Consider the following 115,343-nt stretch of genomic DNA (forward strand, 5'->3'; position numbering starts at 1 on the left):
ATAAATTTGTATCGGGCCGCACCTACATCATCCCGGTAACCATAAAAAATGTAACGGGCTCAAACAGTGTGTTAGAGGCGTCGCGTACGGTATATCTTAAAATATCGCGTGTATTAGATTTTAACTCTATCGATATCTCTAACCCTAATTATTACGCTACGTACAAGTTTGCGCAGCCTTACACCAATATTAGCCAGTTTACCTACGAGATAAAATGCTATGTAAACCAGTTTCAGCCGCGTATAAACCGCTTGTGTAATTGGGGCCCTGCAAATGAGGCCTATCCAAACCTGCTGCGTTTTGGCGAGTTTGGCAGCGATCCGAACCAGCTGCAGTGGGTAGCACCGGGTGGCAGTGGCTTCTCAAGCACCAGGTTTGCTACCAAAACCTGGTACACCGTATCCTGCGTTTTTGATGGCTCAAAATACATGATGTATGTAAACGGTAAGCTGGATATGTCCTTTGACGGAAGCCCCCGCAGTTTTGAGCTGGGCGCACTGGAGTTAGGCATGTCATACGGTGGTTACCAGTTTAGCCAAAGTATTGATGCCCGCATCTCCGAGATCCGCCTGTGGAATAAGGCCTTGTCCAGAACCGAGATCGCTAACGGCTTATGTGGCGTTGATGCCAAATCAGACGGGCTGATCACCTATTATAAAATGAATGAGGGATCCGGCAATGTGTTTTATGACCGTACCGGCAACGGCAGGGACATCACCTGGCCCAACCAAACCGTTTGGTTAATGGATGATAATAACAAATGCGTACAATAATACAGGTTATGAAAAACACACAAAACAAACAAATACATATCGGTTTTTGGGCGCTGTTATTAGTGATAACGGTAGCAGCCTGTAAAAAAGAAACCAAGTACGATATCACCGGCGACAAGGTTAACCGGGTTTATATCAGCGGCAGCAACACTACGGTAAATGGCTACAACAGCTTTAAATTTTCGATTGTAAATACCGTAATCGGTGCTTTTGGTACGGTAAACGTGGCATTGCCGGTGCGTGCTACTATGCCCGTTGCCGGCGCTTTAAAAGTTAGCTTTGCCGTAGATAACAGTATGGTAGATACCTATAATGCCGCCAATAATACGGCTTATAAAGCCCTGCCAGATGGTATTTTGAACCTAAGTGCCGCCTCGGCTAATATTCCGCAGGGGCAGCAGATCTCCAGCGACTCGTTAAAGATCGCTATCCCAACGGATAAACTATCGCAGCTGACCGAAAATACCTACCTTTTGCCGGTAAAGATAGCGGCTATTGCAGGTGGGGCCGGCACCCAGATCAGCACCAATCAAAGCGTAGTGTATTTAATTGTAAGCGTGCGGGTGTCAACATCCCAGCTGTTTGAATCGCCGGGAGAAAGTGACATGACCGGAAGCATCATCGCCAACAGGGCCAAATGGACGGGAACCATAGATCAGCCGCTGTTACTGGGCAGCCCTGCCGATCTGTTTGACGGGGATGAGGGTACATTTTTTTACTACAGTTCTGCCAACAGTAATCTAACTGTTGATTTAGGCGAAACAGTTTCGGGTATCAGCGGCATCCGCATAAAAAATTATTTTGGTGTTTATGGCCTTACAACCGCCAAAGTGCTCTCCAGTACAGATGGTATAACCTATACCGATTATGGTACCGCAAATATTGCCGGCGGCGGCTCTCAGTATATAAAGCCTTATAAGCCTTTTAATGCGCGTTATATACAGCTGCAAATAACCGGCTGGCAAAACAATCTTATCGCTTTAACAGAATTTGACCTTTATAAATAAACGGATTTTAAATATTGTCCCCTGAGAAAGGACATGATTGAGTGAGTGCTACGTTTTAGTTGATGTACCCCGGGTTAAAAGCCGGGGTACATTTTTTTTGCCCTTAATTGTGTTATATCTCCTTACAAAAAAGTTTGTTTTGCCTGTATTTGTCCTTGTGTTAGTATTGCCGGCCGGTATAGTTTTTAGCTATTCGGTATAGAATTTATTGATTATGATTATCTAAACCAATGTCCTAATTTTATGCTGTTCTTGAAGATCAAAGTATAAATACGGTAAACCTATAAAAATGGAAAAAGAATCAAATGACATCAGCAAATGCCCGTTTCATAACGGAAGTATGAAGCACAACGTTGCCGGCGCCGGCACCCGCAACCACGATTGGTGGCCTAATCAGTTAAAACTGAACATCCTGCGCCAGCAATCCTCTTTATCAGACCCAATGGGCGGAGATTTTAACTACGCCGAGGCTTTTAACAGCCTTGACCTGGATGCTGTTAAAAAGGACCTGCATGCACTTATGACCGACTCGCAGGACTGGTGGCCTGCAGATTTTGGCCACTACGGCGGCTTGTTTATCCGTATGGCATGGCATAGTGCCGGTACTTACCGGGTTGGTGATGGCCGTGGCGGCGCAGGGGCAGGTTTACAGCGTTTTGCACCGCTTAACAGCTGGCCGGATAACGTGAGCCTTGATAAGGCCCGCAGATTGCTGTGGCCGATCAAACAAAAATATGGCCGCCAGATTTCATGGGCCGATCTGATGATTCTTACCGGCAACGTTGCGCTGGAATCAATGGATTTTAAAACCTTTGGCTTTGCAGGCGGGCGCGCCGATGTGTGGGAGGCAGATGAATCTGTATATTGGGGATCAGAAACCACCTGGCTGGGTAATGATAAACGTTACCCGCAAGGTACGCCCGGTGTAGATGGGCATGGCGTTTTAGTATCTGATGAAGATGCCGGTGGAAACTCGCACGCACGCAACCTGGAGCAACCGCTTGGCGCTGCGCACATGGGTTTAATTTATGTAAATCCCGAAGGGCCCGACGGTAACCCCGACCCAATTGCATCGGCAAAAGATATTCGCGAAACTTTTGGCCGCATGGCCATGAATGATGAAGAAACGGTGGCGCTGATTGCCGGCGGCCACAGCTTTGGTAAAACCCACGGCGCGGCATCTTCAGACCATGTGGGGAACGAGCCCGAGGCGGCTGATGTTGAATTGCAGGGTTTTGGCTGGAACAATAGCTACGCATCCGGCAAAGGCGCTGATACCATAACCAGCGGTTTAGAAGTAACCTGGACAACTACGCCAACACAGTGGAGCAATAATTACTTTGAAAACCTGTTTGCTTTTGAATGGGAGCTAACTAAAAGCCCGGGTGGTGCGCACCAATGGGTTGCTAAGAATGCCGAAGAGATTATACCCGATGCTTACGATACCACTAAAAAGCACCGCCCAACGATGCTGACCACCGATGTAGCCCTGCGGTTTGACCCGGCCTACGAAAAAATATCCAGGCGCTTTCTGGAAGATCATGATGCATTTGCAGATGCCTTTGCACGCGCCTGGTTTAAATTAACACACCGCGATATGGGCCCGCGCGAGCGTTACCTTGGCCCGGATGTACCACAGGAAGAACTGCTTTGGCAGGATCCTATCCCGGCGGTAAACCATACCCTCATTAATGATAGCGATAGCAGCGCTTTAAAAGCCAAAGTGTTAGCATCTGGTTTAAGCGTATCCGAGCTGGTTACTACGGCATGGGCTTCGGCTTCTACCTTCCGCGGGTCGGATAAAAGGGGAGGGGCTAATGGCGCCCGCATCCGTTTAGCCCCGCAAAGATACTGGCAGGTAAACAACCCGGCGCAATTGCAAAAAGTATTGAGCGTGCTGGAAGGCCTGCAAACTGAATTTAATAATTCGCAGGCTGATGGTAAAAAGGTTTCATTGGCAGACCTGATTGTGCTGGCCGGCTGTGCAGGTGTTGAAAAAGCTGCTGCCGATGCCGGGCACAAAATTACCGTGCCGTTTACACCAGGCCGTATGGATGCCTCGCAAGAGCAAACCGATGTAGAGTCATTCGGTTACCTGGAACCTGCCGCAGATGGTTTCCGTAACTATCGCAAATCAAATGTTTCTGTTTCTACCGAAGAATTATTGATAGATAAAGCACAGCTGCTTACCCTTACGGCGCCTGAATTAACGGTGCTGTTGGGCGGTTTACGCGTGCTGAACACTAACTTCGACGGATCTGCACATGGTGTATTTACCGATACGCCCGGCTTGCTAACCAATCACTTTTTTGTGAACCTGCTGGATATGCGCACGGCATGGAAAGCGGCAGCAGGGGGCAGGGAAGTTTATGAAGGCAGCGACCGCACTACAGGTGAAGTAAAATGGACGGGTACCCGTGCCGACCTGGTGTTTGGTTCAAACTCCGAACTGAGGGCTGTTGCCGAAGTTTATGCAAGCGCAGATGCGCAGGACAAATTTGTAAAAGACTTTGTAGCTGTATGGACTAAAGTAATGAACCTGGACAGGTTTGATCTGTAAAAAAAATAAAAATTCCATTAAACGCATAAGGCACCGTAACAGGTGCCTTATGCGTTTGTAATAACTTGTAAACCAAGCTACAATAGCTTATTTTGCTATCCGGATGCTTTTGTTATCATCAACAAACATAACGCAAATAGCGGCGCAAAGCATAAAGATGCCGGCCAGTACCAGGGCATAAATGGCCTGCCCGTTGTAAAAGTATTTTACGATAGGGCCGCCCACAATGCCATTAACAATTTGCGGGAAGGTGATGAAAAAATTAAAGATGCCCATGTAAACCCCGATCTTGTTTGCCGGAATGGAGCCGGCCAAAATAGCATAAGGCATAGCCAGGATGCTGCCCCAGGCCAGGCCTATGCCCACCATTGATAAAACAAGCCATGCCGGGTCTTTGATCAAAAAAACAGACATCAAGCCCAGCCCACCCATCACCAGCGAAAAAGCATGCGCTTTTTTGCGGCTTGTGGCCCGGGCAATTGCAGGCAAAACCAAGGCATACAGGGCCGATACCCCGTTGTAGATGCCAAACAGTACGCCTACCCAGTTAGCTGCCTTGCCGTATTGCGCAGAGGCATTATCGCCGGGCGCCACGTGGTAAATATGGCTGGCAATGGCTGGTGTGGTAAACACCCACATAGAGAAAAGGGCAAACCACGAAAAAAACTGAACCAGGCCAAGCTGTTTCATGGTTGCAGGCATGCGCGACAGGTCTTTTAATATCTCTGCCAGGCCGCCTGCCGGTTTACCTGTTTCTTCGGCTCCCTTTGGATGGAAACGGGCATACTCTTGCGGCGAATACTCTTTGGTGCGTATCACCGTCCAGATAATAGAGAGCAGCAGGATAGTACCCCCTGCATAAAAGGAGTATTTTACGTTATCTTCTACCTGCCCTTTTGGCGCGGTAGAAGCAATGTGGAGTACCTCTGTAAAAATATACGGCAGCAGCGACCCTAATACAGCCCCGGTGCCAATTAAAAAGGTTTGCACAGAGAAACCGGTACCGCGCTGGCTATCGGGCAGGTTATCGGCCACAAGCGCCCTAAAGGGTTCCATAGCCACATTAAAGGATGCATCCATAATCATCAGCATACCGGCGCCTACCAGTATAGCGGGCGCAAACGATGCGATCATGGCCGAATTGGGCATCAAAAACAAAGCGATGGCAGATAGTATAGCACCGGTTAAAAAATACGGCCTGCGCCTGCCCAGGCGGTTCCAGGTGCGGTCGCTGTAATGGCCTATAATGGGCTGTACGATCATCCCGGTAATGGGGGCAGCCAGCCAAAACCAGGAGAGGTGTTCTACATCGGCGCCAAATTTTTGTAAAATGCGGCTTGCATTGCCGTTTTGCAGCGCAAAGCCGAATTGGATGCCCAAAAAGCCAAAGCTCATATTCCAGATCTGCCAAAAACTCAGGCGGGGTTTTTCGGCTATTGCAGTTGTTGCCATCGGTTAGGTTACGGTTGTATTAGTTTGTATGATGTTAGTTAGCGGGTTTTGGTATTATAAGCTCCAGCACCAGTGTAGCCTTTGCCGCTATCTTAATTTTTTTAAGGCCGGTTGTTTTACCGCTGATAATGTCTTTAGCTTCGGTTGCGCCCTGTATTTGTTCCTGGTAATAAGCGGTGTCAAGCTCCTGCTCCTTATCGGCACCGTTATAAATAACCATAATTTTTTTCAGGCTGTCGTACCTGAAAAATACATAGATGCCGTTGCGGGGGATAAACTGGGTTAGCTTACCGGTTTGCAGTGCTGTGGTGTTTTTGCGATAATTGGCCAGCGTACGCAGGTAATTGAATGCCTCATTCTCAGGCTTATTACGGCCGGATGCTAAAAATTTGTTATCTTTGTCGCCACGCCAGCCACCCGGAAAATCCTCCCGAACCAGGCCGTCCGGTGCCGAATAATTTTTCATCAGTATCTCGTCGCCATAATACAGCTGGGGTATGCCGCGCAGGGTAAGCAGCAGCGCCAGGGCCGATCTGTATTTGGTAATATCCTCGTTCACTACAGATAGTAAACGGCTCATATCATGGTTATCTAAAAAAACAACATTACGGTTAGGGTGCTGGTATAAAAAGTCCTGGGCCAAAACAGCGTATAAGCGGTTTACCCCGTCTGTCCAGCCTTCTTTGCCGTTCAGCGCCTCAAATATGGCATCTTTTAATACGCCGTCTGTTACGCCGGGTAAATGGGTGTCCATCCCGCGGCCTACCTTATCGCCCTGTAAAAAGAATGCCTGGTTAGCAGCAGACCATACCAGCGTTTCGCCAAATATGGATAGCCGCGGAAATTCGGCGGTAACATCCTTAGCCCATTTAGCCATATAAGCGCCATCATTGTAAGGGTAAGTATCTAACCTGAAACCATCTATCCCGGCATATTCCACCCACCAGATATGGTTTTGGGTAAGGTAGTTCTGCACGTAAACGTTGTTTTGGTTCAGGTCGGCCATGCGGCGGTCAAACCATCCGTTAAGCATCACCTTTTTATCCGTAGCGGATGCATGCGGGTCCATCACCGCCATATCGCGAAAGTTGGAGTTAGTATATGCGGGCCACTGGTGCACCCAGCTTTTCATGGGCATATCCTGTATAAAATAATGTTCGGTACCTACATGGTTGTGCACCAGGTCTTTAATAACCTTTAGCCCTTTAGCGTGGCAGGCGGCTACAAATTGCCGGTACAATTCATTGGTGCCATACCTGGGGTCTATCTTGTAATGGTCGGTAACGGCATAGCCGTGGTAAGATGCTGCAGGTTCATCGTTCTCAATTTCGGGCGTGGGCCATATAGCGGTTACACCAAGGTCTTTCAGGTAATCTAAATGGTTAATAATGCCCTGTATATCACCACCATGCCGGCTATACATCGAATCGCGGTGCAGGCCTTTCTCGCGCATCTGTAAGTTTACATCATTGGCAGGGTCGCCGTTAGCGAAGCGGTCGGGCATCAGCAGGTAGATGAGGTCTTTAGCGGTAACGCCCTGGATGCGGTTAGCGGCCTTATTCCTTGCCTTTAACAGGTAAGTATAGGTAAGATCTTTTTGGCCGGGCCTGGTAAATGTAATTACAAAGTTGCCCGGCTTTGCCGAAGGGGCGATATGCAGATCGATAAAAAGGTAGTTGGCATTCTCCACTTTATTTACGGCACTAATCTTTACACCGGGATAATTTATCTTAACGGTGCGCCCGGCTATCCGGTTACCATGCACGATGAGCTGCAGGTTTGGGTTGTGCATTCCGGTCCACCAAAAGGTCGGTTCGAGGCGTTCCAGGGGCGGAATTTGGGCGTTTAAGGGCGCTGTAAATAACGATAAAATGGTTACTAAAAGGCAAAAAAAACGAGTCATAAAAATATAAGCAATACAAAAATTGGTTTATGCGAAGAAGCCGCTTCCCAAATTAACACATTAAAATGGTGGCATAAAACGGGTTTCATTTTCGGCTGTAATTATATAACGTTTATTGCCCCGCAGATGCATTAAACTACATTTTTAAGCATAATTATATAAGGCATAAGCATTAATATCCACCCGTATATTGCAAAGCAAATGAATAAAAAATTGAATTATCTTTACCGTACCAATAAATTACCTTAAGGTTTAATAACCGGTAGAATAAACATCATATTATGAAATTTTTTTATACTTTTTTAAGGGGAATTATACTTGTATCACTGTTTCCGGCAGGCTTATTTGCCCAGCATAACCAGCTGCCAAACTGGGCATTTGGCGGCTTTACAAGGCCAGAAGGGGTTAATCCCATCATTTCGCCGGATAGCACCACCCGTTTTATGGACCCGGTTTTGCATAAGCTGGTAGGGTGGGAGTCTAACGATACTTTTAACCCCGCGGCTGCGCTTTATAAAGGTAAAATTGTGGTGCTTTATCGTTCGGAAGATAAATCGGGTGTAGGCATTGGGTTCCGTACATCACGTTTAGGCTATGCTTCAAGCGCAGATGGATTGCACTTTAAAAGGGCAAAAACGCCGGTTTTTTACCCGGCCAACGACAGCCAGAAAAAATATGAATGGCCGGGCGGCTGCGAAGATCCACGCATAGCCGTAACTAAAAGTGGCACATACGTGGTTTTTTACACCCAATGGAACCGCGAATTGCCGCGCCTTGGCGTAGCTACCTCAAAGGACCTGAAACACTGGACCAAACACGGGCCTATATTTGAGGATGCTTACAAGGGGAAATTCCTCAATATCGCTCATAAATCAGCTTCTATATTAACCAGGATTGAAGGTGGCAAACAGGTAGTTGCCAAAGTAAATGGCAAATACTGGATGTATTGGGGCGAACTGCATGTTTATGGGGCAACATCTGCCAACCTGGTAGACTGGGCCCCGGTTGTTAACGCAGATGGATCTTTAAAAGAACTGATTTCGCCGCGTAAAGGGTATTTTGACAGCGATTTAACAGAGTGCGGCCCACCTGCCTTACTCACCGCCAAAGGAATTATTTTATTTTACAACGGCAAGAACCGGTCTGATGATGACCGGGATAAGCGGTTTACTGCAAATTCTTATTGCGCAGGGCAGGCTTTGTTTGATAAGAATGACCCATCGAAGCCAATAACACGGCTGGATGTACCTTTTATGCGCCCTATGGCATCATTTGAAAAAAGCGGGCAGTACCCGGCCGGTACTGTGTTTATTGAAGGTATGGTTTTCTTTAAACAAAAATGGTTTCTGTATTACGGCTGTGCCGATTCAAGGGTGGGCGTAGCCGTGTATGACCCTAAGCATCCGGGTGCGCCCGATCCGGTTAACTGATAGGTGTGTTAATTAGTATATTGTTAGCAATTGGTTGTAAATTAAGCAGATTCGTATTTCTTTAGTGCTTTATTTCTATAATCCTGCGGGGTAAGCCCGGTTTTGATTTTGAATAATTTAGAAAAGTACGGCGCCGATTCGAAATTTAGCATAAAGGCTACTGTTTTAACCGAATTTTCTGGTAAAAGCAACAATTCTTTAGATTGTTGTATTTTAAGCTGAATAAGGTATTGATTGGGGGCCATACCCGTGTACTTTCTAAAAACTTTTCTGAACCAGGAGTAACCTACCTGCAATTCTTTAGCTATTTCTTCTGGTGTAATATGCTGGTTCATGTGGTCACGCAGCAAGTAACGCGCCCTGTCAACTATGGAATGGATGTTATACTCGCCTGCAAACGACGCCTGCTTTACTTCTGCAAACAATACACCCAGCAGATGAACGGCCGCCCCGGAAATAGCCGGTTGATAGCCCGGCCTTTCGCTTTTTGTTTTTTCGATTATATCTAAAAATAAGCTAAAAATATTATCCTTTATACCGATATCTATTACCGGTTCGCTGATCCTGAAAAAATCCCTGGCAATAAGGTTTTCTATAATTGGCCCGTTTATACCTATCCAGTACTCGTGCCAGCCTGTTTTTTTATCAGGTTTGTAACGGTGCCTTTCGTTGGGGAATAACAATATGATGGTACCCGCCTTTATTTCTCTTAATTTACAGTGTTCTGATTCAAATACACCTTCACCCTCAGTAATATAAATAATTTGATACTCATGTAAAACCCGTCCGTTTTTCCAGGTGAAGTAATAATTTGAGGGATGATCCTTACTTGGATATACTGATGCTTTGGGGATGTGCGTGTAACCGGTGTTTAATACGGTTAAACCCCATGCTTCATCTAATGAGTTTACAGGCAGGTATCTGCAGTAATTTGTCATTGTTTAAATTAATTTAGGGTTTTACAATCAGTATTATTGCCGTTTATACTTACAGGGCTATCTATCATTGTACTCAAAAACTATATAAATTTAAAAATAAATAATTAAAACTCTTTTTATCATATTGTATAATCTATTTATCAAAATGGATAACACTTATGATTTGCATGGATTTAGATTTGAAACACTAATACGTCACCAACCCTAACCGATGCCGTATCACCAATAATATAAACATAAATAGCAAGATAATTCATATTCTGGTAGCAAGTGCCGTTAAACCTGATCGATCAGATTTAAGGGTAACAGCCTGCTGTTAATCCGAAGGATCTTTACAAAATATCGAAATTAAATACATGCAGAATACGTTAAAAATTGGATTATTTGGTATTGGACTTGAAGCCTACTGGGAGCAATTTAAAGGATTAAAGGATCGGCTGGAGGGTTACTTGTCTGTTGTTGAAGCGAATATAGCTAAAATTCATCCGGAAATTATAAACCTGGGGCTAATAGATACTCCGGAAAAGGCGTTTGATGCCGGCCGCACTTTTCGTAAAGAAGATGTGGATATTATTTTTTTGTATGTATCAACTTACGCCCTATCTGCAACAGTATTGCCTGTTGTGCAACGCGCTAAGGTGCCGGTAATTATTCTTAACCTGTCGCCCGAAGCAGCAATAGATTATACGGCATTTAATGCGATGAGCAACCGTGCAGAAATGACCGGCGAGTGGTTAGCATTCTGTTCGGCATGCCCGGTACCCGAGCTGGCTAACGTATTTACCCGCACAGGAATAAAATTTCATCAGATAACAGGTGTTTTAAATAATGACCCTGAATGCTGGAATGAAGTGAGCGAATGGGTATCTGCCGCAAAAGTGGCCAATATTATGGCCTATAACCGGCTGGGCTGCATGGGGCATTATTACAGCGGGATGCTTGATATCTATTCGGACCTTACACAGCACTATGCAGTATTTGGCGGGCATATAGAGTTATTGGAGGTAGATGAACTGGCAGCTTTGCGTAAAAATGTATCTGCAACAGAAATAGAGCAAAGGGTACAGGTTTTTAAAAATGAATTTGAGATACAGGATGATTGTACCCAGGAAGAGTTGCAGCGTGCTGCGCGTACATCTGTAGCGCTTGATAAATTGGTGGAAACCCACAAGCTGGGTTCCATGGCATACTACTATAAAGGTACAGGTGATTTTGATAACGAAGATACCATAAGCTCTATAATTTTAGGCAATTCTTTACTTACGGCCAGAGGCATCCCGGTAGCGGGCGAATATGAAATTAAAAATGCACAGGCTATGAAGATAATGGATAGTTTTGGTGCAGGCGGCTCTTTTACAGAATATTATGCGATTGATTTTACCGCAGATGTGGTTTTAATGGGGCATGACGGGCCGGGCCACATTGCCATAGCACAGGGCAAAACCAAAATCAGGCCATTAACGGTGTATCATGGCAAGGTTGGTAAGGGGCTTTCTGTAGAAATGTCGGTAAAGAACGGGCCGGTTACGTTATTGTCTGTAGTGGAACAGGCGGGCGGCAAATTAATGTTGCTGGTGGCAGAAGGGGAGTCTGTTGCGGGGCCTATTTTAGAGATAGGGAATACCAATAGCCGGTACAAATTCCCGATAGGGGCCAGAAACTTTGTTAATAATTGGAACAGCAACGGCCCCGCTCATCATTGTGCCGTTGGGGTAGGGCATATAGGCTCTAAATTGCATAAATTGGGCCAATTACTGGGTATAGAAGTTAAGCAGGTTTGCTAACACACAATTATAAAGATACCAGTACACATAGGTGTTTGCGCCTTTTTAAAAAGGTTTTTTAATACGAAAAGGAGCTATTCTGCATATGGGTAGCTCCTTTTTTATTACCTGTTTTTTGTAAAAATATAACCGTTTGAACAGTTAAATATTTATCAATTTGGATAACATAAATGTCATTTTATATATTCTTTAAGGGAGTATTTATTGGAACTTTACAAGAGATGATTTAATGATCACTTTCTAAATCATCTTATAAACCAATTAGAATTGAATTTCATGCTAATACTTTGCTCTTACACAAGGCAAAGTAACTAACGTATTTAATACTAACCCTTAATGAGTCAATTTGATAAAAAAGTACACTTAAAAAGACCATAGTCGCAGTGCTTTAGAAGCATTGTGATTGTATAAATGTTATTGCACCCACCCAATTGGTGCCGATGCCATTTAGTCAAATCAATTATTAATTAACCTAATTTAACATTATGATTATTTTTACAAATTTAACCTCCCCGAGGGGGGCCTGGCTTCGCCATTTCCTTTTTTTGATGTTATTCCTGTTCTGTTCAACTACAGGAATGAACACAGCCAGGGCAAATGGAAACAATATTAAACAAGCTTTTGAAGTATCCGGTAAAGTAACCGGCGACAACGGAGAAGCCTTAGTAGGCGTAACCGTAAGTGAAAAAGGCACAACCAACGGCGTTGCAACAGATGTAAACGGTAACTTTAAACTTAACGTAAGCAGCGGCAACGCCGTTTTAGTAGTTAAGTACATCGGTTACGTAACTAAAGAAGTGCCCGTAAACAGCACTGCTGTAGTAAATATTAAACTAACTGCCGATTCTAAAGCACTTAATGAAGTAGTGGTGGTGGCTTACGGCTCTCAACGGAAGGCAGATATAACAGGCGCGGTAACCACTATTAAGGCAGCTGACGTTAAAGATCAGCCGGTAACACAATTTACACAAAGCATTCAGGGCCGCACGCCGGGTGTTTTGGTAAATCAAACTACGGGTGTACCGGGGCAGGGGATCTCTATCAGGATACGTGGTGCCGCATCTATTGGTGCAAGCGCCCAGCCTTTATATGTTGTGGATGGTGTGCCATTGGTTAGTGGTATTAATAATTTAAACCCTGCCGAAATAGAATCTTTTACGGTTTTAAAAGATGCCTCATCTACCGCATTATACGGATCAAGGGCTGCAAACGGTGTTATTATTATCACTACTAAAAGCGGCAAACCGGGGCAAAGCAACTTAAGTTTTGATGCTTTTTACGGCATACAGAGCGTACCGCAAAAAGGGCGCCCGGATATGATGAATGCGGAGGAATTTGCGCAGTACGAACAGGATGTTTTTAAAGAGAACGACAGGATAGATCGTTCAAAGGGCGGTGCAGGTATTGCTATGCCGGCAGAATATCAAAATCCATCACAATATGCTGGTAAGGGTACCAATTGGTATAACGTATTACTTCGTAATGCCCCTATACAGAGTTACAATCTTTCGCTTACCAGCGGTACGGAAAAATTAAGAACAGCTGCTACTATTGGTGTGCTTAACCAGGATGGTGTGCTTATTGCATCAAATTACAAACGGTACAGTGCAAGGGTAAACAGCGATTATAAATTTAACGACAAATTATCTATAGGCCTGAATGTAGCCCCGACTTACGAAAAACTTGCAAACGGAAACACGGATGGTAATATTTTTGGCGGTGGTATTCTTCAGAATGCCATAGCCAGTTCGCCTATATCGCCTTACATAAATCCTGATGGCTCGTTGCCGTTAACTTCGCAATCGCCGGGTTTATTTGGTAACCCAAACTGGTACCGGGTTGCAACGGAAGCAAAAAATAATACGCAAAAAGGCCGGCTTTTATCTAACGCATACGCAAACCTCGAAATTATAAAGGGTTTAACTTTTAGGTCGTCCATCAACATCGACTATGTGAATGAGCAGAACCAGCAGTGGAACCCATCAACAACGGGTGGTTTATTTGCCCCTCCGCCAATTACGGCTAATGCAAGCAGCACCAGCAATATTTACTATTCGTGGCTGGCCGAAAATACATTGAACTATAAGCACTCTATAGGTGATCATAATTTTGATGTATTGGTTGGTTACACAGCGCAAAAATACCGTCAGGATTATAACCGCACATCAGGTTTTGGTTTCCCTAACGATGCCATATCATCCTTATCTGCTGCTACGCAGTTTAATCCACCCGTATTTGATATACAGGAATGGTCGTTAGCATCATTTGTTTCCCGCTTAAATTATAACTATAAAAATAGGTACCTGCTTTCGGCATCGTTCAGACGGGATGGGTCATCGCGTTTTGCGCCGAATGCAAAGTATGGTAATTTCCCGGCCATATCAGCCGGATGGAACATTTCTGAAGAAAAGTTCATGTCTGATGTTTCATTCATCTCTAACCTGAAATTACGGGCAGGTTACGGTTTAAACGGTAACTTTAATATCGGCAACTATGGTTATATACCGCGTACACAGATCACTAATTATACCTTTGATGGTAGTTTAACACCTGGTACATCCATATCAAACATCGGTAACAAAGACCTTACCTGGGAAAAATCAAGACAGTTGGATCTTGGTTTGGATTTCAGCGCATTAAATGGCCGGATCTTTTTTACGTATGATTATTTTCATAAGATCACCACTGCAATGTTATATAACGTTGGTGTGCCGCTGGCTTCCGGTTTTTCTTCTATATCTGCTAATGTTGGCAAATTTCAGTTTCACGGGCACGAGTTTTCGATCAATAGCCAAAACCTGGTTGGTAGCCTTAAGTGGTCAACGAATTTCAACATCAGTTTTGTACGGAGTAAGATCCTTGATTTAGGCCCCTATTCCAGAAACCTGCCAAGAGATCCTAATAGCGCCAATATCCAGATGATTGGCCAGCCACTGAGCGTTTTTTATGGCTATAAATTTATCGGTGTGTACAAAGATCAGCAGGATTTTGATAATTCGGCCAAGTATTTAGGTGCAGATTCTAAATCTGATGTGGGGACTGTTAAATATGCTGATATCAATGGCGATGGTGTAATTGATCTGAAAGACCAGACCGTAATTGGTAACCCTAATCCTGATTTTACATATGGTATGACTAATAGCCTGTCTTACAAAAACTTTGATTTCAGCACTACTATATCGGGTGCTTATGGCGGCGATCTTCAAAACCGCACTTTAGAATACATCCAAAATTTGGATGGTGTGTTTAATGTAACCAAAGATGTGGCAAACCGTTGGAAATCGCCTACAGACCCCGGCGACGGCGTACACCCAAGAATTGTAGTAGGTACTGCGTTGGCAAGGTACACCAACTCCCGCTGGGTAAGCGATGCCAGCTACCTTACGGTTAAGAACGTAACATTAGGTTACACTGTACCGATGAATACCAATAATAGGTATATAAAAAGTGTAAGGCTTTATACCAGTGCACAGCAGCTATTTGTATTTACCAAGTACAGCGGTGCCAACCCGGAAGTAAGTGGCAACGAGGGTGGCAGCACACCTTTGGATATTGGTATCGATAATACTTCGTATCCGGTTCCCCGTACCATAAGTTTTGGTGTAAATGTTAATTTAAAATAACAAAGATTTAATCAAATAATTATCATGATTATGAGAGTCAGAATATTAATTACAGCCATAATTGCAGTAGGTTTATCTGCCTGCAAAAAAAGCTTTATAGAGTTGGCCCCTCAAACAGGGGTAACCGAGGTAACCTATTTTAAAACAGCGAGCGATTTTACGCAGGCTGTTGTAGGGGCATATGTACCTTTACGCAATGTGTACAACGATGCCTATGTTATGGGCGAAATGCGGTCAGACAATGCAACGTATTTTGCAAGTCCGGGTTTACAGGGCGGGCAATTTAGCGCTAAGTGGGATATTTCGGGTTTTTTAGATATACCTATAAACATAAATGGCACAAACAAATATGCCAATTGTTATGTAGGTATAGCCAGAACCAATGCTATTTTAGACCGGATAGATAATGCCGATGTAGACGCTACTGTAAAAGCCAATTTAAAAGGGCAGGCGCAGTTTTTGCGCGCCTTTTACTACTTTGAACTGGTGCAGTATTTTGGTGGTGTACCCTTACATTTAAAAGAAGTGGGCTCTAACGCAGAAGCTTATTTGCCGCGTTCGTCGGCTGATGATGTTTATAAACAGATCATAGCTGATGCTACAAGTGCGGCAAGCTTATTGCCTGCACAGCAATCTACAAAGGGTATGGTTACCAAAGGCTCTGCTAAAACCTTACTGGGTTATGTTTATATGACCCAGAAAAAATACCCCGAAGCCGAAGTGGTACTTACAGATGTAACAGGCCTGGGATATAGTTTAGTGGCTAATTATGCAGATATATTTGCTAATAAAAATACACCCGAATCTATTTTTGAGATACAATACCTGGCTGGGCCGCAAGGGCAGCAAAACAACTTTGCATTTCAGTTTGCACCTAACGTTTCGGAAGTTAAGTACATCTTAGGGGTGGCAGGCGATAATAAAACAACAGGTGGCTGGAATAAACCCACACCTGATTTGATTGCCGCCTACGAAAACGGCGATACCCGTAAAGACGCATCCATCGCGTTTAGCTATCAAACAACAGATGCCAGCGGGAACGTGATCACTGTTAATGATACCTACTGTAAAAAATATACGCATCCGCCATATCTGTTTTTTAATAATGCAGGAGATGATTGGTTAGTTTACCGTTATGCCGATGTGTTGCTTTTGCTTGCAGAATGCCTGAATGAAGAAGGTAAATCAACCCAGGCCATACCTTATCTTAACCAGGTAAGGGCACGTGCCGGTTTGGCGGCAACTACGGCATCCGGCCAGGGCGATCTGCGCATTGCTATTGCAAAAGAGCGCCGGGTTGAACTTGCTTTTGAGAATCACCGCTGGTTGGATCTGGTGCGCACCGGCCAGGCTATAAGCGTAATGTCTGCTTTTGGTACAAAAATCAAAACGCAGTTATCCTATCTTCCTGCAAATGCCTACACGGATATCAGCAGCAAAAGATTGATCTTCCCGATACCACAGTCAGAAATTGACATCAACAAGCAATTAACACAAAACCCCGGTTATTAATCAAGCATGTAGCTGTTAAAATGGCATTATTGCCAGCAACCCTGTTAAACTAATGTTTAACAGGGTTTTTTTATTGAGTTTTTTTAATAATAATGGTGTGTGGCTTTGGCATATAATAAAAAAGATGTAACACAAATGCTTTTGTTTTAAATTCAAATGCCAAAGATGTAAGTTAGCCCTTATGTTAAACATAAAAAATTTAGTTTTAAGTATTGCTGTTTTGTTTGTTGCCGTTGCGGCGGGGCTGTCACAAAATATCCGGGTGATCAACCGCGGATATATTTTTGATAAAAGTGATTTCAAGGCATCACACGCATCTACTATTGTTCAATTGAATCATAAAAAGTTTATGGCTGCGTGGTTTGGTGGCGACCACGAAGGTAGTAGCGATGTTTGCATCTGGGCATCGATACTTAAAAACAATAGTTGGGGCAAACCGGTAAAAATTGCCAAAGGCACCACTACGGATAACAAAACATACGCCTGTTGGAACCCCGTGTTATTTAAAGCACACAACGGTAAACTTTATCTTCATTACAAAGTGGGTATAAACCCCAGGGAATGGAAGGCGATGTACAAGGTGTCCGCAGATGAAGGTAAAACATGGTCGGCACTTACGGCATTGCCAGATGGTTTCCTGGGCCCTATAAAAAACAAGCCTGTACAGTTAAAAAACGGTACCATACTGTATCCGTGCAGTGTAGAAAGCATAGATGAAAAAAGCTGGACTATCCATTTAGAAACAACAGACGCAAATATTAAAAACTGGAAAAGGATCAATATCAATTGCGATACTTTCCAGGTAATACAGCCCACCATTTTATTATATCCGCACAACAGGCTGCAACTGCTTGCCCGCAGCAAGCAGAATGTGATTGTGCAAAGCTGGTCGGCTGATGGTGGTAAAAGCTGGTCGAAGGTAACAGCCACATCTATACCTAACCCAAATTCGGGTATTGATGCAGTAACAACTGCAGGCGGGTTGCAATTGCTTGTATATAACCCCTTAACATCCGGCAAAAACTGGTGGGAGGGAAGGTCTGTTTTAAAGTTGGCCTGCTCTCGTGATGGTATAACCTGGAAGGACCTTTTAACCTTTGAGGATCAAAAAACAGGCGAGTTTAGCTATCCGGCAATTATTTATGATAAAGCCGGATTTGTTTATGCTACCTGGACAGATAACCGTAAGAAAATAGCCTACATAAAGCTGGCTGTACAATAGCATACAATATAAATGCCGGAATCACTTACTGATGCGGACATTTACCGGAGATTATATTTATCAATAACTACTATGTACTATTCTGGCTGCTTAAAGCCTTATTTGATGTTAAATAAAAAAATATTTTATGCTAAGTTTTTGCTAATGAATTGGTTAAACAAATGCCTGCAAATTCTTTTAAAAAAAGTTTGCACAGCTATGTAAAAAAGCTACCTTTGCAATCCCAATCGGGATGTAGCGTAGCCCGGTATCGCGCCACATTTGGGATGTGGAGGCCGCAGGTTCGAATCCTGCCATCCCGACAACAAGCGATACCAGATCAAAACCCCTCTGAATTAAACTTCAGAGGGGTTCTTTTTTTTGAAGTGTACGTATTATTGATCGTCCCTAATATTTTTTATATATTAAATATTTTTCAGGCTAATCAAATCAGATATAAGCTAAACATTAATGTTTACAAACCTATTGTGTTAAGCAAATTCCTCGTGCTTAACATAATGATAATATTGAATTAATGTTTATGTAACTTACTTTTGCAAATATCATAAACAGATACATGAAAAATAAACTTAAGCCGCTTATTAAACAAGCAAAAAAAACTGCACAAAAGGCTATTCATCAAACCTTGGTTGCCCAGTTAAAAGAAACAACCGCAAAATTTGGTGCCGCATCTAAAAAATTAGATAAGAAAATAGAGAAAGAGGCTAAAAAGCTGGCCAAAAAATTTGCAAAAGATATTAAGGTAGATGAAGCCGTTTTAGTTAAAGAACCTAAAGCAGCGGATATGCCAAAAGCACCCGAGCCTGTAAAAGCAGAGAAACCGGCGACTGTTAAAACAGTTAAAAAGCCTGTTGCTAAAGTACCTGCATCTTAGTTATCATTCTTAAATCTTAATAAGCTCGTTTTTTAGGGCAGATATTACCAGTCCTGTTCTTGATTTTACCTCAAATTTCTGGAACAGGGCTTCACGATAATTATCTATGGTGTGGGGGCTAAGGTTCATCATATCGGCAATTTGCTTATAGGTAAGATCCGAGCAGCATAGTTCTAAAAACTTCAGTTCGTTGTTGTTTAAGCCGATAGGTGTATTTTTAACAGGGTGGTTGTTTTGGATGTTACGCAGCAGCTTGCCGGATACAAGTTCGTTAATGTAAAATGATTGCGCTGCAATACCCTTGATAGCGCTTACCAGGTCGGCCGCCTTTGATTGTTTAAGCATATAACCCCCGGCCCCGCTTTTAAGCATCCCGATAATAGGTTTATCTTCTTCAAACATGCTTAAGGCAAGTACGTTAACTTGTGGGTGGTTTTCTTTCAGCCAGCGGGTAGTTTCGTATCCATCCATAATGGGCATGGTAATGTCCATTAAAATCACATCTGGTAATGCATTATCGCACAGTTTTTTTATCATATCTGCACCGTTATCCGCATCAAACAAAACATTAATTTCGTTAGATTCGGTTAGCAGATGCGCTAATCCCTGGCGGAACAGCGTGTGGTCGTCTACAATTGCAATGTTTACTTTAGGGGTTTGCATGGTTATTTGTACGGTACGGTTATAGTGATGGTTGTTCCTTTTTCCGGCGAAGATACAATAGCGGCATTACCGTTTATCATTGTACTTCGTTTAATAATATTATGCAGGCCCATGCCTGCTTTTCTGTTTATAATTTCATCTACATTAAAACCTATGCCATTATCGGCTATCATCAGCTTAAAACTGTCAACCGCACCCTCTAAAGTAATGCTAATTTGGGTTGCCTTGGCATGCTGAAGAATGTTGTTAATGATCTCTTGAAACAGGCGGAAAATAATGGTTTCTACGGAACTATCGCCAGTAAAAGGTATATTATTATGCTGCAGGGATATTTTAAACCTGTCTGATCGTTTGAGCCACTCCAGCTCAAATTCTATGGCTGCCCTTAAGCCGCGGCTCACAATTTCCTCGCCATGTAACAAACGCGACAACGCCTTAACTTCTTTGATAGACCGCAGGGTAAGGTCTTCTACCAGGGCTATTTTTTCGGCCGTATTTTGGTTGTCGTTAAGGTTTATCGAACTCAAGGTAATGGTGGTTAAACTAAGCAGCTGGCCAATATTGTCATGCAGGTCATAAGCAACTGTTTTTAAGGTTTGCTCCTGTACCTCCATTTGTGTTCTTAAAAGTTCGGTTTCAAAGTTTTTTTGCAGCATAATAGTTTCCTCCTGATGGCTCTTTTTCCTGCGGTTGTATGATAATACATACAGGATAAGAAATAGCGGCGCAATTAAAAATATGATGGATGTTAACCCAATAAGGGAGATGACTTCCTTTGACGATATCTGCATATGAAAGCGTATGACCAGAAAATGTACAAGATAATATCTAAAATATTGAAAATTACGTACCGTATAGATCTGCTGAAGGTGATACGTTCATACAGCGCCAGATAATCTAAAAAATTATTGCAGGCGGTGCTTCCAAAGTAAAAGAAGAGCGTACCGCTGACCCACCAAAACGGGGCCGAAAAAGTAAGCGGTTCAAAATGTTCGTCCTTAAGTTTAAGGAAGTAAAAGTAAAGGCTGGCCAGCACAAATACTACCGACATAACAGACGCTGTAGTTGACACGAACCTGGAAAAATCATGATAAAGCAGATCTGTTACATACATCACCATAAAAATAGCAACCCAGATATACAGCCACTTTATTTTATAATGGTAACTTTTGTACAGATAAAAAAAGAAATAGCTGGTAAAGCCGCATTCAAAAAGCACATAAACGTTATAAATGCCATAATTTGATACGGCCATAAATTCGCGTATGTAAATACCTGCCAGCTCTGTACAGCAGGTTAGCAGTAAAAAAGGAATAAAGAGTTTCCAGGCAACGCTTTTTTCCCGGTAAAGAAAAATAAGCGCTGCCAGGAAACATAAAAACTCTGATGCTGTGTTAACAGTAACAAATATTTTTAAATTATTTAATATCATTTTTTAAGGAATAAGCAATGCGCCTACGCTGGTGCATTTTACGGGTGGGGGGCAAAGTTCCCCGCGGTTTTCTGGTGGGGCGCCTACAATAAAGCCAAGTGCAGGTTTGTTTGAATTAGCCGGCTTGCTTGTAAAATAGTCGCGGTGAAATTTTTCGTCAACCTTATTGGTACTGTCTTTTGTAGATACCATGATCAGCGTGTTGTAGCCCCAGTACTCGCGTGGCGGTACAATACCGCCAATCATCTTGGCATTGTAGGTTGTATCATATGTAGCCAGGTAAAAACGGATGCCATCGCCACCCTCGCTTTTTATTTTATCGAGCAGGGTTTGCAAGCGCTGGGCACTAAACCAGATACAACGCGTATCCGGCCTTCTTTTGACCAGGTTAACACCTCTTTCTTTATAGGTAGAATCTACCGTACCTGCGCGTTTCTCGTAATTTTTTACATAATTTTTAGCTTGCTCATAACTCAGGCTGTCGTAATTAAACGTTACCGGTTTGGGTTTTTCGGCTAAATCTGCATGTTGGTTTTGGCAGGCGCTAAAGGCAAGTGCCGCTGCGGCAACATAAAACAAGTGTCTTTTTAATTGCATAATAGTCTTTTTTAAGGTTTATCGAAAGTGGCCATTTATGTACAGATATACAAATGTGCCGAGCGCCTTTTTTCCACTTTAAGCTATTTTGAAAAAAGCTGTTTTTACCCTATGCAAATTGTGATTTATAATAGAGATTTGTTAAATAAAGTTTTGCTGTGATAAGGGAATTGATTGGAAAAGGTGATGCATAACGTTTTTATAAATAAATTATTATCGAATAAATTAATATATCTATATTTACTCACTAATAAATAACTAAATTATTAAATCTTAAACCTTATCATTTTTAAATTATGGATCCACTTATTGGGGAAATTAAAATGTTTGCCGGCAACTTTGCACCAAAGGGCTGGGCTCTTTGTAACGGCTCATTAATGTCAATTTCACAAAACAGCGCATTATTTTCAATTTTAGGTACAACGTATGGTGGCGACGGCTCTTCATCCTTTGCACTTCCAAACTTACAGGGCCGTACACCTGTACATGTAGGCCAGGGCCCTGGCTCCTATTATCCATTAGGCGCTGCTGTAGGTACAGAGAACGTAACGATTTTGTCACAGCAAATGCCTTCGCACATCCATGCAGCAACTGCTACTGTTGCCGTTAACGTTAGTATCGATGTAAATACAACTACTCCTAATCAAGGTTTGGCAGCAGGTAATTATATTGGTTATAATGCCAATCCCGAGGATGGTACACCTCTTCCATTTTATTCAGATGCCCCAACGGCAAATTCTCAGTTAAAGGGTGTAACAGCTACCGGTACATCTGCAGTTACAGTTGCCGCTGCAGGTGGTAACTCACCATTAAACATTGTACAGCCTGTTTTAGCTGTAAACTTTATTATCGCTACTGAAGGGATCTATCCTTCAAGGCCATAATTATCATGCATTACAATTATAAGAATTTGGCGATGAGCTAATGAAAATTGGAATTGTGTCAAATTCTAAAATATGCATACCCCTGCTTGGATACTTAAGCAATATACAAGCAGGGGTTACATTATATTTTGCCAAATCAGCTCAATCAGATATAAGCGAACATGATCTGGCTGGTTTTTGCAGTACTAACGGAATTGCATTTTACGCAGAAAATAATAGAGCTGAACTTTACAACTGGCAGCAAGTGCATCAGCCCGATATAATATTTGTTACAGGATATGCTCACAAAATAGATGTTTTACAACTATTGGGAGTGCCAATGGGCATATATAACATACATTACGGCAGCTTGCCGCAATACAGGGGACCGGCACCAGTTTTTTGGCAATTAAAAAACGGCGAAGCGCAGCTTGGATTATCCATACATGTGTTAACAGATAAGTTTGATGCCGGCACGGTGGTTTGGGAACAAAGCATTAAAAATGAAGAATACCATAATTATAGTTATATAAATCAATTATTTAGCGAGTTACAGGTTAGGGGAGTTGCAGAAATTATTGCAAAACTCAGCCAAAAGCAGCCATTACTTAATAAAGAACAAAACCTAACGCACACAAATTATTACAAAAAGCCGCAACTGGCTGATGTGATAATTAATTGGGGAAAAATGCCCGCAAAACAAATATTAGACCTGATCAAAGCATGCACGCCCTGGAACAACGGCGCCGGCACACTGATAAATGGTTTTGAATTTAAAATATTGGATGCACAGCTTGCTACAGAAGATAACGTAAGCCAAACACCCGGAACAATCATCGTTTTAGATAATAGTTTTAAGGTTGCATGCCTGAATGGAGCAATCCTGAATATTAAATACTTTAATATTAATAATACCTGTGTGCCTGCCCGGTATGCCGGTTTTTATGGTTTAAAAACGGGGCAAATATTTTCCAGTGAATTATAGTGGCCATAGCCAACAATATATCTGTTTTTTAATAAAAAAATTATGAATAAACTTTTACTTCTGTTACAAAAAAGAAAGAACTTAAGTTCTTTAATTGCTGTGTTGCTTTTTTTAATATTGGGTACAGCAAGCCAAAGCCAGGCACAGGTTTATTATGTTACCCAGGATGGTGTTAACACCACTAAAGATGTAAACGATGCCATTCGCAGAATGGATTACACCGGCGCTAATATTACAACTATTGCCTCTAATATTGCCTACTTACCGGGCTTGGTAACCTTGGATCTTGCCGGTAACCGTGTATTTCATTATGAAGGTATTAACCTGGCGGGTACAGCACAAGACAGGTCTATTAAAGTAAGGAATGCCACTACCGGTAGCCTTATCAATTCTATACCGGTACCCTATAGTGTTAATGATATCAAATATGATGCGGCTACCGATTATCTTTATTTTATAACTACAAATGCAGGCGTAAGCACAGGTGTTGAAGATGCGCTTTACAAGTGTAAACCAACCGACTCCGCCCCAACGCTTATCGCTTCATCTATAACCACATCACCTTTAAGGTTAGCCCTTGATATACCAAATAGCCGCGTATTTATATGGGAAAGTGTACCAGCCAACCGGGGTATTAAAGTGTTTAGTTTAAGTTCTAACACTATTACTTCGTCTATTACGGCACAGGCGGGCACAATCAGTTCAATGGATTATGACCCTGTTGCAGGTTCTATTTATTATCTTACAAATGATGGCTCTGCAAGCAGCCTGGGTGCTACAGATGCATTATATAAGATAGACCCCGACGGCAACAACTCCGTAACAATAAAATCGTCACTTACCACATCGCCGGTTGCTATGGGCCTTGATGCAGGTAATAACCGCGCATATATTTACGAGGGTTTAGCAGCATCCAGGGCTATCAAAACAGTTAATTTAACTACCGGCGATGTAGCGCAGATTGTAGATCTTACCAGCCAGCCTGCCGGGGTTGGGGTAAATAGCTTTGGTGTACCATTAAGGGCAGTATTATCTACCTCTGTTGTTACTGTAGCATCCACATCTGCAACATTAGGGGGTAATGTTACACGCAGCGATGTTACCGTTACCGAACGTGGTGTAGTTTACAGCAGTACAAATTCATTACCAACAACAAACGATTCAAAAGCCGTAAACGGAAGCGGAACAGGTGCTTTTTCAGCAACTATTACCGGCCTTAGCCCGGTTACACCTTACAACGTTAGGGCTTATGCAATTAGTGGCGCAGGTATATCTTACGGTGCTGTAAGATATTTTATAACTTCTTCAAATGATGCCACATTATCGGGTTTGTCATTAAGTTCGGGCACACTAAATCCGTCTTTTTCGGGTTCAGTTATCAGTTACAGCGCCGGTGTTACTAACTCGGTTACATCAATTACAGTAACACCAACCCTTAACCAAAGCGGGGCTACTGTAAAGGTTAATGGTTCAACAGTTGCATCGGGTTCAGCATCTGGTAATATTAGTTTAAATGCCGGCGACAATGTTATTACTACTGTTGTAACAGCACAGGATGGTACAACAACAAAAACTTATACAATAACTGTTACAAGGGATAAAGCACCGCAAACCATTAATTTTGCTGCAACAGCTACAAAAACATATGGTGATGCAGATTATGCCCCAGGTGCAACTTCCAGCAGAGGATTAGCTATTACTTACAGTAGTGATAATGCAGCAGTAGCAACTATTGTAAACAACCTGGTGCACATTGTTGGCGCAGGTACTGCTAATATTACAGCCTCACAAGCCGGTAATGCCAGTACTTTAGCCGCTGCAAATGTTACACAAGTGCTAACAGTTAATCAAAAAGCTCTTACCATAACGGCTAATCCATCAACAAAAGTGTATGGCGATAATGAGCCGGCTTTTACTTACACCACAACAGGATTAGTAACCGGCGATTCACCTACAGGTGCTTTAAGCAGAAATACCTCTGGTATCAATAACAACATTATAGGTAACTACCCTATAACCCTGGGCACGTTATCCTTTGGTAACAATTACAATGTTACTTATGTAAGTGCAAATTTAACAATCACCAAAAGGCCAGTAACTCTTAGAATTGCAGACCGCACTAAAGTATATGGCGACACAGATCCGAATTTAAATTCTTTTGCTTTTGCAAGTGGCAGCGTTGCCCCGGGCTTAACACTTGGTACTACAGGGATATTTACCCGTGTGCAGGGAGAAAACGTTGGTACCTACAGCATTAATGGACTTGGCGACAAGCGCATTATAGGTAACGACTACCAATCAGCTAATGATAATTATACGATTACGTTAATACCGGGTACATTAACAATTACCCCCAAGGCTGTAACTGTAACCGCAACCGGAATAACCAAAAGTTACGGTGATGCAGACCCTGCTTTAACTTATACCAATACCGAACTTGGATTTAGCGATACATTTACAGGCAGCCTGACCAGGGCAACCGGCGAAACAGTAGGTACCTATGCCATCAGCCAGGGTTCATTAGCTTTAAGCAATAACTATACCTTGTCTTTTACGGGCAGCAATCTTACCATCAACAAAAAAATAATTAATGTTACAGCCACTGCATTAACCAAAAGCTATGGCGACCCTAACCCGGCCCTTACTTATACAGCAGATGCTTTAGCTTTTAGCGATAGTTTTACCGGTAGTTTAACACGCGTAGCCGGCGAAACACCGGGTAATTATGCCATTAGCCAGGGCTCGTTAGCGTTAAATAGCAATTACACTTTAAATTACACCGGCGCTAACTTAACCATTGGTGCAAAGATTATAAATGTAACTGCGGCAGCAGCCAGCAAAACCTACGGAGAAGCCGACCCGGCGCTTACCTATACGGCAGATGCATTGCTTAACGGCGATTCTTTTACCGGTGCTATATCACGTACGCCTGGCGAAACTGCAGGTAATTATGCCATTACACAGGGCACACTTGCTTTAAACAGTAATTATGCAATTAATTATACAGGTGCAAACCTAACCATTCGCAAGCTTGATATTAGTGTTAATGTTTACGAGCATAATGTGCCTTATGGCGACCCGGAAGCATCTGTGCTTGGTTACTCTTATAGTGGTACACTTGTAAGCGGCGACGCATTTACCGGCATGTTAAGCCGCCAGCCGGGCAATGCAATTGGTACCTACGCCATTACGCAGAATACGCTAACCTTATCTAACAGCGCAAGCTATAATCTTATTTATAATGGTGCTAATTATAACATTATACCAAGGCCTATTACGTTGTCGTCTGTTTTTGCAACCAAAATTTATGGTGAAGCAGACCCGTCGCTTGCTTACCGCATCATATCCGGATCATTGTTAAGCGGCGATGCAATTACCGGCTCGGTGGTTCGCGTTGCTGGTGAAAATTCCGGGCCGTATGCGGTAAACCAGGGCACAGTAGCAATAAACAACACTAACTATGCCTTAACTTACCAGCCGGGTAGCTTTGAAATTGACAGGGCGCCGTTAACCGTTACTGCCGATAACAAAACAAAGTTGGCCGGCGAAGCAAACCCAGCTTTTACCTATACGATTACAGGCTTCAAGAACAACGAAACAGAGGCAGTATTTTTACAGCCGGTTGATGTAACAACTTTTGCTAATATTAATTCACCGGCAGGTACTTACAATATCAGCCCTTATAACGCTATTGCACTAAACTATGATATTAGCTTTGTAGCGGGTACGTTAACAGTAAGGGATGCTTCAACCAATGCCAACCTTGCATCATTATCTGTTGCAGAAGGAACTATCGCACCATCTTTTGATCCTGCGGTTACTTCTTACTCGCTGGCGGTAGGCGAACAGGTTAACACGGTTAATATAACAGCCTCACTTGCTGATGCAAATGCCAAACTATTCAGGATATATGGTACCAATGCCACATCAGGCCAGGCAATGTCTGTACCTGTATCCGGTGGTGATAATCAAATATCAATATTGGTGATAGCAGAAGATAATTCAACTTCTAAAGAATATCTTGTTAATATCAGCAAACCATACAACACAGATGCAACACTTTCTGCCTTGAATGTTACAGGCGGCACAGCCTTATCACCTGCTTTTGACCCTGCAAAATATAATTATACGGTAACCGTACCAAACCAAGCTACTTCTATACAAATAGCCCCGGTTGCAAACTCGCAGTATGGCTTCATACAAATAAACGGCGAATCATACGAGGGGAATTATAGCCCAACACTGGCGGCCGGTAATAACGTATTTACAATTGTAGTAGCCGCACAAGACAGGTCAGTTACACAAACCTACACTTTAACAGTTGTACGTGCTAATAGTACAAACAGTACCCTGGCTGCATTAAGCGCCAACCCGGGTACAACCCTAAGCCCTGTTTTTGATGCAGCAACCTCTAACTATACGGTTAAAATTAACGAGGGCGAGCCTTCAATAAAAGTTATAGCAACAGCAGCAGATGCCGGTGCTACTATCAAAATTAATGATGCAGTTGTTGCTTCTGGTGCAACTTATACTCAAGCATTCAGTTCGGCAAACATTACCGTAAATGTATTGGTAACTGCGGCTGATGGTGTAACAACCAGTAGTTACGCCATCACGGCAACGCATGTGTCGGGCAACGCTATCATTTCACGAATTGATACCGACCTGCCAAATAAAATAAAAGCAGTAAGCAATACTGCAAGCCTTGCCGAATACACAGCCACTGTAGGCAGCGAAGTAACAAGCTTTAGCATTAAGCCAGAACTAAGTGATCCGCAAGCTACAATAACAATTAACGGCGTATCTGCATCAAATATGGTGTATTCTGCACCGGTACCGGTTAGCGCTGGCGTTAATGTGGTAGACGTTGTAGCAACAGCAAAAAATGGCCTGGCATCTAAAGTTTACAGGATCCGTGTTACTAAAATTGTTTCAAGTAATCCGGCATTATCTGCCATTGAAACCAGCCCTAACATTGCTCTTAAATTGCAAAGCAGTAATTCTAATCTGTCAACTTACCGGTCAACAGTAGGTATTAACGTAAATAGTTTTTCAATTAAACCAACTGCTGCCAACATACACGCTACTATATCCATAAACGGTTCACCGGCAACCAACGGCGTATTCTCTGGTCAGATACCGGTAAATGTAGGCCTCAATATGATAGATGTTGTGGTAACGGCAGAGGATGGTGTAGCTGTTAAAACATACAGGCTTTTTGTTACTAAAGTGCTGTCAAATAACGCCTTATTGTCAACCATTGCAACCAACCCTTCTTTGAAGCTTAAAATGCAGAACAATACTGCAACACTGACAGAATATACAGCAGCAGTAGGCGCTAACATCAGCAACATAAATGTTATCCCAACTACTAATGATATCAACGCTACTGTAACTGTAAATGGCGTATCCACAGCAAGCGGGGCCGATTCGGCACCGGTAGCTATTAACGTTGGTTTAAACACGATTGATGTAGTAGTAACTGCTGCAGATAATACTACGGTTAAAACCTACAGATTGCTGATAACCAAAACGATTTCAAATAATGCGTTATTATCAAGTATAACCACAAATCCTGATGTATCGTTAAAGTTGGTAAGTAATAGCACCACACTATCAGAATACACGGCTATATTAAATAATAGCATCACAAGTATTGCTTTTAAAGGATTGTTAAATTATTCAAACGCATCATTAACACTTAACGGAGAGCCCGTGGCAAATAACACGTTTTCGAGCCCTGTGCCTATGGCGGTTGGAAGCAACTTTGTTGAAATGGTTGTATTGGCGGAAGACGGCGTAACATCTAAAACCTACAGAATAACCTTAACCAGGCAAATGGGTACTTTAATGGTTGATAGAAATGATAGCAAGTTCCTTTTTGCTAACAAATCTGCCAATAGTTTAGCGCCGGCAAATAATGATGGAGTTGTAGTACGCCAGGGGGTGTCGCCAAACGGAGATGGCTCGAACGACTTCCTGGTGATAGAAGGTATTGCTGCTTACAGCGGTAATAAAGTATCCATCATGAATACTAACGGTAGCTTGGTTTATGAAACCAAAGAGTATGGCAATAACGGAAACGTATTTGACGGACATGCCAAAAACGGATCTTTGTTAAAACCGGGCACTTATTTCTACGCGCTTGATTACAAAGTGGGCCAGGAAAATAAACGCAAAACCGGTTATATCGTATTGAAATATTAGTTATAATTGAAGGATAAATGATGATTGGTGAGATAAGGATTTTTGTGTTTGCCTTCAATAAAAAACAAATTATGGTTGTACTAAGCTTGCTGCTGCTGATGAGCGGCAGCAAGCTTATGGCACAACAGCAAATTTATAGCTATACGCAATACGGCGACAACTTAACGCCTGTTAACCCGGCCTATTCTTTACTGGATAAGGCCGGTTCATTAAATTTTATGGGCCGTAAGCGCTTTGTAGGTATCGATGGTGCCCCAAGCAGTTTACTGCTTAGTGGCAGTTTACCGATAGAATCTATTGGTGGTGCGGCAGGTTTATACGTATTGAATGATCAGATCGCTGTTGAGAAGCAAATTGAGGTGAATGCCTTTTTTGCCAAAAGTATTCAGCTTACCGCTAAAAACTATTTATCGGTATCGCTAAATGCCGGGATCCGCAATTATGTGGGTAATTACTCTACCCTTGATTATTACGACCCACAGTTTAAAGATGATATCAGGGAAACCAGCCCAAACATCGGTTTTGGGGTGATGTTTTTTAGCGATAAGTATTATTTGGGCGTATCCGTACCCGAGCTTACTATCCGCAGTTTAGGTACCGCATCTGTACAGCAGGCAAACTACCTTAAAAGCCATTACTACTTTACCGGTGGTTACCTTGCAGATGTGGCCGATGATATAAAGTTTAAACCAACTACATTAGTATCATACGTAAATGGCTCGCCTTTATTAGCTGATTTTACAGGTACTTTTTATTTGAAAGAACAACTGGGTATTGGCGCGGGTTACCGTACCGATAAACGCGCATCCGGAATTATATCCATCACGACGGATACTTTCCGGATAGGGTATAGTTATCAGTTTGGTGTATCATCAAACAACCTGGGGGCCATTAATACGGCTACGCACGAGGTGAGTTTAAATTACCGTTTTGGTAAAACCGGCGAGCGTAAGTTGCTGTAAACTTACCCTCGGAAAAAGTAATGTACTTTTTGATGCAATGGCTGCATCGGGATTGATTTGTGTGACCGAGCTTTTGATTTTTGAATGATTACAACAGGGCAGTTACCGAAAAGCCTTTAACAGAGTAGGTATAAAATAACCTAAACCAACATTACATGGCTTGCCCGTTATCATAAATATTGCCGGGCAGCAATTATAATACGATCTGCACAGGCGCTATGCCTGTTGCAAGCATTGTATTTTCTTTCAGAATAAACTTAAACCTATAATACCTTATCATGAAAACAACGCTCCTGTTTACTGATGATAACCGGTTAATGAAGCGACCGGTATCTCACAAGGAAGTTGACGAGAAAGCCCTGCATGCTTTAGTGCAGTCTGCCGTCAATGTAGAACTATTTACCATCCCTTTGTACATGACATCGCTGTACTCGTTACAGGGGATGCATGAAATTAACAGCAAGGATAGCAACTTTTACCAGGGCCGTATGTGGCCTGGTATGGCTGCAACCGCGCACCCGCAAAATGCCAATGATAAGGCATTTAACGCCGTATTCAGTGTGTTTGTGGCCGAAATGCTTCACCTGCAGATCATCTCTAACCTGGCCAACGTAGTGGGTTACGAGCCTAAGTTTACCAGCGAACCTTTGCAGGACGAACACACCTTTGCCTGGAAATGTTATTCGCCGGACTCATCTGTTTTACCGGGGATCCTGGATTTTAAAGACACGATCAAAAGCACCAATATCAAGGTGAAATTAGGCCCGATGGATGAAGATCAGTGTAACTTATTCCTGGCGATAGAGCAAACCGAAAAAGCAGCACTGTCAGATATCGACCCGGCAAAAAAACACCTGTACGAGCATAAGGCGCCTTATCAAAACTGGAAAGAAGGCGACCCTTTACCTATGTTTGGATCTATAGGCAACATGTACCTGCAGTTGTGGAATTACCTTTCTATTGAATATGCAGATGGTACCACATTATGGGGTATCGTATTTAAAAAAGGGCTGGAAAAAGCTAAAGAGAAATCTGCAAAAAGCGGCAGCAAACAAGTTATTACTACCGCTTTACAAAAAGAGGTGTTTAACCCTGGCAGATTAGATAAAACAAAAAAAGCGAGCGACGAGTACCCGCTTATGCCAACCAGTATTGAGCATACCGAATCTGAAAAAGCTTTGTCGGATGTGCTTCATATGATCAATGGCATTACAGACCAGGGCGAGGGAGGAGGTGTTATCGAACACATACTGGCTCGCGTAAGTAAATCGCGTAATTTACAAACCCAACTCACGTTAACTGCCGTTAAAGATCAGTTTAGGCCAAGCTGCCCGGTACTGCGTAATAAATACCCATCATACAATGCAACAGGCCAGCAGATAGATTCGGCTAAAGCGGAGGCCCGCGGCCATTTTGGCGGCATGGATCACTTCGAAACTTTTCAGTATGTGTTAAAATTGATCAAATCGGGCGAAATATTTACCTGGGACCAATGGCATGCAAAGGGCAATAAGTGGTCGGCCAAGTTATTAGAAACCGTAGGTTACGACCCTAAACGTTATCCAAACCTACCATCGTCACAAGAAATTGCCGATGCTTTAAACAGGCTAAAGCAGAATGATGCAGACGGTAAAAATTATGATCTTTTCAGCCGTACCTCTACAGGTGCTATTGCAGGTGTAACACGCGTACTGAACGATTATTTTCAAAACCCCAAAACGGCATTCCCTTATCCTTCAATGGGTGGCTCGGGCGACAGGATGTCTATCTGCTGGGCTATTTTCGGTAAAATTCCCAATATAGCATTAGGTGTTACAGGGCCCGGTGACGAACCGCTTAACCGCCATAAACACTTATATCATGCCTGCCAGGGCTTAAACCTGGATGAGGATATTGTACGCGATCCGTCAACCTGCGCCCCGCCCGAACTGTTCCATACCTGTAAAGGCTCTAACGAATGTAAAGGCGAAGGTGGTTGCGGCTTTGTACAATCTGCCGCCGGTGGTGGTGGCTGTAATGGGTCTGCATCTTATACTTTTTTACAAAAGAAGGACGATAAGGTTTCGCCATACAGCCCGCCATCAGATAATTCATGCGGCGCTTTGGGCGGGTGCGCGGTGCCTATTTCTGCCTCGCAGATGTATCCTGCTATACTGGCACCTAATGAATACCAAATGCAGCTGAATGATTTTGGGCCTAAGCCTACCTATCAGCCGAGCCCTTTTGCAATTGTTAATTACCAACAAGGCGACCTGGTATATGATGTAGCCTGGAATGCTTATGCCGAAGTTTTGAAAAAGAGGGGCAAACCTGTTCCGCCAAAACCAAAACCAAGCGATCTGCGTTTGGTGTTCCCGCCATCAACCTAAACCATTATTGCCATGAGCATACTTAATCAACCACGCCTGGGCCTGCCAAATCTGGGCCTTGGCGTGGGTTTACGCAACAAGCATTTTAATTATCTGCTGAACAACCCGGCAGGGGTAGACTGGTTTGAGATCATCAGCGAAAACTTTATGGATGATTTTGGCTTTGCCAGCCACGTGCTGATGCATGTGCGCAAGCAGGTGCCGGTTGTAATGCATGGCGTATCGTTATCTGTTGGCAGTACCGACCCCATCAATTACGTTTATCTGCAAAAATTAAAGGCGCTGGCCGAGGTGGTTGAACCGGAATGGATCTCTGACCACCTGTGCTGGACGGGTGTTGCCTATACCAATACGCACGACCTGCTGCCCATGCCCATGACCGAAGAAAGCCTTGACCATGTGGCCGAACGGGTGCTGAAAATTCAGGATTACCTTAAACGCCCGCTGATACTGGAGAACCCCTCAACCTACCTGCAGTTTAAAGCATCAACCATGCCCGAGTGGGAGTTTTTATCAGCCCTGGCCAAAGAAACCGGCTGCGGCCTGCTGCTGGATGTAAACAACGTTTTTGTATCGGCACATAACCACGGTTTTGATGCCGTTAAATATATTGACAGCCTGCCGCATGAGCATATTGTGCAGATGCACCTGGCGGGCCCTACAGATTGCGGCGACCTGCTGGTAGATACGCATGACCAGCCTGTGCCGGCAAAGGTTTGGGAGTTATTTCATCAGGCGCACCAGTTAACGGGTGGTGTTAGTACCCTGCTGGAGTGGGACGCCAGGATCCCCGAGTATCCCGAACTGCTGGAAGAACTTTTTAAAGCACGTGAGGTATTAAAAGGAAATACACCGCAGCAGGGGGTGTACCGTTCACCACACCTGCCGGTACCTAACCCGGTAGATTTTCAATTGCAGGCATCAAATGGTTAAACAGGATACTGCCCTGCTGCAAAACTGGCTGCGTACAATAGTGATGGCGCCCGGCTTTTTAAAGCAAAAAATTGGTTTAGCCAATCATTTATACCAGGTTGATGAACAGGATGTAATAGTTGTTGGCGGCACAGCTACGATACAGGCGCGTTTAAATGTTTACAGTTCGGGCTATATGCTGCGTTTGCTGGATTGCATGTATGCAGATTATGCCATTAGTAAAAAGTTTATGGGCGATGAGCTGTTTGATAGCTTTGCAAAAGCCTACCTTATGTACCATCCTTCTACCTCGTTTACGTTGTATGATCTGGGCGCCGCCTTTCCGGATTTTTTGGATAAAACCAGGCCGCAGGCCGAAACAGTTGAGGATAACAGTTACTTTGAAATACCGGCAGCCTTAGCCCGGGTAGAACGTGCCCGGCAGGTAGCCATGCGCGCACCCGGAACGGAAAACGAGGCGGTTAATAATGCGGTAGTTGGTATGCATGATCTGTTTTTTGGCGGGATAAATATCAAAGTGCCGGAGTGCCTGCAGCTGCTGGAAATGGATTTACCGATGAAAGCCTTTTTTGAAGCCGTTTACCGCGAAGAAGAATATGAATTGCCTTTGCCGCAAAAAACCTTTATGGCCATTAGCCGCAAAAACTACCGGATAGTGGTAGAAGAGGTTACCGAAATGCAATTTTTACTGTTAAAGGCATGCCAGGATCAATCCTCTTTTTATGATGCTTTAGCAGCGCTAAAAACCAATGGTAAGGTAGCAGATAACCTGTTGGCAGATGCTTACTTATGGTTACTTTATTTTCAGGATTGCGGGTTTGTACAGGTAACCGGTTAAACTTCGGCCTCCATCAGCATATCGTGTTGCTGCTTTGGCGGTGTTTTAGGCCGGAATAGCATGTACACGATCGCTAAAATTGTAATTACCGCCGTAGCGTACAAAATACGCGGCACCATGCCAATCACATCCTGGTAAAACCAACCCGATACCAAAGCCCCTAAACCTATGCCTGCCTCTAAAGAAATATACATGGTGGCCATAGCTTTGCCCCGGTATTGCGGGTGGCTCAGGTCTACCGTCCAGGCGTTAAGGGCAGGGGAGAGGATGCCTGTAGCAATACCATAAACCACCCCGCCGGCCAGCAATCCTGCGGCGGTAGTTTCAAAGCCAATAATTACCAGCGCAATAACCAGCAGTACCAGCCCTGTGTTAATTACATAAATACGGCCATATTTATCAGATACCTTGCCTGCCACAAAACGTATCAGCAGCGAAGCAACTGTAAACACCATAAAAAATAAGCCTTTATTTACGATGCCTAAATGCTGGCTCCAATCGGGTATAACGGTAAGGATAGCGCCATAGGCTACATAAGCCAAAAGCGTTACCACAGCTGCCGGCAATACCTCAACCGCTATAATATCCCTGCGGGATATTTTAAGCAGCGCCAAGCTGAATTTTTGTTTTACCTTAAGCGTTTCCTTCATGTTCATCAGGATGATGATAGACATCAGCGCCAGGAATGATGAGGTGTAAAACAAGGTATTCAGCGAAAAATAAAGCCTGATGGTACTACCGATGGCCGGCCCTATAGCCAACCCCGTGCTAAAGCAGATGCCATGGAAGCCCAAAGCCTCGCCCCAGCGCTCTTTCGGAACGATATCTGCCACATAGGCCGCCGTAGCGGTGGGTTTAAACCCGGTAGAAAAACCGTGCAATAACCGGAGGAATAAAAAGCCGGATACACTGCTGAGTACCGGGTAAAGAAACCCGCACACAAAACAAACTAAGGATCCTACCGCCATAACCGGTACACGGCCAAGCGTATCTGTTAGCCTGCCGCTAAATGGGCGCGAAATGCCTGCTGTAAGCGTAAACAGCGCAATAATAAGCCCTTTATGCTCGCCGCCGCCTATACTGCTGAGGTAGGCAGGCAATTCGGGTATCAGCATATTAAAACTTGCCGAAAACAAAAGCGAGCTTAAGCAAACCAGTGCAAAATGTAAATTATAAATAGGGTGTACCGGTTTGGTCATAAACAAAAAAATATTGGCAGGTGTAGCGGCTTGTTTTAAAAAATAAACCGCCGCTTTAGTTGCCGCAAATTTAAAATTAACTGAACAGATAAATGGTATAAGGTTAATTTGTTAAATTATACTCATCTATTTTTCTGTAAAGCGTAGTTAGGCCGATGCCAAGCAAACGGGCGGTTTCGGTTTTGTTCCCTTTAGTGTAAGCCAGCACTTTACTGATGTGCTGCCGCTCGATACTTTGCAGATCGAGCGCATTGCTATCAGTAACCTGGTTATTAAAATGCGGGGGGAGGGTATTGGGCGTTAATATATCATCGGCCAGTATAACGGCGCGTTCCATCACGTTCTTTAATTCGCGAATATTCCCCTTCCATTGGTGTGTTTTTAGCAGGGTTAAAAAGTCGGAGTCAAATTTCACCTGCTTACCTGCGTTATCTGTAAAAAGTTTAAGGTAATATTTGGCCAGTAACTCAATATCGTCCTTACGCTCGTTAAGCGATGGCAGCGATATGGTAAACACCGAAAGCCGGTAAAAAAGGTCCAGCCTGAATTTTCCTTCTTCGGCTTCCTTCTGCAGGTCGCGGTTGGTGGCCGCCATAATGCGGATGTTTACCCTGGTGGTTTGGGTGTCGCCCAGTTTAATAAAAGTTTTGCTTTCTAACACCCGCAGTAGCTTGGCCTGCAGGTCCAGGCTCATTTCGCCTATTTCATCTAAAAATATGCTGCCGTGGTGCGCCTCTTCAAAAAGGCCTTTTTTATCTTTATTAGCCCCGCTAAATGCCCCTGCCTTGTAACCAAAAAGTTCGCTTTCCAGCAAGTCGCCGGTAAAGCTGCTGCAGTTAATGGCCACAAAGGGCATTTGCCTGCGCTGGCTCTCGTGGTGTATGGCCGATGCAAAAACTTCTTTACCCGTGCCGGTTTCGCCCAATAGTAAAACGGTGGTATCGGTGGCTGCTACCTTGCGGGCAAGGTTCACCGCTTCGACGATGGGTTTAGATTGCCCGATGATCTGTGCGAAGCTATGCCTGCTGTTTGCCTTTTTATCGGCGTTAAAGGTATTTTGCTGTATTTGGGCCTTTGCTGCCGCCTGGTTAAGCAGCGGGATGATCTTATCGTTATCATCACCCTTAACAATATAATTAAAGGCCCCGTTTTGGATAGATCGTACGCCATCATTAATAGTGCCGTAAGCGGTAAGGTTAATTACTTCTACATAGGGCTTTTTGCTTTTGATGGTCTTTACCAGGTCTACACCGTTTACGTCCGGAAGTTTTACATCGCTTATTACTACCTGTACATCTTCGCGCTCCAGTATTTTAAGCCCGTCCTTACCGTTGTAGGCCTGCATAACCGTAAAGCCCTCTAAACCGATGATGCGCGAAAGCAGATCGTTCAGTTTTTTTTCGTCGTCGATGATGAGCACGGTGTTTGCCATACAATGCAATATATAATTGGCGCAATATTAGAGTTAAACACTTACAGCTACAAATAATGTTGCAAGGGTTTTATTTTTTCAGGTCATTAATAAATTGCGAAGGGGTTTTACCAAACTCCTTTTTAAAAGCTTTGGTAAAGTACGATTGTGTTTGAATACCCACCCGCATCAATACTTCTGATATGGCAACATCCTCATGTGTGATGATGTAAACCGCTTTATTTAAACGGATGGTGCGAATAAATTCGATAATGGACTGCCCGGTAAGCCGTTTAATAAGTTCATATAATTTAGTGCGGCTCATGTTAAGGCTGTTGCATAAAAAATCAACATCAAGGGTAGGGTTTGCCAGGTGCGCTTCAATCACGGCAACCAGTTCATCCATAAACTGCTGATCCTTGCCCGAATGCACGATCTCCCGGGCATCCGCCTGCGAACTATGAGTATAGCGCTGTTTTAATTTCTCCTGCTGTAAAAATACATTACGAATGGTAAGCAGCAGCAGGTTGATGCTTACCGGTTTAGAGAAGTAAAAATCTGCGCCCGATTCTATGCCCTCTAATTTGGCTTCCAGCGAATCTTTTGCAGTAAGCAGAATAAAAGGGATATGTTTGGTTTGCTCATCCTGTTTAATGCGTTTACAAAGCGCTATACCGTTCATACCGGGCATCATCACATCGCTGATGATCATATTAGGGAAGTGTTCCTGCGCCAGGGCCAGCCCTTCGCGGCCATCCTTTGCTTCGATGATGTTGTAAACGCCCCCCAGTATTTCTTTTAAAAAAGTACGCAGTTCGGTATTATCCTCAACCAGTAAAATATGTTTTACTGCGGTGTTTGTACGTGCAGTGCCGGCCGGCTCCGGTAAGTCATGCTCTTCTGCCTGCTGAAAATCGGTGCTTACGCTTTCCAGCAGTACGGGTTTCTGGTTGCCTGCCCAAAGTTCATCTGCAGTATAGTCGGCCTCATCAACAGGTATCGTGATCAGGATCTCGGTACCGCTATTGCGCTCGCTGTACACATTAATGCAGCCCTTATGCAGCAGGGTAAGGGTTTTTACGAATGCCAGCCCGATGCCGGACCCTAAGTGCGACGACGTAATACGGTAATAGCGCTGAAAAAGGTGTTTAATAGATTCGGCAGAGATGCCTATACCGGTATCGGCCACCAAAATATACATCGCTTTTTTAGCCTGGTAAGTATTGGTTATCTTCAGTTCGTTTTGGTAGGATGGCGTAAATTCGCTTGCATCAAAAAATAGCTTTACGGTTATGGCACCGCCATCATTGGTGTATTTAAAAGCATTGTTTATCAGGTTAAGCAATATCTTTTCTAAAAGCTGCCTGTCAAAAAATATCTCTTTATCCCCGGTATCGTAATTTTGCAGGTTGAAATTCAGGTGTTTATGCTCTGCCCAAATGTTAAATTCATCGGTTATCTCTTCCATAAACACCGTGATATTGCCCGGAGTAACATTTAGTTTAAGGGCGCCCGATTCTGCCTTTCTAAAGTCCATCAGCTCGTTGATCAGGTTCATTAACCGGGTAGCATTGCGGTACATAAGTTGATAGGTGCGCGATTGCTCGGGATGTGTGCCTGTGCTTAACAGTTTTTCTAAAGGCCCCAGCAGCAGTGTTAGCGGTGTACGAAACTCGTGCGAAATATTAGTGAAGAATTGCAGCTGTAACTGATGCACTTCTTCTTTCTTTTGTTCTTCCAGTTTTTTCAGGTTCAGGTTTTGGCGATACCTGATCATATAATAAACGGCGGTTGCGGTAACCCCTAATATGAACAGCCTAAACCACCAGGTTAACCACCATGGCGGGCTTATGATGATCATAATTGATCTACCCGTGTTATTCCAGATGCCATCGTTATTGGCAGCTTTTACAGTGAAAGTGTACTCGCCCGGGTCAAGGTTGGTGTAAGATGCCTGCGGGCCGGTGGTGCTGTATTTAAAGCCTTTATCAAACCCGGTAAGCTTGTAGGCAAAGCGGTTATTTTCGGGCGCTAAGTAGTTAAGGGCGGCAAATGAAAAGGTTATGCTGGATTGCTGATAATTCAGTTTGATGCGGTTGGTAAGGCTGATGTCTTTTTCCAGAACCGAATCTTTGCCGGGCAATACCTCTTTGTTGAAGATCTGAAAACCGGTGATGTAAACCGTCGGCACGTAGGTATTGCTTTTGATCTGGCTGGGATAGAATGCATTAAAGCCATTTATCCCGCCAAAAAATAGCTGCCCCTTTTTGGTTTTCATTACGGCATTCACCTCAAATTCCATGGCCTGCAAGCCATCGCTGGTGTTATACTGATGCGCTTGCCTGGTAGCCGGGTTTAGCTTAATGAGGCCGTTGGAGGTAGAGATCCACAGGTTGTGATCATCATCTTCTTCAATACCCTTAATAAATTCGTGCCCCAGCCCTGCCTGCTGCGTAAAAAGCGAGAAGGTATTGCGCTGTTCATCATATTTATACAATCCCGACTGGCCTATCCATAAATTGCCGTTATGGTCGGTAAATATGGCGCGGATATCGGGTTTCTTGCTTTCTTTATCAAAGTAATGTTCAAACTCCTGCGATTGCTTGCGCAGGCAATTCAAACCGCCATCGTCTGTACCTATCCACAGGTTGCCTTTGGCATCTTCGTTAATAGCCACAATATTGTTGCCTTGTAACCTGGTTTTACCTGCAGGGGAGCTAATAATACGCTGAAATTGCCCTGTTGCCGGGTTAAAACGGTTTAAGCCGCCAAAGTATGTACCCACCCATAAGTTGCCGGCCTTATCCTGGTAGGTGTTCTGCACAAAATCTGATGAGATGGATGCGGGGTTTGCCGGGTTGTTTTTATAACTGACGAATGCGCCCGTAGCCGGGTTCATGAGGTTTAAACCGCCGCCCCAGGTGGCTATCCAAAGCCGTTTTTGGCTATCCTGGGTAATATCCAGTACGGCATCGCTGCTTAAGCTGGTAGGGGCATTTGCCTGATGCCGGTAGGTGATAAACGTTTGCCTTTGATGATTGAACAGGTTTAAACCGCCGCCATCTGTACCTACCCATATCTGGCCGGTATGGTATTCTTCAAAGCACTTAACATCGTTGTAGCTCAGGCTGTTGCCGGTTACTTCCTGCCGGTAAACAGCAAACTTTTTAATACCGGGGTTATACAAATTAACCCCGCCGCGGTGTGTGCCTATCCAAAAATTGCCTTGTTTGTCCTCAAATACGGCAGATATGGTGCGCTGGGTTAAACTGCCCGGTTTTGCCGGCTGATAGGTGTAATTGCTAAAGCTTTGTGTTGTTGGGTTAAACAAGTTCAGGCCGCCGTTAATAGTGCCTGCCCAGATGCGGCCTTGTTTATCGCAAAGTAAGCTTAAGATCTGGTCGTTACCCAGGCTGTTGGGGTTGGCATCGGTGTGGCGGTAGGTGCGGTAAGAGTTATCTGGTTTTATCACCAACAAGCCTTTGCCTTTTGTGCCCAGCCAGATATTGCCGCTTTTATCCTGCTGTATAAAATTAATGTTTAGCGCAGGGTTGTTGATGTGCGTTTTGAATTGTTTGGTTTTGGGGTTGTATTTTATCAAACCACCCGCGGTAGCTATCCAGATGTTGCCGGCATTGTCCTGGAGTATATAAGGGGCGTTTTGGGACGTTTCGGGGGCGTTTAAATGCCTAAATTTTCCGTTTTTTTTGTCTAAAATATGCACGCCTTTATCCGTGCAAACCCAAAGCTGGTGCCCGGCATCTTCCATCACACAATTGATAACATTGCCCGCCAGCCCGCCATTTTTACCCGGCTGATTGAAGTAGGATGTGAAGTTTTTGGTAGCTGCATTGTACCTGTTTAAGCCGTTAAGTGTGCCCACCCATAGGGTGTTTTGCTTATCGGTATATAAGCAGGTTATATAGTTATCGCTTAATGTAGTACTATCACCTTTATTGTTGCGGAAAACCGTCATCCGGTAACCGTCGTAAAGGTTTAGGCCGTCGCGTGTACCTATCCATACAAAGCCCCGGCTATCCTGTGTAATGCCCTGTATGGTACTGTTAGATAGCCCCTGCTCGTAATTAATGTGTTTAAAAGTAATATTTGGCAGTTGCCCAAAGCAGTAAACACTTATAAATATTAATATAGCAACAGGCATCAGCGCTTTGCAAGTGCAGGTAAAAACATAGCTGAAGCATGCCCTGATCGTATTCATACAAAATTGCGGCTGGCATATCTGTTAGTTGATAAAGTGCAGCCTTTAGCGTTTAATTTATAAATGTTTAATTGATCGGTTTATTTTTGCAAATATTCCGTTTTTATATTGTTTTACCCAATAAATATGCTGATTTGAACAATTTTTATGCTGATTTGAACAACAGTTTTAATAGCTGTGGTGCCTACATTGCAATCGATTTGTATTAGGCCAATTAAACCAAATTTACTTTTTATAAAAACAACTTTGCGATAATGTTGCGTTTATATAAGAGTATATTATCCGGTACCGCCTTACAAAATCACACAAACCAATTATAACCATTTAATGAAAAAACTTTATCTAAAACTAACACTTTTACTGGTGTTTATTTTCTCTGCATTATGTGTGCAGGCACAAACCGGCAGTGTAAGCGGGGTGGTGCTTGATGAAACAAACCAGCCATTGCCCGGTGCCACGGTATCCGTTGGCGACAAAGCCGCCATGACAACCGTTGAAGGTAAGTACAGCATTACCGGTTTACCCAATGGCAATGCTGTTTTAACCATCAGGTTTGTTGGTTACCAAACGGTGCAGCAAACTATTACCGTTAACGGCGAAACCCGGTTTAATACTACCCTTAAACCCAGCGCCACCGGCCTTAACGAAGTGGTGGTTATCGGTTATGGTTCGCAGCAAAAAAAGAATTTAACAGGAGCTATCTCTACAGTAACATCTAAAGATTTCCAAAAAGGCAGTATAACCACGCCCGAGCAATTGATTGCAGGCAAAGTACCGGGCATCAGCATTACGTCAAACGGTGGCGCGCCCGGCGCAGGCAGTACCATCAGGGTACGTGGCGGGGCATCACTTACGGCCAGTAACGACCCGCTGATTGTGGTGGACAACGTGCCGTTGAGCAATAACGCCATCTCGGGTGCTTCAAACCCGCTGAGTTTGATCAACCCGAACGATATTGAAACCTTTACGGTACTTAAAGATGCATCGGCAACCGCCATATACGGTTCAAGGGCATCTAACGGTGTAATACTAATTACTACAAAAAAAGGTACCTCAGGCGCAGCAAAGATCAATTTCAGCACGCAGGTATCGGCTTACAAGGTCGGCAGGCAGGTAGATGTGCTTTCGGCAGCACAGTTTCGCGAGTATGTAAACGCCAACGGCACACCGGCGCAAATTGCGCAATTGGGTACAGCTAATACCAACTGGCAGGATGAAATTTATCAGACATCATTAGGTACCGATAACAACCTTAGCATCAGCGGTACTTATAAAAGTATCCCTTACCGTGTATCGGGCGGTTACTTAAAGCAGGTGGGGGTGCTGGTAACCGATAAATTACAGCGTACCACCGGTGGTATCACCTTAAACCCGCGTTTGCTGGATAACCACTTAAAAATAGATGTTAATATTAAAGGTGCGCTTACCAATAGCCGCTTTGCTAACCAGGGTGCAATTGGTGCCGCTGTTTCTTTTGACCCCACACAGCCGGTTTATGTAAAAAACAATTTCGGTAATTATTTTGAATGGACAGATATTAACGGCGAGGTGCCAAACCCCAACGCTACACGTAACCCTATAGCTTTACTGGCGCAGCGTAATGATAACAGCGAGGTTAAACGCAGCTACGGCAACGCGCAGTTTGATTATTCGATGCATTTTTTACCGGAATTGCATGCCAATTTAAATTTAGGGTACGATGTATCTAACGGAAAGGGTACCACGTTTGTACCGGCAAATGCAGCCCAAAACTTTGCTGTAGGCGGTTTAAATAACAGATATCAGCAAAATGTAAATAATAAGGTTGCCGAGTTTTACCTTAACTACATTACCGATCTTAAAAGCATCAATAGTAACATCAACGTAACAGCCGGTTATGGTTATTATGATTTTTTAACTAAGATATTTTACTACCCAAGCCGCAATGCCAATGGCGATGTTGTTGCAGGGTCTGAACCGGCTTTTCCGTTTGATAAACCGCAGAATACGCTGATATCATACTATGGCCGTGCTATTTATACCTTAGCCGATAAGTACATTCTTGCAGCATCTATCCGTACAGACGGTTCATCAAGGTTTGCGCCCGAAAACAGGTGGGGTGTTTTCCCATCGGCAGCATTTACCTGGCGGGTTAGCCAGGAAAACTTCCTGAAAGAATCTAATACTTTAAGCGACTTAAAACTCCGTTTAAGTTATGGTATCACCGGCCAGCAGGAGGGAATTCCATATTATTCATACCTGCCAACTTATTCGTTGAGCGTTGCTGCCGCCAAATATCAGTTGGGCGATACTTTTTACGGGATGTATGCACCGGCCGCCTACGATAAATCCATCAAATGGGAGCAAACTGCTACCTATAATGCAGGTATTGATTTTGGTTTCCTGGGTAACCGTATTACCGGTAGTGTAGATGTTTACTTCAAAAGAACTAAAGATCTATTGAGTAATATCCCTATCCCGCTGGGCTCAAATTTCAGCAATACTATTACCACCAATGTGGGCAATATCGAAAATAAGGGTATTGAGTTTGCTTTAAACGGTACCATTATCCGCAAGCCTGATTTTACGTGGGAAGCAGGTTTTAATGCAACCTACAATAACAACAAAATAACCAATCTTACTGCCGTAAATAACCCCACTTTTCCGGGAAACGCTACCGGTAACATATCGGGTGGTACAGGTAACACGGTGCAAATTCAATCGGTAGGTTACAATACGTTCTCCTATTATCTGTATAAACAGGTTTATGATGCAGCGGGTAAACCGTTAGAAGGTATTTACCAGGATCTTAACGGCGATAATATTATTAACGAGAAAGACCTTTATCGTTTTAAATCATCTGTACCTAAATACATATTAGGTTTCAGCACACAGGCAACCTACAAAAAATGGTCGGTATCTACCGTGTTACGCGCCAACCTGGGCAATTATGTTTACAACAACGTAAAAGCCAATATAGGCGTAACCCGCAGCATCTTAAACCCGGCAGGTTACCTGGGGAATGCCAGCACCGAGATCTTTAGATCGGGCTTTGACAATAACCAGTATCTGAGTGATTACTATGTAGAGAACGCATCCTTTTTACGAATGGATAACCTGGGCCTATCTTATAACGCAGGTAAAATATTCGGCCCTAAAAATAATATCGGGCTGCGGTTAAATGCCAATTGCCAAAATGTATTTGTTATCACCAATTACTCGGGCCTCGATCCGGAAATAAGCACCGGTATCGATAACAATTTTTACCCAAGGCCGCGCACGTTTGTATTAGGTGTTAACCTTGATTTTTAAACTAAGACCATGAAAAAATTAAATTATATAATATGTTTATCTGCCCTGGTTATACTATCAGGCGGATGCCAGAAGGATCTGAACAGGGTGCCAACCAACGCCATTACAGCTGATGTTGCTTACGCTAACCCTGCAGGTTATAAACAGGTGCTGGCCAAAATGTATGGTGCATTTGCGTTAACCGGCAACGGTGGCCCGGATGCAGCAACGGGCGATATTGCCGGTATCGATCAGGGAACGTCGGACTTTTTACGCCTGTTCTGGAATTTTCAGGAATTGACTACCGACGAGGCAGCCATTGTTTGGAATGACCCGGGTTTGCAGGATTTTCACCTGATGAACTGGACATCTACTAACGTACTGATCCGTGGTTTGTATAGCCGTAGCATGTACCACATTACTGCCTGTAACGAGTTTATCCGCGAGTCTACAGATGCTAAGTTAAGCAGCCGTAATATTACCGGTGCAGAGGCTGATAACATTCGCCATTACCAGGCCGAAGTAAGGTTTTTAAGAGCGTACGAATATTGGGTATTGCTGGATATGTTCGGTAACCCGCCGTTTGTGACCGAAAATGACCCGATAGGCGGCAAGTTTATCCCAAAACAGATAAAGCGTGCAGACTTGTTCGCATACATCGAAACGGAACTGAAAGCGATAGAGCCTTTACTGGTTGACGCAAAACAGAATGAGTATGGGCGTGCCGATAAAGCAGCGGCTAATGCGTTGCTGGCACGGCTTTACCTGAATGCGGAGGTTTACACAGGCCAGGGCCGTTATACCGATGCTGCTGTTACGGCGCAAAAGGTTATAGGCTCCGGTTATTCCTTAAACCCAACGTATGCTAACCTGTTTTTGGGTGATAATAATGTTAACAACCCCGAGACTATCCTGGCGCTGAATTATGATGGTGTAAACACCCAAAGCTATGGCGGTACCACTTACCTAATCAACGCTGCTATTAATTCCGCGCTCGACCCTAAAAAATTTGGTGTACCAAACGGCGGGTGGGGCGGTATGCGCTCAACCAAAAATCTGCCTTTGTTATTTGCAGATTATAGCGGCGCAACAGATAAACGCGCCATGTTTGCAGGCAGCAATATAGAAATGACAGACCTGACGGTTTATACCGATGGCCTGGCCGTAACCAAATTTAAAAACATTACCTCGGGTGGCCAAACGCCCGCTTCGGCTAATGGTGTTTATGCATCAACAGATTTCCCGCTGTTCCGCCTGGCAGAAATGTACCTGATTTATGCGGAAGCAGTAAAACGTGGTGGTACAGGGTCAGACCAAACCGGTGTTGATTATATAAACCTGCTGCGTACCCGTGCTTACGGCAATAACAGCGGCAACATCAGTTCATATAGCCTTAATGATGTGCTTGATGAACGTGGACGCGAATTGTACTGGGAAGGTTTTCGCAGGAGCGATCTGATCCGTTACGGCAGGTTCACAGGCGATAATTACCTTTGGCCCTGGAAAGGCGGCGTTAAAAACGGCAGGGGGGTAGAAGCTTATCGCGTGTTGTTTCCGCTGCCCTCATCAGATATCATCTCCAATCCAAACCTTGTTCAAAACACCGGCTATTAATCATACATGATCTATACAGATATGAAAAGTAATTTTATGAAAACCATATTCGGCGTGTTTGCAGTGCTGCTTGTTATCAGCAGCTGCAAAAGGGACGATATCATGGTTAAATCAACCGATGGTACCGCACCTGCATTAACCGCATCTGCCAACACCCTGGTATTAAGCAGTGATAACGCAGCCAGCGAAGCTGTTGCATTTAACTTTAACAAAGCCAGCTACGGCTACAGCGCAGCAGTATTATATACACTACAGCTGGATAAGGAAGGTAATAACTTTGCCGCACCAAAAGAGTACACCATTGATGCATCGGCAAACACCCAAAAGCTTACCGTTGGCGATTTAAACAATTCACTGGCTTTAATGGGATACGCAGCAGGTAGGGCTTCCGGTTTGGAAGCCCGTATAAAATCGGAATTGCGGGCAGGTGTGGGTACGCTTTACAGTAATGTGCTTAAGCTTACCGTAACCACCTATTCTGTAATCATTGCTTACCCATCATTATACGTACCGGGCGCTTACCAGGGCTGGACACCGGCTACTGCGGCTAAGGTTGCATCCGTAGCCGACAATGGGAAATATGAAGGTTATGTGGATTTTACTGCTGCTACCGACTTTAATTTTAAATATACGGCAGATACCGAATGGAAACTGCAATACGGATGGGCCAGCAGTAGCAATACCGGCACCACAGCAGAGGGTACTTTTGCTGCCGGTGCAAGCGGAAATTTATTTGTACCGTCTGCCGGTTATTATTTGCTAAAGGCTGATACCAAGGCAAATACCTGGAACGCAACTAAAACTACCTTTGGTGTAGTTGGTGATGCTACACCGAACGGATGGGACAAGGATACCAACATGACTTATGACCCGGCTACCAAACAATGGAAGGTGACGGTAAATTTAACTGCCGGTAAGATCAAGTTTAGGGCTAATGGCGCCTGGGTAATTCAGTATGGTAATAAGAAAACTAATCCTACTAACTTTTTAGAGTTTGAAGGGGCAGATATCCCGGTTACTGTTGCAGGTAATTATACCATTATACTGGATCTGAGTAATCCGGGTAATTACATGTATTCGCTAAACAAAAACTAAATCATGAGAAAATTATTTATAGCCATAGGTATTATAAGTGCTTCATTAATAGGTAGCTGTACTAAGGATATTACCGCGCCGGATTTTCCGGATGAACCGCTTGCCGCCAATTTTGCTAAAGGCGCAGATGTAAGCTGGGTAACCGAAATGGAAAACAGCGGCCTTAAATTTTATAATAACGCTGGTACACAACAGGATCTGCTGCAGATCCTGAAGGATAAAGGCATCAATTCCATTCGTTTACGTGCCTGGGTTAACCCGGCAAGCCAGTGGAGCAGTACTGCCGATGTGGTGGCCAAAGCCGTAAGGGCCAAAGCCATGGGTTTCCGCATTATGCTTGATCTGCATTACAGCGATACCTGGGCCGATCCTGCAGCGCAGGCTAAACCCGCCGCATGGGCAAACCAGGATTTTGCTGCGCTAAAAACCTCGGTTACCAACTACACTATTGGCATCATGAACGCCCTTAAAACGGCAAATATCGCCCCTGAATGGGTGCAAATTGGTAACGAAACCAACAACGGCATGCTTTGGGAAGATGGCAAGGCATCCGTCAACATGAAAAACTATGCCGAACTGGTGCAGGCCGGTTATGCCGCGGTAAAAAGTGTAAATAGCAGCAGCAAGGTTATTGTGCATTTGTCCAATGGTTTCGATAACACGCTGTTCCGTTTCATATTTGACGGCTTGAAGGCCAATGGCGCCAATTGGGATGTAACGGGTATGTCGTTATACCCTACAGCAGATAACTGGCGCAGCCTGAACATCCAGTGCCTGGCCAATATGAATGATATGGTAACCCGCTACGGTAAAGAAGTAATGATTTGCGAAGTGGGTATGCCGGCAACAGAGGCCACTGCTTCAAAAGCATTTTTAACAGATATCATCAGGAAGAATAACAGCCTTGCCGGTGGCAAGGGCCTGGGCGTATTTTACTGGGAGCCCGAAGCCTATAACGATTGGCAGGGATATAAATTAGGCGCGTTTGACGCAACCGGCAAACCTACTGCCGCCATGGATGCGTTTTTATTAAAGTAGTTGTAAACACCAGCTGATGAAATTTAAGGCTTTAATAGTTTTAACCTGCTTATACCTGTATTGCCCGGGCGGTATTGCCCGGGCGCAAACAGGTGTGCCAAAGCATAAGGCCAACGAGATCTATATAGATGCCAAAGGCGTGATGCGGCTGCAAAGGGATGATAAACAAGCCAGCTTTTTTGGGGTAAACTATACTATTCCGTTTGCTTATGGTTACCGGTCGCATAAAAAACTGGGCCTTGATATTGAAAAGGCCATTGATGCCGATGTGTATCACCTGGCGCGTTTGGGCATAACTGCCTTTAGGGTGCACGTTTGGGATACCGAGATCAGCGACTCGCTGGGTAATTTAAAACAGAACGAGCATCTGCGGTTATTTGATTACCTGTTATCTAAATTAGAGGAACGGGGCATCCGCATCATCATTACGCCCATTGCTTTCTGGGGCAACGGCTATCCCGATAAGGATGAGCGTACCGGCAGCTTTTCTGATGTTTACGGCAAGGATGCGGCGCTGATAAACCAACGTGCCATTGCCGCGCAAGAGCGTTATCTGCAGCAGTTTTTTAAACACATTAATCCATACACTAAAAAAACCTATGTGGCAGATAGGTTTGTTATCGCTACCGAGATCAATAACGAGCCGCACCACAGCGGGGCGAAAGAACTGGCCACAGCTTATGTAAACCGCATGATGGCCGCCATTAAAAGCACCGGATGGACCAAACCCGTATTTTACAACATCAGCGAGTCGCCTTATTATGCGGATGCTATTGCAGCATCAAATGCCAATGGCTTCAGCTTTCAGTGGTATCCAACCGGGTTGGTATCCGGCCACCAACAGTTGGGTAATATGCTGCCCAATGTCGATCGTTATATGATCCCGTTTGATACTATCCCTGCGTTTAATAACAAGGCGCGGATGATCTATGAATTTGATGCCGGTGATGTACTGCAATCTTATATGTATCCGGCCATGGCGCGCAGTTTTAAAACGGCAGGTTTCCAGTGGGCAACCCAGTTTGCTTATGACCCTATGGGCACGGCCTATGCCAATACCGAATACCAAACACATTACCTTAACCTGGCTTACACGCCCTCAAAAGCCATCAGCTTGCTTATTGCAGGCAAGGTTTTTCAGCAGGTGCCTATGTACAAATCTTACGGCGTTTACCCTGCAGATACCGCATTCAGCGTATTTAGAGTGAGCTATAAGCAGCAACTAAGCGAAATGAATGCGCCTGCAAAATTTTATTATTCTAACACAACCACATCATTACCCATACAGCCTAAGCTGTTGCAGCATTTAGCCGGCGTGGGCTCGTCACCGGTTGTAAAATACAACGGCACCGGGGCTTACTTTTTAGATAAGGTAGCCAACGGCGTATGGCGCCTGGAGGTGATGCCGGATGCCACTAAAGTTCGCGACCCGTTTGAAAGGACTTCTTTAGACAGGGCCGTAACAGTTATCAGTACCCAAGCCAGGGATATGAAGATCAGCCTTGCCGATTTAGGCGGCGTTTTCAGTATCACTCAGATGAATAAAAAGGATATATCGGCACAGGCAAAAAACGGTAACATCCTTATAAAACCCGGCGTTTACCTGCTTAAACGCAAAAGAGCGGCATTCAATTCATTTAATGCTGAGGGTAAAATAGGCAGCCTGCGTATAAAGGAATATTATGCGCCGGCACCTACACAAGGCTACCAGGCTAACAAAGCGCAAGCTTTACCGGCAGTTGCTTCATCTGCTCCAAACGGCAGTATCCGCCTTTATGAGCCTGCCGCCAACCGGGCAACGGCAACCGTTTACTCACCCGAATGGAAAAGCGATACTTACGATTATATAACCGGCCCGCAGGGTAATATGCTGCTTAATTTAAAGCATCTGTTTGGTGCTAAAGCGGGGGGAGCAGAGGTGTTTGTAAAGCCTGTATTTACAGCAAACCAGTACAGGATGGATGAATTCAGATCCATCATCATTAATGCCGCTGCAGATACCCTGACGGAACTTAAGGTTACCCTGGTTGATGAAGATGCTAATGCTTACAGTGCTGTTGTGAAAATTGATAAGCAGTTCAGGCAGTTCCGCATTCCCTTATCATCGCTTAAAAAGGATGAACTGGTTTTACTGCCGCGGCCATACCCGGGTTTCCAGGCATTCAGCTTTAAAACGCCCGGCAATACAGCTTTCAGGCTTGGTAAAACAGAAAAGTTACAAATTATAATTCCGGGTGAATTCCGGCATAAATTCTCCGTTCAGCTTGGCGAAGTACGCTTAGAAACAACAAACTAAAATTACTTTCATGAATTTTTTATCACGCTGCATTTTAACGTGCTTAAGCCTTTTCTGCGTATTATCTACTGCTTTTGCGCAGCAGAACGGCCGCAAGCGCGAATCTTTTAACGAAGGCTGGAAGTTTCATTTGGGCCATGCCGCCGATGCGACAAAAGATTTTAATTACGGGCTGGTTAACATATTTGCAAAATCGGGTAAAACTGATTCAACAGCCATAGCGCCTGCTTTTAATGATACCGGCTGGAAGAGCTTACAACTGCCGCATGACTGGGCTATCGAGCTGCCTTTTGAGAACAGGGATAACGAAAACCTGAAGGATCACGGTTTTCGCCCGGTAGGGGGCTTGTTTCCGCAAAACAGCATTGGCTGGTACCGTAAAAGTTTTGCAATAGCTGCAGCAGATTCGGGCAGGCGCTTCAGCATAACGTTCGACGGCGTTTTTCGGGATGCCAAAGTTTGGATCAACGGTTTTTATTTGGGTGGGAACGAAAGCGGCTACGTTGGTTTTACCCGTGATATTACAGATTACATGAGCTTTAAAACGCCAAACGTGATGGTGGTACGCGTTGATGCCACACAGGCCGAAGGCTGGTTTTATGAAGGCGCCGGTATTTACCGTAATGTATGGTTAAACAGCTACGATAACCTGCATATTGCCGACGATGTTTTTGTGCATACAGACGTTAAGGGCAATGCCGCAACCGTTACCCTGGAAGCTACGATAGAAAACCAGGGGCTTACAGCTGCAACCGGAAGCTTTTATGCAAACATTACCGACCGCAACGGCAAATTGGTTGGCAAAACGCAGTTACAGAATTTCACCATCGGCCAATCGGGCAGGCAATTGGTAAAACAACAGCTAATGATCAATGCTCCTCAGCTATGGAGTATAGAACAGCCTTATTTATATCATATTAAACCCATAGTAAGTGTTAACGGTAAGCAAACCGACAGCCGCGACATTCATTTTGGGGTGCGCACCATAGAGATAAAACCCGACGGCGTATTTTTGAACGGTAAACACGTTAAAATAAAAGGTACCAATAATCACCAGGACCATGCAGGCTTAGGTGCCGCCCTGCCCGATTATTTGCAGTATTACCGCATTGCATTATTGAAGCAATTTGGCTCTAACGCCTACCGCACCAGCCACCACGCGCCAACGCCCGAATTGCTTGATGCCTGCGATAGCCTGGGCATGTTGGTACTGGATGAACAGCGACTGCTCAACAGCTCGCCCGAGTACATGGACCAGTTTGAGCGGTTGTTAAAACGCGACAGGAACCATGCCAGCGTATTTTTATGGTCGATAGGGAATGAGGAAGGGTATGCACAAACCAACAGTTATGGTAAGCGCATTGCACAAACGCTATTGGCCAAACAACGCGAATTAGACCCAACGCGTACTAGTACCTACGCTGCCGATCTGGCAAATGTATTTACAGGCGTTAACGAGGTTATCCCGGTGCGCGGGTTTAATTACAGGCAAACTGGCGTGGCCGATTATCATAAAGACCACCCCGGCCAGCCCATCATCGGTACAGAAATGGGCAGCACGCTATCTACCAGGGGCATCTATGTAAAAGATACGGTAAGGGCTTATCTGCCAGACCAGGATATCAGCGCGCCATGGTGGGCAAGCCGTGCCGAAGAATGGTGGCCGCTGGCTGCTACCAACAGCTACTGGCTGGGCGGTTTCATCTGGACGGGGTTTGATTACCGCGGCGAACCAACACCTTATAAGTGGCCAAATGTAAACTCGCACTTTGGGGTGATGGATGTTTGCGGTTTCCCTAAAAACCTGTACTACTATTATCAATCCTGGTGGAAGGATGAAGATGTACTGCACCTGTCTCCGCACTGGAACTGGCCGGGTAAACAGGGGCAGATCATCCCGGTATGGGTAAATACCAATGCCGATGATGTAGAATTGTTTTTAAATGGTAAAAGCCTGGGTAAAAAAATTATGCCGCGCAACAGCCATCTGCAATGGGATGTAGCCTACCAGCCGGGTGTTTTAAAAGCCGTTGCCACCCGTAACGGTAAAAAAATAAACGGGCAGGTTAAAACTACCGGGGCGGCCTATAAAATTAAGCTTTCGCCATCTAAAAATGTTTTGCTGGCCGATGGCCGGGATGCAGTTGTAGTGAACGTAAGCGTGGTAGACAAGAACGGGCTGGAAGTGCCGGATGCCCTAAACATGATTAATTTTAGCAGCCTGGGCGATGCCCGGATAATAGGCGTTGGCAACGGCGACCCAAGCAGCCACGAGGCCGATCAAATGGACGGCAACTGGCAACGCAGCCTGTTTAACGGTTACTGCCAGCTAATCATCAGGGCCGGTAAAACGGCAGGGAATGTAGTTGTAAAGGCAACTTCGCCCGGCCTGATGCCGGGGCAAACGGGGCTGGTTTTAAAATAAGCCCCGTTTATTCTGATGCCATTACGTCTTCCCTGTTCAGATCAAGTGCTATGCCTTCCGGCCGTGCAGGTTTTTCGGGGACGATTGGGATACTGAAAAAGAAGGTTGAGCCCTGCCCGGGTTCGCTTTCTATCCAGAATTTACCCTGGTGGCGTTTTAATATTTCTGAGGAGATGAACAAGCCCAGCCCCAGCCCCTCAAAGCGCATGGCGGTATTGTCTACTCGGTAATAACGGTCAAACAAGCGGTCTACATGTTCTTTATCTATGCCTATCCCAAAATCCTGAACAGATACGGTGATATGATGCTCATCTGCCTTACTGCGCACAATTACCTTTTGGCCAAGCGGCGAATATTTTATGGCATTGGTTAAAAAGTTGGTCATCACCTGTTCTAAACGGAACTGATCGCCGGTTAATTCGGTGTCAACACTTTGCTCCAGTATAATGCGGTGTGTGGGCGACATGTGCTGCACGCTCTCCACACTATCCTCCAGCAATTGTTTAAAGCGAAAGGGTTTCATGTTATAATCCAGTTTACCGGCATTAAGGCGGGTAACATCCAGCAGGTCGCCTATCAGTTTCTCCAGCCTGCGGATATGCTCGGCAGATTTATCCATAAAGCCGGTAATCCGTTCGGCATCTTTGGTACGGCGCATCAGCTGGTTAAAAGCCTTAATGCTGGTTAGCGGTGTTTTTAGTTCGTGGCTGGCGATAGATAAAAACTCATCTTTTTTATGCTCGTTGTTTTTTTGCAGGTCGATATCCGTATTGGTGCCCAGCCACAAGGTTATCTCTCCGTTCTCTACCAGCGGAATAGCCCTCGCCAGGTGCCATTTATAAATGCCGTTGCCAAACAGCAAACGGAATTCAACTACGTATTCTTTGCCCGATTGCAGGGCAGCTACCCAGCGTTCGAGCGCCAGAGGCAAATCATCCTGATGGATGAATTTTTGCCAGCCATGGCCAACTATCTGGCTGGTGTTGTAACCAAAATCAGCACAAACCACATCGTTCACGTAATCCAGGGCGCCGTCCGGCGTGGCTGTCCATACCTGCTGGGGTATGGCATTCAGCAGAAAACGGAAACGCTCTTCACTCTCCTTTAATTGATGCACGGTATCCTGTAACTGATCCTGCGTGGCCATCAATTCTTCGTTGGATGCCTGGATCTCCTCGTTAATAGCGGTCAATTCTTCGTTGCTTGCGGCCAGTTCTTCGGTGGTTTCCTGCAGGTCGGCCTGGCTGTCTTCCAGTTCCTTCCGGTTTTTAACGTTTTCGGTAATATCTATCACCGTTATCAGTATCGATTCTACTTTACCTTCCGTATCAAACAAGGGGTCGTATGAAAAATTGGCGTAATGTGTTTTTATACTGCCATCCGGCATAACCAGGCTAACCGCGGTTTCGGGCAGTGCAAACCGCCGGCCGCTTTCAAAAACACCCAGCATCCGCGCCGGGTTCGGCTGGTCTTTCAACTCCGGGAAAACATCCAGCAAGCCACGGTTTATAACCTCTTTTCGCTCACGTCGCCATACATCAAGCATAGGCTGGTTAGCAGTTTCGATGATCAGGTCGCGCCCTTTTAAAATGGTCATGGCAACGGGTGTATTATTTACCATCGCTTCCAGGCGGTGTTTGCCGGCTTCTACCAGCTGGCGCGCCTGCACCTGTTCGGTAACCTCGGTGGCAACAATCATTATACTGTGCGTTTGCCCCTTATCATCCTTTAAAGGTTTAAAAACAAAGTCTGTAAATATGCGGCGCATTTCGCCATCATACTCCATAATGCCGGGCGCCTCGCGGCCGGTGTAAGCTTCGCCGCCGGCATACACCTGTTGCAAAAGTTCAAAAAAGCCCTGGCCCTGTATCTCGGGCAGCGCACTAAAAACAGATTGGCCTATTATTTTATCCTGCTTGCCCCAAATATGCAGCATGTACTGGTTAGCTTGCTCTATGATAAATTCCGTGCCTTTAAGCACGGCAATGGCCACCGGTGCGTCATCTATCATGTAACGCATGTTGGCCTCGCTTTCGGCAAGTTTGCAGGTACGTTCTGTAACGCGGTCTTCCAGTTCCAGGTTAAGCTCGTGCAGTTTTTCCTGCGTTTGCTGCAATTCTTCGTTTATGGCCGATAGTTCTTCATTGGCTACTGCCAGTTCCTCATTCAGCACCCGTTCGTTCTCCAGCATCCGGCGCTGCTTTTTTTCTTTTTCTATCGCCTCGTTGCCCAGTATGCGGTGGGTAACATCAGTAGCAGTATGTATCAGGCTGTAGATCTCTCCGCCGGCGTTTTTTAAAGGCTTATATTCATAATCATAATACCTTACCTGCAGCTTATGGTCTATCAGTGTTTCGGCAGGTACGCCTATGCCTGTAACAGCAATACCGGTATGCAACGCAGATTGTAACTGCTCTATAAAACCCTGCCCGCTTAACTCGGGTACGGCTACAATGAGTGGCAGGCCTGTAATAGAGCGGTCTTTCCCCCAAAAATTCAGCATGGCATCTGTTACCGCTTCAATGATCAGGTCGTTGGTGGTATATATGGCGGTTGCGATATTAGAGGAAGAGAAGATATCCAGTATCTGGTTGCAATCTAAGAGAGTGGTTTTATTCATGAGCTAAAAACGAGCATAAATATATAAATAATTGATAACGGGTAAATGCAGGGTGCTTAACTTACGGTGTGCCTGCCTGCCGGGTAATACAGTTTGTTGTTTTCCAGCCCGGATTAATATGCTGTAACATTATCAGCTTTATGCTATATTTAGCTCAAATATCGTTACATTTCTGTTTATTACTTATCAAAATGTTAAAAATTATACCCCGGTTTTCAATTATTTTAATCATCCTTTTAATATTTAGTGCAGGTGCCGTTTTTAGCCAGACTAAATATGACCCATCCGGTTTATTCCCGGCCTTGCCATTCATGCCGCCGGGTAACACCTACCGTACAGCTACCGGCGAGCCGGGCCCGGCCTACTGGCAAAACAAGGCAGATTATGTGATTGATGTAGCGCTTGATGATAAAACAAATGTAATTACCGGCACGGCTACGATCACCTACACCAATAACAGCCCTGCCGCACTTTCGGTTTTATGGCTGCAACTGGAGCAGAATGTTTTCAAAAAAGATTCGCGGGGTGTGCAATCAAAACTTTTTCTTTATCAAAACCCCGGCGTGGTACCTGCCGACGGCGGCTACCAAATAACCGGCGTAAAACTTTCTGGCAGCAAAGCAGGCGATCTTAAATACCATATTAATGATACCCGCATGCAACTGCAACTGGCCAAACCTTTATTAACCGGCCAAAGTATCAGCTTTAGTATCAGCTATCAGTATAACTTCCCGGTAAACTATAAAAATGCCGATTTTTTGGTAAACCGTACGGATATTTTGCCTACCAAAAATGGTAATATTTATGCCGTGGCCCAATGGTACCCGCGCATGTGTGTACTGGACGACGTAGAAGGCTGGAATACCCTGCCATACCTGGGCAATGGCGAGTTTTATCTGGAGTACGGCAACTATCAGGTGAATATTACGGTGCCGTCTGCCTGTATTGTAGAAGCATCCGGCGATCTGCTGAACCCGGAGGAGGTTTTAACGCCGGTTGCTTTAAAGCGCTGGCAACAAGCCAAACAAAGCGATGTGCCGGTACAGATAAGGACAGCCAAAGAGGTTACCGATGCCTCATCAAGGCCGGCCAGGCCTACCTGCACCTGGAAATTCAGACTGGATAACGCCCGTGACTTTGCCTGGACGGCATCGCGGGCATTTGTGTGGGAGGCACAAAGTTTTAAACTGTTTGATGGTAAGCGGGTAATGGGCAGTTCGCTGTATCCGGTAGAATCTGAAAAGCAGAACAGCTGGAAGCGCTCATCAGAATACATTAAATTTACGCTGCAGTATTTTTCAGAAAAATGGTTTCCGTACCCATATAATAAAGCGGTTAACGTAGCCAGTAACCTGGATGGCATGGAATACCCGGGCATGGTTTTTTGTTCGGCAAAAGATACCGGCAATATGTATTGGGCCGTAGTAAACCACGAATTGGGGCATACCTGGTTCCCGATGGTGGTTGGCAGCAACGAGCGCAAATACGCCTGGATGGACGAGGGTTTTAACCTGTTTATGGATAATATGGCCACTAAAGATTTTAACAAGGGCGAGTTTATCGGCTATGCCGAAATCGATAGTCCGCTTGTTTCGTTGTTTAACGAAAGGCTGTTGCCCATTGTAAGCCGGCCCGATGTTTTACCCGGTAACCAGGTGTATCCGCTGCAATACCAGAAGGTAGCTTACCTGTTGGCCCTGTTGCGTAACCAGATCTTAGGCCCCGAACGCTTTGATACCGCTTTTAAAAAATACATCCGCGACTGGGCCTATAAACATCCTACACCCTGGGATTTTTTCAGGAGCATCAATAATTCGGCAGGGGAAGACCTGACCTGGTTCTGGAGATCAATGTTCCTGGAAAACTATTGCCTGGATCAGGAGATGGCTAAGGTAGAAAGTTCTGCAACTACCCAGCCGGTGATCACAATAGCAAACCTGGAAAAGGCCGCCATGCCGCTGGTAGTACAAATTACTTATACCGACGGCACTACAGAACAGCATAATTTCCCGGTAGAAGTGTGGGAGTATAGCAGCACTTACACATTCGCAGGGAGTAAAAAAAGTGCTGTAGCTAAAGTTGTTATCGATCCGGCAAATCTTTACCCGGATATTAACAAGGGTAATAATACTTACCTGGCCAAATAGCTTTAATATTTCTGCTTTAATTTTTTAATGATTTGCTTGCGTAAATGAAAATAAACTAATTACTTTGTAATTCAAAGTACTTTTATTATTTTAATTAAATTAAATTCATCATGACACAAACCAGTAATTTACTTACACAACCGGTTAATAACCAGGCAGTAATTAAACATTTTTTGATCGGCGCAGGTATTGCCCTGCTTGTTATCTTATTCTTTTTGCTTGGCGTGCAGCATCCTAAGCCCGAATGGGGTAGCCTGTGGATGATAAAGCCTTTAATTATAACACCATTGGCAGGCGGCATGGGCGGGCTGTTTTTTTATTTTATGGGCCGTGTGCGCAGCCTGGGCGGCTGGAAAACAGCTTTGGGTTATATCGTAAGCCTATCAGGTTATGCGATTGCGCTGTTTATGGGAATTGTACTGGGATTGAACGGTACCTTGTGGGATTGATAAAAGGCTGTTTAATTTATATTATATGAGCATATCTTATCAGTTAGACCAACTGCATCAAAGGGTTAAGGCGAATATATGGCTGCGGTATTTCGCCGTGTTTAACCGGGTAGGGCTGGCAGCCGGTTTTTTGCCTTCGGGGTTTGTGAAAATAATGGGCGAGCGTTTTACCTCGCTATCGGTTAACCACCCTATGGGGCACTATTTAGAAGCATTGCATCTTACCGGTTATTACTATACTTTTATTGGCGTTATACAGGTTATAGCGGCCATACTGCTGCTAATACCACGCACGGCAACATTGGGTGCAGTGCTTTATTTCCCGGTTATATTAAATATTTGCATCTTGTCGATTGCTGTGCGTTTTGAGGGCTCGCTTATTACTTCTCCGTTAATGGTACTGGCCAATCTGTATCTGCTGTGTTGGGATTATGATAGATTAAAATTGATACTGCCTTTTAAACATACCGGGGCGCCAACAGGGATATCACAACAACCAATAATCAGGAGTACCAGGTTCCCGATAGCTTTTTTTTCGGGCGTAGCTGCAGCTGTAGTTGTTTTGGTGCTGTTATTAACCAATGGGTACGATATTATGCCCCGTAATACCCTGGCAGATTGCCAAAGGCAATGCAAGGATAATTCAAGCGCCCGGGCATGCCAGGTTTTTTGTAATTGCATCCATCAAAAGGGCCAATCGCTTAACCAGGCATTGGATGGATATCACCGGGCTTTGCGAATGAAATTTACGCAATAAATTCTTACATCCGTAGTGATTTAGCTTTTTGGTTTATCAGCTGAATAATTTTTGCGCCTGCAGATCATTGATAACATCGGTCATGCTCTTTTCGCCGGTTGCTACCGTTATTAAAGGGCCTGTATAAGTAGATACAAGATAAGTTATCATGGATAGCGATTCACTAAGCACAAGGCCTTTGATTGGGGTTTCCGCATTTGGCAGCATCATATTGTGCTTATAATATAGCAGTTTATAATCGTCTAAAAACCCAAAGCCTACAATAGGGAGCTTGGTGTTTAGTTTAGTTATCATTTCAAACAGATCGGGCTTTAGCAACCCGGCAAAATCATTTGCCAGCGGTATAAAACATTGCAAAATGCTTACATCGCTTAAGTTGGCTGCAGGTATCGGCACAAAGGATAACTCCATGTTCCATAAAACTTGATTGTGATCATCTTCTGATAAAATGCTTACAACCAACATATGTAGAGGGTTTTCCTTATCTGGCGCTTTTAAGGTTACCTCCCAGCCATCTTCATCAAGATAATCGTGCAGTAACTCAAGCTGTTTAATATGTTCGGCGCTGGTAATTGTTTTTGGCATTGTTTATACTGATAATTTTGCGGCTATTTTTTTAGGAGTAATATATCGCCTTTTCTCCGGGCTTATATTAAAGCCTAAATTTTTGATAAGGTTAAGGGTTGGTACATTATTATTAATTATGCCGAAAGAATACAGATGATCAGACACTTCTTTAATGTAATTATCGTAGCAAATTCCAATATCTTTATATCCACTATTTGCTAACGCTATATTTAAGGGGTCTTCACCTATTTCCTTCATTCCTTGCTCCCGTGCATTAAATCCCCACCAGGTATTTTTTTCAATTCTTTTCTTTTCGGCCTTCCATGCTTCTCTTCTTGCCTTTACGCCAAGTATATCAATCACAATTTCTTTTTTATGTTTGCGCTTTTTTACTGCATTAACAATAGTTGCTGCAATCCCAATCAACGAAGCCCCAATCACCAAACCCATACCTGCAGTTGCAAACCCGGCAATTATTAATGCACCACCGGCTATTCCGGCTGCACCCTTAAGGATTTTGCCGCCGCTTGTAACTTGTTCGCGCCCCTGTGATGCCATACCAATATCTGCAGCACGCAAATGATCTTTATAAGGATCCCCCTCCTCTATATCAGGATCCGCATCTCTTAAACGCGTAATATCATTTTTAACATCTAAAATGCCTTTTTTTCGTTTACTGGCTACGTGTGCACCGTATATTCCGCCTGCCATATCTGCGGCGCCTATGGCAATTGATGCCCCTGCTGCAATATTACTTACCGCTGATGCTGATGTTGTGGTATTAAAATAATCTGAAAAGTTATATACCGATGTGGCAGCCGACCTTGCAACCCCCGCTGATGAACCCGCACCCTCAATGAATGCAAGCTTTTTGCTGTCACTATCATTAGATTGGTCAATATATTTCTTTCTTGCATTATTAGCATCTCTTACTGCGGTAAGGGTTCCAAGGCCATTTGCAACACCACTTGTTAAATCAAAATGAGGGATCCAGTCAGTATATTGCTTCAAAGAATTGTGGTTGCGGTTAACCTCTTTCTTAGCGGCTGCGGCTGTGGATAAAGCAGGGGCGCTTCCTATAAAAGCAAGGCCAGGTGCAGGGCGTAAAAAATCTCCAATTCGCCTTAAGTAACCTTTGGCCGGGGTTTGCCTATAGTTACCGTCTTTTAAATTACTGCCTATCCACCCATCTGGTACCCGCCCTTTCAGTAATGGCCATTTGTAGGGGGCCGGCATTGCATTTATACGCTGTTGATAATCCTCTTGGGATACCACAGGACTTGCTACCTTACGTTTTGCTTTACCGGGTCTTTTAGATTTAACGCCAGCCAATTGTACAGGAGGGTTAGTTTTGCCGGGCCGGTTGTTGGCCATTTGCTGCACAGCCTTTAATTGCCTTACCTGTATGCTGTTATTGGCCGCCGCCTGTTGCCTGCGTTGTGTAACCGCTTCTGGCCGGTTGTTTACAAATTGCATGGTGGGTACACTGCCTTCGTGCTTTGCCGAACTTTTTGTAGTTGTACGGCTTTTATCATCATGCGTTTTAACTGCGTAAGCACTCATTTTGCTTTGTTTATTTTATAGTGATATGGAAGGCAATTCACGCTTTAAACCTACAATATTTTTTTTATAACGTAAGGGTAATAATAACTGCAATACAGGCTGAATGTATCTTTTTTTAAGGCCTTAAATATTACCATAAAGGGCAAAAATAGGGATGTATTGCCATTGTTAATGCAATACATAATTTATAGTTTTGAGGACTTGGTATTACTGCAACGGCCTATTATCTGCCAATATCAGCTTTGCCAATAACCCTTTCTGTTATTTTTAAACTGTTCTAAAAGCGCTGCCCCTGATGATCAACGAAGTACTGGTTATGCTTAAAGATAAGCTTAATGATTATTGCAAGTTAAAAACTGGTTTGGCGGAGGATAAGGTTGTGTTCCCCGATGGTAGTGACCTGGATCCGGCCCATTTCCCTAACAACAGCATTGTACCAATTTTGGTTAATTTTGAGGAAGAAAAGGTTATAAGGGCTGCAAACCGATTTGAAGGTGTAATGCGCAATGGCATAAAAACAGATCTTAGCCCAAGTATCTCGCTGAATTTAATGGTGCTTTTTGTGGCCAGGTTTACCGATTATGAACAAAGCATGAAATTCCTTTCGCTCATTATCAGGTTTTTTCAGCGTAACCGGGTGTTCGACCAGTTCAATGCACCCTCTTTAAGCCCCGAGGTAGGCAAAATAAAAATGGAATTGCTTGCTCTGCCGTTGCAACAGCAAAACGAACTTTGGGGGTCGTTGCGCACAGCATACCAGCCATCTGTGTTATATAAAGTAAGCTTACTCACTTTTCATGATGATGGATCGATAGAGATCATGGCCGATGTCAGCGAAACACAAACCAATATATCTGTACAATAATGGCATTCGAGAAAGTAATAAGCGTTGATGTACTGCATAATTATTTTGATGATGCCGCTGTGCCCGGGCTATATTTTAAGCCGACTATGGAGTGCGAACGCATGTTGAGAAACTACAGGCTGCTGTTAAAAAACAACAACCAGTTTAGTATTTTACGTAACAGCGATGATGCTATACCCGAATTTAAACCCAACGCAGGCCTTTCTTTCGACTTTTTTATTTATACGCCGGATAATACGTTTTTTAAATATACCGGCTTGGCAGCAAAGGGTGCCGATGAATTGTATGTTTACAGTAACCAGGCCGACGCGGCTGTTTTAAGCCAGTCGGTTGTACCAAAAGCGCAGTTCAATCATGCATCTCATCCCAATTTTTTAGGCGTATTGCAATTGTACTTTAGTTTTTCGGGGGCCAGATCCCTGCAATTAAAGTTTCAAACCAAAAAGCTTAAATGGAAATACTACATTCTGAGTGGTACAACACTTACCGAGCCGGTGGTAGAAGGCAGCCTGTGCGGCATAACCTTTAAAAAACAAACAGTAAAGCAAACTGCGGCCGATGCTGTAAGCCGTAAGTTATCGGTGGGTTTCCCGGATGCTCTTATATCGGTTTTTGAATCGTCAGAAGAGATCCCGCTGAACAATGCCGGCAAAAAAAATATCCGCTTAAAAAACAATTCGGATAGCCGTATCATGATCAGCCATTTGCCCAACCCGGGGCTTAACGAAAACGGCGTAAAAATTATTAATTTGTTAAATTAGATACCAATTTTAAATAAAAAACTAAACCCTTACCCTGAAAAAATATGGCAACAAGCTATTCTACACCCGGTGTTTATGTTGAAGAGGTTTCAACACTGCCACCATCCATCGTGCAAGCCTCAACGGCTATCCCGGTATTTTTGGGTTACACCCAGTTAACCGCTTACAATGGCCGCGAGCTTAAAAATGTTCCTACCCGTATTAGCAGTATGCTGGAGTATAAGCAGTATTTTGGCGGTCCTGCGCCTGCTAAAGTTACGGTAGAAAGCAAAAAGACCGACGAAATCACAAAGCCTGTAGTGAAGTTAGAACCTTCTGCCCACAAAATGTATTATGCGCTGGAATTGTTTTTTAGGAATGGGGGCAGTAATTGCTATGTTTTATCATTAGGTACTTATGCAACCGCCAAAATAGCTAAAGACTTTACTGACGGCCTGGTAGTTTTGGCAAAAGAAGAAGAGCCTACGCTTATTGTGCTTTCAGAAGCAGCTTCGCTTGGCAGTGCTATTTATTACCCTATATGTAATGAAGCGCTTAAACACTGTACCTTGTTTAAAAACCGCTTTTGCATTATAGATGTGCTTGATAACGACAGGAATGCCACCATTTTGGGTGCTACGTTCAGGGCAGCTGTTGCCGGTAACCTAAAATACGGGGCGGCCTATTACCCGGCTCTTAAAACATCCCTCAGTTACATTATAGAGGATGCTGATGTGAAAATCACTCAGGCAGACAAAACTGAAAAAACGCTGTTGAGCATCAAAGAATCGGATACAGCGTTTTACAATGCCGTAAAATTAGAATTGAGTAACCCGCAATTTAATGTTGAATTGCCGCCGTCGCCGGCTGTAGCAGGTGTTTACGCTACTGTTGATGCCGAACGCGGTGTTTGGAAAGCGCCTGCAAACGTTAGTTTAAATGCCGTTATCGGCCCGGTAGTTAAAATCACCGCTGCCGAGCAGGAAGGCCTGAATATTGATAGTACCGGCGGTAAATCTATCAACGCCATACGTAGCTTTACGGGCAGGGGCACACTGGTTTGGGGCGCCCGCACACTGGCCGGTAACGATAACGAGTGGCGGTATGTTTCGGTACGCAGGCTGTTTAACATGATCGAGGAATCGGCGGCAAAGGCTACCTTCTTTGCGGTTTTTGAGCCTAATGATGCCACAACATGGCTAAAGGTTAAAAGTATGATAGAAAGCTTTTTATACGGTTTATGGCAGCAGGGCGCCCTGGCAGGTTCTACAGCCAAGGCATCGTACTTTGTTAAAGTGGGCCTTGGCGCTACCATGACCAATCAGGATATCCTGGAAGGTAAAATGATTATTGAGATTGGCATTGCGGCAGTAAGGCCTGCTGAATTTATCATTCTGCGGTTTTCTCACAAATTACAGGAAGCTTAATCGTTCACTTTAATCATTACCATCTAAATTTTATCAATTATGGCTTTATCTAAAGATCAAATAACAACAAATTACCCTTTACCGGTTTATAATTATAAAGTAGATATCGGCCCGGATACCATCGCTTTCTCGGAAGTGTCGGGCCTGGAGATCTCGTACGATACCATTACTTACAAAGAGAGCCAGGTGGCCTCGGGCATTGCCGGCCCTAATGTAATGTATATGCCCGGCGCCAAAAAACCGCTTAACATTACGCTTAAAAAGGGTTATGTTAAGGGTAAAAGTATGCCGCTGTTATACAACTGGCTTAATGCAACGCAGTTAAACCGTACAGAAAAAAAAGATATTACCGTGCACCTTTGCGATGAGAACGGCGAATCTGTAGTGCGCTGGAAAGTGATGGATGCTTTTCCCGTAAAATTGTCGGCGCCATCATTTAACGCCAGTTCTAACGAAATAGCAATAGAATCGATAGAGTTGATGGCCAGTGGGCTTGAAATGAACGAAGAATAGATGATGTTAAATGTTATATCTGTTTTTCAATGAGTTCAGCTAAAACGGTTTATGCCTTACCATCTTATAACTATAAGGTTTCTGTAGGTGCGCAAACGATGTCGTTCTCGGAAGTTTCGGGATTGAGCATCAGCTACGAAAAAGTGGTTTATAAAGACGGATTGAGCCATTTATTTGGTACAACCATTGTGCGCGCGCAAAAAAACCAGCCTGTAGTTACCCTGAAGCGTGGAATGGCAGGCAATCGCCGCGAACTGTACGCCTGGCTGCAAAGTAAATTGTACAACGATGTTTTTGTTGACCTGTGCGATGAAAATGGCCTTGCGGTTATTCGCTGGAAACTGAGCAAGGCATTGCCCTTAAAAATTGATGCCCCCGGCTTTAACGCCCAAAGCAACGAAATTGCCATTGAAAGCATTGAACTGATTGTACAAGACCTGAATATCGAATACCTATCATGAACATCAACCTGTTAGAGCCCGACCTGTTGCTGACCCACCGCTTTGGTGTGTTTTTTTTTCAGGCCGGGGTGCTGCCCAATATGCTGGATATCCGGTTTCAGAAAGTATCCGGACTGCAAGCCGATATAAATATGGACAGTATTAACGAAGGCGGCCAAAACCTGTACACGCACCGCATACCCACAGGTGCAAGCTACAGTAACCTGGTGCTGGAACGCGGACTGCTCTCGCGCTCGCTGCTCAACAGATCTTTTCAGGATGCTTTTTCCGAATTCAGGTTTTCTCCGTCAAACGTGTTGGTTACGGTATTTAATGATGAAAATAAGCCTGCATCGGGCTGGTTATTTTTAAAGGCATACCCCGTTAAATGGTCGTTTTCTAATCTTGATGCCAGCGCCAACGAGGTAGTAATAGAAACTATGGAACTGGCTTATACCAGTTTCCAAACCATAAGTGTATAAATTATTATGGCTGTAGAAATAAGGGAACTGGTAATAAAGGCAACCGTCATCCAGGATGAAAACGGGCATACATCTTCAAAACCGGTAAAAGGGCCAGACCCGATAGACCGTGCGCTGCTGATCCGCGAATGTGTAAAAGAGGTGATCAGCATCATCGAAAATAATAAACACCGGTAACATGGCATTGATTAGCCTCAACAAACTCGAAAAGTTAAAGATCAAAGTGTACCGCACCGAAGAAAGGAACGGTATGCCCTTTGATACTTTTGAAGCCATGTTTAACCCCGAATCCTACTCCTTATCCTACGAAAACGTATATAGCAAGGAGCAGGGCATCAATTCGAGTGGTAACGTGGCCAGGTACTCTTTAACCAAGCCTTCAGAAATTTCGCTGAAACTGATCTTAGACGGAACCGGCGTATCTGATTATGCGGTGATGGTAAAAAAGGCCGATCTGGACGTTTCTAAAAGGGTAAAAAGATTTATGGAGTTAACCGCCTATATGGACGGTAATATCCATCAGCCTAAATTTTTAAAAGTAGAATGGGGTACGCTTATCTTTAAATGCAGGCTGCAGAGTGTGGATATTACCTACACTTTATTTGATAAGGGCGGCAGGCCGTTGCGCGCCGAATTAAGTACCGTTTTTGTGGGCGACCTGGAGGAAAAAGAACGCCTCAAGAAAGAAAACAAAAGCTCGCCCGACCTTACCCATAAACGCATTGTTAAAACGCATGACACCTTGCCTTTACTGTGCAAAGAAATTTACGGGTCAGAAACCTATTACCTGCAGGTGGCCAGGGCTAATAAACTAAACAATTTCAGAGATCTTACCCCCGGGCAGGAACTTTATTTCCCACCGGTAAAAAATTAATATGCCCTATTCATCAACTAAAACGGATATTGTTAATGTAACTGTTACAAGCGGTGGCACAGAAATGCCCTTGGGTTATGGTTTGCTTAGTGTTGATGTGATACAAGATATCAACCGGATCTCTTATGCCTCGCTTACGTTAACCGACGGAGATTTTGCCTCAAAAGAATACCGGATCAGTGATTCTGACTTTTTTGACCCCGGTAACAGTATTACCATTACTATAAATTATAGCGGCGAATCATCTGGCAAGCGTGCGGTATTTACGGGGATCATTATTAAATATTCGTTAAAAAAAACTATTTCGGGCTGCATACTAAGTGTTGATATAAGTGATGCGGCCGTTAAGATGACCACCCAGCGTAAAAGCAGCATCTTTAACAAAATTACAGACAGCGACCTGATAGGCACCCTGATAGGCAGTTATAAAGGGGTAAGTGCAGGGGCAATAACCACTACCGCGGCCATACACGAGCGAATTGTACAATATTATACTTCTGACTGGGATATGCTATTAAGCCGTGCGGAAGTTAACGGCTTGCTTGTTGCTGCCGTAAACGGTGTGGTTTCTGCTGTAAAGCCATCTTTCGGGGCAGCTGCAATGTCTTTTGAGATTGGTAAGGACACGGTTTATGATTTTGATCTGCAGGCAGATGCACGCCATCAATATGCTGCAGTAACAACCCGTACATGGGATTTGGATACACAGCAAATAAGCGAATTAACATCTGATACGCGTTTTACTCTTAAGCAGGGGGTGCTTAAATCAAGCAACCTGGCCGCTGCCATGGGAAACTCTGATGATAGGATGGTATCCGTTATCCCGGTTAACGCACAGGAAGCAAGTGCCTGGGCAGACGCCCGTATGGTTAAAACCAGGCTATCTATGCTAAAAGGCAGTTTTAGCGTGGCGGGGGTAGGCGGTTTAAAACTTGGCGACAACATTGAATTAAAGGGCGCGGGCAATAAGTTTTCTGGTGAAAACATTGTAACCGGGCTTAAGCATCATATATCCGGTGGCAACTGGGTCACTACAATCCAGTTCGGCCTTTCGGCAGATTGGTTTTCGTCGGCCGTTAAACTTACCGATACTAAAGCTGCCGGGCTGTTGCCGGGCATCAATGGTTTACAGGTAGGCATTGTAGAAACATCAAACGGCGACCCGGAAAACCAATCGCGTGTAAAAGTAAGGATGCCGGCAATGGATAATAACGAAAATGCGATTTGGGCAAGGCTTACAACATTAGATGGCGGCTATAACAGGGGCATTTTTTTTTGGCCCGAGCCGGGTGATGAGGTAATACTTGGTTTTATTAATGACGATCCGCGTAATCCTGTCATTTTGGGGTCGGTTTATGGCCCCAAAAATCAACCTGTAGTAGCCCAAACCGAAGCAAATGGCCAAAAGGGCATCGTTACCAAGTCGGGGATGAAACTGCTGTTTGACGATGAAAATAAAACGCTCCGGATCCAAACATCCGATAATAATAAAATACTGATCGATGAGGATAGTAAACAGATCGAGATGAATGATGCGAATGGTAACAGCCTGACGTTAAGCAACGCAGGAATTGTAATGAAAAGCGCAAAAAATGTTATGATAAAAGCCCAGGGCGATATTGATATACAGGGCAAAGGCATTAAAATTAAAGGTTCAACAATAGATTTAATATAACCAGCGTAATGAACGAGATCACATTAACACTTCAGTTAGATGAAGTGAACAAGATTCTGGAGGCTTTAGGGCATCAGCCCTATATTACAGTTTTTGAACTGGTGAAAAGCATCCGGCAACAAGCTAAAGAGCAAATAGAAAAGGCAAGTGCGGCAGCAAATCATAACGAAGCAAATGGGGATAATGGAAAATAACGAAGCATTTTTAGGCAGGGGGTGGGGCTTTCCGCCGCAGTTTTTTTCTGGCGGCGCCCGTGTGGAAATGGTTTCTGCTGAGGTGGATATTCAGCAAAGTTTATACATTTTATTAACCACAGCCATAAAGGAACGGGTAATGTTCCCTGATTATGGGTGCGATCTATCCAACTACGTTTTTGAAGAGATTGGGCAAAGCCTGATCAATGCCATTGAAGGCAGCATATTTGATGCCATATTAAAAAATGAGGCCCGTGTAAAAACCGAGAACATTCATATTGAAAGGGCTGTAGATGAAACCGGGATATTGCTGATAGGAATTGAATATACCATTATGGCAACCAATAACCGCTACAATATGGTGTATCCTTTTTATATAAACGAAGCCACAAGATGAACGTACCCGGATTAAACAATTACTATGCTTGATACCATACTTGCAGACGGCGACCAGGCTATTTTTACCCCTGCTTTTGGAGTGGCGATAGTAATTGTGCAGCCGGGTAAGCTAACCGGTACCGGTAAAGGTACCGTAAACGGAAAAAAGATCTGCATTCAAGGTGATGAGAAGAACTTGGCAGTACCGGGATGTATGTATATCGCGCCTCCGTTTGTTATACCGGGTACAGGCACCCTTAAAATAGCTGCGTTAGCGAACGATCAGGTTGCAAAAACAGTAACGGACTCCGGAAAGGCAGTTATATTGAAGGGAAGCATGTTTACCGCAAAGTTTGAGGTGCAAAGCCCCGCTAAAGACCCCAGTATCCCCACAGCGCCGCCTAAGCCAGATGTGATGAGCGAATACACCGGTTTTGGCAGCTTTGTAAGTTTTAATGTTAAAGCGAATGCAGATTAGATTAAGCACCAGTAAATGATCAACGAATTAAAGCCCCAAAAACTTGTTTACCGGGATGGTATAAGCCAGGCACAACGGTTGGTAGCCGAGCTGGATCCGGATTATATTCGTGTGGAAGAGCGCAGCCTGGCCGACTTTGTAAAGTTTGCCAATGATTTTGCAGCGTACCTTAAATTCTTCAACTCAGAAAACGAAGCAGCGGGCAACTGGGGGGCATTTTTAAGCGGCGGGTTCGAGTATGGTTCACCAGATCAGCTTAACTGGCTTTCCGGCTTGATAGCTTACGCCGAAAACGGGCATGAATCTGCCGGGTACGCCAACCATGCAGATCAGTTTGCTAACCCGCATATTGTGCTGTTTATCACCTTTTTAAAGCTGTTGGGTAACATAAAGGTACAGCTTAACCAGTTCACCAAACAGCATCTCGACCTGTATTATTATCAGTTGTTAGGGCTCGATCAAAAGAAGCCTATCCCGGATGTGGTTAACTTTATTGTGCAGCTAACCAACGAGGTAGACGAATTAGTGCTTAAAAAAGGCACACAGGTAACCGCCGGCAAAGACAATTTGGGTAAAGACCGTGTGTATAACATCCAGAAAGACACGCTGATAACCAAGGCTGCCGTAGCCGGGATCAAATCATTGTATGCTGATAAGCGCCCGGTATATCTTGCAGATAAGTGGGACGAGAAAAATAAGCTGCGATCTGTAAAAGAAATGATGAGCATGGCACTCGGATATGACACGTTCGACCCGGATCAGTTTCTGGATGCCGATAAAAAAACAGATAAAGATTTAGTAAGCCGTACCGCACTAAAATATCAGTTATCAGACGACCATTTAACGGCCATAATTGACCTTTTTTCGACCCCGAAAAGCATCTTAAACGGTAATTATGTGGTAACGGCGCTTACAACGGCTTACCGGCGGCTGCAAATTAAAAATAAACAAAAACAGGCAGCAGGTTTGTTTGCATTTATTGAACTTTTGCTGGCTGATGCCGACGGCCGTTTGCCAAATTTTAACGGCCAGGCGGTTGACGAAAATATTTTTCTGCAAATTAATAAGGCGCTGCTTGATAAGGCCGATACCCTGCGGGGCCCAGCACTGTTATATGCCACCAAAGAACTTTTATTATCCGTAGCTGATTTTAGCACCCTTGCCGCATACGTGCAGAAACGCGAACTTGATGAGCGCGACTGGGCGCAGGTATATGCCCTGTTAGATGTTGTTTTACAGAAAAAAGGGATCGCTGCTGTTGTGCCGCCGGATACGGAGTGGCTGGACATGGCAAAAGAAGACGACCTGAAAGCTGCCATTATGCAGGGCGAAACAGGCCATGCCCGCGCTTTTGGGCGGGTTAGCGCCGGCAACACTTTGTACCCGGCAATAGGCCTGGCCATCGCTTCACCTAAATTTGTATTGAATGACGGTAAGCGGGTAATAGATATTTACCTGTCATGCACGCAAATAAATGGGCTGGAAAAAGCCCGGCTGCAGCAGGAGTTAAACAGCAAGGCAAAAAAAATGCCCCCTTTCCGTATGATGCTGAGTGCAGACGGCGGGTGGAAAGAAATTGCAGTGAACGAGCTGTCGTTTGATGATTTTATACGTACAGGCAATAGTACGGCACTTCCCGGTCTGTCTTTCAGTAACGGTAAAATTAGTTGCGCAAGTGCACAGTTCGCCAAAGCAGATGTGGGCAACTACGTGGTTGACGCCGGCGGGCAGGTGTACCTGATAGAGGGTTACATCGATCAGAAAAATGTAGAGGTTACGCTTAAAGCTACCGTAGCCGCCGCGGCAAACAACCAAAAATACGCCGCAAATGATGTTTACCTGAATGCGCTCCGCATCCGCTTAAATATGGATGAAGAAGTTACTACGGTTACAGATGTGCCGGTGTTGCCTAAAGGCTTACTGAAAGAATATGGCGGGCAGCCCATGCTGGCTATGGTGCTTAACAACAGCGGCGGCAAGCAAAACCCGGCATATATTAGCTGGTACCAGTTGCTGCACCAGTTGGTTATCCAAAAAATACGGGTAGATATTGCCGTTACAGGCATCAGGGCGTTAACCTTGCAAAATGATTTTTCGGTACTGAGCCCTAAAAAGCCATTCGAGCCTTTTGGTACGGTGCCGCAGGTGGGTAACCGCTTCTATTTTTCGCACAGCCAGCTGGCGGGCAAGGCCATTGATGCCTTAACCTTAGATTTTGAGTGGCTAAACGCCCCGCAGGATTTTAAGGCTTACTATGCCAATTATCGTAAAGTGGCGGATGAAGAGATCAACAACTCCAATAAGCCCATCACCGGGAATGAACATTTTTTAGGCAAGCTGGAGCTGATAGATAACGAAGATGCAACCCCGCTTGGCAACATTAAGCTTTTTGCCAGGAATGCGCCGGTTAGCATCCGCGGAAGTTTTGAGGATATCCCCGTTGATAAATTAAATACCGGCGAAGATGTTGTTAACTGGAAGCGGTATTTTAGCCTGGAGCTTTTAACAGATTTTAACCACGCAGCCTATACCGCTTTGTTAACCAAACAAGCGCTGGCGTATGATGATAAGGCAATCAGAGCCTATACATTAAATGCGCCCTACGTACCTAAAATAAAGCAATTAACGGCGGGCTACACCACATCCTTTGAGATACTGCCCGGCAAGCCCGATGATTCCGCCCGTTTAATAGGCATCGAAGCATTTGGTTACAGGGAGTTAAGCCCCGGTAATGCAGGCGGGATGCGTTTGGTGCCCTTATTTGCCCATGCCGGCGAGTTGTTTATCGGCCTGAAGGGTTTGGGCAGGCAGCAGCAGTTATCGCTGTTGTTTCAGCTGGCCGGGGGCACTGCCAACCCCGAATTGCCATCGCCGGTAATTACCTGGAGCTATCTTAAAAATGAGAACTGGATCGCTTTGCCGGCATCTGCTGTAGTAAGCGATACGACCAACGGCCTGGCCAATACCGGCCTGGTAGAAATAAACATACCCGGCGATATCAGCAATACCAACCGTTTGCTGGGCGATGATCTGTACTGGCTAAAAATATCCGTAAACGAATACAGCGACGCCATACCCGATCTGATAGATATTGTTGCCCAGGGCGTGAATGCATTATTTATTAACCAGGGTAACCATGCGTCGCATTTTACAGCGCCCCTGGCGCCCGGCAGCATCAGGGCAACGGTACAAATGGTTGCCGGTATTAAAAAGCTCGATCAGCCCTTTGCTTCAGTTGGGGGCAAACCGCAGGAAACAGAAGCACAGTTTTATGTACGCGTTAGCGAACGCTTAAGGCATAAAAACCGTGCCCTTGCCGTTTGGGATTACGAAAGGCTGATACTGGGCCAATTCCCCGAAATTTATAAAGTTAAATGTATGCCCGGCACGTTTTCTGACAGGCCCGAGGATATAGGCAAGGTTGATATCATCGTGATCACCAATACGAAGGGCCTGCATGCCTTTGATCATTTTCAGCCTAAAGTACCTGCCGATCTGCTGCTGCGCATCACCGGTTACATGGAACAACGCATCCCGCCTTTTGTAAGCATTAAAGTGCGCAACCCGGTATATGTAAAAATAAAGGTTAAAACCGGGGTAAGAATTAAAAAGGGCTATAGCGAAGCATATTACAGGCTACAGCTGGAGCAGGACCTGAAACAGTTTCTTTCCCCATGGGCTTTTGATGATCATGCAGATATTATTATCGGTGGCAATATATACCATAACGCCATTGTGAATTTTATTGCCCGCCAGCCGTATATAGATCATGTTGCAACCATCAAGCTGTTACAAAGCACCGGCGATGACCCCTACAGGGAGGTAAAATCTGCCGGGAAGGCTGCCGCTGCAAACCCGGATATGATCTTGGTTTCGGCGCCGGCGCACGATATCAGCCTGCTTACCGATGACGAGTTTTTACCAAGCTCCATGGCAGGCATCGGCTACATGCAAATAGATAATGATTTTGTTGTAATTACATAACCTGAGTATCACATTTATATTAACCAATAAAAAAATGATAAAAAGTAAAGCAGATCTGAAAGCACTGTTCAAAAAAAACAGCGTACCTACCGAAGCTGATTTCGCCGATCTGATCGAATCGGGCCTTAATCAAAGCGATGACGGCATCCGTAAAGGCCCCGGTGATCCGCTAAGTGTGGTTGCCGGTGGCGAAACACAGGAATTGTTTTCTTTTTTTAACTCCGTAGACGCTAAGAAACCAAGCTGGAAGATCAATCAAAATCCTTCAAAAAACGCTAAAACAGGCTTTAATATTTATAACGATACCAGGGATACCTGTTTGTTTATAGACGAAAAAACAGGCAATACGGGTATTGGCAGCACAACGCCGGGCGTTAAGCTTGATGTTGTAGGCGCTGTACATATTGGCAGCGAGGATGACGCCGGCTTTAACCAACAGGGTTTATATTTAAACTGGAACCGTACCGGAAGGGCCGGCGAATCAAACTTCATCAACCATAAAGGCCAGGGCGTTGGCGGGTTTAGTTTCCACAACTCTGATGGTACCACTATCAGCGATGCGCTGTTGTATATACAAGGCAATGGCAATGTTGCTGTAGGGGCGGGCAAAAACACCGATTATAAGCTGGATGTTAACGGTACTGTTAACGTAAGCGGTGCGCTTACCTCAAAGGGAATAACTTTAGTGGATACTGGCGTAATAAAGATGATTGGTGCAACAGATGTAGCGGTTGACAGCAACGATATGGGCTTATACTCAACGCTTGAGGGCCGTTATGTGCGCCTGGTTACCAATAATGCCCCGATATTATTTTTTACAGAAAAATTAGGCACGCAAATTTCCGGTAACATCACGGCTATGGCTATTGCGCGGGATGGTAATGTAAGTATTGGCGCCGGCATTACCCCTGCAACTAAATTGCATGTAAACGGTGCGGTAAAAATCAGTAAGGATAGTAACGCAAACTATTATACCAAAGGCGAAGGTGCATACATCGGTTTTGATGGCGCCGGTTTTAAAGAAACAAATTTTGTTAATAACGGCGGCGGCAAAACCAGCTTTTCATTCCAAAAGTGTGATGATGAAAAGATAACCGGCACGTTGCTGAATATACAAAGCAATGGTATTGTAAGCATCGGTGCGCCCGAAATTGCCAATGCCAGGCTGGATGTTAGCGGCAATATCCGTGTATCCGGCGATGTTACCAGCGATTATAAGGATTACAGCAAAGTACAGGGGGCCTATTTAAGCTGGAATTCAAGCAGCGGCAATGGTGAAACTGATTTTATAAATAACTTTGGCGGTGCCCCGGCATGGGGTGGTGGGTTTGTATTTAAAGAGACAGGGCCCAACAGCAGTATGGCGGAGTTGGCTATGATCACCAGGTCCAGAGGCCTTGAGATCAATAAGATAGCCGTTAAAACAGAGCTACAAGTAAAAGGGGCGGTTGTAACAGGTTCTGATATCCGCATCAAAAAAGATATTACCACTACCGATTCCATTAAAAATCTGGAGGTATTAAGTAAACTTAACATTACCGAATACCGCCACATAGACCCTGGTACTTTTGGGAATAGCTTACGTAAAGGGCTGATAGCACAGGAAGTTGAAACAGTATTCCCCGAGGCCGTTGTTACCAGGACAGAATTTTTACCGGGCATTTTAGCAGCGCCCAAACAAATATCAGAAACAAACGGGGTGGTTACCTTTACCATGGTTGACCCCCATAACCTTGCCGACAACGATATTGTGAAAATACAAACACTGCGCGGCAGTGTGCCTAAGCTAATTAAGCTGATAGATGAAACCACTTTTAGTGTAGAAGGTACCGCTGCCGAGTATGAAGGCGATGTTATGGTGTATGGTAAACAAACATATGATTTTAAGATGGTAGAGTATGACCGTTTGTACTTACTTAACCTGAGCGCAACCCAGCAGCTGGTTAAAGAAAATGCCGAGCTGAAAGCTAAGAATGCCGCCTTAGAGGCCTTGCTTGCCGGCTTTGAACAGCGTTTAACCGCATTAGAAAGATCAACGAATTAATTGCTGCTTAAAATGGAAACCTTAAACCATCCCGTAACGCTTACCAATACCCCGCCCGAACACCCCGGGATGGATTTTGCCGCCTTGCGGCAGGAGGGGATAAACCATTTACAGCATTTAGCCGGCAACACCTGGACAGACCATAACATACACGACCCCGGTATTACAATATTAGACCAGCTTTGCTATGCGCTTACAGATCTTAGCTACCGCATTAGTTTGGATATTGGCGACCTGCTTGCGCGGCCGGGTGACGATACGTACGGCAGTTTATTCAGCCCTGCACAGATCCTGACCACAAGCCCGGTTACCATTACAGATTTTCGTAAAGTGTTACTGGATATACCCGGTGTTAAAAACGCCTGGATAGAAAAGATAACAGATCCGCAGCCCCCCATCTATTTTAATCCGCAAAAAAACACCCTCTCGCTGCATTATGACGAAAGATCATCTGCAGATACTGCGCCGGCTTCCTTACAGCAGGTTAAAATAAAAGGGCTTTATAAGGTACTGATCTCTAAAAGTAACCGCGATCATTCTGACAGTAATTTATTACAACAGGTAAATGACAGGCTGCAGGATTGCCGGGGCTTATGCGAGGATTTTGAACCGGCGATGATCATGGCCGAAGAAAAGATCACGCTTAAGGGCACTATCGAGGTGATAAACACCGAAGATGTAAACCGTTCGGCTGCCGAAATATTGTACCGGTTATCAAGCTGGTTGTTGCCGGGGATAAACTTTTACACCCTGCAGCAAATGCTGGCCAAGGGTAAAACTGTTGACGAAGTGATGGATGGCCCGGCCCTGCAGCATGGGTTTATTGATGATGATGAGCTAAACCTGTTTAACCGCCGCCCCAAGCTGTTCGCGTCTGACCTCATCCGCGAGATCATGGCCATGCCCGAGGTTAGGATCATAGATAATGTTTTAATGAGCACCGCCGTAAAGCCCGGTAACAGCTGGATACTTGATCTGGATACTAACCGTACACCGGCGCTTGATTATGAAGCCTGCCTGGATAGCCGCAACGGGCTTACCTTTCAAAAGAACGGGCAGGTTTTACAAGTAAACACTGAAGCAGTTTTAAGTTATTTAGCGCATTATAAAAAGGCCGAGAGTAAAGAAATTTTAAAGCCCGCGGAGCGGGACATCGTTCCGCCAAGGCCGGCGGTAAGCAATTTAGGCGCTTATTATTCCATCCAGAACCATTTCCCGCAGATCTACGGGATCGGCGAAACCGGCCTGCCAGAATCGGCCCCGGCAGAACGGAAGGCACAGGCCGGTCAGCTTAAAGCTTACCTGTTATTTTTTGAGCAGATCCTGGCCAACTATTTTGAACAGGCCGCAGGTTTAAAAGATCTGTTTTCGTTCCATAATATGGATATCAAAACATATTTCCATCAATCGCTTGCAGGCAAAATACCGGGTGTGGAAGAGTTGCTGGATGAAAAATATACCGGCGTAATAGCCGACCTGACGGAATCCAGAGAAAACGCTTTAAACCGTAAAGACCGCTTTTTGAACCACCTGCTGGCAAGGTTTGGCGAAAGCCTTACCGATTATTCGTTATGGCTGAACAACGAACATCGTTTAAACGATGGCAAGCTAAATGCCAACATGCTTTTAACGGCAGACCCGGCGCAGATGGAAAAAGAAAGGCTGGAATCGTATAAACTGAAGCTGGTGAAGGATAAGCTGACCTTTTTGCAGCATTACCCCGCCATAAGCAGCCAGCGTGGTAAAGGGTTTAATTACACACAGCCCGCATGGCGCAACGAAAATGTTTCTGGCCTGGAAAAACGCATAGCAGGCAAGCTGGGCATTAACAACCCTAAAACAGGCAGCTTAACAGATAATACCGGCGGCTTTTATATGGTAGAGCATATTTTATTACGCCCCATGCCGGCAGATAAAACCATTGTAGACCGGTTTATGCTGCCATCGTATTTTTCGGAATTTAAAAAGGATAAGGATGGGCTTGCCATTTGTACATCGCAGGCGCACGGGCTGCAAAATGGCGAAGTGATAGTGATAAGGGATAAAGACCAGGATAGCAGCTATACGGTATCAGAAGTGCTGGTAAATAGTTTTAAGATAGATGCCGCATACAACGCAGGCACTATTGCCGCAAGGGCAAAAAACGGCGAACCGCCGCTGGGATGGGTACGAAGGGATATCAATTCAACCATTTTTGCCTTTACGGGCGAGGGTGAACAGGGTGTAGTACGCGATCCTTATTCTTTCCAGCTTACGTTTGTGTTTTCAGACAGTAACGAACGGTTTATCGATAAAAATTTCAGAAAATTTGTGGAAAGCACCATTCGCGAAGAAACGCCTGCCCACCTAACGGTGTATATCCAATGGATGGCAGATGAGGCATTAAAGCGGTTCGAGAGTGCCTACCGGGTTTTTCTGGGGCAATTAGAAATATTAAGGAAACCCTAACCCATGGCAAACGAAAATTATTTGTTGCGCGGCGTGCGCAATACCCTGCTCGATATGCTTTTGAACCCTGTAGCGGTTACCTACCCGTTATTCGATCTGCCGGTGCAAGCGGTAAACGAGATGGTTTTGTATGATAGCACAGCCGCATTGGTTATCAGCAACAGCCAGCCCGATGTAACCTATCAGTTGTTTGAGGATATTGATGAACCGGGCAAAGCATATCATACCGATACCCCGGGAGAGCTTACCATACCAACGGGTAAACTTACCAAACAGGTGCATGCATTCCGGGTAAAGGCAACAAAAATGTACCCGCCATTTCGCAGTAATAACCTGTATCAGGTGGTTAACATCAGGGTAGGGGTAAACGTTGGCCTTGAGGTTATCCCGCAAAAAACTGTACTAAATTATAGTGAAAAAGTAGTATTAACCGTTAAAAACGCCCAAAAAGGTGCGTGGTATTCCGTTGTGTATTTTGCCGGCGAGATAAACGCACTGCCCCCAAAACAACTGTTAACGGTTGATAACGAAGCCGATCTGGAAACGATACTTATGCCCGCCGGGCCGGCTGCTTTTTGCATCAGTAAAAAGTTTTTGGGCGATAATGCCGATCTGCAACTGGAAACAACTTACGGCCTGCGCGAAGATATGGAGCTGCGGGTATTTGTTGATGATGCCAATACCGGGCTTACCGGTTTATTAAATGCAGCCGTTATCATCGGTGTTATGCCTGATATTAGCCTGCCGGCAGTTTGGTACAGCCAGCAATCTAAAAGCCGGTACAACAAAACGGGGGCGGCAGATTATGGAAGCGCGGCAGGGGTAAGGCTTAAATTATCGCAGTCATCGGTAAAATATCGCCTGCGCCTTGATGCAATGGATGGCCCGGATACCAAAACGGATATTTATTTAAGCGATTGGGTAAACGGAGTGGCCGGGGTGCTGGATATACCCTTAATTGAATTGACAACCGAAGATATGCTGTTGACCGTTATTGCCGAAAAGGTAATCCGGCCGCTTGGTGCCGCTTTAACCCAAAGGGTAGTGATACCCGTTTATCCGGCACATGATAAAACATTTACTGTTGTGGACAGCCAGGACCCGCAAGCCGGCAAAACCATAAAAGTTGGCAATGCACAAAGCGGTATTCTGTACCAGTTACGTAATACTGCTACCAATGAACTTATCGTTCCGCCGGTTTTTTATCATCGTAATTATGGCATTGGTAATACCCGTATTTGCGGCGACAGCAAAGCCGCATCATTTGATGAAAATGCGGTAATGAGTGATGACTGGTGGATAAAAAGTTTATTTGTTGTTGGCAATAGCAGCACGGATGATGAGGTGCTGTTACCGGTTGGCCCCCTAACAGCTGATACATCTTTTGAGGTGATCGCAACAAAATCAACCACCGGGTTCTCCAAAATAATTGGTACCATAAGCGTTAACTTTTAGCATGCCCAGCAATCCACATGTTATTAAACGACAGTTGATCGACCTGCGGATCGACAAGCGGCTGGATACTGCACAGATACAGGACAAGGTATCCCGGTTGTTTGAAACCGATATATTGCCCATAATTGACCGGTACCTGAATACGCTTGGCAACCCCGATGACACCTATCGTATAGATCATCTCGAAATTGATCTGGGGGTGATCCATGCGGCCAGCATCGGGGAAGAAATAAAGAAACGCCTTACCTCTCAGCTGGAACTTAAGCAGCTAAAGGCTATTCCGTTTACAGGCCAGGCACAATCTTACGGCCACAGCGGGGGTTCAACAGCCGCGCATCAAACAGAAGCCGATCTGATTGCGCATTTTTTGCGTACAGGTACATTTCCGTGGTGGGCAAAGGAAGTTAATAGCACCGTGTTAAAAAATGCGCTGGATAGTTTATTAACAAAAGAAGCCGCTGCGATCAGTAGCTTACTTGGCCCGCTTTTGGCCAGCCCGGCATCGCTAAAACGTTTGATTTTTGTTTGTGATGATACAACCCTGTATCAAATTACCGGCAAAATAAAACCTGCGCATAATTTTAATGCCGAATGGCAGGCCTATTTATATAAAGCTTTTACGCCGGTGTTAAGTTTAAACCCATACAGGCAATTATGGTGGGCCAGCGCTTTGCAACAAACGGTAACCGCTGCGCTACCCGGAAGCATCGCCCCGGCAATACTTATCCTGTTTTTTGATACGCTGGCGAAAGCAGAATTTGCAACCTTAAATAAGTTACCCGGAAAAGGATCTGCAGCTAAGGTATTAGCTTTTTACGATGACAAGGTAAGGGCGTTAAATGTGCTGCTAAGTACAGTTTTTGGCGGGCCTATTCATACCGGCGGTACCCTGCAGGATCAGATTACGCAACTCAGCAAAACGGCAGAAAGACTTTTTAATTCGCATACAAAGCCGCAGCATCATACCGATACCGGTGCAGCGGTTGCAACTATACAGTCGTTATTTGATGTTGTAAGAATGCACTTCGGTTTTAAACCCGGCTTACAGCAGGATAAGGCCGTTTCTGGCGGGTTGAAAAAAATGGCCGGCCCGGATGATATTTATGTAAAACAGGTACCCTCTTTAGCATCGCCGGTTGATGAGTTTTCAGATGTCATTGCAGAAGCAACCGATGTTTTCAGTGACTCGGATAAGCTGTATATTAACTATGCGGGTTTGGTTTTGCTGGCGCCTTTTATCAGTCGCTTTTTTAAGAGTATCAACCTTGCCGACGGTAAATCATTTACCGATGAAGAAGCTGCCGAAAAAGCCTGCCTGTTGTTGCAATACCTGGCTGCCGGTAAAGATTGGGAACGTTTTGAGCCACACCTTACCTTAAACAAGCTTTTGTGTGGCATGGAGTTGTATCGGCCGGTTAATGTACAGCTGGAAATCAGCCCAAGCGAGTTGGAAGCTGCAGACCACCTGCTGGCTGCAGTAATAGCCAATGCGCCATTATGGAAAACACTATCTACAGACGGGCTGAGAAGAACTTACCTGCAGCGCGAAGGAATATTGAGCAGCCGTGACGGCAACTGGCTTTTGCAGGTAAAAAGAGAAACATACGATATACTGATCGACCGGCTTCCGTGGTCGGCAAGGGTGGTTAAACTCCCGTGGATGAAGAATTTAATTTTTGTAGAATGGCAACTGGATTAAAACAAAATATCAATAAAAACTCGGCGTTCTTAACGCTCGAACTGGAATGGCTCAGGCGGCTGATAGATCTTCGGATCAGGCTATATTTTGAGGATCAGCCCGAATTAAAATCGCTGGAAGAAATCCCGCCGCCATCAACCGGAAGCGAAAACGGAACCTATGCGGATTTTATCATCAGCAATGATCTGCAGGTTGCCGACCGTATCTTACTGATATTAAGCCTTGCGCCCTATTTTAAACCGGAACTGCTGGATATGTTTTATGCCCGCAATACAACCTACGATAAGCGGTTTTCGGAATTTGGCGGGCCAGAAAATAGCTCGGGCACCTTTATACCAACAGTAGAAACCGCCTTGTTTTTACTTGCAGGCAGCGACCTGGAATTACGATTTGCGTTTTTAAAGCTTTTTGATCCGGATAAGTACCTGCTTAAGAACCGGGTTATCAACCTGGTTAACAGCGATAAAAATCCATCTATATTCAATTCAACCATCCAGGTATCAGCAGAGTATCTGGAGTATTTTATCAGCGGGGCTTTAAAAAATATGGATTATAACCATGATTTCCCGGCGAAGCTGATCACCACACCTTTAGCCTGGCAAGATGTGGTATTGGCAGCCACCAGCCGCGATGGTATTGAAGAAATAATAGATTGGGTACAGCATAGCGATGCTGTGCTAAAGTTACAAGGTACCGCAAAGCGTTTAAAGCCTGGCTACAAGGCTTTGTTTTACGGCCCGCCCGGTACAGGTAAAACGTTAACGGCAACGCTAATAGGCAAAGTAACGCAGCGCGATGTTTACCGCATTGATCTTTCGCTGGTGGTATCGCGCTACGTTGGCGAAACGGAGAAGAACCTTGCCAAGATTTTTGATATGGCAGAAAATAAGAGGTGGATCTTGTTTTTTGACGAAGCCGACGCCCTTTTTGGTAAACGAACGGATATCAAAAGCTCTAACGACCGGTTTGCCAACCAGGAAGTTGCTTACTTACTGCAGCGCATAGAAGAACATAATGGCATTGTAGTACTGGCCTCAAACTTAAAAGATCATATCGACAAGGCATTTTTAAGAAGGTTTCAAACCATTGTTCATTTCCCGGTGCCGGCGGCAGAAGAGCGTTATTTGCTTTGGAAAAGTGCATTCCCGGATAATATGCAACCGGCAAAAGATGTAGACCTGCAGGCCGTGGCCGAAAAATATGTGTTATCAGGCGGGGCAATTATAAACGTAATGCGGTATTGCTGCGTAAAAGCCATCAAAAATAAGGCGAAGACAATAGCTGCAAAGGATATTGAAGCGGCAATAAAAAAGGAATTACAAAAAGACGGGATATTGTTTTAACGTTTTTTATTAGAGGCTGGAAGAGCCGGCAAATGAATTGGCTCTTGCGCCCATCACGTCAGATTCTTTTTCCAGCCCGTTATCGTCATTAACAGCAATTTCTCCTTTTAATTGGATGGTGGGCTTCACCCGACCCTGCTTTTGCTGAACAACGTGCCAGGCCTCATGTGGTAAATGCTCTTCCTGGCCCGGGGCTATGTGTATATCAGTACCCTGGGCATAGGCATGTGCCTGCATTTGGGCGGGTTGAGCTGAATTGTAATGTACTTTTACATCATCCATACTTAAACCAGAAAGGTTTTCTACACCTGCCTTTAATTGGGCTGGTAGGCCGGTACCCTTCGTTTGCCTTTGTATGGGCTGCATAGGTTTATGAGCGGTATAACGATTAGCCATAGCTTGTAGCTGCACCGCCTGCCGGGTTTGGGGGCTATGCTGGGCCGCTGTTTGGGATTGTTTTTGCACCACAGTATCCTTGCGGTTATCAACAAGTTGAATAGTTGCTGCCTGGTTGCTGCGTTTCTGCACAACATCAGCGATGTTAGATGAAGGTGCATGTGCCTGTTCGCGGTTGTCGTAGCTAAACATAGGTTTAAGATTCAAAAACGTTTGTAAAAAGCGGTAACCGCTGCAAAAATGTTTACTAAAATAGTAAATTCATCCCAATAAATATACATTGCGTTACAGCGGATCAATAGATGATTTGTAAAAAATAAAACTGAAAGCCGATGTGGCAAATAAGCCATGTACAAGCTGTTAGCAAATGATAGCTATATCTTTTATAAAAAGTGAAAAGCACTTATGCCGCTGGCAGCTGATCGACTGCAATAATTTGTTCTTCGTATCAGGATTACAGCAAAAATTAAACAGCTAAATTTATTAAACCAATTAAAAAATATTAAGTAATTAAAAAGCAAATGATCAAATACATCAACAAATATGCTTTGTTTCTGGCGCTTATTTTTTGCACTGCCTGCGCATATAACCAATCAGAAGGAAAAAGGATCATCATAACCCCACAAAACAAAGGTGTTACAACTCCTTACGGCCCTAACGGGATCACCCGGAATATCATACAAGACCACAAGGGCAACATTTGGATAGCTACATTTGATGGTGTTTTTAAATACGATGGAAAGTATTTTACCAACATTACCAGTAAAGTGACTTCGGCCCGCTTCTTTTCGATTTTGGAAGATAGAAAAGGCAACTTTTGGTTCGGCTCTGTCGGTTCAGGTGTTTATTATTACGATGGCAAATTATTTAGACATTTTACAACCGAAGAAGGGCTTCTTAGCAACGGAGCCGGTAGTATTTATGAAGATAAAAAAGGCAACATCTGGTTCGGTTCCGGCGGGGCAAGCCGATACGATGGGAAGTCCTTTCGGAATTATATCTTAAACGGGAATGCCATGTATGAGGATACGAATGGAAAAGCTATTCAGAAAAAACAGCTTTATGGTGTTGGCCCTATCATGGAAGATAAAAACGGAGTATTTTGGTTTGGCGCAGATGGCGTGTTTCGATACGATGGGAAATCGTTTACCGCTTTCACCCATAACGGCAAACCTTTTAAGAATACCCGTTCGATCATCAAGGATAAGAAAGGGAATATCTGGCTGGGTGGAGCAGAGGGCCTTTGGCGTTATGACGGCAGTGCGCTTACGCATTTTACGCAGAGGTTTGTTGGTTACATTATGGAAGATAAAAAAGGTAACATTTGGATCAGTTCAGGAAGGAATAGTTACCAGGGCTGGGCACTTTCCCGCTATGATGGAAAGTCATTATCTGATAAAACCCCTATAGTGACCACGATATCAAATAAACAAATGACCTTCGGTATCTTAGAAGATAATAAAGGAGATATTTGGTTTGGTGACTTCAATGGAGTGCATCGTTATGATGGAAAAACCATTACCAGTTTTAACAGTAAAAAAGCTAAAAATAACGTAAAGTTGCTTTAACCCGTTACCATACCAAATAGATGAGGATCATGTATCCATAAAGAGTTAGATAAAGCATTGGCATACTGCGTGTATTGTGATTTGCTTTCATTCTTTGAACAACTGATATTTGGAACAACCCGCAACGGACGGCACAACAAGCATTAAAAGTTGTGATTTGCTTTCATTCTTTGAACAACTGATATTTGGAACAACCCAAATATCTGTATTGAGGTTTGTGGATCTGTTGTGATTTGCTTTCATTCTTTGAACAACTGATATTTGGAACAACTCTACAGATATTGGTTGTGGATTACCAAAAGTTGTGATTTGCTTTCATTCTTTGAACAACTGATATTTGGAACAACGGTTACTGTCATTGTCAGCATCTTCCACAGGTTGTGATTTGCTTTCATTCTTTGAACAACTGATATTTGGAACAACACTTAAAGATCGGTAAGATGCTTTACCGGCTATACCGATTTACAAGCCCTACATACAAACGAATTGGGCCAGCCTATTGATTTTGTATCAACCCGTAATAACCATCATATGGCCGTATATCGCGATGAAAATGGGAAAATGCAGGAAAACACCGTATCATTTTGGGAGGCAGTTAAACGCCGGAAGGCAAAACTGCCCGTTATCGTTAAAGAGCCGGCTGCTATGTGGGATCTGGTGATCAATTCGGGCTTGGAAGACCAGGAATTAATGAAGGGCCTGCCGCAACCTAACTGGGTTTATCAAACCTCGTTACAGCAAAATGAAATGTTTGTATTCGGTTTAACTGAAGATGAATTAAACCAAGCTATCCAAACTAATAACCACGCACTTATTAGTAAGCATTTATACCGTACACAAAAAATGTCTAAAAAATCATCAGGTGCAATTGATTTGTGGTTTAGGCACCACTTAGAAACAAAGCTTGATGACAGCGCGACATCTAAAGAGTTGAAAAAGTTTATAAATGTAGCCAGTCTTGGAGCAATGAATGGATTAAAAGTGAAGGTAGATAATATCGGTAGCGTTATGAAGATATCTTAAAGCCGTATTTAACGGGTATTGTACTTGCATTTCACAGCTTGCCTGATCTGGCACTTTTTCCCTCCAAAACATAAATAGCCCATAACTAATTGAATTAGTTATGGGCTAAAAAAGTGGAGCCGGAGGGATTCGAACCCTCGTCCAAACATGGTATAAGGTAAGCTTTCTACATGCTTAGCTGTTATTTAATTGTAGGGATTAGGGAAGGTTAACCGCATACCTGTACCTTAATCCTTAGGTGCTTTGTTTCGCTTGCTTTCCACACCTTAAAGCAGGCTATTTCCGTTTTTCGATGCCCCGGTTGCCGATCCAACAGAACAGAAAACCGGCGGGACAAAAGCTATGCTAATTCTAAATTAGGCAGCTAAGGCGTAGTTATTTTCGCCATTTGTAAGTTTGAGTGTTCAGATTTAAGCGCTAATTCACCCAACGCGCTGCATGCTTACTTATTTATCTCCATCCTGTCAATTCCGGTCGACCCCATTATGTAGAGTTGGCTTGATATGCCGATTGGTACCTGCAAATATACAATATAAGTTGGCACTAGGCAGTTAACAGTTTGCATTTTTGACAAATTAATGCTAATCAGCCGTTGGCTTATTTTTGTTTTTGCTTACCCTACAACGTATTTGATAAGGGGTAGTTTGCTCAAAGTAAAAATTAATAGCCAGGATACTAAAAAACAGGCTATGGCAATAAGCGGTATGCTTAGTACCGGGGGTAGTATATGATAATCAATATCCATCAGCTCAAAACCATTTAACACCAGCGCATGGCTCAGGTAGATGCCCAGCGTATATTTGCTTGCATTTTGGATGGTCTTATTGATGATTGGGTTTAATTTAAAACTGCTGTTTTTTGCCGTAAGGAAAGCGGCCGAAGAAAGCACCAATACAAATGGGCCAATAGGTTCGTAAAACAATGTAAGTAAGCCCTTGCTGCGTAATTGTAAATAATAGGTGCCCGCCGTAATAATGCCGGCGAATGATACAAACAAGGCAACGGATATAAATAACTGCCCCCGGATACTGAATTTTTTATAGGCAAGATAATATCCAAGCACCAGGTAACCAATATAGCCGGTAAAGTTATGCAGATCTATAGCGGTATTAAAAATTGTTAAATAAGGCTCGCTTACAATCATGGCAACAAACCAGATGAGTAAAAAGTACAGCAGCTCTTTTTCGCTTGCATTACGTACAAATTTGCTTAATACAGGGATAAACAGGTATAAACCAAATAGCAGGTACACATACCATAAATGATAATAACTGCCATTTTTAAGCTGGTAATAAACGATATGCGCGTTAGTGCGGATGCTATCGGTAAACGTAATAACTTCTATGTACCATTGATAGGCAATATATACCAGGCTCCAGAACAGAAAGGGAATAATAAGCCTGCCTATCCGTTTTTTAAGAAAACCCGTAAGCTTGTATTCACGATGCAGCAGCAAGGCCCCGGTAATCATTACAAAAACAGGTACGGCAAACCTTGTTAGCGCATTATAAATATCGGCCGCCAGCCAGTGGTGTATAGGCGAGCTATCGTATTTAAAAAGCAGGGGAGAAGCCGTATGCAGTACAATTACCGCAAACATGGCCACCAGCCGCAGATTATTTATCCAGCAAATGTTTTGAGTGCCGCTTTGCGAAATACCGTCGCTGAATTTCATGGGTTTTCAGGTTGCAGTTTGCTTTTTGAATATATAACTATTTAAGCAAACTGCCAACCGGCAACTACTAAAGTACCCGCCCCGGATATTGCTTAAGCCCTTCGGCTAAACATTCCATGGCCTTGTTCAGGTCGTTGTTATTTAATACATAGGCCATGCGTACTTCGTTTGTACCGGCGCCTTCGGTGCTGTAAAAGCCCGTTGCAGGGGCCATCATCACGGTTTGGTTATCATGACTAAAGCTTTCCAGCATCCACTGGCAAAACTTATCTGCGTTATCAATCGGGAATTTGGCCACTACATAAAAAGCACCGCCCGGGTTGGGGCAGTAAACACCTTCAATTTTATTAAGTGCGGTTACCAGCGTGTCACGGCGCTGGGTATATTCTTTATTTACAGCGGTAAAATATTCATCCGGGGTGTCAACCGCGGCTTCGCCGGCAATCTGCTCAACCATACCTGGTGATAAACGTGCCTGGGCGAATTTTAAGCCTGCTGCAATTACTTCTTTGTTTTTGGTGATCAGGCAGCCTAAACGGGCGCCGCAGGCGCTGTAGCGCTTGCTTACGGTATCCATCACAATCACATTGTCATCCAGCCCGCTTAAGTGCATGGGCGATATAAACTGGCGGCCATCGTAACAAAACTCGCGGTATGCCTCGTCACTAAACAAGTACAGATCATACTTTAGGGCAAGTTCTTTAAGCGCATCCAGCTCGGCCTGCGAGTATAAATATCCCGTGGGGTTATTGGGGTTGCAAATAATTATCGCCTTTGTTTTATCGGTTATCAGCTTCTCAAACTCGCTGATTGGCGGCAGGGCAAAACCGTTATCTATGTAGGATAAGATGGGTTTTACCACAATATCGCACTGGTTGGCAAAACCGTTATAGTTAGCATAAAACGGCTCGGGGATGATCACCTCATCGCCTTGATCCAAGCAGGCCATCATGCCAATCGTAATTGCTTCAGATCCGCCTGTTGTAACAATTATATTTTCGGGGCTAATGTTATAACCCAGCTTATTATAATATTCGGTAAGCTTTTTACGATAGCTCAGGGTGCCTTCGGACGGGGTGTAAGCCCACACTTTAAAATCAATGTTTTTGATGGCGTTAAGCATACCCTCGGGGGTTTCAATATCCGGCTGGCCAATATTAATATGATACACTTTTTTGCCTTCCAGCTTGGCTTTATCGGCAAATGGGGTTAGCTTACGTATAGGTGATGCGGGCATTTGCTGCCCTTTGTGCGAAATTTTTGGCATGGCACAAAATTAGTAAAAAAATATGCCTGTAAGAAGCCCCCTCTAATCTTCCCAATATGGGAGACTTAAAAAAACTTCAAAGCCCTCTCCTCGGAGACGGGTTGGGGAGAGGCACATAAAAAAGGCATCCATAAATGGATGCCTTACGATATTTTTTCTCTTATCTCCTTCTAAAAGGGCCGGGAAGAGGCTTTTTATTTACTTGCTGCAGGTGTTTTGGCAATTACTTCGCCTACAATATTTAAATATTTAGTAGGGGTTTTTGCGTTTGATGTAACCACAATCGTTTTGTTGAACGGCTGTGCAGCAGCTGCGTTATAAGTAATTTTAATGTTACCTTTTGCACCTTTTAAAACTGGTGTTTTGGTGTAATCTGCTATAGTACAGCCACATGTTGGTTTAACTTCTGTTAATATCAAAGGCTCTACGCCAACATTGGTAAACTCAAATACGGTGGTAACCGGGGTGCCCTGTGGTATTTTACCAAAATCGTGTTTTTCCTCGTTAAATTTAAACTCGGGTTTAGTGTCGGTTTGGGCCGATGCGTTATAGGCAAAACCTAAAACTACGGCACATATCAATAATATTTTTTTCATGGTTACGTGTTTGATTATTACAAATATAAAAGGTTTAACCTAAATTCAAAACTATTGTAAAAACTATATGTTTTAAAACTACCCATAATAAAAACCAAATAGAAATTCCTAATTTTACCGCCTAAACAAAATTTTATATGCCCGAAACTGTAATACACACTGGCATCGAAAATGCTGCCGAACTCAGTTTTGACGATTTTAAAAAAATTGTGATCGATGATTACCGTGTTGGCTTTCAAAGCCGCCAGGCCAGTATTATTGGCCGGCGCGAAGTGCTGACAGGTAAAGCCAAGTTTGGTATTTTTGGCGACGGTAAAGAAGTTGCCCAACTGGCCATGGCCCGCGCTTTTCGTAAAGGCGACTGGCGTGCAGGTTATTACCGCGACCAAACTTTTATGTTTGCTACCGGTATGAGCAATCTTAAAGAGTTTTTTGCACAGCTATATGCCAACCCCGATATCGAAAAAGACCCCGCATCTGCCGGCAGGCAAATGAATTGCCATTATGCAACCCGCTTTGTTGATGCTGATGGTAACTGGACCAACCAGGCCGAAACCATGAACTGCGCTGCCGATATTTCCACCACGGGCGGGCATATGCCGCGTTTACTTGGTTTAGCTTATGCTTCTAAATTATATCGCCAGAATAAGGAGCTTGAATATTTAAAGCAATTCTCGGTTAATGGAAACGAGGTTGCCTTTGGTACCATTGGCAACGGCTCAACATCCGAAGGGCTGTTTTTTGAAGCCTTTAATGCCGCGGGGGTTTTACAGGTGCCTATGGCAATTTCCATCTGGGATGATGCCTACGCCATATCTGTACCGGCAAGGCTGCAAACCACCAAAGAGGATATTTCGGAAGTTTTAAAAGGATTTCAGCGGGATAGCAAAGGGAACGGATATGAAATATTCAAGGTTCGCGGATGGGATTATGTAGCCCTTTGCGAAACCTATGAACGGGCAATAAAAATTTGCCGCGAAGAACATGTGCCTGTTTTGATCCACGTGATTGAAATGACACAGCCTCAGGGTCACTCCACATCCGGCAGCCACGAGCGTTATAAATCAAAAGACAGGTTAAGCTGGGAAGAAGAGCACGACTGCCTTTTAAAGATGCGCAGTTGGATGGTAGAATCGGCCATTATATCTGCCGCAGATATGGACGAACTGGAGGCTGAAGCTAAGAAATATGTACGTACCTGCCAGCGCGAGGCATGGGCCGAATTAGAAATTGAGATAAAGGCCGAAATGGCACAGGCTGTGGATCTGATCGATAAGATCGCTCAGTCATCTGCCCAGCGGGATGAACTGGCCGCGATGGTTACTTCCCTGCAAACCTGTGTAGACCCGGGCCGCCGCGATACCATTGCCTGCGTACGTAAGGCTTTACGCTTAACCGTTAAAGAGAAAAGCGAGGCGAGGCAAAGCTTGCTGAACTGGTTAGCTGCCGAAAAAGATAAAAATACTGAACGCTTTAATTCAAAGTTGTTTACAGATACGCCTAAGTCACCTTTATATGTACCGGTTATTGCAGCCGAGTACACCAATGATGCAAAATTGATGGATGGCCGTGAGGTATTGAACGCCTGTTTTGACAAGAATTTTGAGCGTGATAAATCTATTGTGGCCTTTGGTGAAGATGTAGGTGCCATAGGCGACGTAAACCAGGGGTTTGCCGGCTTACAAGGCAAATATACCGATCTGCGGATCACCGATACCGGCATCCGCGAAGCCACTATTATAGGGCAGGGAATGGGTTTGGCCATGCGTGGCTTAAGGCCTATTGCCGAGATCCAGTACCTGGATTACCTGTTATACTCCATTACCGTTTTAAGTGACGACCTGGCCAGCTTAAGCTACCGTACCCGCGGTGGCCAAAGTGCACCACTTATTGTGCGTACCCGCGGGCATCGCTTAGAGGGGATCTGGCATTCCGGCTCGCCGCTTGGCTTTATTTTAAATGCTTTACGTGGTATGCATATCTGCGTACCGCGCGATATGACCCAGGCTGCAGGTATGTATAATACCCTACTGCGCGGCGATGAGCCTGCACTGGTTATCGAATGCCTTAACGGGTATCGCTTAAAAGAAAAATTGCCTGCTAATGTGGGCGAATTTACCGTGCCTTTAGGCAAGGCCGAAATCTTGAAAGAAGGGTCGGATATTACGGTTGTTTCTTACGGTTCAACCCTGCGTATTGTAATGGAAGCCGCGGAAGAGCTGGAGAAAATGGGCATTAACGTAGAGGTGATAGACCCGCAAACGTTGTATCCGTTTGATACCGAAAACGTTTGTGGTAAATCCTTACAAAAAACCAACAAGTTGCTGGTGGTAGATGAAGATCTGCCGGGTGGTGGTTCTGCATTTATCCTGCAAAAGATCATCGAACAGCAAAATGGATATTATGCACTGGATGCGCAACCTAAAACACTTTGCGGCGCCGAACACCGGCCGCCATACGGTTCGGACGGCGACTACTTCAGCAAACCATCAAATGATGATGTGGTGGAAGCTATTTACAAAATGATGAACGAGGCTAATCCGGGTAAATATCCTGCAATATTTTAAGTGTGGAATTGATTATACTTATTTTTGTATTATGGAAACATTGATTATACAGCCTAAAACTGAAGAGTAATTAACTGCTCTTAAAGCTTTTATAAAAGCGATGAAAATTGATTTTATATCAGAAAAAAGTCCGTATAATATAGATTTTGTGGAGAAAATCCTCCAGGGACGTGAAGATATAAAGCATGGCCAGGGCGTAAAAATTTCTGTTGAAGATCTATGAAAATAATTTTTAGTCCGCGTGCTGCTGAGGATCTGAAGTATTGGAAAAAATCGGTTGATAAAATTATTCAAAAAAAGATCCAAATTCTTTTTGAATGCTATTTATGAAAATCCATTTAAGGGAATTGGGGAACCGGAGCCATTAAAGCATAATCTATATTAATGAAAAAATTGCTTTTAAGTATCGTTGTGATGGCATTAGTGTTATTTGCGTTTAACAATGCCTCAGCACAAAAAAATCAAATGGTAAGGCTGGCAAAAATACAGGTAGACCCTGCTCAACTGGAAGCGTATAATACCGCCCTTAAAGAACAAATGACAACTGCTGTGCGTATAGAGCCGGGCGTGCTTACTTACTATGCGGTTGCCGATAAAAAAGATCCTTCGCGGATTACCATACTGGAGATATATGCTGATACTGCCGCTTACCAGGCCCATATTATCACACCTCATTTTAAAAAATACAAAGCCACTGTGCAAAACATGGTTAAATCATTAGAGTTGGTAGATGTGGATTTGATTGGTAAAGCTGTAAAGCCTGATCAATAAATCAATTCAGCTTGATATAGCATAGCTTTATCAAGCCTGCTATAAATTATAAACAAAGCCGCTTGGTTTTAACTTATTTCCCTAATTTCGCCGTTCAATATTTCTTACTATGGATACTACATTTTCAGCAATTGCAAATAACATTAAGGCCCGCCGTACCATCAAGCCTTCAACCATGAATGGTAATAAGATCCCTAATGGCCACATCGCTTCTATATTGGAACTGGCCGACTGGGCACCTAACCATGGTAATACCGAGCCGTGGCGTTTCATTGTATTTGAAGACCCTAAAGTGTACTGTGAACAACATGCCGAATTATATAAAGCAGCTAACCCGGGCGAAAGCTTTAACCCAACTGTTTACACTAATTTTCAAAATCAGGCTAACAGTGCATCACATGTAATTATAGCTTACCAAAAACGTGGGGATTTACCAAAGATCCCGCAGTTTGAAGAGGTAATAGCAGCATCATGCGCTGTACAAAACTTATTATTAGGCGCCACTGCATTAAACATCGGCGCTTTTTGGAGCACAGGCGGCATGGTATTAAAGCCTGCTTATGCAGAGCATTTTGGTTTAGGAGCAGAAGATAGCGTATTAGGCGTTTTATTTATGGGTTATACCGATACCCAACCGGAAGGCAAAAGAAAAACACCGATAGAGGAAAAAATTATCTGGAACAAGTAAAAACATATCGGCCTTAGTAAAAAGATTTATCCTCTCTATTTTTAGAGAGGATTTTTTTGAAATGAATTCTTATGGATAGATTGTGTTAACCTTTCGGAAATTATATTAATTAAAAATATATAATTAGATTGGAGTGACAATAATTTGAGAGTTTAATCGTATATTTGTTTTAACAATATCAACTAATACTATATCATTAGGTGTTTTGTACCAAATTAAACTAAACGATTAAACCCAATATTTATGAGGAAACACTTTTGGTGGATCATTGGCGCTTTATTGTTATTCTCCATTTCGGTTATCAGTTGGAAGCCGACAAGCGCTATTAAAACAAATAAAAACATTGCTAAAACATTTGGTGCAAAAGAATTTTTTGCGCAATATGTTTCAAATATTTATACAGCAGCAAATCTGCAGCAAACAGGTATGGATGCGGCTGTGTTTCAGAAAGCTGTTACCGGTTATTTAAACCTTAAACTGGCCAATAAGTTAGCCCCTAACAGTAATGTAATTACCGTAGTTGATTTTACCAGATCAAGCCGTGAAAAACGTATGTGGATCATCGACCTATTTAATAAAACATTGTTATTAAATACATGGGTTGCCCACGGGCAGGGTAGTGGCGATGATATGGCCAGCCGTTTTTCAAATAATAACGAGTCGCATCAAAGCAGCCTGGGTTTTTACCTGGCAAGCGAAGTGTATATGGGCAAACATGGCCGCTCGTTAAAGCTGGATGGTTTGGATGCAGGTATTAACAGCGCTGCGCGTGCGCGCGGTATTGTTATACATGCGGCCAATTATGTATGCCAGAACACCATTAATCAAACAGGCCGTTTAGGCCGTAGCTTTGGTTGCCCAGCGGTATCTCCCGAGGTGTCTGACAGGGTTATAAATACCATTAAAGGGGGCTCTATGCTTTATATTAATGGTAATGATAGTAATTACACATCAAAATTGTTAGATGAAACGTTGCCGGCTAATTCCATAGTACCTGATACCACCGGTATTGCTGCCATGGCAAGTTTGTAAATAATTTATACAAGCCCGTTATAACAAAGCCCGTCAACATATTGTCGACGGGCTTTGTGTTTAATGTTTTGATCAGGATGAATAAAAAACTAACCATGCTCTCTACACACTAATAACTATAAAGCAGCTATCTGGTCTGTATTAGCCAAAAACTTTTGCAGGTGGCCATACAATACATTATCTAAGCCGTACACATCCGGGCGGTATTGTATGGTGTTGTTGCTATCTACCCAGCAAGTAACATAAGTAATGTAAACCGGCATCTTTTTAGGCAAACCGATAGTAGTTGGTTCGGGATTATCTTCGTTCATCGCTTTAGCTATCTTTTCGTAAGTAGGGCCATCGCCAAAAACTACTTTAGCCAATGCCTGCGGATCTCCCAATCGTACGCAGCCGTGGCTTAAAGCACGCATTGTTTTACTAAAACCGCTTTTTGCCGGTGTATCATGCAGGTAAACACTACTGTTGTTATTAAACAAAAATTTTATTTTACCTAATGAATTATCATCGCTTGGGCGCTGTTTAAATTCATACTTATCTTTAGGAGCGCTTGCCCAATCTATTGTTTCTGTATCCTCTACCTTTTTACCATTGCGGTAAACATCTATACCTTTGTTAGACAGATAGTAGGGGTCTTTGGCGGCCTCAACCATTATCTCTTTACTGGCAATGCTTTGCGGGATATTCCAAACCGGGTTTACCTGTACGCTGTGGATCATGCTATTCAGTTGTGGTGTTTCGCGGCTAAAAGGGCGGTCTATTTTATCACTTTCATCATAATCGGCCAAGGTAGTAGTGTTATCCATATTGCGGCCTTCTCCAACTACCACCTTCATATCAAGAATAGATTTACCATTTTCCATCACATCCAAACGATAATCAGGAATGTTAACTATAACGTATTCATTTTGAGTAGGTTTGTTTTTCCATCTCAAGCGTTCCATATTTACTACCAGGTAACGTTGGGTTTCCTCTTTGGTCATGCCCTGTGCTGTGCCGCCGGCCAATAATGCCTTTTGCAGCATCAGGTATTGCGGATCTTTGGGCTGGATGCTATCCAGATATGTTTTAAGGTTGCCAGCGTTTAATGCCTGCATCATCGATGTACTGTCGGGGCGTTTGGTGGCCGTGAAATAACGCGAATAAATTTTACGCGGACTAACCATCCCAAATTGTAATGCGCCTGAATAGTTAATAAGCGAATTAGCCATTAGTATTTCCAGTTCTGCAATATCATGGTAGGCTTCATCAATAGTTTTGATGCCTTTTTTATCCTTGAATTTGGTAACCAGCTGTTTAATCTGATCTGCTTTAAACATGCGTGGATCAAGGCCATGCTGGCCGGCTTTTTCAAAGTAACTGGCAGTAATATCCACATCGCCGTTAAAGATATGATCCATTACAAAAACCGGGTCGTAATCGTTTTTTTCATAAAAAGCGGTTATGAGCTTAGGGTTATCCATTTTAGCCTTGTTTGTTTCCAGTACCTGTTTAAATACCTCGGCCAAACCTTCGGGTGTGGCATCTTTAAAGATCTTATTTTGTGTTTTTTTGAAAAGTTCGGCACCCAAGTCAGACCGGCTTTTTTTCTTGCAGCTTTGAAAGGTGAGGGTAAGCACACAAAACAAGGCAATTAATACCGGCAAGGCCGTTTTTTTAAGAGTAGCTGATAATATCATATCGGTATGTATCTAAAATTATATTTGCATATATGCAATACTTATACCATAAAGCTGTTTAACCATTTATTTACTGCTTTGCTAAATATTAAAGCGATGAACAGCACAATCAATTATATTTGAAACATGGCAAATCATAAGCTTCCGGAAGTTTGGCTGCGTGGCCCCCTTACGGGCATTCCTGCTCTGTTACAGCCTGTTGCGCATGCTTTGTTACAGGCCCGCGAAGAATTGAACGATCTAATGACCGGCTTCCCGGATGAGTTATTATGGGGTGATGTGGCCGGAATGGCTTCCCCGGGTTTTCATTTGCAGCATTTGGCGGGTGTGCTCAACAGGTTATTTACTTATGCGCGCGGCGAGGCATTGACCGCAGAACAGTTGAATTACCTGCATGCTGAAGGTAAACCGACCACTAAAACATACACTGTAATGCAGTTGGTAGATGTATTTAACAAACAGGTTGATGATGCCCTAATGCAGTTAAGCAAAACGGATGAAACAACCCTAACCGATTTTAGAGGGGTGGGCCGCGGGCAATTACCATCAACAATTATGGGGCTTTACACCCATAGTGCCGAGCATACCATGCGGCATCTGGGGCAACTGATGGTTACGGTAGCGGTGCTGAAAAGGTGAGGAATTGACAGGCCTTAAAACGCCTTTTTTCGTCTTTCAAACGTCCTTAAAACGCCCTGCGATGATACCCGGATCACTTATTTACAATTTGCGCTACGTCCTGGTAGTTTTTGGCGTGATGGGTTACGTTTTCGTTGGTGTATTTGCCTTCCGGATCGAACAGAAAAGTATCGATCCCTAAATCAATCGCTGCCTTGATCTCTGATTTTGGGTCATCACCAATAACCAATATATCTTCTTCCCGGTAACCATTCTCCTGCATGATCTTTTGAAAAATATCTTTTTTGGTTTTGTTGGATTGCTCGGGGTCTACCACATAAACTTGTTTAAAGTCACCGGCAATATTCAGCATTTTTACTTTGCTCATCTGCAGTTTGGTAAAACCGGTGGTCACCAAAAACTTGTCGATAGGGATCTGGCGAAGGGCATCATAGGTTTCATAAGTTTGCATCGGCTTATCGTAAACACAATTGCGCAGCAGCTGCATACCTTGTTCCTTTAGTTCCCCGCTAAAGCCAAACTCATCGGCCACCTGCTGGTATGGGCGGCGCGTAAGTTCGTTTTTAGCCTTTTCGGCTGCCTGCCTGTCGGTTTCGCCCAGGTGCTGGTCTATCAGTTTAAACAGGTTATCAAATACTTCATTAGCTATTGAACTTACCGGGTAAATGGTGTTATCGAGGTCTAAAAATAAAACACGTTTCATGGGTGCAATTTATGGTATTTGTTGGGGCAGGGCCACCATCTCTTCAGCAGGAACAGTTTCAACAGCCGTTTTGTTGTTTTGATAAAGCAGATAATAACCCGCCGCCGTTAAGGCCGATAAGATGCCCAGCAGCCACCACAACGAATTAAAGCCGCCATAGTTAATTACCTGGCTGCCCAATGCCGGCGCAAATACCTGCGCGGCCGACCACGACATGGTGTACAGCGCCGCGTATTCGCCGCGGTTATAGTTATTGGTGCGGGCAATCCAAAAGCTGTTCATAAAAGGCATGCTCATGATCTCGCCAAAGGTTACCAGTATTACCACCAATGTGGCCGTTGCAATGCCCGGCGGTAAAACATTCAGCAGTGCAAAGGCAAAGCCGGTGATGAGTACGCCCCAAACAATATAGGTAAGGGCATGCCTTTTGCCTTCCAGGTAGTTGATGAGCACCATTTCTATCAACACGATGAGGATGCCGTTAAGCGCCAGCAGCGCACCTATTACACGCTCATCAAGGTGCCAGCCGATCTTGTAAAACACCGGCTCCATGATAAAGAACTGAAAAAAGCATAAGCCAAATATAGTAGACAGAAAAATGAACCACAGATAAGTTTTGTCCTGATAGGCGGATGCCACCGGCCCGGTTGCCACAGGCTTTACTTCCGATTTTTTAATGGCGGCGCGCGGCATCAGTTTTAACAGCATCAGCGCGGCCAGTATGTTGGTGCAGCCATCCACCCAAAACAATAAACTGTAGTTAATAGATGCCAGGTAACCGCCCAGGCCGCCGCCGAAAGCCCAGCCCAGGTTAACCGCCAGCCGGTTGAGCGAGTAGGAACGGGTTTTATTTTCGGGCGAACTGTAATGCGCAATAGCCGTGGAGTTTGCCGGGCGGAATGCCTCGCTGCAAAAGCTGAGTACAAATGTGCCGATAGCCAGCGACAGGAATGTGCGCTGATAACCCAGGATGATAAAAAGAATGCCGCCGCTTAAGAGGGTGAAAACCTGCAGATCGTAAAAGCCAATCTTATCGGTAAGTTTGCCGCCTATAAAAGCGCCAAAGATTGCCCCAACACCAAACAGGGCCATAATATAACCGGCCTGCACCACACTAAAACCCAACTGATTGATGCAGTAGATGCTCATAAACGGCACTACCATAGTGCCGCTGCGGTTGATGAACATTACCACACTGAGGTACCAGCTGTTTGGAGATAAGCCGCTGTAAGCTTTTTTATATAGTTGGATAAGAGACATTGTAGATGTGCAGATTTTAGATGTGCAAATATGCAGATTAAGAAAATATGTAAATTTTAATTAAACCGCTCATTCAAGCCAACACTGGTCTAAGTTTCCAACTTATACCCAAAATGGGTTAAGCTTTCAGCTTAACAATATCACCGGCACCAATCCTTTTTGTTCTGAATAGTAGTCTTTAGCGCTGCTGTATAAATATTCAGGAGGGTATTCAACGGATCCGGATTCGACAGGATTATGATGCAAATAATTTAACCGCTGTTTCATCATTTGGTTAGTGGAAAGTTGAACAGGATGATTGTTTTGCTGCCAGAATTGATACACTTCATTATTTATGTTTCGTTGCCCCGCACGTTTAAACATCCACAGCATCCAGTCGCGCCGGCTTTCCTGTATGTTTTCTTCCATTTCTTTTAAAATGGCTTTAGCTGTATGCCTTTTCAAATCGCGCATAATATCCGAAAGATTACCATTTTCTGTGCTGATAATCAAATGTATATGGCTGGACATAATACATCATGCATATACTTCTAAGCCTTTATTCTCAATACAATATTTCAGGCTATCAACTATAATATCACAGTATATTCTACGCACAAAAACATCTATCCAGTTTACGGTGGCAAAACTTACAAAATAGATTTTATCGTGCTCGTGAAATTTATATTTCCTGCCCATCGGTTTAAATTAACACTGGTCTAAGCTTTCAGCTTAGACCTAAAATGAGTTAAGCTTTCAGCTTAACTGTATAAGCTGGTTTATTTCGCAAGCTGAAAGCTTGCTGTGTTTTAGGTCTAAGTTGAAAACTTAGACCAGTTTTAGGAAAACTTAGACCAGTTTTATATCTACAGTTTCGAAACCTTATTCCTCAACCAATGGTCTGCTAATACTAACGCTGCCATGGCTTCTACGATAGGTACCGCACGGGGAACCACACAAGGGTCGTGGCGGCCTTTGCCGGTAATTTCTGCGGCGTTGCCTTCGCCATCAATAGTTTGCTGGTTGTGCATAATGGTGGCAACCGGCTTAAAGGCCACTTTGAAATCTATAGGCATACCATTACTAATGCCGCCCTGTATCCCGCCCGAAAAATTGGTGCGGGTAGTTACGCTGCCATCGGCATTTTTCATAAAAATATCGTTATGCTCAGATCCGCGCATTTCGCTGCCGCTAAAGCCCGATCCAAATTCAAAACCATGTACGGCGTTGATGCTTAACATAGCCTTGCCCAAATCGGCATGCAGTTTATCAAAAACCGGGTCGCCCAGGCCGACGGGGGCACCGGTGATGTGGCAGCTCACCTTGCCGCCAACGGTATCGCCCTGTTTACGGATGCTGTCGATGAATTCGATCATTTCTTCTGCAGTGGCGGGGTCTGCACAACGTACGATGTTTTGCTCGCGGGTTTCTAAAAACTCTGCTGCACTTTCTATAGAGATATTAGGCGCATTGATGGTGCCTACGCTGCTAACATGTGCCAGTACCTCTATGCCCTGCGTTTTTAATAAAAGTTTGGCTAATGCGCCCGCAGCTACCCGTGCGGCAGTTTCGCGCGCGGATGAGCGGCCGCCGCCACGATGATCGCGGATGCCATACTTGGTGGCATACGTGTAATCGGCATGCGAGGGGCGGAACACATCTACATTGTGGCCGTAATCTTTAGACCGCTGATCTTCGTTAGGGATGATCATGGCGATAGGCGTGCCCGTGGTTTTACCCTCAAACGTACCCGACAGGATCTTCACCACATCGCTTTCTTTACGTTGTGTGGTGATCTTGGACTGGCCCGGCTTGCGCTTGTCCAGCTCGCCCTGAATGTAGTCCAGATCTACGTCCAGCCCGGCGGGGCAGCCGTCAATAATTACGCCTATGGCTTCGCCATGCGATTCGCCAAATGTTGTTATCCTGAATAATTGACCGAATGAATTACCTGCCATGTCGCCCCCTAACCCCCTAAAGGGGGAATATTTTATTTATGATTTAATACTTAAGTTGATAAAATCTTGCTCCCCCTTCAGGGGGTTGGGGGGCTTAAGCTATGCTAAACCCCACCTTCATCAGATCTGTCCAAAATGCCGGGTATGATTTTTCCACTACGTCGGCATCTTCAATTTCCAGTTCGGGTATGAGGATAGCTAATGGTGCAAAGGCCATTGCCATCCGGTGATCGTCGTAAGTGTTTACAAACATACGCTGCGGGATCTGTTTTTCGCTGCAGTCCAGTTTATAAACCTGTCCTTTCTCTATTAGTTTAACGCCCATTTTTGCCAGTTCGGTTTGCAGGGCCAGTATCCGGTCGGTTTCTTTAATTTTTAAAGTTTCCAGGCCGGTAAAGCTTGCCTCGTGGCCCAAGGCTGCGCATACTACAATAACGGTTTGTGCCAGATCGGGGCATTCCTTCAGGTCGAAGATCTTACGGAAGATCGGCTTTGGTTCTTTGGTTAAATACACACCGCCATTCTTAAATTGCGAGGTGATACCAAAATTGGCCATCAGCTCGGTAATTACGCTATCACCCTGCAGGCTGTAAGATGTTAATCCCGGCAGGAAAATCTCCGCCTCATCGCTTAAGGCAGCAATAGAATACCAGTAGGAGGCTGCGCTCCAGTCCGGCTCTACCCAAAGGGACGTTTCTGCAAAATCCTGCTTTTCTATCGTAATAATATTATCTTGCCAGCTATGCTGGATGCCTGCCTGCTTAAGCATAGCCAGGGTCATCTCTACATACGGTCGTGAGGTAAGATCACCTTCGATATGTAATTCCAAACCTAATGGCAGCCGCGCGGCGATTAGTAACAGGGCAGTGATATACTGACTGCTGATATCTCCTTTGATACTGATCTTGCGGGTTTGCTGCTCAAAATTGCCTTTAAGTTTAATAGGGGGGTAACCCTCATTTTCTTCGTAACTGATGTGGGCACCCAAACTGCGCAAGGCGTCAACCAATATCCCTATTGGCCTTTGCTTCATCCGTTCGCTGCCGGTTAGTATCACTTCCTGATCGCCAATGGCATAGTACGCCGTTAAAAAACGCATAGCCGTACCTGCAGGGCCGATATTGATTTCGGAGATTGGAGATTGAAGGTCAGAGATTAGGGAATTACCCTGAGAACTCATCTCTAATTCTTGCTCTCTAACCTCTGTTCTTAATATCCCCGCAAGGGTAACCGTATCTGCCGCGTCGGATATATTTTCAACTTTAACCTTGCCGCCACTTAGCGCCTCGATAACCAATGCGCGGTTGCACTCACTTTTTGAACCGGTGAGCTGTACCGTACCATTAGCCATTTTGCCGGGTTTGGTCAATATGATGTTATGTTTTGCCATAATTACACCGATTATTTTATGATTGCACCGTTTTTTAGTGATAAAATAGGGTAGTAAAAACACTACCCTAAAGAAAATTAGATTTTTAAACTAATCTCAAATCAACCAATCACTAATAACCATATTTTACGCGTGTGTTAATTTCTCTGCAGGTGCATTTTCCTGGCCTGCATTCATGATCTCGGTTTGTTTACGGATAGATTCGCTGTGCATTAGCTCCAGTAATTTCTCGGTAAACTCGCCGCTTAATTTTAAGGCTTTAGCATAGCTGGTACGTTTGTGTAGTATCTCGTCCCAACGGTTTACCTGTAAAATGGTAACGTTATTCTCTTTTTTGTGGTTACCTATTTTCTCTACTATCTTCATACGCTCTGCCATTTTTTGGATGATCAGGTCGTCAATTTTGTCTATCTGGTTACGCAGTTCAGTTAATTTGTCGTTCAATTCGGCGCCTTTAACTTCCGGTTTACGTAATGCCAGGTGATCTATGATCTCAGAAAGTGCAGCAGGGGTAACCTGTTGTGCAGCATCTGTCCAGGCAACGGTAGGGTCAATGTGCGATTCGATCATCAGGCCTTGCATATCCAGGTCTAACGCTTTTTGAGAGATGTAACCAATCAGATCGCGGTTACCGGTAATGTGGCTTGGGTCGTTAATGATAGGCAGGTTAGGTACCAGTGTTTTTAATGCGATGGCGATATCCCACATTGGTTCGTTACGGAAAGCCGATTTTTCATATGACGAGAAACCACGATGTATCGCCGCCAGTTTGGTGATACCTGCATTGTTGATACGCTCTAAAGCACCAACCCATAAAGAAAGATCGGGGTTAACCGGGTTTTTAACCATAACGGGTACATCTACACCCTTCAGCGCATCAGCAATTTCCTGCACGGTAAAAGGGTTAACCGTACTGCGTGCACCAACCCAAAGGATATCTACACCTGCTTTTAAAGCTTCTTCTACGTGTTTAGCAGTAGCAACCTCTACAGCTGTAGGCAAGCCGGTTTCTTCTTTGGCGCGTTTTAACCACTCCAAACCAATGCTGCCAATACCTTCAAACTCTCCGGGGCGGGTACGTGGTTTCCAGATCCCGGCACGCAGGGCGCTTATTTTACCGGTTTTGGCTAATAAATGGGCGGTTGCTACCAACTGGTCTTCTGTCTCGGCGCTGCAGGGGCCGGCAATAACTAAAGGTTCTTTACCTGATTTATTGATCCAGGAATTAAGGGGCTGTATGTTTAAGTTATGTTTCATGTTCTTGTTTGTTAGTCCGCAAGTCGGTATGTCCGAAAGTCCGGAAGTGTTTTTTTATTGTTGTTATTTAATTGTTATATTTTGATTTCTTTCTTCAGGAATTTCCGACTTTCGGTCATCCGAATCACTGCTATACGCTCCCTCACTCATCGGCCTGCTCGTTTAATTTCTTTACGTTAATATATCGTTTAGTTTTTTCGGCTTTGAGGGGTTTGGGTGTGGTATCCTCTTCGTAGCGCTGATACTCGCCCAGTATGTTAAAGTTTTGGGTGTATTTTAAGATGTGGCGAATGGCGTTATCATATTGCCTGCTTTCGGTCCACTCTATATCTACATAAAAATTATATTCGTTACGCTTGCCTAAAACCGGCATGCTTTGAATTTTGCTCATGTTCACATTTTCCTGCGCAAAAATGTTAAGCACCTTAGCCAGCGCCCCTACCTGGTTACTCACCTGGAAACATAGCGATGCTTTGTTTGGCGTACCCTTCTTTTTGGCATTCTCATGCGTGGTCATGATCAAAAAGCGGGTAAAGTTCTTTTTGTTCGATTCGATGCGGCGCTCCAATACATCCAGCCCGTAAAGTTGGGCGGCCAGCGTATTGGCAATGGCTACGGTATCTGTAAGCTGTTCATCGCGGATGCGTTTGGCACAGGCGGCGGTATCATTGCTTTCTACAATTTTAAGGTGCGGATACTCGTCAAAAAAATCGATGCACTGGCGAATGGCAATAGGGTGGGAGTTTACATATTTAATATCCTCAAACCGTACGCCCGGCAAAGCCATCAGGTGCAGCTGTATAGGTACGTAAACCTCGCCCACAACCGGGAAGCTATAGCTCATCATCAGCGAATAGTTGGGCAATATGCTGCCGGCAATACTGTTTTCGATGGCCATCACCACGTAATCAGCTTCGCCGTTTTGCAGGGCCTCAAATGTTTGCTTAAAAGAGTTGCACTCTATGGTCTCAATTTTTTCGCCAAAGTATTTGAATGCGGCCTCTTCATGGAAGGAGGCACGGATTCCTTGTATGGCAACTCTTGGTTTCTCGGTTTTCATGTTGTTATTAAAGCAAAAAAGTCCCGCCTTTTTGGGCCGGGACTTTTTTAAGTTTTGTATGTTTTGTTAGTACATATCAGTCCCGGCTCTTACTGCTAAAGTAAAAGTAGAAACCATAAAAATATGCACGTGATGTATTCATTTTGTTTGTTATGCCGTAAATGTACAAGTAAAAATCAATTTGTCAATAGATAATTTTATTTTTTGTAAAATATTTTGGCCTGACAGAATATTATTGGGCAAAAGGAGGGCTTTACTGCATTTACTCGCTTTTATAAAGTGCACCTGCTTTTTCTGCCGATGTTTTGATCCCCTTGATCATTGCCGAGCTAAAGCCGTTGTGTTCCATCTCGTTAAGGCCGGCAATGGTGCAGCCTTTGGGCGATGTAACTTTATCGATCTCCTGCTCGGGGTGGGATGCTAACTGCAGCAGCAGGTCGGCGGCGCCTTTGGCTGTTTGCGCGGCCATTTTAAGGGCATCATGGGCGTGGAAACCAATTTCTGTACCGCCCTGGGATGCCGCGCGGATAGAACGCAGGAAGAAAGCGATACCACAGGCACAAAGCGCGGTGGCCGATGTCATCAGTTCCTCGTTGATCTGGATGCTGACACCCACGGTGTCGAACAGGGATAACACCAGGCTTACGTTTGCGGCCGAAGCGTTATCGGTTGCAATACAGGTCATGCTGTGGCCAATAGCAATGGCGGTGTTGGGCATAGCGCGGATCACCTGCACATCCTGCCCCAGCTGTGTGCGGATATCCTGGCAGCTTACGCCCGATACTACCGATATCAGCAGGTGTTTGGTTTGATTGGCTGCCGGTTTTATCTCGTCAAGCAACTTGTTAAGCTGCTGCGGCAGAATGGCCAGCACCACAATATCTGCCTGGGCAACCGCTTCGGCATTGTTGGCCGTTACATGGTAGCCTTCATCTGCCAGGGCAGAAAGTGCTGCTGTATTACGGCGGGTAAGCGTAATTTGCTGCGGGGTAAAAATACCCGCCTTAACCAGGCCTTTGGCTAATGCCAGGCCAATGTTGCCGCTGCCTAATATGGCTATATGTTGTTGTGTTTTCATTTTTATTTGCTTAAACGGGTGCCAAAACCGCTTTTGTTTTTTAACCGGCCCAGGTCATCTGAATGACCGATGATAACCGCCTTAACCCCGCAGGATATGGCCGTAAAGGCATTATCCATTTTAGGCAGCATGCCGCTGTGGATGATCTGCTCTGTTTTTAATTTTTCGTAGCGTTCGGGGTTTATCTCCCGTATCAGCGATTCTTCATCGTTAATGTCCTGCAACACACCCTTTTTCTCGAAACAATATACCAGCGTGGTTTCGTAAAGCCCGGAGAGCGCTACGGCCAATGCCGAGGCGATGGTATCTGCGTTGGTGTTCAGCATTTGCCCTTCGCCATCGTGTGTTAAGGCGCAAAAAACAGGGGTAAAGCCGCCATCCAGTAATTTGCTAATGTTTTCGGGGTTGATAGAGCCATCGAACAGATCGCCGGCAAAACCGTAATCGATGGTTTTTACCGGGCGTTTTTTAGCACGGATGAAATCACCGTCGGCACCGGTAAGGCCAATGGCATTGTTGCCGTAACGCTGCAGCTGCGCCACAATATTTTTGTTGATCAGCCCGGCATACACCATGGTTACAATACGCAGGGTATCAATATCGGTTATGCGGCGGCCATCAACCAGTTTGGCTGTTATGCCCATTGTTTCTGACACCTGTGTAGCAACTTTGCCGCCGCCATGCACCAATATCTTATAACCTTCCAGCGCGGTAAAATCCTTCAGAAAACGATGCAGGTTTTCGGAGTTATCAATTACGTTACCGCCAATTTTAATAATGTGCAGGGCTTGCATAAGGGATGCTATATAAGTTCGATGGCAATTATAGTTATTTTTTGGGAGGATGGTGCTGATTAATTAAATCTAAACTTGTGTAGTGCGTTCACATACTCAGGCCTTACTGTATTTAAAAAGCTTCTGTTTTAAAACGATATAGGCTTTATCCTGTTAGGTATAAAATCAGCGGTTGTCAACTCGTTTGCAGCCGGTTATCAGCTATGGATAAACAAAAGAATGCGATACCACGGGTAATTATTATCGGCGGCGGCTTTGGCGGCGTACAACTTGCTAAAAAATTAAAAAATGCACCCGTAGAAGTGCTGCTGCTGGATAAGCATAATTATCACACCTTTCAGCCGTTGCTTTACCAGGTGGCTACGGGCGCTATCGAGGGCGATTCGATCGGTTTCCCTATCCGGCGCATCTTTAGCAGGCAAAAGAATTTTACCTTCCACCTGGCCGAAGTGCAAAAAATAGATACGGCTAATAATACCGTTGAAACCAATGTTGGCAGCTACGCTTACGATTACCTGGTGATTGCCACCGGCGCAAACACCAATTACTTTGGCAATAAGGAACTGGAACGGAACACCATGCCCATGAAAAACGTGGCCGAAGCATTAAACGTTAGAAGCCTGATACTGCAAAACCTGGAGAAAGCCCTGGTAACAACCGATAAAACAGAGCGGGATGCCTTGCTTACGTTTGTAATTGTGGGCGGCGGGCCAACGGGGGTAGAGCTGGCAGGCGCCATATCCGAGCTGCGCGAATTTATTTTGTGTAAAGATTATCCCGGCCTGTGCAACGCCGATATGAAGGTGTACCTGGTAGAGGGGAAGGCCGAGCTGCTGGCCGCAATGTCGCCGCAGGCATCCTTAAAGGCCAAAAAGTTTTTAACCGATATGGATATCACTATTTACAACAGTGTGCACGTAGAAAGTTATAACGGCTTTTTGCTGAAGATAGATGACGGCACAACCATAAACACCCGCAATGTGTTTTGGGCGGCAGGCGTAAGGGGCGAGGTGCCCACTGGTATGCCCGAAGAAGCGGTGGTGAAAGGCGGCAGGTTACAAACCGATGAGATAAACCGGGTAAAGGGCTTTGATAATGTTTTTGCCATTGGCGATGTGGCCGCAGTGGTAACCGGGCAAAACCCCGCCGGTTTCCCCGGCGTGGCGCAGGTGGCCTTACAGCAGGGCAAGCATCTGGCAAAAAATATCAGCAATTTAATTAAGGGGCAGCCAACCACCCCTTTTACCTATACCGATTTAGGCACCATGGCCACTATAGGGCGTAACAAAGCCGTTGCCGATTTGCATAAACTGCGTTTCCAGGGGTTTTTTGCATGGTTGTTGTGGATGTTTGTGCACCTGATGTCGTTAGCCGGGTTTAGTAACAAGGCTATTGTATTTTTTAACTGGGCGGTTAATTACCTTACCCGTAACAGCGATAACAGGCTGATCATACATTATTTTAAAACAGATACGATGGAACTGGACCCTGTTGCCCGGTAAGTTATCTCACAGAAACCCCATTGCATGGATTTATTCCTCATTATAGCGCTGCTGATTATCGTAAGCGCCATTTATTCTTATATAAACGCCCGGTTCTTGAAATTGCCGGGTACAATAGGTATTGTTACGCTTGCTATACTGGGCTCGGTGTTAACGCTTATTATCGATAGCCTTAACCCTAATATTGCCAAACACCTTACCGCATTGGCTAAAAACATTAATTTTTCTACCACGGTGCTTAATATTATGCTGGGGTTTTTATTATTTGCCACAGCCTTTAACCTGGATACCCGCAAACTTAGAAAAGAGATGCGGCCTGTGCTGATACTGAGTACACTGGGCGTAATTATCTCAACAACGGTTTTTGGTGCGTTATTTTACTGGATAACCGGTTTAATAGCTATTAAAGTGCCGTTTATTTATTGCCTGCTGTTTGGTGCGCTGGTTTCGCCTACAGACCCGGTTGCTGTTGCTGCCATTATTAAAGGCTCAAAATTACCCGCAAACCTGGAAACCATCATCTCGGGCGAATCTTTGTTTAATGATGGGGTAGGCTTAGTGCTTTTTTTGCTGATATTAGAAGTTGCCCAATCGGGCGTAAATAACCTGGATATAGGCAAGGCCGTATTTTTATTTGTGCAGGAGGTTTTTGGCGGGGTAATACTGGGTGCAGTTACCGGCTGGCTGGCATTCCGGCTGATGAAATCTATTAATGATTTTCAAACCATTGTGCTGGTATCCCTGGCCCTGGTGATGCTCGATTCTGTATTAGCGGCTTATTTTCATCTTTCTATCCCGCTGGCTGTGGTTACCGCCGGATTATTTGTCGGCGGCAGATCCATCAATGCCGACCGGAAAGAACGATCGCACGAGGCGCTTGAAAAATTCTGGCTGCTGATAGATGAGATCCTGAATGCCGTATTGTTTGTAATGATAGGCTTACAGATGGTAAACGTGCCATTCATCAGCAATTACTGGATAACGGGCGGTATTGCCATAATTATCATTCTTGGCGCGCGCTGGATGAGCATTATGCTGCCGCTTACATTCCTGCGGCGATCATTACATGTAAATTACAGCAGTATTAACATTTTAACCTGGGCCGGTTTAAGGGGCGGTATATCCATAGCGCTGGCACTGGCCTTACCTGCATCACCCTACCGGCATTTAATTTTGTCGGGGAGTTATTTTATCGTGATATTTTCTATCATCGTACAAGGGCTAACGCTTAACAAGCTTATCAATCTATCTTTTAATAAAAATTAGCCCTTGTTTAATGCAGCCATGCAGGCAGCTATTTGCCGGTTGTTACTATCTGTTGAAGCGTTTAATGATGCCATGATATTTTGCCGTTCGGTTTCAGTACGGTTCTGGCTCAGTTTACTTTTGGCTTGCAGATCGGTTACTACTATTTCAAATGCAGTGATGCCGTTCATCATTTTCAACTTGTAATCCCCGGCCAGGCCATCCCATTGTTTACGATAGCCGGCTTCGTAAAAACCGATCATTTTTTCTAACAATTGGGCTACATCGTCCTTAGCATCTATGAGGGTGGCTTTACCATAAGCGTGGATAGCAACATAATTCCAGGTGGGTACATTTTGCTCTTTTTGGTAATTGGCAGGGGATATGTAGGCGTGCGGTTCGGTAAATATTACCAATGATGTTTCCTTAAAAGCTGCTGAGGCCTGCGGGTTTGCCCTGGCAAAATGCGAGGTCAGCACTAATTGCCCATTCCGCTGCTCTATCAAAAAGGGCAGGTGGGTAGCTTCCGGCACACCATTCATCATCGTAACTATAGTAGCAAAGCTATACTTCTGCATAAAGGCTATAGCTTCCTGTTCATCAGTTACTTGAAAGTGCTTGGGTATATACATATCAATCTAACAAAAATGCTTAATGCCGGCAAATAACATGGCTAACCGGAAGGAATTACAATGTTTCCAGCATTTGCTTCAACACCGCTTGTGCCGCCCAAACACGGTTGCCGGCCTCATGTATCACTACTGATCTTGGCCCGTCCAGTATCTCTGATGATAGTTCCAGGTCGCGGCGCACGGGTAGGCAGTGCATCACTTTGGCTGCAGGTGCCAGGGTATCCATTTTGGCATTGGTCAGCATCCAGTCCTCATTACCGCCTGTTACCGCGCCGTAAGGCTCATAAGCCGACCAGTTTTTTACATATACAAAATCAGCATCTTTTAATGCTTCGCCCTGGTTGTGCGTAATAGCGGCGCCTTTAGTAAAATCTGTACAAAGCTCGTATCCGGCCGGGTGGGTAATGGTAAAATCAACATCGGCCCTACACATCCATTCGGCAAAAGAATTGGGCACAGCCTGCGGCAGGGCCTTTATATGGGGCGCCCAGGTTAATACTACCTTGGGGCGTGCTTTCGTTTTTAATTCTTCGATAGTTACCAGGTCTGCCAGGCTTTGCAGCGGGTGGCGGGTGGCCGATTCCAGGCTAACCACCGGTACTTTACAAAATTCAACAAATTTGTTAAAAATGGTTTCGCTGTAATCCTCTTCCCGGTCCTTTAATCCCGGGAACGAGCGTACGCCGATGATATCAGAGTATTCGCCCATCACGCCTGCTGCTTCGCGGATATGCTCTACCGTAGTACCGTTCATGATCACGTTATCGCGCAGTTCAAGCGCCCAGCCCTCCTTATCAATATTAAGTACAATTACATTCATACCCAAATTCATGGCAGCCTTTTGGGTGCTCATGCGGGTGCGCAGGCTCGGGTTTAAAAAAACAAGGCTTAGGGTTTTATTTTTACCCAGATGCTGATGCGCGTATGGGTTTTGTTTTAATTGCAATGCTTCGGCAACCAGCGCCGGCACATCTTTAACATCATTTACCGAAGAAAATAGTTTCATTTTTAGCCTTATTATAAGCCTCACCTTATCCCTCGCCCAAAGAAGCGGGATGAGGTGAGGCCGCCTTGTTATTAAGAATTTTTTAAAGTTGTAGCGAATGCCTCTAAAAACCTGTTGGCATAAGCTTTTGTTAAGTTAAGTGCCGGTAACAGCCTTACTACGTTTGGTTTAGCTTCGCCGGTAAAGATGTTATGCTTAAATAGCAGGTCCTTTTTAACGTTGCTTAATTCTTCGGGCAGTTCGATACCGATCATCAGGCCGCGGCCGCGTATTTCCTTTACTTTATCAAATTTCTTTAGTTCTTCTATCAGGTAGCCACCAACTTCTGCAGCGTTTTGCATCAGGTTATCGCGCTCAATTACTTCCAGTACAGCCAAACCTGCTGCACAGGCTAAATGGTTGCCGCCAAAGGTGGTACCCAGCATACCATAAGCAGGGGCTATTTTTGGGGATATGATGATACCGCCAACAGGGAAGCCATTACCCATGCCTTTGGCCATAGAATAGATATCGGCATCGATCCCCGCAAAATCATGCGAGAAGAATTTACCTGTACGCCCATAGCCGCACTGTACCGAATCTGCTATAAAAACGGCATTATATTCATCACAAAGCGTACGGATCTTTTGCAGGAAGTTTACCGGGGCAACCTGTATGCCGCCAACCCCCTGGATGCCCTCAATAATCACCGAAGAGATCTCGTTATTTTTAAAGGCCTCTGTTAAAGCAGCTTCATCATCCCAGGGCAAAAATATCACGTTATCCGTTTGGTTAACGGGGGCAACAATTTTGGGGTTATCCGTTACGGCAACAGCCAGTGAAGTACGCCCGTGAAAGGCTTTTTTGAACGTGATAACCTTTTTTTTACCGTTATAAAAAGACGCCAGCTTTAAAGCGTTCTCGTTAGCCTCGGCACCGGAGTTACACAGGAATAGCTGGTAATCTTCCTTGCCCGAAACATGGCCCAACTTGGCTGCTAACTCCGTTTGTAAGGGGATCTGGATAGAGTTTGAGTAAAAACCTATCTGGTGCAGCTGATCTTCTAAACGTTTTACGTAATGCGGGTTGGTATGCCCTATGGAAATAACCGCATGCCCGCCGTAAAGATCAAGGTATTCGGTGCCTTTGTCGTCATAAACAAGGCTGCCTTCGCCTTTAACTATATTGATGGGGTTGATAGGATATACGTCGAATAAATTCATTGAAGTAAAAAGTTTAAAGTGAAAAGTAAAAAGTTACGAATAGCTTCATTCCTAATTTCTTACTTTTTTAATCAATGAAATTAACATTGCTTTAATCTCATTGATATGTTGTGAATGAATATTATAAAGTTCGAGATTAATAAAACCCAGATCTTTAGACAGTAAAATTAAATACTCAACTTCATGAGAAGAGCCTAAAGCAATTTGTAAATAACTTGCAAAATCTTTTGATGTAAATCTGCCAGTACCCTCAGCGATGTTTGTTGGTATTGAAGTTGAGGCACGTTTTAATTGGCTTACCAGATTAAAAGCTTCGTCTTTTGGGAAAGAAGATAATGTACCGTAAATACCAACCACAAATGCATGTGATTTTTGCCAAACTATTAGTTCCTTATAATCTTGCATTTCTTACTTTACACTTTCAACTTTTAAACTTCAACTTTAAAAACCGGTTGCCTTAAGTCGTAAACCTGCGCGTTCGTCCAAGCCGAACATGATGTTCATGTTCTGTACGGCCTGGCCGGATGCGCCTTTAAGTAAATTATCCATAATGCTGATAATGAATATCTTATTATCATGTTTTTTAACCTGTATAAAACATTTGTTGGTATTCACAATTTGTTTCAGGTCAATATCTTTATTAGTTACATGCGTAAATGGATGCCCGGCATAATAGGCCTGGTATGTTTTTAAGGCTTCCGCTTCGCTCAGGTCGCATTCGGTATAAATAGAAGCAATGATACCGCGTGTAAAGCCACCACGATACGGTACAAAATTTATAGCCCCCCAGCCTCCTGAAGGGGGCGTAAAAGCACTTGCAGCCTGGTTAAGTGACTGGCCAATCTCGCCCAGGTGTTGGTGGTTAAATACTTTATAAACCGATAGGTTGTCGTTACGCCAAGTAAAGTGCGAGGTAGGCGAAAGGCTTTGCCCTGCGCCTGTAGAACCTGTAGTTGCTGTAATATGCACCTCGTTTTTTAACAGGCCTTTTGCTGCCAGCGGTAATAAACCCAACTGCAGGCAGGTAGCAAAGCAGCCGGGGTTGGCAATATTTTCAGCAGTTTTAATAGCCTCGCGGTTTAACTCCGGCAGGCCATATGTGAATTTTTTATTTTTAAATGCTGCATTCTGGCTTAATCTAAAATCCTGGCTCAGGTCAATTACCTTAATATGATCGGGTATTTGGTTAGCCTCTAAAAACTTTTTGGCATCGCCGTGGCCTACGCATAAAAATAACACATCGATATTAAAAGCCAATTCCGCAGCGAAGGTAAGGTTGGTATCGCCAAAAAGATCGTGATGCACATCGTAAACATGGTTGCCGGCGTTGCTGTTGCTGTGCACAAATACGATCTCTGCATTGGGGTGATTGATGAGTATCCGCAGCATTTCGCCACCGGTATAACCGGCGCCGCCAACAATACCTGCTTTTATTTTAGAGGTTGATTCTGTCATTTTTTGTAGATGGGTAAGAATACAAAATAAATTCAAGGTCGGCCGTATCTTTATTGCTGATGAAGTGCTTTTGCCCCGGTAACACCAGGATGCCCTGTTCCGGCTTTAGCATACTTTCTATACCATCAATGGTCATTACGGCACGGCCTTTTAAAATAAAAAACATTTGAGTTGCTTTTTCGTGATAGTGAAGCTGCTCGGCGGTATCCGGCGGCATCAGTTCCTGCTTTACAGAAAGTTCATCCGTGTCAACAAAGTTCCAGCCGTGGCAATCATCGCCCCAACGGTACTGGCTCAGGCATTCACCCCGCGAAAAAACAATAGCCCCCCCGCCCCCTAAAGGGGGAGTAGAAGTACCAGGAAGGTTATTCAAATTTTCCATTTTCTAATTTTTTTAGCTTATTCAGCTCCCCCTTCAGGGGGCTGGGGGGTATTTACTTTATGATATATCATTACCTGGTTACCGAATATTTTGCTGAAACCTTTAACATCTTCGCCGCTCCATGAATTGTTCATCTCGCCGTAGCTGCCAAATTTGTTGCTCATCAGGTCATGGTCAGATTCGATGCCTACCACCTGGAAACGGTATGGATGCAGCTCTACAAACACCTTACCGCTAACATTCTTTTGTGTATCGGCAAGAAAAGCCTCTATGTTCCGCATAATTGGGTCATGGAACTGCCCCTCGTGCAGCCAGTTACCGTAAAACGAAGATAACTGGTCTTTCCAGGAAAGCTGCCATTTGGTTAACACATGTTTTTCTAAGGTATGGTGTGCTTTAATGATCACCATTGGTGCGGCAGCCTCAAAGCCTACGCGGCCTTTAATACCGATGATGGTATCGCCCACATGGATATCGCGGCCAATGCCATAAGGCTGTGCAATAGCCTGCAATGCCTGTATGGCTTTGGTAGGGTGATCGTATTTTTTATCATCTATCCCAATCAGTTCGCCTTGTTTAAATACCAGTTCTAAATTTTTAGGGGCTGATTCGGTAACCTGTGTTGGCCAGGCTTCTTCTGGCAGGCCTAAGTTAGAGGTAAGGGTTTCTTTACCACCAACAGATGTGCCCCAGATGCCTTTATTGATAGAATACTTTGCTTTTTCAAAGTTCATTTCAACGCCGTGTTTCTTCAGGTATTCGATCTCTGCTTCGCGGCTAAGTTTTAAATCGCGGATGGGGGTGATGATCTGCACTTCGGGTACCAAGATGTTAAAGATCATATCAAAACGTACCTGGTCGTTACCGGCGCCGGTGCTGCCGTGGGCTACAGATTCGGCACCAATTTCTTTGGCGTAATTAGCAATGGCCGTAGCCTGGCTAACACGCTCGGCACTTACCGAAAGGGGGTAGGTATTATTTTTTAACACGTTACCGTAGATCAGGAAACGTACACAGGTGTTATAAAAGTTCTCGGTTTCGTCAACCACGTGGTGCGATGTAACACCCATCTGGTAAGCGCGTTCTTCTACACCTTTAAGTTCATCATCGCTAAAACCGCCTGTGTTAACAATTACCGAGTGAACCTCGTAACCCAGATCGCGCGTTAAATAAATGCAGCAAAATGAGGTATCTAATCCGCCGCTGTAAGCCAGTACTACTTTCTTTTTCATGTTGTGTTTACCGTAGAGGCGCGATACTTCGCGCCTTTATGTACATTATATTAATTCCCCCTCAGACGCGAAGTACCGCATCCTATCAATTTGTTTAAGACGCGAGTTATCGTCGTGTTTCTATCAATTCGTTTAAGACGCGAAGTATCGCGCCTCTACGATAAAGAAACCATTTTCTCTAATCGCTTTTTAAAAGCTGCTTCTATACGCTCCAGCAATGTTGCTTTGTGCGTTATCTTCTTCATCTTTTCTTCGTATTGCTTCTGCACGGCTTCCGGATCGAAAAGCATGGCGGTGCACATGCAGTTCTTGCGGTCTTTGCTCATTAAAATATCATAATTAACGCAGCTGCGGCATCCTTTCCAAAATTCTTCATCCTGGGTAAGTTCCGAATAGGTAACCGGTTCGTAGCCAATCTCTGAGTTGATCTTCATCACAGCCAAACCCGTGGTTAAACCAAATAGCTTGGCCTCGGGGTATTTACTGCGCGATAATTCAAAAATTTTATGCTTAATGGCTTTGGCCAAACCCGTTTTACGAAACACCGGATTTACAATTAAGCCCGAGTTGGCCACAAAATCGCCGTGGCTCCAGGTTTCGATATAACAAAAGCCTGCCCAGGTGCCATCTTTATGCAGCGCTATTACCGCCTTGCCTTCCAGCATTTTATT

At 44.3% G+C, this 115,343-nt stretch carries 87 protein-coding genes, 1 tRNA gene, 1 other RNA gene, 1 pseudogene and 1 CRISPR repeat array (2 of these 91 only partly in view); of the genes and pseudogenes, 54 read left to right on the forward strand and 36 right to left on the reverse strand.

Going from position 1 to position 115,343, the window contains the following annotated elements; translation table 11 throughout:
- From E2R65_RS12700 to katG, 3 genes are all read left to right on the forward strand, one after another.
- On the forward strand, positions 1-773 hold the 3' portion of the coding sequence (locus E2R65_RS12700) for a BT_3987 domain-containing protein (RefSeq protein WP_134336847.1). It extends 385 nt beyond the left edge of the window; only the last 773 of its 1,158 coding nucleotides appear in the window; its start codon lies off the left edge, out of view; its stop codon occupies positions 771-773.
- Between the two features lie 8 nt (positions 774-781).
- A complete protein-coding gene (locus E2R65_RS12705) occupies positions 782-1,780 on the forward strand; it encodes a BT_3987 domain-containing protein (RefSeq protein WP_158285276.1) in 999 nt (332 codons plus the stop codon).
- 289 nt (positions 1,781-2,069) lie between these two features.
- Complete coding sequence (gene katG / locus E2R65_RS12710) at positions 2,070-4,340, forward strand: catalase/peroxidase HPI (protein WP_134336849.1); 2,271 nt, start codon at positions 2,070-2,072, stop codon at positions 4,338-4,340.
- 87 nt (positions 4,341-4,427) lie between these two features.
- Here the strand turns inward: katG and E2R65_RS12715 are convergent, their stop codons facing one another.
- Together E2R65_RS12715 and E2R65_RS12720 are read right to left on the reverse strand one after the other, a co-directional pair.
- Positions 4,428-5,792 carry an MFS transporter gene (locus E2R65_RS12715; RefSeq protein WP_204986308.1) on the reverse strand — a complete coding sequence of 455 codons (1,365 nt, stop codon included), beginning with the start codon at positions 5,790-5,792 and terminating at the stop codon, positions 4,428-4,430.
- 34 nt (positions 5,793-5,826) lie between these two features.
- The gene (locus tag E2R65_RS12720; protein ID WP_134336850.1) at positions 5,827-7,695 is read right to left on the reverse strand and encodes a glycoside hydrolase family 13 protein; all 1,869 of its coding nucleotides are present in this window, start codon (positions 7,693-7,695) and stop codon (positions 5,827-5,829) included.
- Positions 7,696-7,976: 281 nt separating this feature from the next.
- Here E2R65_RS12720 and E2R65_RS12725 point away from each other — a divergent pair, with 281 nt between their 5' ends.
- A complete protein-coding gene (locus tag E2R65_RS12725; RefSeq protein ID WP_134336851.1) occupies positions 7,977-9,125 on the forward strand; it encodes a glycoside hydrolase family 130 protein in 1,149 nt (382 codons plus the stop codon).
- Positions 9,126-9,166: 41 nt separating this feature from the next.
- Here the strand turns inward: E2R65_RS12725 and E2R65_RS12730 are convergent, their stop codons facing one another.
- Complete coding sequence (locus E2R65_RS12730) at positions 9,167-10,063, reverse strand: helix-turn-helix domain-containing protein (RefSeq protein ID WP_134336852.1); 897 nt, start codon at positions 10,061-10,063, stop codon at positions 9,167-9,169.
- Between the two features lie 356 nt (positions 10,064-10,419).
- Here E2R65_RS12730 and E2R65_RS12735 point away from each other — a divergent pair, with 356 nt between their 5' ends.
- The 6 genes from E2R65_RS12735 (at position 10,420) to E2R65_RS12760 (ending at position 19,078) form a co-directional block, all read left to right on the forward strand.
- Complete coding sequence (locus E2R65_RS12735; RefSeq protein ID WP_134336853.1) at positions 10,420-11,847, forward strand: L-arabinose isomerase family protein; 1,428 nt, start codon at positions 10,420-10,422, stop codon at positions 11,845-11,847.
- A 578-nt stretch (positions 11,848-12,425) separates the two neighbouring features.
- The gene (locus E2R65_RS12740) at positions 12,426-15,470 is read left to right on the forward strand and encodes a SusC/RagA family TonB-linked outer membrane protein (RefSeq protein ID WP_158285277.1); all 3,045 of its coding nucleotides are present in this window, start codon (positions 12,426-12,428) and stop codon (positions 15,468-15,470) included.
- Positions 15,471-15,500: 30 nt separating this feature from the next.
- The gene (locus E2R65_RS12745) at positions 15,501-16,982 is read left to right on the forward strand and encodes a RagB/SusD family nutrient uptake outer membrane protein (protein ID WP_134336855.1); all 1,482 of its coding nucleotides are present in this window, start codon (positions 15,501-15,503) and stop codon (positions 16,980-16,982) included.
- A 181-nt stretch (positions 16,983-17,163) separates the two neighbouring features.
- The gene (locus tag E2R65_RS12750) at positions 17,164-18,204 is read left to right on the forward strand and encodes a sialidase family protein (protein ID WP_134336856.1); all 1,041 of its coding nucleotides are present in this window, start codon (positions 17,164-17,166) and stop codon (positions 18,202-18,204) included.
- Positions 18,205-18,432: 228 nt separating this feature from the next.
- Positions 18,433-18,506, forward strand: a tRNA-Pro gene (locus E2R65_RS12755).
- Between the two features lie 254 nt (positions 18,507-18,760).
- The gene (locus tag E2R65_RS12760; protein WP_134336857.1) at positions 18,761-19,078 is read left to right on the forward strand and encodes a hypothetical protein; all 318 of its coding nucleotides are present in this window, start codon (positions 18,761-18,763) and stop codon (positions 19,076-19,078) included.
- Between the two features lie 9 nt (positions 19,079-19,087).
- Here E2R65_RS12760 and E2R65_RS12765 read toward each other — a convergent pair whose 3' ends face one another.
- The 4 genes from E2R65_RS12765 to E2R65_RS12780 are packed head-to-tail and all read right to left on the reverse strand — an operon-like array spanning position 19,088 to position 21,770.
- Positions 19,088-19,741: a response regulator transcription factor gene (locus E2R65_RS12765; protein WP_134336858.1), complete on the reverse strand. Its 654-nt coding sequence runs from the start codon at positions 19,739-19,741 to the stop codon at positions 19,088-19,090.
- Positions 19,742-19,743: 2 nt separating this feature from the next.
- Positions 19,744-20,532, reverse strand: a complete 789-nt coding sequence (locus E2R65_RS12770) for a sensor histidine kinase (RefSeq protein WP_134336859.1) — start codon at positions 20,530-20,532, stop codon at positions 19,744-19,746.
- Positions 20,490-21,173, reverse strand: a complete 684-nt coding sequence (locus tag E2R65_RS12775; RefSeq protein ID WP_134336860.1) for a hypothetical protein — start codon at positions 21,171-21,173, stop codon at positions 20,490-20,492. Before E2R65_RS12775 ends, E2R65_RS12770 begins: the two co-directional genes overlap by 43 nt.
- A 3-nt stretch (positions 21,174-21,176) precedes the next feature.
- Positions 21,177-21,770: a hypothetical protein gene (locus tag E2R65_RS12780; RefSeq protein WP_134336861.1), complete on the reverse strand. Its 594-nt coding sequence runs from the start codon at positions 21,768-21,770 to the stop codon at positions 21,177-21,179.
- 296 nt (positions 21,771-22,066) lie between these two features.
- On the opposite strand from E2R65_RS12780, the gene E2R65_RS12785 reads away from it, so the two are divergent.
- The 7 genes from E2R65_RS12785 to E2R65_RS12815 all read left to right on the forward strand — a co-directional run bounded on the left by E2R65_RS12785 (position 22,067) and on the right by E2R65_RS12815 (position 34,927).
- On the forward strand, positions 22,067-22,654 hold the full coding sequence (locus tag E2R65_RS12785; protein ID WP_204986309.1) for a phage tail protein: 588 nt from the start codon (positions 22,067-22,069) through the stop codon (positions 22,652-22,654).
- A gap of 40 nt (positions 22,655-22,694) precedes the next feature.
- Entirely contained in the window at positions 22,695-23,618 is a 924-nt protein-coding gene (locus E2R65_RS12790) for a methionyl-tRNA formyltransferase (protein WP_134336863.1), read from the forward strand.
- Positions 23,619-23,660: 42 nt separating this feature from the next.
- Complete coding sequence (locus tag E2R65_RS12795; RefSeq protein ID WP_134336864.1) at positions 23,661-29,825, forward strand: MBG domain-containing protein; 6,165 nt, start codon at positions 23,661-23,663, stop codon at positions 29,823-29,825.
- Positions 29,826-29,896: 71 nt separating this feature from the next.
- Positions 29,897-30,787: a PorP/SprF family type IX secretion system membrane protein gene (locus E2R65_RS12800; protein WP_158285278.1), complete on the forward strand. Its 891-nt coding sequence runs from the start codon at positions 29,897-29,899 to the stop codon at positions 30,785-30,787.
- A gap of 278 nt (positions 30,788-31,065) precedes the next feature.
- A complete protein-coding gene (locus E2R65_RS12805; RefSeq protein WP_134336866.1) occupies positions 31,066-33,156 on the forward strand; it encodes a ferritin-like domain-containing protein in 2,091 nt (696 codons plus the stop codon).
- 12 nt (positions 33,157-33,168) lie between these two features.
- The gene (bufB, locus tag E2R65_RS12810; protein WP_134336867.1) at positions 33,169-34,089 is read left to right on the forward strand and encodes an MNIO family bufferin maturase; all 921 of its coding nucleotides are present in this window, start codon (positions 33,169-33,171) and stop codon (positions 34,087-34,089) included.
- Entirely contained in the window at positions 34,082-34,927 is an 846-nt protein-coding gene (locus tag E2R65_RS12815) for an HvfC/BufC N-terminal domain-containing protein (protein WP_134336868.1), read from the forward strand. The genes bufB and E2R65_RS12815 overlap by 8 nt, the downstream gene beginning before the upstream one ends.
- Here E2R65_RS12815 and E2R65_RS12820 read toward each other — a convergent pair.
- From E2R65_RS12820 to E2R65_RS12830, 3 genes are all read right to left on the reverse strand, one after another.
- Positions 34,924-36,126 (reverse strand): MFS transporter, encoded by a 1,203-nt coding sequence (locus tag E2R65_RS12820; protein WP_134336869.1) that lies wholly within the window; start codon positions 36,124-36,126, stop codon positions 34,924-34,926. The genes E2R65_RS12815 and E2R65_RS12820 overlap by 4 nt on opposite strands.
- Before the next feature lie 103 nt (positions 36,127-36,229).
- Positions 36,230-37,558 carry a sigma-54-dependent transcriptional regulator gene (locus E2R65_RS12825; protein ID WP_134336870.1) on the reverse strand — a complete coding sequence of 443 codons (1,329 nt, stop codon included), beginning with the start codon at positions 37,556-37,558 and terminating at the stop codon, positions 36,230-36,232.
- Positions 37,559-37,628: 70 nt separating this feature from the next.
- Positions 37,629-41,756: a hybrid sensor histidine kinase/response regulator transcription factor gene (locus E2R65_RS12830; RefSeq protein WP_229704614.1), complete on the reverse strand. Its 4,128-nt coding sequence runs from the start codon at positions 41,754-41,756 to the stop codon at positions 37,629-37,631.
- Between the two features lie 327 nt (positions 41,757-42,083).
- On the opposite strand from E2R65_RS12830, the gene E2R65_RS12835 reads away from it, so the two are divergent.
- Genes E2R65_RS12835 through galA form a run of 6 tightly spaced genes read left to right on the forward strand, consistent with a single transcriptional unit; the run spans position 42,084 to position 53,494 of the window.
- Complete coding sequence (locus E2R65_RS12835) at positions 42,084-45,047, forward strand: SusC/RagA family TonB-linked outer membrane protein (RefSeq protein WP_134336871.1); 2,964 nt, start codon at positions 42,084-42,086, stop codon at positions 45,045-45,047.
- Between the two features lie 9 nt (positions 45,048-45,056).
- Entirely contained in the window at positions 45,057-46,640 is a 1,584-nt protein-coding gene (locus tag E2R65_RS12840) for a RagB/SusD family nutrient uptake outer membrane protein (RefSeq protein ID WP_134336872.1), read from the forward strand.
- A gap of 21 nt (positions 46,641-46,661) precedes the next feature.
- Positions 46,662-47,735 (forward strand): SusE domain-containing protein, encoded by a 1,074-nt coding sequence (locus tag E2R65_RS12845; RefSeq protein WP_158285279.1) that lies wholly within the window; start codon positions 46,662-46,664, stop codon positions 47,733-47,735.
- Between the two features lie 3 nt (positions 47,736-47,738).
- The gene (locus tag E2R65_RS12850) at positions 47,739-48,773 is read left to right on the forward strand and encodes a glycoside hydrolase family 53 protein (RefSeq protein WP_134336874.1); all 1,035 of its coding nucleotides are present in this window, start codon (positions 47,739-47,741) and stop codon (positions 48,771-48,773) included.
- A 16-nt stretch (positions 48,774-48,789) separates the two neighbouring features.
- The gene (locus E2R65_RS12855; protein WP_134336875.1) at positions 48,790-51,069 is read left to right on the forward strand and encodes a cellulase family glycosylhydrolase; all 2,280 of its coding nucleotides are present in this window, start codon (positions 48,790-48,792) and stop codon (positions 51,067-51,069) included.
- A gap of 10 nt (positions 51,070-51,079) precedes the next feature.
- The gene (gene galA, locus E2R65_RS12860; RefSeq protein WP_204986310.1) at positions 51,080-53,494 is read left to right on the forward strand and encodes a beta-galactosidase GalA; all 2,415 of its coding nucleotides are present in this window, start codon (positions 51,080-51,082) and stop codon (positions 53,492-53,494) included.
- A gap of 7 nt (positions 53,495-53,501) precedes the next feature.
- Here the strand turns inward: galA and E2R65_RS12865 are convergent, their stop codons facing one another.
- Positions 53,502-56,114 (reverse strand): PAS domain-containing protein, encoded by a 2,613-nt coding sequence (locus E2R65_RS12865; protein WP_134336877.1) that lies wholly within the window; start codon positions 56,112-56,114, stop codon positions 53,502-53,504.
- Between the two features lie 191 nt (positions 56,115-56,305).
- Between E2R65_RS12865 and E2R65_RS12870 the strand changes: the two genes are divergently transcribed.
- The 3 genes from E2R65_RS12870 (at position 56,306) to E2R65_RS12880 (ending at position 59,467) form a co-directional block, all read left to right on the forward strand.
- Positions 56,306-58,261 carry a M1 family metallopeptidase gene (locus tag E2R65_RS12870; RefSeq protein ID WP_134336878.1) on the forward strand — a complete coding sequence of 652 codons (1,956 nt, stop codon included), beginning with the start codon at positions 56,306-56,308 and terminating at the stop codon, positions 58,259-58,261.
- A gap of 110 nt (positions 58,262-58,371) precedes the next feature.
- Positions 58,372-58,710: a potassium transporter KefB gene (locus E2R65_RS12875; RefSeq protein WP_134336879.1), complete on the forward strand. Its 339-nt coding sequence runs from the start codon at positions 58,372-58,374 to the stop codon at positions 58,708-58,710.
- A gap of 25 nt (positions 58,711-58,735) precedes the next feature.
- Complete coding sequence (locus E2R65_RS12880; protein WP_134336880.1) at positions 58,736-59,467, forward strand: DoxX family protein; 732 nt, start codon at positions 58,736-58,738, stop codon at positions 59,465-59,467.
- Between the two features lie 36 nt (positions 59,468-59,503).
- Here the strand turns inward: E2R65_RS12880 and E2R65_RS12885 are convergent, their stop codons facing one another.
- Together E2R65_RS12885 and E2R65_RS12890 are read right to left on the reverse strand one after the other, a co-directional pair.
- The gene (locus tag E2R65_RS12885) at positions 59,504-60,052 is read right to left on the reverse strand and encodes a hypothetical protein (protein WP_134336881.1); all 549 of its coding nucleotides are present in this window, start codon (positions 60,050-60,052) and stop codon (positions 59,504-59,506) included.
- Between the two features lie 3 nt (positions 60,053-60,055).
- Positions 60,056-61,366, reverse strand: a complete 1,311-nt coding sequence (locus E2R65_RS12890) for a hypothetical protein (RefSeq protein WP_134336882.1) — start codon at positions 61,364-61,366, stop codon at positions 60,056-60,058.
- 526 nt (positions 61,367-61,892) lie between these two features.
- Here E2R65_RS12890 and E2R65_RS12895 point away from each other — a divergent pair.
- The 18 genes from E2R65_RS12895 to E2R65_RS12975 are packed head-to-tail and all read left to right on the forward strand — an operon-like array spanning position 61,893 to position 82,636.
- Positions 61,893-62,462 (forward strand): DUF4255 domain-containing protein, encoded by a 570-nt coding sequence (locus tag E2R65_RS12895; protein ID WP_134336883.1) that lies wholly within the window; start codon positions 61,893-61,895, stop codon positions 62,460-62,462.
- Positions 62,462-63,223, forward strand: a complete 762-nt coding sequence (locus E2R65_RS12900) for a hypothetical protein (protein ID WP_134336884.1) — start codon at positions 62,462-62,464, stop codon at positions 63,221-63,223. Before E2R65_RS12895 ends, E2R65_RS12900 begins: the two co-directional genes overlap by 1 nt.
- 44 nt (positions 63,224-63,267) lie before the next feature.
- Complete coding sequence (locus tag E2R65_RS12905; protein ID WP_134336885.1) at positions 63,268-64,629, forward strand: phage tail sheath family protein; 1,362 nt, start codon at positions 63,268-63,270, stop codon at positions 64,627-64,629.
- Positions 64,630-64,668: 39 nt separating this feature from the next.
- Positions 64,669-65,142: a phage tail protein gene (locus E2R65_RS12910; RefSeq protein WP_134336886.1), complete on the forward strand. Its 474-nt coding sequence runs from the start codon at positions 64,669-64,671 to the stop codon at positions 65,140-65,142.
- Between the two features lie 29 nt (positions 65,143-65,171).
- Positions 65,172-65,603, forward strand: coding sequence for a phage tail protein (locus E2R65_RS12915; protein ID WP_134336887.1), 432 nt, complete (start codon positions 65,172-65,174; stop codon positions 65,601-65,603).
- Positions 65,600-66,064 (forward strand): phage tail protein, encoded by a 465-nt coding sequence (locus tag E2R65_RS12920; RefSeq protein WP_204986311.1) that lies wholly within the window; start codon positions 65,600-65,602, stop codon positions 66,062-66,064. The genes E2R65_RS12915 and E2R65_RS12920 overlap by 4 nt, the downstream gene beginning before the upstream one ends.
- A gap of 6 nt (positions 66,065-66,070) precedes the next feature.
- Positions 66,071-66,241, forward strand: coding sequence for a DUF5908 family protein (locus tag E2R65_RS19655; protein ID WP_158285280.1), 171 nt, complete (start codon positions 66,071-66,073; stop codon positions 66,239-66,241).
- A 1-nt stretch (position 66,242) separates the two neighbouring features.
- Positions 66,243-66,938, forward strand: coding sequence for a CIS tube protein (locus tag E2R65_RS12925; RefSeq protein WP_134336888.1), 696 nt, complete (start codon positions 66,243-66,245; stop codon positions 66,936-66,938).
- Position 66,939: 1 nt separating this feature from the next.
- Entirely contained in the window at positions 66,940-68,613 is a 1,674-nt protein-coding gene (gene vgrG / locus E2R65_RS12930; RefSeq protein WP_134336889.1) for a type VI secretion system tip protein VgrG, read from the forward strand.
- Between the two features lie 8 nt (positions 68,614-68,621).
- The gene (locus E2R65_RS12935; protein WP_134336890.1) at positions 68,622-68,807 is read left to right on the forward strand and encodes a hypothetical protein; all 186 of its coding nucleotides are present in this window, start codon (positions 68,622-68,624) and stop codon (positions 68,805-68,807) included.
- Entirely contained in the window at positions 68,788-69,204 is a 417-nt protein-coding gene (locus E2R65_RS12940) for a GPW/gp25 family protein (protein ID WP_204986312.1), read from the forward strand. The genes E2R65_RS12935 and E2R65_RS12940 overlap by 20 nt, the downstream gene beginning before the upstream one ends.
- A gap of 24 nt (positions 69,205-69,228) precedes the next feature.
- Positions 69,229-69,663: a hypothetical protein gene (locus E2R65_RS12945; protein WP_134336891.1), complete on the forward strand. Its 435-nt coding sequence runs from the start codon at positions 69,229-69,231 to the stop codon at positions 69,661-69,663.
- Positions 69,664-69,678: 15 nt separating this feature from the next.
- Positions 69,679-73,647 carry a baseplate J/gp47 family protein gene (locus E2R65_RS12950; RefSeq protein WP_134336892.1) on the forward strand — a complete coding sequence of 1,323 codons (3,969 nt, stop codon included), beginning with the start codon at positions 69,679-69,681 and terminating at the stop codon, positions 73,645-73,647.
- Between the two features lie 34 nt (positions 73,648-73,681).
- The gene (locus E2R65_RS12955) at positions 73,682-75,691 is read left to right on the forward strand and encodes a tail fiber domain-containing protein (RefSeq protein WP_134336893.1); all 2,010 of its coding nucleotides are present in this window, start codon (positions 73,682-73,684) and stop codon (positions 75,689-75,691) included.
- 12 nt (positions 75,692-75,703) lie between these two features.
- Positions 75,704-78,139 (forward strand): hypothetical protein, encoded by a 2,436-nt coding sequence (locus tag E2R65_RS12960; RefSeq protein ID WP_134336894.1) that lies wholly within the window; start codon positions 75,704-75,706, stop codon positions 78,137-78,139.
- A 3-nt stretch (positions 78,140-78,142) separates the two neighbouring features.
- A complete protein-coding gene (locus E2R65_RS12965) occupies positions 78,143-79,594 on the forward strand; it encodes a hypothetical protein (protein ID WP_134336895.1) in 1,452 nt (483 codons plus the stop codon).
- Between the two features lies 1 nt (position 79,595).
- Complete coding sequence (locus tag E2R65_RS12970; RefSeq protein WP_134336896.1) at positions 79,596-81,293, forward strand: contractile injection system tape measure protein; 1,698 nt, start codon at positions 79,596-79,598, stop codon at positions 81,291-81,293.
- Positions 81,278-82,636, forward strand: coding sequence for an ATP-binding protein (locus E2R65_RS12975; protein ID WP_134336897.1), 1,359 nt, complete (start codon positions 81,278-81,280; stop codon positions 82,634-82,636). Before E2R65_RS12970 ends, E2R65_RS12975 begins: the two co-directional genes overlap by 16 nt.
- A 9-nt stretch (positions 82,637-82,645) precedes the next feature.
- On the opposite strand, the gene E2R65_RS12980 is transcribed toward E2R65_RS12975, so the two are convergent.
- Positions 82,646-83,224, reverse strand: a complete 579-nt coding sequence (locus E2R65_RS12980; RefSeq protein ID WP_134336898.1) for an eCIS core domain-containing protein — start codon at positions 83,222-83,224, stop codon at positions 82,646-82,648.
- A 329-nt stretch (positions 83,225-83,553) separates the two neighbouring features.
- On the opposite strand from E2R65_RS12980, the gene E2R65_RS12985 reads away from it, so the two are divergent.
- On the forward strand, positions 83,554-84,600 hold the full coding sequence (locus E2R65_RS12985) for a ligand-binding sensor domain-containing protein (protein ID WP_134336899.1): 1,047 nt from the start codon (positions 83,554-83,556) through the stop codon (positions 84,598-84,600).
- 73 nt (positions 84,601-84,673) lie between these two features.
- Positions 84,674-85,023: a CRISPR direct-repeat array (repeat unit 46 nt; unit sequence GTTGTGATTTGCTTTCATTCTTTGAACAACTGATATTTGGAACAAC).
- Positions 85,024-85,131: 108 nt separating this feature from the next.
- Positions 85,132-85,623, forward strand: coding sequence for a hypothetical protein (locus E2R65_RS12990; protein ID WP_134336900.1), 492 nt, complete (start codon positions 85,132-85,134; stop codon positions 85,621-85,623).
- Positions 85,624-85,734: 111 nt separating this feature from the next.
- Here E2R65_RS12990 and ssrA read toward each other — a convergent pair.
- The 4 genes from ssrA to E2R65_RS13010 form a co-directional block, all read right to left on the reverse strand.
- Positions 85,735-86,105: a transfer-messenger RNA gene (ssrA, locus tag E2R65_RS12995) on the reverse strand.
- A 131-nt stretch (positions 86,106-86,236) separates the two neighbouring features.
- A complete protein-coding gene (locus E2R65_RS13000; protein ID WP_134336901.1) occupies positions 86,237-87,298 on the reverse strand; it encodes an acyltransferase in 1,062 nt (353 codons plus the stop codon).
- Between the two features lie 67 nt (positions 87,299-87,365).
- Positions 87,366-88,565 carry a pyridoxal phosphate-dependent aminotransferase gene (locus E2R65_RS13005; protein ID WP_134336902.1) on the reverse strand — a complete coding sequence of 400 codons (1,200 nt, stop codon included), beginning with the start codon at positions 88,563-88,565 and terminating at the stop codon, positions 87,366-87,368.
- Between the two features lie 194 nt (positions 88,566-88,759).
- On the reverse strand, positions 88,760-89,161 hold the full coding sequence (locus E2R65_RS13010; RefSeq protein ID WP_134336903.1) for a DUF1573 domain-containing protein: 402 nt from the start codon (positions 89,159-89,161) through the stop codon (positions 88,760-88,762).
- 137 nt (positions 89,162-89,298) lie between these two features.
- Between E2R65_RS13010 and E2R65_RS13015 the strand changes: the two genes are divergently transcribed.
- The 5 genes and pseudogenes from E2R65_RS13015 to E2R65_RS13035 all read left to right on the forward strand — a co-directional run bounded on the left by E2R65_RS13015 (position 89,299) and on the right by E2R65_RS13035 (position 94,219).
- Positions 89,299-91,728, forward strand: a complete 2,430-nt coding sequence (locus E2R65_RS13015) for an alpha-ketoacid dehydrogenase subunit alpha/beta (protein ID WP_134336904.1) — start codon at positions 89,299-89,301, stop codon at positions 91,726-91,728.
- 82 nt (positions 91,729-91,810) lie between these two features.
- Positions 91,811-91,951: pseudogene (locus tag E2R65_RS20015) on the forward strand (DUF2683 family protein); the annotation flags it as partial.
- A 161-nt stretch (positions 91,952-92,112) separates the two neighbouring features.
- Positions 92,113-92,499, forward strand: coding sequence for a putative quinol monooxygenase (locus E2R65_RS13025; RefSeq protein WP_134336905.1), 387 nt, complete (start codon positions 92,113-92,115; stop codon positions 92,497-92,499).
- Positions 92,500-92,608: 109 nt separating this feature from the next.
- Positions 92,609-93,187 carry a nitroreductase family protein gene (locus E2R65_RS13030; protein ID WP_134336906.1) on the forward strand — a complete coding sequence of 193 codons (579 nt, stop codon included), beginning with the start codon at positions 92,609-92,611 and terminating at the stop codon, positions 93,185-93,187.
- A 243-nt stretch (positions 93,188-93,430) separates the two neighbouring features.
- Positions 93,431-94,219 carry a murein L,D-transpeptidase catalytic domain family protein gene (locus E2R65_RS13035; RefSeq protein ID WP_134336907.1) on the forward strand — a complete coding sequence of 263 codons (789 nt, stop codon included), beginning with the start codon at positions 93,431-93,433 and terminating at the stop codon, positions 94,217-94,219.
- 116 nt (positions 94,220-94,335) lie between these two features.
- Here the strand turns inward: E2R65_RS13035 and E2R65_RS13040 are convergent, their stop codons facing one another.
- A complete protein-coding gene (locus E2R65_RS13040) occupies positions 94,336-95,898 on the reverse strand; it encodes a L,D-transpeptidase scaffold domain-containing protein (RefSeq protein ID WP_134336908.1) in 1,563 nt (520 codons plus the stop codon).
- 126 nt (positions 95,899-96,024) lie between these two features.
- On the opposite strand from E2R65_RS13040, the gene E2R65_RS13045 reads away from it, so the two are divergent.
- Positions 96,025-96,537 (forward strand): DinB family protein, encoded by a 513-nt coding sequence (locus E2R65_RS13045; protein WP_134336909.1) that lies wholly within the window; start codon positions 96,025-96,027, stop codon positions 96,535-96,537.
- Positions 96,538-96,610: 73 nt separating this feature from the next.
- Here E2R65_RS13045 and E2R65_RS13050 read toward each other — a convergent pair whose 3' ends face one another.
- The 9 genes from E2R65_RS13050 to argB all read right to left on the reverse strand — a co-directional run bounded on the left by E2R65_RS13050 (position 96,611) and on the right by argB (position 106,016).
- A complete protein-coding gene (locus E2R65_RS13050) occupies positions 96,611-97,240 on the reverse strand; it encodes an HAD family hydrolase (RefSeq protein WP_134336910.1) in 630 nt (209 codons plus the stop codon).
- Positions 97,241-97,249: 9 nt separating this feature from the next.
- Complete coding sequence (locus E2R65_RS13055) at positions 97,250-98,500, reverse strand: MFS transporter (RefSeq protein ID WP_134336911.1); 1,251 nt, start codon at positions 98,498-98,500, stop codon at positions 97,250-97,252.
- Positions 98,501-98,626: 126 nt separating this feature from the next.
- The gene (locus E2R65_RS13060) at positions 98,627-99,010 is read right to left on the reverse strand and encodes a hypothetical protein (RefSeq protein WP_229704613.1); all 384 of its coding nucleotides are present in this window, start codon (positions 99,008-99,010) and stop codon (positions 98,627-98,629) included.
- Between the two features lie 335 nt (positions 99,011-99,345).
- Positions 99,346-100,437: a chorismate synthase gene (gene aroC / locus E2R65_RS13065; RefSeq protein WP_134336912.1), complete on the reverse strand. Its 1,092-nt coding sequence runs from the start codon at positions 100,435-100,437 to the stop codon at positions 99,346-99,348.
- A 94-nt stretch (positions 100,438-100,531) separates the two neighbouring features.
- Positions 100,532-101,827, reverse strand: coding sequence for a 3-phosphoshikimate 1-carboxyvinyltransferase (aroA, locus tag E2R65_RS13070; protein ID WP_134336913.1), 1,296 nt, complete (start codon positions 101,825-101,827; stop codon positions 100,532-100,534).
- Positions 101,828-101,953: 126 nt separating this feature from the next.
- Positions 101,954-103,084 (reverse strand): chorismate mutase, encoded by a 1,131-nt coding sequence (locus tag E2R65_RS13075; protein WP_134336914.1) that lies wholly within the window; start codon positions 103,082-103,084, stop codon positions 101,954-101,956.
- 142 nt (positions 103,085-103,226) lie between these two features.
- Positions 103,227-104,144: a prephenate dehydratase gene (locus tag E2R65_RS13080; RefSeq protein WP_134336915.1), complete on the reverse strand. Its 918-nt coding sequence runs from the start codon at positions 104,142-104,144 to the stop codon at positions 103,227-103,229.
- A 262-nt stretch (positions 104,145-104,406) separates the two neighbouring features.
- Positions 104,407-105,222 carry a pyrroline-5-carboxylate reductase gene (gene proC / locus E2R65_RS13085; RefSeq protein ID WP_134336916.1) on the reverse strand — a complete coding sequence of 272 codons (816 nt, stop codon included), beginning with the start codon at positions 105,220-105,222 and terminating at the stop codon, positions 104,407-104,409.
- Positions 105,223-105,224: 2 nt separating this feature from the next.
- Positions 105,225-106,016, reverse strand: coding sequence for an acetylglutamate kinase (argB, locus tag E2R65_RS13090; RefSeq protein WP_134336917.1), 792 nt, complete (start codon positions 106,014-106,016; stop codon positions 105,225-105,227).
- Between the two features lie 203 nt (positions 106,017-106,219).
- On the opposite strand from argB, the gene E2R65_RS13095 reads away from it, so the two are divergent.
- Together E2R65_RS13095 and E2R65_RS13100 are read left to right on the forward strand one after the other, a co-directional pair.
- On the forward strand, positions 106,220-107,518 hold the full coding sequence (locus tag E2R65_RS13095) for an NAD(P)/FAD-dependent oxidoreductase (protein ID WP_134336918.1): 1,299 nt from the start codon (positions 106,220-106,222) through the stop codon (positions 107,516-107,518).
- Positions 107,519-107,542: 24 nt separating this feature from the next.
- Entirely contained in the window at positions 107,543-108,784 is a 1,242-nt protein-coding gene (locus tag E2R65_RS13100; protein WP_134336919.1) for a cation:proton antiporter, read from the forward strand.
- Here E2R65_RS13100 and E2R65_RS13105 read toward each other — a convergent pair.
- From E2R65_RS13105 to E2R65_RS13140, 8 genes are all read right to left on the reverse strand, one after another.
- Complete coding sequence (locus tag E2R65_RS13105; RefSeq protein ID WP_134336920.1) at positions 108,781-109,395, reverse strand: FMN-binding negative transcriptional regulator; 615 nt, start codon at positions 109,393-109,395, stop codon at positions 108,781-108,783. The two genes, E2R65_RS13100 and E2R65_RS13105, sit on opposite strands and share 4 nt — an antisense overlap.
- Positions 109,396-109,450: 55 nt before the next feature.
- Positions 109,451-110,401, reverse strand: a complete 951-nt coding sequence (locus tag E2R65_RS13110; RefSeq protein ID WP_134336921.1) for a Rossmann-fold NAD(P)-binding domain-containing protein — start codon at positions 110,399-110,401, stop codon at positions 109,451-109,453.
- A 71-nt stretch (positions 110,402-110,472) separates the two neighbouring features.
- Entirely contained in the window at positions 110,473-111,603 is a 1,131-nt protein-coding gene (locus E2R65_RS13115) for an aspartate aminotransferase family protein (protein WP_134336922.1), read from the reverse strand.
- 51 nt (positions 111,604-111,654) lie between these two features.
- The gene (locus E2R65_RS13120) at positions 111,655-112,008 is read right to left on the reverse strand and encodes a four helix bundle protein (RefSeq protein ID WP_134336923.1); all 354 of its coding nucleotides are present in this window, start codon (positions 112,006-112,008) and stop codon (positions 111,655-111,657) included.
- Between the two features lie 36 nt (positions 112,009-112,044).
- On the reverse strand, positions 112,045-113,058 hold the full coding sequence (argC, locus tag E2R65_RS13125) for an N-acetyl-gamma-glutamyl-phosphate reductase (protein ID WP_134336924.1): 1,014 nt from the start codon (positions 113,056-113,058) through the stop codon (positions 112,045-112,047).
- Positions 113,039-113,440 (reverse strand): cupin domain-containing protein, encoded by a 402-nt coding sequence (locus tag E2R65_RS13130; protein WP_134336925.1) that lies wholly within the window; start codon positions 113,438-113,440, stop codon positions 113,039-113,041. Before E2R65_RS13130 ends, argC begins: the two co-directional genes overlap by 20 nt.
- Positions 113,441-113,457: 17 nt before the next feature.
- On the reverse strand, positions 113,458-114,672 hold the full coding sequence (argG, locus tag E2R65_RS13135; protein WP_134336926.1) for an argininosuccinate synthase: 1,215 nt from the start codon (positions 114,670-114,672) through the stop codon (positions 113,458-113,460).
- 155 nt (positions 114,673-114,827) lie between these two features.
- Positions 114,828-115,343, reverse strand: the 3' portion of a protein-coding gene (locus E2R65_RS13140) for a GNAT family N-acetyltransferase (protein ID WP_134336927.1). Its footprint extends 138 nt past the window's final position; only the last 516 of its 654 coding nucleotides appear in the window; the start codon falls outside the window, past its right edge; its stop codon occupies positions 114,828-114,830.

Source organism: Mucilaginibacter phyllosphaerae (assembly GCF_004378255.1).
Lineage (GTDB): Bacteria > Bacteroidota > Bacteroidia > Sphingobacteriales > Sphingobacteriaceae > Mucilaginibacter > Mucilaginibacter phyllosphaerae.

What these genes read in the sequence shown, in the direction of transcription:
- E2R65_RS12705 (WP_158285276.1), top strand. Translation starts at nt 782, where the DNA reads ATGAAAAACACACAAAACAAACAAATACATATCGGTTTTTGGGCGCTG.
- katG (WP_134336849.1), top strand. Translation starts at nt 2,070, where the DNA reads ATGGAAAAAGAATCAAATGACATCAGCAAATGCCCGTTTCATAACGGA.
- E2R65_RS12715 (WP_204986308.1), bottom strand. Translation starts at nt 5,792, where the DNA reads ATGGCAACAACTGCAATAGCCGAAAAACCCCGCCTGAGTTTTTGGCAG.
- E2R65_RS12720 (WP_134336850.1), bottom strand. Translation starts at nt 7,695, where the DNA reads ATGACTCGTTTTTTTTGCCTTTTAGTAACCATTTTATCGTTATTTACA.
- E2R65_RS12725 (WP_134336851.1), top strand. Translation starts at nt 7,977, where the DNA reads ATGAAATTTTTTTATACTTTTTTAAGGGGAATTATACTTGTATCACTG.
- E2R65_RS12730 (WP_134336852.1), bottom strand. Translation starts at nt 10,063, where the DNA reads ATGACAAATTACTGCAGATACCTGCCTGTAAACTCATTAGATGAAGCA.
- E2R65_RS12735 (WP_134336853.1), top strand. Translation starts at nt 10,420, where the DNA reads ATGCAGAATACGTTAAAAATTGGATTATTTGGTATTGGACTTGAAGCC.
- E2R65_RS12740 (WP_158285277.1), top strand. Translation starts at nt 12,426, where the DNA reads ATGAACACAGCCAGGGCAAATGGAAACAATATTAAACAAGCTTTTGAA.
- E2R65_RS12745 (WP_134336855.1), top strand. Translation starts at nt 15,501, where the DNA reads ATGAGAGTCAGAATATTAATTACAGCCATAATTGCAGTAGGTTTATCT.
- E2R65_RS12750 (WP_134336856.1), top strand. Translation starts at nt 17,164, where the DNA reads ATGTTAAACATAAAAAATTTAGTTTTAAGTATTGCTGTTTTGTTTGTT.
- E2R65_RS12760 (WP_134336857.1), top strand. Translation starts at nt 18,761, where the DNA reads ATGAAAAATAAACTTAAGCCGCTTATTAAACAAGCAAAAAAAACTGCA.
- E2R65_RS12765 (WP_134336858.1), bottom strand. Translation starts at nt 19,741, where the DNA reads ATGCAAACCCCTAAAGTAAACATTGCAATTGTAGACGACCACACGCTG.
- E2R65_RS12770 (WP_134336859.1), bottom strand. Translation starts at nt 20,532, where the DNA reads ATGCAGATATCGTCAAAGGAAGTCATCTCCCTTATTGGGTTAACATCC.
- E2R65_RS12775 (WP_134336860.1), bottom strand. Translation starts at nt 21,173, where the DNA reads ATGATATTAAATAATTTAAAAATATTTGTTACTGTTAACACAGCATCA.
- E2R65_RS12780 (WP_134336861.1), bottom strand. Translation starts at nt 21,770, where the DNA reads ATGCAATTAAAAAGACACTTGTTTTATGTTGCCGCAGCGGCACTTGCC.
- E2R65_RS12785 (WP_204986309.1), top strand. Translation starts at nt 22,067, where the DNA reads ATGGATCCACTTATTGGGGAAATTAAAATGTTTGCCGGCAACTTTGCA.
- E2R65_RS12790 (WP_134336863.1), top strand. Translation starts at nt 22,695, where the DNA reads ATGAAAATTGGAATTGTGTCAAATTCTAAAATATGCATACCCCTGCTT.
- E2R65_RS12795 (WP_134336864.1), top strand. Translation starts at nt 23,661, where the DNA reads ATGAATAAACTTTTACTTCTGTTACAAAAAAGAAAGAACTTAAGTTCT.
- E2R65_RS12800 (WP_158285278.1), top strand. Translation starts at nt 29,897, where the DNA reads ATGGTTGTACTAAGCTTGCTGCTGCTGATGAGCGGCAGCAAGCTTATG.
- E2R65_RS12805 (WP_134336866.1), top strand. Translation starts at nt 31,066, where the DNA reads ATGAAAACAACGCTCCTGTTTACTGATGATAACCGGTTAATGAAGCGA.
- bufB (WP_134336867.1), top strand. Translation starts at nt 33,169, where the DNA reads ATGAGCATACTTAATCAACCACGCCTGGGCCTGCCAAATCTGGGCCTT.
- E2R65_RS12815 (WP_134336868.1), top strand. Translation starts at nt 34,082, where the DNA reads ATGGTTAAACAGGATACTGCCCTGCTGCAAAACTGGCTGCGTACAATA.
- E2R65_RS12820 (WP_134336869.1), bottom strand. Translation starts at nt 36,126, where the DNA reads ATGACCAAACCGGTACACCCTATTTATAATTTACATTTTGCACTGGTT.
- E2R65_RS12825 (WP_134336870.1), bottom strand. Translation starts at nt 37,558, where the DNA reads ATGGCAAACACCGTGCTCATCATCGACGACGAAAAAAAACTGAACGAT.
- E2R65_RS12830 (WP_229704614.1), bottom strand. Translation starts at nt 41,756, where the DNA reads ATGAATACGATCAGGGCATGCTTCAGCTATGTTTTTACCTGCACTTGC.
- E2R65_RS12835 (WP_134336871.1), top strand. Translation starts at nt 42,084, where the DNA reads ATGAAAAAACTTTATCTAAAACTAACACTTTTACTGGTGTTTATTTTC.
- E2R65_RS12840 (WP_134336872.1), top strand. Translation starts at nt 45,057, where the DNA reads ATGAAAAAATTAAATTATATAATATGTTTATCTGCCCTGGTTATACTA.
- E2R65_RS12845 (WP_158285279.1), top strand. Translation starts at nt 46,662, where the DNA reads ATGAAAAGTAATTTTATGAAAACCATATTCGGCGTGTTTGCAGTGCTG.
- E2R65_RS12850 (WP_134336874.1), top strand. Translation starts at nt 47,739, where the DNA reads ATGAGAAAATTATTTATAGCCATAGGTATTATAAGTGCTTCATTAATA.
- E2R65_RS12855 (WP_134336875.1), top strand. Translation starts at nt 48,790, where the DNA reads ATGAAATTTAAGGCTTTAATAGTTTTAACCTGCTTATACCTGTATTGC.
- galA (WP_204986310.1), top strand. Translation starts at nt 51,080, where the DNA reads ATGAATTTTTTATCACGCTGCATTTTAACGTGCTTAAGCCTTTTCTGC.
- E2R65_RS12865 (WP_134336877.1), bottom strand. Translation starts at nt 56,114, where the DNA reads ATGAATAAAACCACTCTCTTAGATTGCAACCAGATACTGGATATCTTC.
- E2R65_RS12870 (WP_134336878.1), top strand. Translation starts at nt 56,306, where the DNA reads ATGTTAAAAATTATACCCCGGTTTTCAATTATTTTAATCATCCTTTTA.
- E2R65_RS12875 (WP_134336879.1), top strand. Translation starts at nt 58,372, where the DNA reads ATGACACAAACCAGTAATTTACTTACACAACCGGTTAATAACCAGGCA.
- E2R65_RS12880 (WP_134336880.1), top strand. Translation starts at nt 58,736, where the DNA reads ATGAGCATATCTTATCAGTTAGACCAACTGCATCAAAGGGTTAAGGCG.
- E2R65_RS12885 (WP_134336881.1), bottom strand. Translation starts at nt 60,052, where the DNA reads ATGCCAAAAACAATTACCAGCGCCGAACATATTAAACAGCTTGAGTTA.
- E2R65_RS12895 (WP_134336883.1), top strand. Translation starts at nt 61,893, where the DNA reads ATGATCAACGAAGTACTGGTTATGCTTAAAGATAAGCTTAATGATTAT.
- E2R65_RS12900 (WP_134336884.1), top strand. Translation starts at nt 62,462, where the DNA reads ATGGCATTCGAGAAAGTAATAAGCGTTGATGTACTGCATAATTATTTT.
- E2R65_RS12905 (WP_134336885.1), top strand. Translation starts at nt 63,268, where the DNA reads ATGGCAACAAGCTATTCTACACCCGGTGTTTATGTTGAAGAGGTTTCA.
- E2R65_RS12910 (WP_134336886.1), top strand. Translation starts at nt 64,669, where the DNA reads ATGGCTTTATCTAAAGATCAAATAACAACAAATTACCCTTTACCGGTT.
- E2R65_RS12915 (WP_134336887.1), top strand. Translation starts at nt 65,172, where the DNA reads ATGAGTTCAGCTAAAACGGTTTATGCCTTACCATCTTATAACTATAAG.
- E2R65_RS12920 (WP_204986311.1), top strand. Translation starts at nt 65,600, where the DNA reads ATGAACATCAACCTGTTAGAGCCCGACCTGTTGCTGACCCACCGCTTT.
- E2R65_RS19655 (WP_158285280.1), top strand. Translation starts at nt 66,071, where the DNA reads ATGGCTGTAGAAATAAGGGAACTGGTAATAAAGGCAACCGTCATCCAG.
- E2R65_RS12925 (WP_134336888.1), top strand. Translation starts at nt 66,243, where the DNA reads ATGGCATTGATTAGCCTCAACAAACTCGAAAAGTTAAAGATCAAAGTG.
- vgrG (WP_134336889.1), top strand. Translation starts at nt 66,940, where the DNA reads ATGCCCTATTCATCAACTAAAACGGATATTGTTAATGTAACTGTTACA.
- E2R65_RS12935 (WP_134336890.1), top strand. Translation starts at nt 68,622, where the DNA reads ATGAACGAGATCACATTAACACTTCAGTTAGATGAAGTGAACAAGATT.
- E2R65_RS12940 (WP_204986312.1), top strand. Translation starts at nt 68,788, where the DNA reads ATGGGGATAATGGAAAATAACGAAGCATTTTTAGGCAGGGGGTGGGGC.
- E2R65_RS12945 (WP_134336891.1), top strand. Translation starts at nt 69,229, where the DNA reads ATGCTTGATACCATACTTGCAGACGGCGACCAGGCTATTTTTACCCCT.
- E2R65_RS12950 (WP_134336892.1), top strand. Translation starts at nt 69,679, where the DNA reads ATGATCAACGAATTAAAGCCCCAAAAACTTGTTTACCGGGATGGTATA.
- E2R65_RS12955 (WP_134336893.1), top strand. Translation starts at nt 73,682, where the DNA reads ATGATAAAAAGTAAAGCAGATCTGAAAGCACTGTTCAAAAAAAACAGC.
- E2R65_RS12960 (WP_134336894.1), top strand. Translation starts at nt 75,704, where the DNA reads ATGGAAACCTTAAACCATCCCGTAACGCTTACCAATACCCCGCCCGAA.
- E2R65_RS12965 (WP_134336895.1), top strand. Translation starts at nt 78,143, where the DNA reads ATGGCAAACGAAAATTATTTGTTGCGCGGCGTGCGCAATACCCTGCTC.
- E2R65_RS12970 (WP_134336896.1), top strand. Translation starts at nt 79,596, where the DNA reads ATGCCCAGCAATCCACATGTTATTAAACGACAGTTGATCGACCTGCGG.
- E2R65_RS12975 (WP_134336897.1), top strand. Translation starts at nt 81,278, where the DNA reads ATGGCAACTGGATTAAAACAAAATATCAATAAAAACTCGGCGTTCTTA.
- E2R65_RS12980 (WP_134336898.1), bottom strand. Translation starts at nt 83,224, where the DNA reads ATGTTTAGCTACGACAACCGCGAACAGGCACATGCACCTTCATCTAAC.
- E2R65_RS12985 (WP_134336899.1), top strand. Translation starts at nt 83,554, where the DNA reads ATGATCAAATACATCAACAAATATGCTTTGTTTCTGGCGCTTATTTTT.
- E2R65_RS12990 (WP_134336900.1), top strand. Translation starts at nt 85,132, where the DNA reads ATGGCCGTATATCGCGATGAAAATGGGAAAATGCAGGAAAACACCGTA.
- E2R65_RS13000 (WP_134336901.1), bottom strand. Translation starts at nt 87,298, where the DNA reads ATGAAATTCAGCGACGGTATTTCGCAAAGCGGCACTCAAAACATTTGC.
- E2R65_RS13005 (WP_134336902.1), bottom strand. Translation starts at nt 88,565, where the DNA reads ATGCCAAAAATTTCGCACAAAGGGCAGCAAATGCCCGCATCACCTATA.
- E2R65_RS13010 (WP_134336903.1), bottom strand. Translation starts at nt 89,161, where the DNA reads ATGAAAAAAATATTATTGATATGTGCCGTAGTTTTAGGTTTTGCCTAT.
- E2R65_RS13015 (WP_134336904.1), top strand. Translation starts at nt 89,299, where the DNA reads ATGCCCGAAACTGTAATACACACTGGCATCGAAAATGCTGCCGAACTC.
- E2R65_RS13025 (WP_134336905.1), top strand. Translation starts at nt 92,113, where the DNA reads ATGAAAAAATTGCTTTTAAGTATCGTTGTGATGGCATTAGTGTTATTT.
- E2R65_RS13030 (WP_134336906.1), top strand. Translation starts at nt 92,609, where the DNA reads ATGGATACTACATTTTCAGCAATTGCAAATAACATTAAGGCCCGCCGT.
- E2R65_RS13035 (WP_134336907.1), top strand. Translation starts at nt 93,431, where the DNA reads ATGAGGAAACACTTTTGGTGGATCATTGGCGCTTTATTGTTATTCTCC.
- E2R65_RS13040 (WP_134336908.1), bottom strand. Translation starts at nt 95,898, where the DNA reads ATGATATTATCAGCTACTCTTAAAAAAACGGCCTTGCCGGTATTAATT.
- E2R65_RS13045 (WP_134336909.1), top strand. Translation starts at nt 96,025, where the DNA reads ATGGCAAATCATAAGCTTCCGGAAGTTTGGCTGCGTGGCCCCCTTACG.
- E2R65_RS13050 (WP_134336910.1), bottom strand. Translation starts at nt 97,240, where the DNA reads ATGAAACGTGTTTTATTTTTAGACCTCGATAACACCATTTACCCGGTA.
- E2R65_RS13055 (WP_134336911.1), bottom strand. Translation starts at nt 98,500, where the DNA reads ATGTCTCTTATCCAACTATATAAAAAAGCTTACAGCGGCTTATCTCCA.
- E2R65_RS13060 (WP_229704613.1), bottom strand. Translation starts at nt 99,010, where the DNA reads ATGTCCAGCCATATACATTTGATTATCAGCACAGAAAATGGTAATCTT.
- aroC (WP_134336912.1), bottom strand. Translation starts at nt 100,437, where the DNA reads ATGGCAGGTAATTCATTCGGTCAATTATTCAGGATAACAACATTTGGC.
- aroA (WP_134336913.1), bottom strand. Translation starts at nt 101,827, where the DNA reads ATGGCAAAACATAACATCATATTGACCAAACCCGGCAAAATGGCTAAT.
- E2R65_RS13075 (WP_134336914.1), bottom strand. Translation starts at nt 103,084, where the DNA reads ATGAAACATAACTTAAACATACAGCCCCTTAATTCCTGGATCAATAAA.
- E2R65_RS13080 (WP_134336915.1), bottom strand. Translation starts at nt 104,144, where the DNA reads ATGAAAACCGAGAAACCAAGAGTTGCCATACAAGGAATCCGTGCCTCC.
- proC (WP_134336916.1), bottom strand. Translation starts at nt 105,222, where the DNA reads ATGAAAACACAACAACATATAGCCATATTAGGCAGCGGCAACATTGGC.
- argB (WP_134336917.1), bottom strand. Translation starts at nt 106,016, where the DNA reads ATGCAAGCCCTGCACATTATTAAAATTGGCGGTAACGTAATTGATAAC.
- E2R65_RS13095 (WP_134336918.1), top strand. Translation starts at nt 106,220, where the DNA reads ATGGATAAACAAAAGAATGCGATACCACGGGTAATTATTATCGGCGGC.
- E2R65_RS13100 (WP_134336919.1), top strand. Translation starts at nt 107,543, where the DNA reads ATGGATTTATTCCTCATTATAGCGCTGCTGATTATCGTAAGCGCCATT.
- E2R65_RS13105 (WP_134336920.1), bottom strand. Translation starts at nt 109,395, where the DNA reads ATGTATATACCCAAGCACTTTCAAGTAACTGATGAACAGGAAGCTATA.
- E2R65_RS13110 (WP_134336921.1), bottom strand. Translation starts at nt 110,401, where the DNA reads ATGAAACTATTTTCTTCGGTAAATGATGTTAAAGATGTGCCGGCGCTG.
- E2R65_RS13115 (WP_134336922.1), bottom strand. Translation starts at nt 111,603, where the DNA reads ATGAATTTATTCGACGTATATCCTATCAACCCCATCAATATAGTTAAA.
- E2R65_RS13120 (WP_134336923.1), bottom strand. Translation starts at nt 112,008, where the DNA reads ATGCAAGATTATAAGGAACTAATAGTTTGGCAAAAATCACATGCATTT.
- argC (WP_134336924.1), bottom strand. Translation starts at nt 113,058, where the DNA reads ATGACAGAATCAACCTCTAAAATAAAAGCAGGTATTGTTGGCGGCGCC.
- E2R65_RS13130 (WP_134336925.1), bottom strand. Translation starts at nt 113,440, where the DNA reads ATGGAAAATTTGAATAACCTTCCTGGTACTTCTACTCCCCCTTTAGGG.
- argG (WP_134336926.1), bottom strand. Translation starts at nt 114,672, where the DNA reads ATGAAAAAGAAAGTAGTACTGGCTTACAGCGGCGGATTAGATACCTCA.